The organism is Roseicyclus sp. (assembly GCF_018402035.1).
Taxonomy (GTDB): domain Bacteria; phylum Pseudomonadota; class Alphaproteobacteria; order Rhodobacterales; family Rhodobacteraceae; genus Roseicyclus.
On the sequence record NZ_JAGYJN010000005.1, the window covers coordinates 1 to 113,580 of the forward strand.

Annotated in this window: 110 protein-coding genes, 2 tRNA genes, 1 pseudogene and 1 riboswitch (1 of these 114 only partly in view); of the genes and pseudogenes, 46 read left to right on the plus strand and 67 right to left on the minus strand. The window is 62.2% G+C overall.

Going from position 1 to position 113,580, the window contains the following annotated elements; genetic code table 11:
- Nucleotides 1-69: 69 nt before the first annotated feature.
- The 5 genes from KG698_RS09485 to KG698_RS09500 form a co-directional block, all read right to left on the minus strand.
- The gene (locus tag KG698_RS09485; RefSeq protein ID WP_213685341.1) at nt 70-1,116 is read right to left on the minus strand and encodes a molybdopterin-synthase adenylyltransferase MoeB; all 1,047 of its coding nucleotides are present in this window, start codon (nt 1,114-1,116) and stop codon (nt 70-72) included.
- Nucleotides 1,117-1,584, minus strand: a complete 468-nt coding sequence (gene dut / locus KG698_RS09490) for a dUTP diphosphatase (RefSeq protein ID WP_213685342.1) — start codon at nt 1,582-1,584, stop codon at nt 1,117-1,119.
- A 45-nt stretch (nt 1,585-1,629) separates the two neighbouring features.
- Nucleotides 1,630-2,826 carry a bifunctional phosphopantothenoylcysteine decarboxylase/phosphopantothenate--cysteine ligase CoaBC gene (gene coaBC / locus KG698_RS09495; protein WP_213685343.1) on the minus strand — a complete coding sequence of 399 codons (1,197 nt, stop codon included), beginning with the start codon at nt 2,824-2,826 and terminating at the stop codon, nt 1,630-1,632.
- Nucleotides 2,827-2,922: 96 nt separating this feature from the next.
- Entirely contained in the window at nt 2,923-3,054 is a 132-nt protein-coding gene (locus tag KG698_RS15580) for a hypothetical protein (RefSeq protein ID WP_300983459.1), read from the minus strand.
- Entirely contained in the window at nt 3,051-3,932 is an 882-nt protein-coding gene (locus KG698_RS09500) for an RNA polymerase factor sigma-32 (RefSeq protein ID WP_213685344.1), read from the minus strand. Before KG698_RS09500 ends, KG698_RS15580 begins: the two co-directional genes overlap by 4 nt.
- 176 nt (nt 3,933-4,108) lie before the next feature.
- On the opposite strand from KG698_RS09500, the gene KG698_RS09505 reads away from it, so the two are divergent.
- Both KG698_RS09505 and KG698_RS09510 read left to right on the plus strand, forming a co-directional pair.
- Nucleotides 4,109-4,801 (plus strand): glutathione S-transferase, encoded by a 693-nt coding sequence (locus KG698_RS09505; protein WP_213685345.1) that lies wholly within the window; start codon nt 4,109-4,111, stop codon nt 4,799-4,801.
- Between the two features lie 47 nt (nt 4,802-4,848).
- Nucleotides 4,849-6,387, plus strand: coding sequence for a YifB family Mg chelatase-like AAA ATPase (locus KG698_RS09510; RefSeq protein ID WP_213685346.1), 1,539 nt, complete (start codon nt 4,849-4,851; stop codon nt 6,385-6,387).
- A gap of 14 nt (nt 6,388-6,401) precedes the next feature.
- Here KG698_RS09510 and KG698_RS09515 read toward each other — a convergent pair.
- From KG698_RS09515 to rsmI, 4 genes and pseudogenes are all read right to left on the minus strand, one after another.
- A pseudogene (locus KG698_RS09515) lies at nt 6,402-7,195 on the minus strand (IS5 family transposase).
- 77 nt (nt 7,196-7,272) lie between these two features.
- The gene (gene gshB, locus KG698_RS09520; RefSeq protein ID WP_213685347.1) at nt 7,273-8,208 is read right to left on the minus strand and encodes a glutathione synthase; all 936 of its coding nucleotides are present in this window, start codon (nt 8,206-8,208) and stop codon (nt 7,273-7,275) included.
- Between the two features lie 83 nt (nt 8,209-8,291).
- Entirely contained in the window at nt 8,292-8,648 is a 357-nt protein-coding gene (locus KG698_RS09525; RefSeq protein ID WP_213685348.1) for a YraN family protein, read from the minus strand.
- On the minus strand, nt 8,645-9,541 hold the full coding sequence (gene rsmI, locus KG698_RS09530; RefSeq protein WP_213685534.1) for a 16S rRNA (cytidine(1402)-2'-O)-methyltransferase: 897 nt from the start codon (nt 9,539-9,541) through the stop codon (nt 8,645-8,647). The genes KG698_RS09525 and rsmI overlap by 4 nt, the downstream gene beginning before the upstream one ends.
- 114 nt (nt 9,542-9,655) lie before the next feature.
- Here rsmI and KG698_RS09535 point away from each other — a divergent pair, with 114 nt between their 5' ends.
- From KG698_RS09535 to murJ, 3 genes are read left to right on the plus strand one after another with little or no spacing between them, the layout of a single operon-like run.
- Complete coding sequence (locus tag KG698_RS09535) at nt 9,656-10,819, plus strand: penicillin-binding protein activator (RefSeq protein WP_213685349.1); 1,164 nt, start codon at nt 9,656-9,658, stop codon at nt 10,817-10,819.
- A 43-nt stretch (nt 10,820-10,862) separates the two neighbouring features.
- On the plus strand, nt 10,863-13,604 hold the full coding sequence (locus KG698_RS09540) for a [protein-PII] uridylyltransferase (RefSeq protein WP_213685535.1): 2,742 nt from the start codon (nt 10,863-10,865) through the stop codon (nt 13,602-13,604).
- A 1-nt stretch (nt 13,605) separates the two neighbouring features.
- Nucleotides 13,606-15,213, plus strand: coding sequence for a murein biosynthesis integral membrane protein MurJ (gene murJ, locus KG698_RS09545; protein ID WP_300983465.1), 1,608 nt, complete (start codon nt 13,606-13,608; stop codon nt 15,211-15,213).
- Here the strand turns inward: murJ and KG698_RS09550 are convergent.
- Entirely contained in the window at nt 15,210-15,893 is a 684-nt protein-coding gene (locus KG698_RS09550; protein WP_213685350.1) for a rhomboid family intramembrane serine protease, read from the minus strand. The genes murJ and KG698_RS09550 overlap by 4 nt on opposite strands.
- Nucleotides 15,894-15,993: 100 nt before the next feature.
- Here KG698_RS09550 and trpS point away from each other — a divergent pair, with 100 nt between their 5' ends.
- A complete protein-coding gene (gene trpS, locus KG698_RS09555; RefSeq protein ID WP_213685351.1) occupies nt 15,994-17,019 on the plus strand; it encodes a tryptophan--tRNA ligase in 1,026 nt (341 codons plus the stop codon).
- Between the two features lie 62 nt (nt 17,020-17,081).
- Here trpS and KG698_RS09560 read toward each other — a convergent pair whose 3' ends face one another.
- The 10 genes from KG698_RS09560 to KG698_RS09605 form a co-directional block, all read right to left on the minus strand.
- Nucleotides 17,082-17,861: a succinate dehydrogenase iron-sulfur subunit gene (locus KG698_RS09560; RefSeq protein ID WP_213685352.1), complete on the minus strand. Its 780-nt coding sequence runs from the start codon at nt 17,859-17,861 to the stop codon at nt 17,082-17,084.
- A gap of 29 nt (nt 17,862-17,890) precedes the next feature.
- Nucleotides 17,891-18,172: a hypothetical protein gene (locus KG698_RS09565; RefSeq protein WP_300983467.1), complete on the minus strand. Its 282-nt coding sequence runs from the start codon at nt 18,170-18,172 to the stop codon at nt 17,891-17,893.
- A complete protein-coding gene (sdhA, locus tag KG698_RS09570; protein WP_213685353.1) occupies nt 18,169-19,989 on the minus strand; it encodes a succinate dehydrogenase flavoprotein subunit in 1,821 nt (606 codons plus the stop codon). Before sdhA ends, KG698_RS09565 begins: the two co-directional genes overlap by 4 nt.
- Nucleotides 19,990-19,997: 8 nt before the next feature.
- Complete coding sequence (sdhD, locus tag KG698_RS09575; RefSeq protein WP_213685354.1) at nt 19,998-20,369, minus strand: succinate dehydrogenase, hydrophobic membrane anchor protein; 372 nt, start codon at nt 20,367-20,369, stop codon at nt 19,998-20,000.
- A gap of 11 nt (nt 20,370-20,380) precedes the next feature.
- A complete protein-coding gene (sdhC, locus tag KG698_RS09580; protein ID WP_213685355.1) occupies nt 20,381-20,764 on the minus strand; it encodes a succinate dehydrogenase, cytochrome b556 subunit in 384 nt (127 codons plus the stop codon).
- Between the two features lie 186 nt (nt 20,765-20,950).
- A complete protein-coding gene (locus tag KG698_RS09585) occupies nt 20,951-21,991 on the minus strand; it encodes a MaoC family dehydratase (RefSeq protein ID WP_213685356.1) in 1,041 nt (346 codons plus the stop codon).
- A gap of 1 nt (nt 21,992) precedes the next feature.
- On the minus strand, nt 21,993-22,196 hold the full coding sequence (locus tag KG698_RS09590) for a DUF1737 domain-containing protein (RefSeq protein WP_213685357.1): 204 nt from the start codon (nt 22,194-22,196) through the stop codon (nt 21,993-21,995).
- A 7-nt stretch (nt 22,197-22,203) separates the two neighbouring features.
- Nucleotides 22,204-22,758 carry an NnrU family protein gene (locus KG698_RS09595; RefSeq protein WP_213685358.1) on the minus strand — a complete coding sequence of 185 codons (555 nt, stop codon included), beginning with the start codon at nt 22,756-22,758 and terminating at the stop codon, nt 22,204-22,206.
- Nucleotides 22,758-23,624, minus strand: coding sequence for a CoA ester lyase (locus KG698_RS09600; RefSeq protein WP_213685359.1), 867 nt, complete (start codon nt 23,622-23,624; stop codon nt 22,758-22,760). Before KG698_RS09600 ends, KG698_RS09595 begins: the two co-directional genes overlap by 1 nt.
- Nucleotides 23,625-23,767: 143 nt before the next feature.
- On the minus strand, nt 23,768-24,520 hold the full coding sequence (locus KG698_RS09605; protein WP_367114067.1) for a sulfite exporter TauE/SafE family protein: 753 nt from the start codon (nt 24,518-24,520) through the stop codon (nt 23,768-23,770).
- A 157-nt stretch (nt 24,521-24,677) separates the two neighbouring features.
- Here KG698_RS09605 and mdh point away from each other — a divergent pair, with 157 nt between their 5' ends.
- The 11 genes from mdh to lpdA all read left to right on the plus strand — a co-directional run bounded on the left by mdh (nt 24,678) and on the right by lpdA (nt 37,219).
- On the plus strand, nt 24,678-25,640 hold the full coding sequence (gene mdh / locus KG698_RS09610; protein WP_213685360.1) for a malate dehydrogenase: 963 nt from the start codon (nt 24,678-24,680) through the stop codon (nt 25,638-25,640).
- A 43-nt stretch (nt 25,641-25,683) separates the two neighbouring features.
- Complete coding sequence (locus KG698_RS09615; protein ID WP_213685361.1) at nt 25,684-26,343, plus strand: class I SAM-dependent methyltransferase; 660 nt, start codon at nt 25,684-25,686, stop codon at nt 26,341-26,343.
- A 133-nt stretch (nt 26,344-26,476) separates the two neighbouring features.
- Nucleotides 26,477-27,709 (plus strand): peptidase T, encoded by a 1,233-nt coding sequence (gene pepT, locus KG698_RS09620; protein ID WP_213685362.1) that lies wholly within the window; start codon nt 26,477-26,479, stop codon nt 27,707-27,709.
- A gap of 182 nt (nt 27,710-27,891) precedes the next feature.
- Entirely contained in the window at nt 27,892-29,085 is a 1,194-nt protein-coding gene (gene sucC / locus KG698_RS09625; RefSeq protein ID WP_213685363.1) for an ADP-forming succinate--CoA ligase subunit beta, read from the plus strand.
- Nucleotides 29,086-29,102: 17 nt separating this feature from the next.
- Entirely contained in the window at nt 29,103-29,369 is a 267-nt protein-coding gene (locus KG698_RS09630; RefSeq protein WP_213685364.1) for a hypothetical protein, read from the plus strand.
- A gap of 11 nt (nt 29,370-29,380) precedes the next feature.
- On the plus strand, nt 29,381-30,262 hold the full coding sequence (sucD, locus tag KG698_RS09635) for a succinate--CoA ligase subunit alpha (protein WP_213685365.1): 882 nt from the start codon (nt 29,381-29,383) through the stop codon (nt 30,260-30,262).
- A 59-nt stretch (nt 30,263-30,321) separates the two neighbouring features.
- Nucleotides 30,322-33,282: a 2-oxoglutarate dehydrogenase E1 component gene (locus KG698_RS09640; protein WP_213685366.1), complete on the plus strand. Its 2,961-nt coding sequence runs from the start codon at nt 30,322-30,324 to the stop codon at nt 33,280-33,282.
- 5 nt (nt 33,283-33,287) lie between these two features.
- Nucleotides 33,288-34,754, plus strand: coding sequence for a 2-oxoglutarate dehydrogenase complex dihydrolipoyllysine-residue succinyltransferase (odhB, locus tag KG698_RS09645; RefSeq protein ID WP_213685367.1), 1,467 nt, complete (start codon nt 33,288-33,290; stop codon nt 34,752-34,754).
- Between the two features lie 148 nt (nt 34,755-34,902).
- Complete coding sequence (locus KG698_RS09650) at nt 34,903-35,217, plus strand: GIY-YIG nuclease family protein (RefSeq protein ID WP_213685368.1); 315 nt, start codon at nt 34,903-34,905, stop codon at nt 35,215-35,217.
- Between the two features lie 142 nt (nt 35,218-35,359).
- On the plus strand, nt 35,360-35,761 hold the full coding sequence (locus KG698_RS09655) for an MAPEG family protein (RefSeq protein ID WP_213685369.1): 402 nt from the start codon (nt 35,360-35,362) through the stop codon (nt 35,759-35,761).
- A gap of 69 nt (nt 35,762-35,830) precedes the next feature.
- Nucleotides 35,831-37,219, plus strand: a complete 1,389-nt coding sequence (gene lpdA, locus KG698_RS09660; protein WP_213685370.1) for a dihydrolipoyl dehydrogenase — start codon at nt 35,831-35,833, stop codon at nt 37,217-37,219.
- Nucleotides 37,220-37,306: 87 nt separating this feature from the next.
- Here lpdA and KG698_RS09665 read toward each other — a convergent pair whose 3' ends face one another.
- Nucleotides 37,307-37,960 (minus strand): GntR family transcriptional regulator, encoded by a 654-nt coding sequence (locus tag KG698_RS09665; RefSeq protein ID WP_213685539.1) that lies wholly within the window; start codon nt 37,958-37,960, stop codon nt 37,307-37,309.
- On the minus strand, nt 37,960-38,679 hold the full coding sequence (locus tag KG698_RS09670) for a M48 family metallopeptidase (protein WP_367114068.1): 720 nt from the start codon (nt 38,677-38,679) through the stop codon (nt 37,960-37,962). Before KG698_RS09670 ends, KG698_RS09665 begins: the two co-directional genes overlap by 1 nt.
- Before the next feature lie 119 nt (nt 38,680-38,798).
- Between KG698_RS09670 and KG698_RS09675 the strand changes: the two genes are divergently transcribed.
- From KG698_RS09675 to KG698_RS09685, 3 genes are all read left to right on the plus strand, one after another.
- The gene (locus tag KG698_RS09675) at nt 38,799-39,143 is read left to right on the plus strand and encodes a TIGR02300 family protein (RefSeq protein ID WP_213685372.1); all 345 of its coding nucleotides are present in this window, start codon (nt 38,799-38,801) and stop codon (nt 39,141-39,143) included.
- A gap of 141 nt (nt 39,144-39,284) precedes the next feature.
- Nucleotides 39,285-39,360: transfer RNA gene (locus KG698_RS09680), tRNA-Ala, on the plus strand.
- Nucleotides 39,361-39,457: 97 nt separating this feature from the next.
- Complete coding sequence (locus KG698_RS09685; protein WP_213685373.1) at nt 39,458-40,318, plus strand: MBL fold metallo-hydrolase; 861 nt, start codon at nt 39,458-39,460, stop codon at nt 40,316-40,318.
- A 65-nt stretch (nt 40,319-40,383) separates the two neighbouring features.
- Here KG698_RS09685 and KG698_RS09690 read toward each other — a convergent pair whose 3' ends face one another.
- Nucleotides 40,384-42,591 carry an NADP-dependent isocitrate dehydrogenase gene (locus tag KG698_RS09690; protein ID WP_213685374.1) on the minus strand — a complete coding sequence of 736 codons (2,208 nt, stop codon included), beginning with the start codon at nt 42,589-42,591 and terminating at the stop codon, nt 40,384-40,386.
- A 203-nt stretch (nt 42,592-42,794) separates the two neighbouring features.
- Here KG698_RS09690 and KG698_RS09695 point away from each other — a divergent pair, with 203 nt between their 5' ends.
- From KG698_RS09695 to urtE, 6 genes are all read left to right on the plus strand, one after another.
- Nucleotides 42,795-43,466, plus strand: coding sequence for a tyrosine-protein phosphatase (locus tag KG698_RS09695; RefSeq protein ID WP_213685375.1), 672 nt, complete (start codon nt 42,795-42,797; stop codon nt 43,464-43,466).
- Nucleotides 43,467-43,845: 379 nt separating this feature from the next.
- Nucleotides 43,846-45,123 carry an urea ABC transporter substrate-binding protein gene (gene urtA / locus KG698_RS09700; protein WP_213685376.1) on the plus strand — a complete coding sequence of 426 codons (1,278 nt, stop codon included), beginning with the start codon at nt 43,846-43,848 and terminating at the stop codon, nt 45,121-45,123.
- Between the two features lie 65 nt (nt 45,124-45,188).
- Nucleotides 45,189-47,141 carry an urea ABC transporter permease subunit UrtB gene (gene urtB, locus KG698_RS09705; RefSeq protein WP_213685377.1) on the plus strand — a complete coding sequence of 651 codons (1,953 nt, stop codon included), beginning with the start codon at nt 45,189-45,191 and terminating at the stop codon, nt 47,139-47,141.
- Nucleotides 47,142-47,145: 4 nt separating this feature from the next.
- Nucleotides 47,146-48,384: an urea ABC transporter permease subunit UrtC gene (gene urtC / locus KG698_RS09710; protein ID WP_213685378.1), complete on the plus strand. Its 1,239-nt coding sequence runs from the start codon at nt 47,146-47,148 to the stop codon at nt 48,382-48,384.
- The gene (urtD, locus tag KG698_RS09715) at nt 48,381-49,121 is read left to right on the plus strand and encodes an urea ABC transporter ATP-binding protein UrtD (RefSeq protein WP_213685379.1); all 741 of its coding nucleotides are present in this window, start codon (nt 48,381-48,383) and stop codon (nt 49,119-49,121) included. The genes urtC and urtD overlap by 4 nt, the downstream gene beginning before the upstream one ends.
- 3 nt (nt 49,122-49,124) lie before the next feature.
- Nucleotides 49,125-49,820, plus strand: coding sequence for an urea ABC transporter ATP-binding subunit UrtE (gene urtE / locus KG698_RS09720; RefSeq protein WP_213685380.1), 696 nt, complete (start codon nt 49,125-49,127; stop codon nt 49,818-49,820).
- A 141-nt stretch (nt 49,821-49,961) separates the two neighbouring features.
- Here urtE and KG698_RS09725 read toward each other — a convergent pair whose 3' ends face one another.
- A complete protein-coding gene (locus KG698_RS09725; RefSeq protein ID WP_213685381.1) occupies nt 49,962-50,708 on the minus strand; it encodes a Crp/Fnr family transcriptional regulator in 747 nt (248 codons plus the stop codon).
- 220 nt (nt 50,709-50,928) lie between these two features.
- Between KG698_RS09725 and KG698_RS09730 the strand changes: the two genes are divergently transcribed.
- Entirely contained in the window at nt 50,929-51,363 is a 435-nt protein-coding gene (locus KG698_RS09730; protein WP_213685382.1) for a hypothetical protein, read from the plus strand.
- A 177-nt stretch (nt 51,364-51,540) separates the two neighbouring features.
- Here KG698_RS09730 and KG698_RS09735 read toward each other — a convergent pair whose 3' ends face one another.
- The 9 genes from KG698_RS09735 to KG698_RS09775 form a co-directional block, all read right to left on the minus strand.
- The gene (locus KG698_RS09735; RefSeq protein ID WP_213685383.1) at nt 51,541-52,011 is read right to left on the minus strand and encodes a host attachment family protein; all 471 of its coding nucleotides are present in this window, start codon (nt 52,009-52,011) and stop codon (nt 51,541-51,543) included.
- A gap of 135 nt (nt 52,012-52,146) precedes the next feature.
- Nucleotides 52,147-52,223: transfer RNA gene (locus KG698_RS09740), tRNA-Pro, on the minus strand.
- A gap of 54 nt (nt 52,224-52,277) precedes the next feature.
- Nucleotides 52,278-53,255, minus strand: coding sequence for a DMT family transporter (locus tag KG698_RS09745; protein ID WP_213685384.1), 978 nt, complete (start codon nt 53,253-53,255; stop codon nt 52,278-52,280).
- A gap of 78 nt (nt 53,256-53,333) precedes the next feature.
- Entirely contained in the window at nt 53,334-54,077 is a 744-nt protein-coding gene (locus KG698_RS09750; protein ID WP_213685385.1) for an SDR family NAD(P)-dependent oxidoreductase, read from the minus strand.
- Nucleotides 54,078-54,080: 3 nt separating this feature from the next.
- Nucleotides 54,081-55,184 (minus strand): 3-isopropylmalate dehydrogenase, encoded by a 1,104-nt coding sequence (leuB, locus tag KG698_RS09755; protein ID WP_213685386.1) that lies wholly within the window; start codon nt 55,182-55,184, stop codon nt 54,081-54,083.
- 88 nt (nt 55,185-55,272) lie between these two features.
- The gene (locus tag KG698_RS09760; RefSeq protein WP_367114069.1) at nt 55,273-56,256 is read right to left on the minus strand and encodes an endonuclease/exonuclease/phosphatase family protein; all 984 of its coding nucleotides are present in this window, start codon (nt 56,254-56,256) and stop codon (nt 55,273-55,275) included.
- A gap of 50 nt (nt 56,257-56,306) precedes the next feature.
- The gene (locus KG698_RS09765) at nt 56,307-57,140 is read right to left on the minus strand and encodes a hypothetical protein (protein WP_213685387.1); all 834 of its coding nucleotides are present in this window, start codon (nt 57,138-57,140) and stop codon (nt 56,307-56,309) included.
- 206 nt (nt 57,141-57,346) lie between these two features.
- On the minus strand, nt 57,347-57,952 hold the full coding sequence (gene leuD / locus KG698_RS09770) for a 3-isopropylmalate dehydratase small subunit (RefSeq protein ID WP_213685388.1): 606 nt from the start codon (nt 57,950-57,952) through the stop codon (nt 57,347-57,349).
- Between the two features lie 66 nt (nt 57,953-58,018).
- A complete protein-coding gene (locus KG698_RS09775) occupies nt 58,019-58,828 on the minus strand; it encodes a DUF4198 domain-containing protein (RefSeq protein ID WP_213685389.1) in 810 nt (269 codons plus the stop codon).
- A 3-nt stretch (nt 58,829-58,831) separates the two neighbouring features.
- On the opposite strand from KG698_RS09775, the gene KG698_RS09780 reads away from it, so the two are divergent.
- Both KG698_RS09780 and KG698_RS09785 read left to right on the plus strand, forming a co-directional pair.
- Nucleotides 58,832-59,977, plus strand: a complete 1,146-nt coding sequence (locus KG698_RS09780; protein WP_367114070.1) for a HupE/UreJ family protein — start codon at nt 58,832-58,834, stop codon at nt 59,975-59,977.
- Between the two features lie 10 nt (nt 59,978-59,987).
- Nucleotides 59,988-61,199 carry an MFS transporter gene (locus KG698_RS09785; RefSeq protein WP_213685390.1) on the plus strand — a complete coding sequence of 404 codons (1,212 nt, stop codon included), beginning with the start codon at nt 59,988-59,990 and terminating at the stop codon, nt 61,197-61,199.
- A gap of 40 nt (nt 61,200-61,239) precedes the next feature.
- On the opposite strand, the gene leuC is transcribed toward KG698_RS09785, so the two are convergent.
- The 3 genes from leuC to KG698_RS09800 form a co-directional block, all read right to left on the minus strand.
- On the minus strand, nt 61,240-62,643 hold the full coding sequence (gene leuC / locus KG698_RS09790; RefSeq protein WP_213685391.1) for a 3-isopropylmalate dehydratase large subunit: 1,404 nt from the start codon (nt 62,641-62,643) through the stop codon (nt 61,240-61,242).
- Between the two features lie 398 nt (nt 62,644-63,041).
- A complete protein-coding gene (locus KG698_RS09795; RefSeq protein WP_213685392.1) occupies nt 63,042-64,664 on the minus strand; it encodes a thiamine pyrophosphate-binding protein in 1,623 nt (540 codons plus the stop codon).
- Nucleotides 64,665-64,802: 138 nt separating this feature from the next.
- On the minus strand, nt 64,803-65,507 hold the full coding sequence (locus KG698_RS09800) for a ribonuclease activity regulator RraA (protein WP_213685393.1): 705 nt from the start codon (nt 65,505-65,507) through the stop codon (nt 64,803-64,805).
- A gap of 197 nt (nt 65,508-65,704) precedes the next feature.
- On the opposite strand from KG698_RS09800, the gene KG698_RS09805 reads away from it, so the two are divergent.
- The gene (locus KG698_RS09805) at nt 65,705-66,256 is read left to right on the plus strand and encodes an NADPH-dependent FMN reductase (protein WP_213685394.1); all 552 of its coding nucleotides are present in this window, start codon (nt 65,705-65,707) and stop codon (nt 66,254-66,256) included.
- Here the strand turns inward: KG698_RS09805 and KG698_RS09810 are convergent.
- Nucleotides 66,253-67,290: an FAD-binding oxidoreductase gene (locus KG698_RS09810; protein WP_213685395.1), complete on the minus strand. Its 1,038-nt coding sequence runs from the start codon at nt 67,288-67,290 to the stop codon at nt 66,253-66,255. The two genes, KG698_RS09805 and KG698_RS09810, sit on opposite strands and share 4 nt — an antisense overlap.
- A gap of 93 nt (nt 67,291-67,383) precedes the next feature.
- Here KG698_RS09810 and mnmD point away from each other — a divergent pair, with 93 nt between their 5' ends.
- Nucleotides 67,384-68,052 carry a tRNA (5-methylaminomethyl-2-thiouridine)(34)-methyltransferase MnmD gene (gene mnmD / locus KG698_RS09815; protein WP_213685396.1) on the plus strand — a complete coding sequence of 223 codons (669 nt, stop codon included), beginning with the start codon at nt 67,384-67,386 and terminating at the stop codon, nt 68,050-68,052.
- Nucleotides 68,049-68,927: a DMT family transporter gene (locus KG698_RS09820; protein ID WP_213685397.1), complete on the plus strand. Its 879-nt coding sequence runs from the start codon at nt 68,049-68,051 to the stop codon at nt 68,925-68,927. Before mnmD ends, KG698_RS09820 begins: the two co-directional genes overlap by 4 nt.
- Here the strand turns inward: KG698_RS09820 and ccoS are convergent, their stop codons facing one another.
- From ccoS to ccoN, 8 genes are all read right to left on the minus strand, one after another.
- Nucleotides 68,928-69,086, minus strand: coding sequence for a cbb3-type cytochrome oxidase assembly protein CcoS (gene ccoS / locus KG698_RS09825; protein ID WP_213685398.1), 159 nt, complete (start codon nt 69,084-69,086; stop codon nt 68,928-68,930).
- Between the two features lie 7 nt (nt 69,087-69,093).
- Nucleotides 69,094-71,277 (minus strand): heavy metal translocating P-type ATPase, encoded by a 2,184-nt coding sequence (locus KG698_RS09830; RefSeq protein ID WP_300983489.1) that lies wholly within the window; start codon nt 71,275-71,277, stop codon nt 69,094-69,096.
- A 6-nt stretch (nt 71,278-71,283) separates the two neighbouring features.
- A complete protein-coding gene (locus KG698_RS09835) occupies nt 71,284-71,769 on the minus strand; it encodes a FixH family protein (protein ID WP_213685399.1) in 486 nt (161 codons plus the stop codon).
- Nucleotides 71,766-73,187 carry a cytochrome c oxidase accessory protein CcoG gene (gene ccoG / locus KG698_RS09840; protein WP_213685400.1) on the minus strand — a complete coding sequence of 474 codons (1,422 nt, stop codon included), beginning with the start codon at nt 73,185-73,187 and terminating at the stop codon, nt 71,766-71,768. Before ccoG ends, KG698_RS09835 begins: the two co-directional genes overlap by 4 nt.
- Nucleotides 73,188-73,462: 275 nt before the next feature.
- Entirely contained in the window at nt 73,463-74,377 is a 915-nt protein-coding gene (gene ccoP, locus KG698_RS09845) for a cytochrome-c oxidase, cbb3-type subunit III (RefSeq protein ID WP_213685401.1), read from the minus strand.
- Nucleotides 74,374-74,592 carry a cbb3-type cytochrome c oxidase subunit 3 gene (locus tag KG698_RS09850; protein ID WP_213685402.1) on the minus strand — a complete coding sequence of 73 codons (219 nt, stop codon included), beginning with the start codon at nt 74,590-74,592 and terminating at the stop codon, nt 74,374-74,376. The genes ccoP and KG698_RS09850 overlap by 4 nt, the downstream gene beginning before the upstream one ends.
- Before the next feature lie 12 nt (nt 74,593-74,604).
- Nucleotides 74,605-75,333, minus strand: a complete 729-nt coding sequence (gene ccoO, locus KG698_RS09855; protein ID WP_213685403.1) for a cytochrome-c oxidase, cbb3-type subunit II — start codon at nt 75,331-75,333, stop codon at nt 74,605-74,607.
- A gap of 14 nt (nt 75,334-75,347) precedes the next feature.
- Nucleotides 75,348-76,949, minus strand: a complete 1,602-nt coding sequence (ccoN, locus tag KG698_RS09860) for a cytochrome-c oxidase, cbb3-type subunit I (protein WP_213685404.1) — start codon at nt 76,947-76,949, stop codon at nt 75,348-75,350.
- 199 nt (nt 76,950-77,148) lie between these two features.
- On the opposite strand from ccoN, the gene KG698_RS09865 reads away from it, so the two are divergent.
- On the plus strand, nt 77,149-77,988 hold the full coding sequence (locus KG698_RS09865; RefSeq protein ID WP_213685405.1) for a universal stress protein: 840 nt from the start codon (nt 77,149-77,151) through the stop codon (nt 77,986-77,988).
- 115 nt (nt 77,989-78,103) lie between these two features.
- The gene (locus KG698_RS09870; protein WP_213685406.1) at nt 78,104-78,928 is read left to right on the plus strand and encodes a transglutaminase-like domain-containing protein; all 825 of its coding nucleotides are present in this window, start codon (nt 78,104-78,106) and stop codon (nt 78,926-78,928) included.
- A 42-nt stretch (nt 78,929-78,970) separates the two neighbouring features.
- Here KG698_RS09870 and fnrL read toward each other — a convergent pair whose 3' ends face one another.
- Nucleotides 78,971-79,714 carry a transcriptional regulator FnrL gene (gene fnrL, locus KG698_RS09875; RefSeq protein WP_213685407.1) on the minus strand — a complete coding sequence of 248 codons (744 nt, stop codon included), beginning with the start codon at nt 79,712-79,714 and terminating at the stop codon, nt 78,971-78,973.
- Nucleotides 79,715-79,816: 102 nt separating this feature from the next.
- On the opposite strand from fnrL, the gene hemN reads away from it, so the two are divergent.
- Nucleotides 79,817-81,172, plus strand: a complete 1,356-nt coding sequence (gene hemN, locus KG698_RS09880; RefSeq protein WP_213685408.1) for an oxygen-independent coproporphyrinogen III oxidase — start codon at nt 79,817-79,819, stop codon at nt 81,170-81,172.
- Between the two features lie 53 nt (nt 81,173-81,225).
- Here the strand turns inward: hemN and KG698_RS09885 are convergent, their stop codons facing one another.
- From KG698_RS09885 to KG698_RS09905, 5 genes are all read right to left on the minus strand, one after another.
- Complete coding sequence (locus tag KG698_RS09885) at nt 81,226-82,806, minus strand: ABC transporter ATP-binding protein (RefSeq protein WP_213685409.1); 1,581 nt, start codon at nt 82,804-82,806, stop codon at nt 81,226-81,228.
- Nucleotides 82,807-82,828: 22 nt separating this feature from the next.
- Nucleotides 82,829-83,995: an ABC transporter permease gene (locus KG698_RS09890; protein ID WP_213685543.1), complete on the minus strand. Its 1,167-nt coding sequence runs from the start codon at nt 83,993-83,995 to the stop codon at nt 82,829-82,831.
- A gap of 7 nt (nt 83,996-84,002) precedes the next feature.
- Complete coding sequence (locus KG698_RS09895; protein WP_213685410.1) at nt 84,003-85,157, minus strand: microcin C ABC transporter permease YejB; 1,155 nt, start codon at nt 85,155-85,157, stop codon at nt 84,003-84,005.
- A 6-nt stretch (nt 85,158-85,163) separates the two neighbouring features.
- Nucleotides 85,164-87,065 (minus strand): extracellular solute-binding protein, encoded by a 1,902-nt coding sequence (locus KG698_RS09900; RefSeq protein WP_300983497.1) that lies wholly within the window; start codon nt 87,063-87,065, stop codon nt 85,164-85,166.
- Between the two features lie 179 nt (nt 87,066-87,244).
- Complete coding sequence (locus KG698_RS09905; protein WP_213685411.1) at nt 87,245-87,763, minus strand: c-type cytochrome; 519 nt, start codon at nt 87,761-87,763, stop codon at nt 87,245-87,247.
- 104 nt (nt 87,764-87,867) lie between these two features.
- On the opposite strand from KG698_RS09905, the gene KG698_RS09910 reads away from it, so the two are divergent.
- Nucleotides 87,868-88,698, plus strand: coding sequence for a prephenate dehydratase (locus KG698_RS09910; RefSeq protein WP_213685412.1), 831 nt, complete (start codon nt 87,868-87,870; stop codon nt 88,696-88,698).
- On the opposite strand, the gene KG698_RS09915 is transcribed toward KG698_RS09910, so the two are convergent.
- The 4 genes from KG698_RS09915 to KG698_RS09930 all read right to left on the minus strand — a co-directional run bounded on the left by KG698_RS09915 (nt 88,688) and on the right by KG698_RS09930 (nt 91,804).
- Entirely contained in the window at nt 88,688-89,572 is an 885-nt protein-coding gene (locus KG698_RS09915) for a LysR family transcriptional regulator (RefSeq protein ID WP_213685413.1), read from the minus strand. The two genes, KG698_RS09910 and KG698_RS09915, sit on opposite strands and share 11 nt — an antisense overlap.
- Nucleotides 89,573-89,619: 47 nt before the next feature.
- The gene (locus KG698_RS09920; RefSeq protein ID WP_213685414.1) at nt 89,620-90,666 is read right to left on the minus strand and encodes a sodium-dependent bicarbonate transport family permease; all 1,047 of its coding nucleotides are present in this window, start codon (nt 90,664-90,666) and stop codon (nt 89,620-89,622) included.
- Nucleotides 90,667-90,770: 104 nt separating this feature from the next.
- Entirely contained in the window at nt 90,771-91,100 is a 330-nt protein-coding gene (locus KG698_RS09925; protein WP_367114071.1) for an AzlD domain-containing protein, read from the minus strand.
- Nucleotides 91,097-91,804 (minus strand): AzlC family ABC transporter permease, encoded by a 708-nt coding sequence (locus KG698_RS09930; RefSeq protein ID WP_213685415.1) that lies wholly within the window; start codon nt 91,802-91,804, stop codon nt 91,097-91,099. Before KG698_RS09930 ends, KG698_RS09925 begins: the two co-directional genes overlap by 4 nt.
- A gap of 114 nt (nt 91,805-91,918) precedes the next feature.
- On the opposite strand from KG698_RS09930, the gene KG698_RS09935 reads away from it, so the two are divergent.
- Nucleotides 91,919-92,770 (plus strand): molybdopterin guanine dinucleotide synthesis, encoded by an 852-nt coding sequence (locus KG698_RS09935; RefSeq protein ID WP_213685416.1) that lies wholly within the window; start codon nt 91,919-91,921, stop codon nt 92,768-92,770.
- Nucleotides 92,771-92,822: 52 nt separating this feature from the next.
- Here the strand turns inward: KG698_RS09935 and KG698_RS09940 are convergent, their stop codons facing one another.
- From KG698_RS09940 to argH, 4 genes are all read right to left on the minus strand, one after another.
- The gene (locus tag KG698_RS09940) at nt 92,823-93,764 is read right to left on the minus strand and encodes a hypothetical protein (protein ID WP_213685417.1); all 942 of its coding nucleotides are present in this window, start codon (nt 93,762-93,764) and stop codon (nt 92,823-92,825) included.
- A gap of 108 nt (nt 93,765-93,872) precedes the next feature.
- On the minus strand, nt 93,873-94,340 hold the full coding sequence (gene greA, locus KG698_RS09945) for a transcription elongation factor GreA (RefSeq protein WP_213685418.1): 468 nt from the start codon (nt 94,338-94,340) through the stop codon (nt 93,873-93,875).
- Between the two features lie 91 nt (nt 94,341-94,431).
- Complete coding sequence (locus tag KG698_RS09950; protein WP_213685419.1) at nt 94,432-94,584, minus strand: argininosuccinate lyase; 153 nt, start codon at nt 94,582-94,584, stop codon at nt 94,432-94,434.
- Nucleotides 94,581-95,972, minus strand: coding sequence for an argininosuccinate lyase (gene argH, locus KG698_RS09955; RefSeq protein WP_213685420.1), 1,392 nt, complete (start codon nt 95,970-95,972; stop codon nt 94,581-94,583). The genes KG698_RS09950 and argH overlap by 4 nt, the downstream gene beginning before the upstream one ends.
- Nucleotides 95,973-95,999: 27 nt before the next feature.
- Between argH and KG698_RS09960 the strand changes: the two genes are divergently transcribed.
- Nucleotides 96,000-96,560, plus strand: coding sequence for a TlpA disulfide reductase family protein (locus tag KG698_RS09960; RefSeq protein ID WP_213685421.1), 561 nt, complete (start codon nt 96,000-96,002; stop codon nt 96,558-96,560).
- Nucleotides 96,561-96,568: 8 nt separating this feature from the next.
- Here the strand turns inward: KG698_RS09960 and gcvP are convergent, their stop codons facing one another.
- The 3 genes from gcvP to gcvT all read right to left on the minus strand — a co-directional run bounded on the left by gcvP (nt 96,569) and on the right by gcvT (nt 101,031).
- Nucleotides 96,569-99,406, minus strand: a complete 2,838-nt coding sequence (gene gcvP, locus KG698_RS09965) for an aminomethyl-transferring glycine dehydrogenase (protein WP_213685422.1) — start codon at nt 99,404-99,406, stop codon at nt 96,569-96,571.
- Between the two features lie 119 nt (nt 99,407-99,525).
- Nucleotides 99,526-99,888, minus strand: coding sequence for a glycine cleavage system protein GcvH (gene gcvH / locus KG698_RS09970; protein ID WP_213685423.1), 363 nt, complete (start codon nt 99,886-99,888; stop codon nt 99,526-99,528).
- Nucleotides 99,889-99,912: 24 nt separating this feature from the next.
- Nucleotides 99,913-101,031: a glycine cleavage system aminomethyltransferase GcvT gene (gene gcvT, locus KG698_RS09975; protein ID WP_213685424.1), complete on the minus strand. Its 1,119-nt coding sequence runs from the start codon at nt 101,029-101,031 to the stop codon at nt 99,913-99,915.
- 145 nt (nt 101,032-101,176) lie between these two features.
- Nucleotides 101,177-101,269: riboswitch (glycine riboswitch) on the minus strand.
- A 74-nt stretch (nt 101,270-101,343) separates the two neighbouring features.
- Between gcvT and KG698_RS09980 the strand changes: the two genes are divergently transcribed.
- Complete coding sequence (locus KG698_RS09980) at nt 101,344-101,904, plus strand: gamma-glutamylcyclotransferase family protein (protein WP_213685425.1); 561 nt, start codon at nt 101,344-101,346, stop codon at nt 101,902-101,904.
- Nucleotides 101,905-101,970: 66 nt separating this feature from the next.
- Here the strand turns inward: KG698_RS09980 and gltX are convergent, their stop codons facing one another.
- Nucleotides 101,971-103,296 carry a glutamate--tRNA ligase gene (gltX, locus tag KG698_RS09985; protein ID WP_213685426.1) on the minus strand — a complete coding sequence of 442 codons (1,326 nt, stop codon included), beginning with the start codon at nt 103,294-103,296 and terminating at the stop codon, nt 101,971-101,973.
- Between the two features lie 65 nt (nt 103,297-103,361).
- On the opposite strand from gltX, the gene KG698_RS09990 reads away from it, so the two are divergent.
- Nucleotides 103,362-103,778 carry a metallopeptidase family protein gene (locus KG698_RS09990; protein ID WP_213685427.1) on the plus strand — a complete coding sequence of 139 codons (417 nt, stop codon included), beginning with the start codon at nt 103,362-103,364 and terminating at the stop codon, nt 103,776-103,778.
- Nucleotides 103,779-103,840: 62 nt separating this feature from the next.
- Here KG698_RS09990 and wrbA read toward each other — a convergent pair whose 3' ends face one another.
- The 4 genes from wrbA to KG698_RS10010 form a co-directional block, all read right to left on the minus strand.
- Complete coding sequence (gene wrbA / locus KG698_RS09995; RefSeq protein WP_213685428.1) at nt 103,841-104,431, minus strand: NAD(P)H:quinone oxidoreductase; 591 nt, start codon at nt 104,429-104,431, stop codon at nt 103,841-103,843.
- A 122-nt stretch (nt 104,432-104,553) separates the two neighbouring features.
- Nucleotides 104,554-105,105 carry a 2OG-Fe(II) oxygenase gene (locus KG698_RS10000; protein WP_213685546.1) on the minus strand — a complete coding sequence of 184 codons (552 nt, stop codon included), beginning with the start codon at nt 105,103-105,105 and terminating at the stop codon, nt 104,554-104,556.
- 100 nt (nt 105,106-105,205) lie between these two features.
- The gene (locus KG698_RS10005) at nt 105,206-106,735 is read right to left on the minus strand and encodes a cryptochrome/photolyase family protein (protein WP_213685429.1); all 1,530 of its coding nucleotides are present in this window, start codon (nt 106,733-106,735) and stop codon (nt 105,206-105,208) included.
- The gene (locus KG698_RS10010) at nt 106,729-107,394 is read right to left on the minus strand and encodes an SDR family NAD(P)-dependent oxidoreductase (protein ID WP_213685430.1); all 666 of its coding nucleotides are present in this window, start codon (nt 107,392-107,394) and stop codon (nt 106,729-106,731) included. The genes KG698_RS10005 and KG698_RS10010 overlap by 7 nt, the downstream gene beginning before the upstream one ends.
- Before the next feature lie 34 nt (nt 107,395-107,428).
- On the opposite strand from KG698_RS10010, the gene KG698_RS10015 reads away from it, so the two are divergent.
- The 6 genes from KG698_RS10015 to mrdA all read left to right on the plus strand — a co-directional run.
- Nucleotides 107,429-107,572: a hypothetical protein gene (locus KG698_RS10015; protein WP_213685431.1), complete on the plus strand. Its 144-nt coding sequence runs from the start codon at nt 107,429-107,431 to the stop codon at nt 107,570-107,572.
- 88 nt (nt 107,573-107,660) lie between these two features.
- A complete protein-coding gene (locus KG698_RS10020; protein WP_213685432.1) occupies nt 107,661-109,226 on the plus strand; it encodes a 2-isopropylmalate synthase in 1,566 nt (521 codons plus the stop codon).
- Nucleotides 109,227-109,456: 230 nt separating this feature from the next.
- A complete protein-coding gene (locus tag KG698_RS10025) occupies nt 109,457-110,494 on the plus strand; it encodes a rod shape-determining protein (RefSeq protein ID WP_300983586.1) in 1,038 nt (345 codons plus the stop codon).
- A gap of 44 nt (nt 110,495-110,538) precedes the next feature.
- Entirely contained in the window at nt 110,539-111,504 is a 966-nt protein-coding gene (gene mreC, locus KG698_RS10030) for a rod shape-determining protein MreC (protein ID WP_213685433.1), read from the plus strand.
- 2 nt (nt 111,505-111,506) lie between these two features.
- Nucleotides 111,507-112,028 (plus strand): rod shape-determining protein MreD, encoded by a 522-nt coding sequence (locus tag KG698_RS10035; RefSeq protein ID WP_213685434.1) that lies wholly within the window; start codon nt 111,507-111,509, stop codon nt 112,026-112,028.
- A gap of 4 nt (nt 112,029-112,032) precedes the next feature.
- Nucleotides 112,033-113,580 carry the 5' portion of a penicillin-binding protein 2 gene (mrdA, locus tag KG698_RS10040; RefSeq protein ID WP_213685435.1) on the plus strand. The gene runs 405 nt beyond the window's last position, so 1,548 of the gene's 1,953 nt are visible here — the first part of the coding sequence; the start codon lies at nt 112,033-112,035; its stop codon lies beyond the right edge, outside the window.

Here is a 113,580-nt window from a genome sequence, read left to right on the forward strand (position 1 = left end):
ATCCCCTTCTTCGTTTCAAAAATATCCCGGGGGGAACACCCGGCACGGGTGTGGGGGGCAGCGCCCCCCCTAAGCCCCGCCGCAAACCGGGCAATCGCCCCGCCGCGTCAGCTTGATCTCGCGGCTTTCACCCATCAGCGCATCATGGATCAGCATCCGCCCCGCTAACGCTTGGCCCGCACCCGTGAGCCGCTTGACCGCCTCCATCGCCATCATCGCCCCGATCACACCGGGCAGCGCGCCCACCACGCCTGTCTCGGCACAGGTGGCCGATAGCCCCGGCGCAGGGGCTTTGGGAAAGATGCACGCCATGCAAGGCGCGCCGCCGGCGGGGTCATAGATCGTCACCTGCCCCTCCCATGCCGAGATGGCCCCCGCAACGACGGGCTTCCGCGCGGCCACGGCGGCACGGTTGATCATGGCACGGACAGCAAAGCTATCGGTGCCATCGATAATCAGATCATACTCGGCAAACAGCGCCTCGGCGATCTCTGCGGTCAGCATCCGGTGATAGGGGCGCACCTCGACATGCGGATTGATCGCCGCGATGGATTTCTGGGCCGAGAACACCTTGGGCATGCCTTGGCGCGCATCGGTATGGATCACTTGGCGCTGTAGGTTCGACAGGCTGACCACATCGGCATCGATCACCCCGATCCGCCCCACACCTGCAGCCGCCAGATACAACAGCACAGGCGCGCCCAAACCACCCGCGCCCACGACCAGAACACGTGCCTCTTTCAACGCCCGCTGACCCGCGCCCCCGATCTCGCGCAGCGTGATATGGCGGGCGTAGCGCTCCAACTCCTCATCCGAAAACGGCCCCTTGGGTGCTGCAACTGGCACGGCCTCAGCCTTGCGCCCCGCCCGCGCACGCAAAGCGCCAAGCCCGCCGCGATAGATCAGCACCAAACCCACCAGCAGACCCACAAACACCCACTCGCCCAGCGACCCGCCCGTCGCCTGCCGCAAGGGATGGGCCAAGGGCAGCACGATCTGCACCGCCACCACCGCCAGATAGAGCAGCCCAAGCATGACAAAGCGCGCCCGGTAAGGCGTCTTCAACAGATGCCCCAGTCCCCAAAGCATCCCGGCCAAGACAAGCACGAACACCATTCACGCCACCCCGGTCGAGCCGAAACCACCCGCGCCGCGCGCGGTCTGATCCAAGCTGTCCACAGCCGCAAAGCGCGCTTGGATCACCGGCGCGATCACCGCTTGCGCGATGCGCTCGCCATGACCCACCACGAAATCCGCTTGTCCAAAATTCACCAAGATCACCCCCAAAGGCCCGCGATAATCGCTGTCAATCGTGCCGGGACTATTGGGAAGGCCCACCCCATGCTTCAGCGCCAACCCCGAGCGTGGCCGGATCTGCATCTCATAGCCCTCGGGGATCGCCACGCGCAGCCCCGTTGGCACCAAGATCCGCGCGCCGGGGGCCAAGATCAGCCCCGCTGCGCGATCCTCGGGCAAGAGATTGGCGCGCAAATCGGCACCCGCCGCCCCTGCAGTCGCATAATCGGGCAGCGCCACAGCAAGATCGGCCCATGGCTCGCGCAAGACCTCGATCACCACGCCCATGCCACCCCCTTCATCTTTCCAAAAATACGCACCCGCCGTTGCCGTTCAGGCCAGCGCATCCGCGATCCGCAAGGCCAGCCGCCGGGCAACCTCGGCCTTGGGCAGGCGCGGCCAGCTTTCGGCCCCTTGGTCCGTGATCAACATCACCGCGTTCTCGGCCCCGCCCATGATCCCCGTCTCGGGCGAGACATCATTGGCCACGATCCAGTCACAGCCTTTGCGCGCGCGCTTGGCCGTCGCATGATCCACGACGGTCTCCGTCTCGGCGGCGAAACCCACCACAAGGCGCGGGCGGCCTTCGCCCATCTGCGCCACGCGGGCCAGAATGTCGGGGTTTTCCGCAAACTCCAACATCGGCGGCCTGCCCGTGCCATCCTTCTTCATCTTCTGGCCAGCGGCATTGGCCACCCGCCAATCAGCCACGGCTGCGGCGAAGACGGCCGCATCGGCCGGAAGAGCAGCCGCCACGGCATCGGCCATCTGTTGCGCCGTCTCGACCGCGATCACATCAACACCCATCGGCGCAGGCACGCTGGCCGGGCCTGTCACAAAGCTCACCCTTGCCCCCAGATCGCGCAGCGCGCCAGCCAGCGCCGCGCCTTGCGCACCAGATGAGCGGTTGGCGATGTAGCGCACAGGATCGATCGGCTCATGGGTAGGGCCCGATGTCACCAAAACATGCCGCCCCTTGAGTGGCCCATCACCCAGCGCCGCCCCAATCGCCGCCACGATCTCGGGCACCTCGGCCATGCGGCCCGGCCCAAACTCGCCGCAAGCCATCGGCCCCACGCCCGGTCCGACGACCATGACGCCATCGGCCTGCAATTGCGCTAAATTGCGCTGCGTCGCGGGGTGTTCCCACATCCGCACATTCATCGAGGGCGCGATCAGCACGCGCTTATCGGTCGCCAAAAGCAGCGTGGTGGCCAGATCGCCCGCCAGCCCAGAAGCCATCTTGCCCATCAGATCGGCGGTCGCGGGGGCCACCACCACCAGATCGGCGGCGCGGCTCAACTCGATATGGCCCATCTCGGCCTCATCGGTCAGATCGAAAAGATCGCGGTACACCTTTTGCGCCGCCAAGGCCGAGACCGACAGCGGCGTCACGAATTCCTCGCCCGCCCGCGTCAAAACCGGGGTCACGCGCGCGCCGTGCTCGCGCAGCCGCCGGATCAGGTCAAGCGCCTTATAGGCCGCGATCCCGCCGCCGATGATCAACAAAATTCGCTTATCCGCCAGCATCTCGGGTCGCCCTTTTGCACCACGCCAAAGGTTAGGGGCGCGCCCGGTCAAGGGCAATGCCAATCTCCCAAAGGCTGTGCGCGCAAACCGCTGGTGTCAGCGCAGAAAAGCGATGATTTGGGTGGGAACCAACGCCTCATCCTGCCCGATGCGCGCATCAGGTGCGGCGACAGAAAGCGACAGGACGAACAGCCCTGCCAAAAGCACCAAAGGCGCATGGAAGATCACGCGGCGAAGAATGACCGCACCTCTTTGGATTGTGCCTCAAGGGTTTTGCGCATCTTGGCAAATGCTGCCGCTTCAAGCTGGCGCACCCGCTCCTTGGATAGGCCAAGCTCATCGCCCAAGCTTTCCAAGGTGCGCGGCTCATCACGCAGCTTGCGCTCGCGCACGATGAAGCGTTCACGCTCGTTGAGCGCCTGCATCGCCATGATCAACCAATCGCGCAGCTGCGCAGTGTCATGGTTGGCCTCAACGATCTCGGAGGCTTGCGCGCTGTCATCTTCCAGCGCGTCGATCCATTCGCGCCCATCCTCATCGACCGATTGGGTCGCATTCAGCGAGTAATCAGACCCCGCCAAACGCCCTTCCATCATCTCGACGTCATGCAGCGGCACGCCCACTTCGGTGGCGATCATCTGGCGCAGCTGATGCTTATCAAGGCTTTGGCCAGCCGCCTGCGCCTCGCGCTCGAGCCTTGCTTGCACACGGCGCATGTTGAAAAACAGCGATTTCTGCGACGAGGTCGAGCCGGTGCGCACCATTGACCAGTTGCGCATCACGTAATCTTGGATCGACGCTTTGATCCACCACACCGCATATGTCGAAAAACGCACACCACGGTCGGGGTCGAATTTATCAGCAGCCTTCATCAGGCCAAGACCCGCCTCTTGGATCAGGTCATTCATCGGCGCGCCATAGCGTTTAAACTTGGCCGCCATCGAGATCGCAAGCCGCATATAGGCTGTGACCAGACGGTGCAGCGCCTCTTCATCGCGCTGGTCGCGCCACGCATAGGCAAGGCGCAATTCCGTTTCAGCATCCAAAAGCTCGGCCCGCATCGCGCGGCGGCTGAGGTTCTGATCGCTACCCATGTCTAGTGCCATCTTGGACCCCCCGGTTCCTCTTGATCACGCATCGGCAAGTCACGTTCTGTTAGTATTTACGCAGCGGGTCGCGTTCCGGTTCACTTTTGGGATGGAAAAAAATCTGACTTCGGTGAAATCGTGCCGAAACGGCAAAGCGCATTCTGGCTTTGGCCCAAGCACACAGGGATTTTGCGATGGAATACACGCTTTTGATCGGGGATCGTTCTTACTCAAGCTGGTCCTTGCGCGGCTGGCTGCCCTTTGCGGCCTTCGACATCCCGGTCAAGGTGCAATCGAATATCCTTTACCGCGCGGCATTCGCCGATGATCTGGCGGCCTTTGCCCCCGGTCTGCGCAGCGTGCCAGCCCTCAAAACACCGCAAGGTGGGCTTTTGACCGATTCCATCGCCATCGCGTGGCATCTGGCCGAGGCTTTTCCCGAGCGCGGGCTTTTGCCCTCAGACCCTGCCCAGCGCGCGATGGCACAAAGCCTGATCGCCGAGATGCATTCAGGCTTTGGCGCGCTGCGCAGTGCTTGCCCGATGAACCTGCGCAATGCATGGGCGGGCTTTACCCCGTCCGCGGCGGTTTTGGCCGATCTTGCCCGGATCGAGGCGATTTGGAGTGCCGCCCGCGACCGTGCCGATGGTCCGTTCCTCTTTGGCACCTATACGCTGGCCGATGTGTTCTATGCCCCCGTCGCCATGCGCATCGCGGGCTATGGCCTGCCTGTGTCGGACCGCGCGCAAGACTATGTCGCGGCGCATCTGAACCATCCGCCGCTGCGCCAATGGCGCGCCTTGGGGCTGACGGATGGGCCGGAGCAGGCGACCTATGAGATGGGTCTGCCGCGCCTGCCCTTTCCGATCACGCCACCGGAAATCTAACCCGTGGCATTTACCCTTGGTTAACGCTTGGCCGCTAAGTGTTAACCATGTTCGACACAGCCCGCGCCGAAAGCCTCGCCCGTATCAATACCGTCGCTTTCGAGGGGCTCGAGGCGCGCAGGGTCGAGGTGCAATGCGCCATCACCCCAGGTATTCCCGCTTTCGCCGTCGTGGGCCTGCCTGACAAGGCGGTGTCCGAGGCGCGCGAGCGGGTGCGCACCGCGCTCTCGGCGATGGCGATCGCGCTGCCCTCCAAGCGCATCACCGTGAACCTCTCGCCCGCCGACCTGCCCAAGGAAGGGTCGCATTTCGACCTGCCCATCGCGCTGGCGCTTTTGGCAGCGCTCGACATCATCCCGCGTGAAAAGGTCGAAGAGGCGATGGCGCTGGGGGAACTGTCGCTCGATGGCAGCTTGGTTGCGGTCATCGGCGCGCTGCCCACGGCCCTTGCAGCAGGCGAGGATGGGCGCGTGCTTTACTGCCCCCAAGGCTGCGGGGCCGAGGCCGCTTGGGTCGGGGCCACGACCGTTTACGCCGCCCCCGATCTGGCGCGGCTCATCGCCCATCTGACCGAACGCGCCCCGATGGAGCCTGCCCGCCCCGGCGAGGTTGTCGCGACCGCCCATCTCAAATGCCTCTCTGAGGTGCGCGGCCAAGAACGCGCCAAGCGCGCGCTTGAGATTGCCGCCGCAGGTCGCCATCATTTGCTGATGGTCGGCGCGCCGGGGTCGGGAAAATCCATGCTCGCTGCGCGCCTGCCCGGTATCTTGCCCGCGCTTTCCGCACCCGAGGCGCTGGAAACCTCGATGATCCATTCGCTGGCAGGGCTTTTGGATGATGGCGGTATCTCACGCACGCGCCCCTTTCGCGCGCCGCATCATACGGCCTCCATGGCCGCGATCGTCGGCGGTGGGCGGGGTGCCAAGCCGGGTGAGATCAGCTTGGCCCATAATGGCGTGCTTTTTTTGGATGAATTCCCCGAGTATCCGCGCGCGGTGCTCGAAACCCTGCGCCAGCCGATCGAGACGGGCGATGTGGTGGTGGCGCGCGCCAATGCGCATGTCACCTATCCTTGCCGCTTTCTGTTGATCGCGGCCGCCAACCCCTGCCGCTGCGGCCAGCTTTACGATGCGGCGCAGGCCTGCGGGCGCGCGCCCTTGTGCGGGGCGGATTATATGGGCCGAATTTCCGGCCCCTTGATGGACCGCTTCGATCTGCGCCTCGAGGTGCCGCCTGTGGCATATGCCGATCTCGACCTGCCCGCGACGGGCGAGCGGAGCGCGGTTGTCGCCAAGCGCATCGCTGCCGCGCGCGCCGTGCAGGCGGCCCGCTTTTCAGCGCTCGGCGCGTCAGCGCGGGTGAACGCCGATGCCGAAGGCACGCTTTTGGACCAGATCGCCACCCCCGATACGGCGGGCAAGGCCATGTTGCTACAGGCGGCCGAGCGCTTCAAACTGACCGCGCGCGGCTATCACCGGATCTTGCGGCTCGCGCGCACCATCGCCGATCTGGAGGGCGATGAAACCATCGGCCAACCCCATATCGCCGAGGCTGTGGGCTATCGGCTGATGGGCGGGGCAGGCTAAGGCGGCGTCTGCATTTAACTGATCCAAGCCATTGCGCGGACGAGATTTACGAAGGCGGCAAATGAGCTGACTGCCTTTTCACAACGCAAGGCGATGCGGCGGAAGCGTTTGATCCGATTAAAGAAACGCTCGAAAAGGTTGCGTTCTTGTAGAGAGCCCAGTCGATGGGATGGCGGATTGCGCGGCTCAGGTTCTGCTTGATCTGCGCCTCCGCTCCAAGACCGTCGGCAATGAAGCTACGCAGGTGGTCCGCGTCCTAGGCCGCGTCGGCGATCACATGGCTGACGCCCCTGAGATCTTCGATCAGACCCCGCGCCTGAGGGCAATCACCCCATTGGCCCGGCGTGATCGTGAACCGGATCAGTAGGCCGAGCGCATCGACCGCGGCATGGATCTTGGTCGTCAGCCCCCCCTAAAGCGGCCAAAACCGGCAGCTTCAAGCCCCCCCTTTTGAGAGGTTGCGTCCGCATGTGTCTTGCAGCTGTTCGGCGTGGCGCTCGAACCGGTGGCGCGCTCACGCCTCACCATCGAAAATGACGTATTCGAAGTCCGGGTCAGTGCTTAACGCTTTGAAAAGGCTTTCCCAAACGCCAGCAATCGTCCAGCGCCGGAAACGAGAATGCACCGTGCGCCAATTGCCGAGTTCAGGGGGAAGATCGCGCCACGGTGAAGCACCCCGCGCCAGCCATAGGATCGCGTCGAGAAACAGCCGATTGTCAGCCCCGGTGCGCCCACGATCACCCTCCTTGCCCGGAACCAAGGGCGCGATGATCGCCCACTGCCTGTCTGTCAAAGTCCGTCTGCTCACAACCGCCTCCCGTTTTTGATCTTGAATCAAACGCGAAACGTTTAGGGAATCCCCTAAATGCAGACGCCGCCTAGCGCCTAGCCAAGCCGCGCCTCGATCGCTTCCCAAATGCGGGCGGCGACATTGACCCCATCGAAGCGTTCCAATTCCTGAATGCCGGTGGGTGAGGTCACGTTGATCTCGGTCAGGTAGCCACCGATCACATCGATGCCGACAAACACCTGCCCCATCTCTTTCAAACGTGGCCCGATAACGGCACAAATCTCATGCTCGCGCGCGGTCAAACCGATCTTCTCGGCGCGGCCGCCAACATGCAGGTTCGAGCGCGTCTCACCCGCCGCAGGCACACGGTTGATCGCGCCCACGGGCTGCCCATCGACCAAGATAACGCGCTTATCGCCCTTGGCCACATCGGGCAGATATTTCTGCGCGATGAGCGGCTCGCGGTTCATGCCGGTGAACAGCTCATGCAGCGAATTGAGGTTGCGGTCGCTTTCGGGCAAGCGGAACACACCCGCGCCCCCATTGCCGTAAAGCGGCTTAAGGATGATATCGCCATGGCGGTCCTTGAAATCGCGCAAGACCGCCAGATCGCGCGCGATGGTGGTGGGCGGCGTCAGATCGGGAAAGTCGAGCACCAAGAGCTTTTCGGGATTGTTGCGCACCCAAAACGGATCATTGACCACCAAGGTCTGGCCCTTGAGCCGGTCAAGCAAATGGGTGGTCGTGATATAGCCCATGTCGAAGGGCGGATCTTGGCGCAGCCATACGACATCGACATCGGCCAGATCCAGATCGATCATCGGCCCCAAATGCGCATGATCGCCCTTCACACGCTGTACGCGCAGCGCATGCGCACGCGCCATGATGCGCCCCTCGCGGTAGCTCAGGTGATCGGGGGTATAGAAAAACAATTCATGCCCGCGCGCCTGCGCCTCTTCGGCGAGGCGAAAGCTGCTATCGGCATCGATATTGACCGACCCGATCGGGTCCATCTGAAAGGCGACTTGCATGCTCTAGCTCCCGGGCTTTGCGCGATGGCCTTGTTTGGCCCGTCACGCGCCAAGGCGCAAGACCGGGTCGCGCAACCGATCCCTCAACTTGCCTGAAGCGCGTTGGGGATCACCTCGATCCGCCCGATCTGATCAACCAAGGCCACATCAAAGCGCATCGGTGTCAGCGAGCCCTTGCCGAAAAAGCCAAGTGCAACCTCGGCACTGGTCAAAAGCCGCGCAATCTGGCGGCGCGACAGATGCGCCACGGCCTGCGCAAAACTGCGCGAGGATTTCACCTCGACAAAGATGATCTCACCGGCCTTTTCCAACACAAGATCAATCTCGCCCGCCGCGCCGCGCCACCGGCGGCACAACAGGCGATGGCCCCTTGCAGTATAAGCCGCCAAAACCGCATCTTCGGCCGCCTTGCCCGCAAGATAGGACTTCAATCCGCTCATGTCGCATCCTCATCCTTGAGCGCCAAGGCGCGCTGATACACATCCCGCTTGGGCAAGCCCAAGGCATTGGCCACTTCTTCGGCCGCGTCTTTCACCCGCAAGCGGCCAAGCGCATCACGCAAGGCCGTATCGATATCGGCGGCATCGACCACCACCGCCAAGGGCCGCCCCACGACCAAGGCAATCTCCCCTTTCACAGCGCCATCTGCCAAGCTGTCACGCAAGCTTCCCAGCGTGCCGCGCCGCACCTCTTCGAATCGTTTGGTCAGTTCCCGGCACAGGGCCGCCTCACGCATTTCGCCCCATGCCTCGCATAACTCACCTAACAATCGGTAAATGCGTTTTGGGCTTTCATAGATCACCAAGCTTGCCGGAACCGTGCCGATCTCGTCCAGCCAGCGCGCGCGGGCACCGGCCTGTGCCGGGGGAAAGCCCGCAAACATGAACCGATCTGATGGCAAGCCCGAGATGCTCAATGCCATGATCGCGGCCGATGGTCCGGGTGCGGCTGTCACCGGCAGGCCAGCGTCGATCACCGCGCGCGCCAACTGGTAGCCGGGATCAGCGACAACCGGCGTACCCGCCTCCGAGGCATAGGCGACGCTTTTGCCTTCGGCGAGCGCGCGCAAGATGCGCGGGCGCACTTCCGCCCCGTTATGGTCGTGATAGGCCAAAAGCGGCCGACCGGCCAGTTTGACGCCGTGGATCTCCATCAGATGGCGCAGCGTGCGGGTATCCTCGGCGGCCAAAACATCGGCGCTGGCCAAAATATCAAGCGCGCGCAGCGTGATGTCGCGCGCCGCCCCAATTGGGGTTGCCACCAGATAAAGCCCTGCCGCTAAAGGTTTTTGGCGCGCGATCCCCGCATCTGCAGCCTCGAATTCATCGTGCATCGGTGATGTCTCGCCCGTCGCGCCGTGCATCATGCCGGCATCGTTTACTTGTCACCGCGAACGCCTTAGCCTAGGTCCATGGCAATGGCCGCGTCCACCGGAGGTGCGTGTACGATGATTTCCGCTTTGCGTCTTTTCCGCAAGCCCTTGCGGCTCATGGGGCTTTTCGTGGCAACAGCAGCCCTTGCCGCCTGCCAAGGCACGGGAACCGCGACCGGCCCGACCATGGGCGGCCAGACCGTGCAAGTCGCCATGCTTTTGCCGATGAGTTCGCAGCAAGGTGGCGACGCGGTCATCGCGCGCAATCTTGAGAATGCAGCGCGCATGGCGGTGGCCGATCTGTCGGGCATGTCGATCGAGATCACCGTCTATGACACAGCAGGCGATGCCGCGCGCGCCGCCAATGTCGCGCGCGAGGCGGTGGCCGCCGGTGCCGATGTCATCTTGGGCCCCTTGCGCTCTGATGCGGCTGCGGCTGTCGGGGTTGCTGTCGCCGGGTCCAACATCGCGGTCTTGAGCTTTTCCAACAACACCGAGATCGCGGGCGGCAATGTCTTTGTTTTGGGCCATACCTTCGCAAATACCGCCGCGCGGGTCGTCAGCTACGCCGCAGCGCAGGGGCGCAATCGCATCGTCGTGGCCCATGGCCAGAACCTCGCAGGCGATGTGGCACGCGACGCGGTCTTGCGCGCAGCACAGGCGGCCAGTGCGGATATCGTGTCCGTCGTGCCTTATGAATTCTCGCAAACCGGCGTGATCGACGCTGTTCCGCGCATCGTGACCGCGGTCAATGAGACGGGCGCAAACGCGCTGATGATGACCGCCGATAGCGCGGGCGCGCTGCCCTTCTTGGCGCAGCTTTTGCCGGAGAACGGCCTTGATATCGCGGCTGTGAAAATGATGGGGCTGACGCGTTGGGATACGCCACCACAAACGCTCGAGCTTTCGGGGCTGCAAGGTGGCTGGTTCGCCGTGCCTGATCCGCAAGCCACGGCCGATTTCAACGCGCGCTACACTGCGGCCTATAGCGGCCCGCCGCATATCCTTGGCGCCTTGGGCTACGACGCGATACGCGCCGTGGGCGAGACCGCCGCCGCCACCGGGCGTTTGGGCACAGCGGATCTTACGGCAAGCACTGGTTTTCAGGGTGCGAACGGGGTATTCCGCCTGCTAAGCGATGGCACGAACGAACGCGCCATGGCGATTGCACAAGTGACCCAAAATCAGGTGGCCATGATTGACCCCGCCCCAAGACGCCTTGGCGGTCTCGGTTTCTGACCGAAACCCGACCCTTCCCCCGACCCCATCCGAACCGGGCGAGCTGATCGCACCGGCCAGTGATATCTTGGACGAAGCCGCACTGTGCGCCGCCCTCGATGCCGCGACGGCCGGGCTGTCAGATGGTGCTGCGCTGCGCGCGGCGGCCACACACTGCCTACAGGCGGCGCAAGACAAGGGCCGCGCCGTCATCGCCGCAGGGATCACCGCCCAGCCGATGACCGCGCGGCGCATCACGCGCGCCTATGCCCATCTCACCGATGGCCTTGTGCGCGCGGTGCTGCATGTCGCCCATGCCCATATCGCGCCGGGCGGCGCGCCGATGACCCAACAGATGGCGGTGATGGCCGTGGGCGGCTATGGGCGCGGCGAAATGGCCCCCCATTCTGATGTCGATCTGCTGTTCGTGACCACCCGCGAGATCACGCCGCAGATGGAAAAGCTGATCGAGTTCGCGCTCTACATCCTGTGGGATCTGCATCTCAAGGTCGGCCATGCCAGCCGCACGCTCAAGGAATGTCTCAAGCTCGGCAAGCAAGATGTCACCATCCGCACCAGCCTGTTGGAAATGCGCCAGATCAGCGGCGATGCTGCCATCGCGCAAGAGCTCCAAAAAACCCTGCGCGAGAAATTGTTCCGCGGCACGGTCGGTGAGTTCATCGAGGCCAAGCTCGAAGAGCGCGCGACCCGTCACCGCAAGCAAGGCGGCCAGCGCTACGTGGTCGAGCCGAATGTCAAAGAGGGCAAGGGCGGCCTGCGCGATCTGCAGACGCTTTATTGGATCGCGAAATACGAACATGGCGTGGCAAATGCGGGCGATCTGGTCGCGCTTGGCGTCTTCTTGCCCGAGGAATTCGCCGCCTTCGACGCGGCCGAACGCTTCTTATGGGCGGTGCGCTGCCATTTGCACCTGATCGCGGGCCGCGCCCAAGATCAGCTGACCTTTGACAATCAGGTCGCCGTGGCCGAGCGGCTTGGCTACCGCGACCATTCCGGCCGCCGCGCGGTCGAGCACTTCATGCAAGACTACTTCCGCCACGCCACCCGCGTGGGCGAGTTGACGCGCATCTTCCTGACCGAGCTTGAAGCCCGCCATGTCAAACAGGAACCGGGGCTTTTCGGGTTTTTCCGTGGCCGCCCGCAACGCAAGAAACTCAAGCCCGGCTATGTGGTGAAACAAAACCGCATCAGCGTCGCCAATGAGGCGGCCTTTTTCGCCGATAAGCTCAACATGCTGCGCCTGTTCCAAGAGGCGCTGCGCACCGGCTATTTGCTCCATCCCGATGTGATGCGCGCAGTCTCGGCCAATCTCAAACTGATCGACGAAGAGATGCGCCGCGACCCCGAGGCGGTGGGTATCTTCCTCGATCTGCTTTTGAAACATGGCAACCCTGAACGCGCGCTGCGCCGGATGAACGAATTGGGCCTGCTCGCGGCATTCTTGCCCGAATTTGCGCCCATCGTCGCGATGATGCAGTTCAACATGTATCACAGCTACACGGTCGATGAGCACACGATCCAAGTCATTTCGACCTTGGCCCAGATCGAGCGCGGCGAGTTGAAAGAGGAATTGCCCGTCGCCTCGGGCATTTTGAAAAGCACCATCAACCGCAAGGTGCTGTATCTGGCCTGCCTCCTGCACGACATTGGCAAGGGCCGGAAAGAGGATCATTCGATCCTTGGCGCGCGCATTGCACGCAATGTCGGCCCGCGTCTTGGGCTAAAGCAAGCCGAGACCGAGACCGTGGAATGGCTGGTACGCTATCACCTGCTGATGTCGGACATGGCGCAAAAGCGCGATATCGCCGACCCGCGCACGGTGCGCGATTTCGCCAAGGCGGTCAAAACCCGCGAGCGGCTTGACCTGCTGACCGTGCTGACGGTGTGCGACATTCGCGGCGTCGGCCCGCATACATGGAACAACTGGAAAGCGACGCTATTGCGCGGGCTGCACCGCGCCACCGCCATGGCGCTTGATACCGGGCTGGAAGATCTCAACCGCGACAAGCTGGAAGGCGAAGCAAAGCGTAGCTTGCGCGACGCCTTGGCAGGCTGGCCCAAGCCCGATCTCAAGGCCGAGATGGATCGCCATTATGGCCCCTATTGGCAGGGGCTTGATCTGGCCACGCAAGTGACATTCGCCGAAATGCTGCGCGATCTGGGCGATGACGAAATCCGCATCGATACCCGCGAAGACCTCGACCGCGATGCCACGCGCGTCTGTTTCGCGCTCAATGACCACCCCGGTATCTTCAGCCGCTTGGCGGGTGCCTTGTCGCTTGTGGGTGCCAATGTGGTGGACGCGCGGACCTATACCTCCAAGGATGGCTACGCCACGGCCGTGTTCTGGGTGCAAGACGCCGAAGCCAACCCCTACGAGGCGCGCCGCCTGCCGCGCCTGCGCGACATGATCGACAAAACCCTCAAGGGCGAGGTTGTGGCCTCGCGCGCCTTGGAAGGCCGCGAAAAGATCAAGAAACGCGAACGCCCCTTTGCGGTCGCGACCAATATCACCTTCGATAATGACGGCTCGGAAATCTACACCATCATCGAGGTTGATACCCGCGACCGCCCCGGCCTGCTTTATGATCTGACCAAGACCTTGGCCGCCTCCAATATCTATATCTCATCGGCCGTGATCGCGACCTATGGCGCGCAGGTGGTCGATACCTTCTACGTCAAGGATATGTTCGGTCTGAAACTGCACGCCAAATCCCGCCAAGAGGCGCTTGAGCGCAAGCTGCGCGACGCGATTGCGCGCGTGGCCGAACGGGCGGGCGCCTGATATGGCCACGGCCCTGCGCCCCATCCGCCTGATCGCGGGCTTTATCACCGTGGGCTTTTGGACACTGGCCAGCCGCATCTTGGGCTTTGCACGCGACATCATGATCGCGGCCTATATGGGCACGGGGCCCGTGGCCGAGGCGTTTTTCATCGCCTTTTCCCTGCCCAATATGTTCCGCCGCTTTTTCGCCGAAGGCGCCTTTAACACCGCCTTCGTGCCGATGTTCTCGAAAAAGCTGGAGGCAGGCGAGAACCCGCTGGGCTTTGCGCGCGATGCGTTTTCCGGGCTTGCGACGGTCTTGATCGTGCTGACGCTGGCCGCCCAGCTTGCCATGCCATGGTTCGTTCTGGCGATGGCGGGCGGTTTTGCGGGCGATGTCCGGCTGGAGTTGGCCGTTGATATGGGGCGCGTGGCCTTTGGTTATATCTTGTTCATCTCGCTCGCGGCCCTGCTCTCGGGGTTGTTGAACGCGACAGGGCGCTTTGCCGCCGCCGCCGCTGCACCGATCTTGCTCAACCTGATCTTGATCGCCGCGCTGATCTTGGCCGAAAGCGGCGCGGTCGCGGGTGCCACCTTTGACGTCGCCACACCCACCACCGCATCGCTGACGGGGCTGCATCACGGCACGCTGCTGGTTTGGGGAACGGTGCTGGCAGGCATCGCACAGCTTGCCCTTGTCTGGGTCGTGGCCGCGCGCCTTGGCTTTCGGCTGGTGCCACACTGGCCGCGCCTGACCCCCGATATGCGCAAGCTTGCCATGATCATGCTGCCCGCGATGCTGGCCGCAGGCGTTGTGCAGGTGAACCTTCTCGTGGGCCGCCAAGTCGGCAGCTTCTTTGACGGTGCCATTGCATGGATGTCGCTCGCCGACAGGCTTTACCAACTGCCGCTTGGCGTGGTGGCCATCGCCATCGGCGTGGTGCTGTTGCCCGACCTCTCGCGGCGCTTGCAGGCGGGCGATACCATCGGCGGGCGTGACGCGCTCAGCCGCGCAGGCGAGATTAGCCTTGCGCTGACCGTGCCCGCCGCCGTGGCACTTTGCGTCATCCCCACGCCGCTGGTCTCGGTCCTGTTCGAACGCGGGGCTTTCACGGCTGATGACACCGCGCAAACCGCGCTGGCACTCGCGGCCTACGGTTTGGGCCTTCCGGCCTTTGTGCTGCAAAAGGTGCTGCAACCGCTCTATTTCGCGCGCGAAGATACGCGCAGCCCCTTTCGCTTCGCGCTGGTGGCGATGGTGGTCAATGCGGTGGTGGCCATCGGGCTGGCCATGACCATCGGCTTTGTCGGTGCCGCGATTGCCACCAGCGTTGCGGGCTGGACGATGGTATGGCTGCTTCTCCGCGGCAAGCGCGACATGGGCGAGGTGGCGCGCTTTGACGACCGCTATCGCCAACGGCTTGGGCGGATCGTGCTGGCCGCCTTCATCATGGGGCTTGGCCTTGTGATGGGTGCAACCGCGCTCTCGCCGCTTTTGGGCACGGCTGGCTGGCGCTATCTCGCGCTGTTGATCTTGGTGCTCTGGGGGCTCGTGCTTTACGGCATTGCGGGCCAGCTTTTGGGCGCTTTCCGCCTGTCAGAGTTTGGCCGCGCCCTCAGGCGGCGCTAACGCTGGCGCAGCTTGTCCAAGAGCCGCGCCCATCCGCCGGGCCGCAGCAGAAACGACAGCGCAAACCCCGCGACAAAACCCGACAGATCGGCCACCACATTGGCAAACTGCCCCTCGAGCAACCCAAAAAAGATCTGGATCGCCAATAGCATGCCGATCAGCCCAAAGGCGCGGTAACGATTGCCGCCGCGCAGCCGTGCCTCGGTCCACATGATATAGGTAAACGCCCCGATCAGCCCGTAAACACCGGGATAGCCCCCGATCAACGAATAAGGGCTGTCGATCAGCACCACAAACCCCAAGCCCCCCACAATCGCCGAGGCCCAAAACAGCACGACAAAGGCAAGTGGCGAAAACACCTCCGCCACCATCTTGCCGATGGCAAGGATGAACACCACAACAAAGGCGGCATGCACAAAGCCGCTATGGATCAGCGGATAACTCAACAGCCGCACCAATTCCCCCGGCAAAATCTCGCCGCGCGCTTGCATATACGCCAAGATTTCGTCGAAGACGCCATAGTCGCGGATCGCATCGAGCCGCCAACCGACACCGGCCGCACCCCCCAAGAACCCCATGCTCGCCGCTTGGAACATCACCTCCAACCCCGCGATCACGACCGACAGCGCCACCACCACGGGCGGCAATGCGTTGAACGGCGATGCGTTATGGTCTTGCATGGCTGGCCTGCCTTTGGTTGACGCGCTCTGCCCCCGTGGGTAAGCGATGGCGCGGCGCTTGGCCAGTGGGGCGGCGTCATCGACCAGCCAAGGAATGATCATGGCACAGACCGCTTTCACCCCGCGCGTGTTCTCGGGCATCCAGCCGTCCGGCGGGCTGACGCTGGGCAATTACCTCGGCGCGATGAAACGTTTCGTCGAGATGCAGGATGCCGGCACCCATGAGACGATCTTTTGCATGGTCGATCTGCATGCGATCACGGCCACCCTGCCCCCGCCCGACCAACTGCGCCACAACACGCGCGAGCTATGCGCGGGATTTCTCGCCATCGGAATCGACCCGGAAAAATCGATCCTCTTCAACCAATCCCAAGTGCCCGAGCACGCGCAAATGGCGTGGATCTTCAACTGCATCGCGCGCATGGGTTGGATGGGCCGCATGACCCAGTGGAAGGACAAGGCAGGCAAAAACGCCGAAGCGGCCTCCCTTGGCCTATTTGCCTATCCTACCCTGATGGCCGCCGATATCTTGGTCTATCATGCCACCCATGTGCCGGTGGGCGAGGATCAGAAACAGCATATTGAGCTGACCCGCGACATTGCGGCCAAGTTCAACCATGATTACGGCGTCGATTTCTTCCCCATCGCGGAACCCGTGATCGAAGGGGCCGCCACGCGGGTGATGAACCTGCAAGACGGGACCAAGAAAATGTCGAAATCCGACCCCTCGGACAAGACGCGGATCAACCTGACCGACAGCGCCGATGAGATCGCGAAAAAGATCCGCAAGGCCAAGACCGACCCCGACCCGCTGCCCGAAACGCTCGATGGCCTTGATGGCCGCCCCGAGGCGCGCAATCTGGTCAATATCTACGCAGCCTTGGCCGATATCGCGCCGCAAGCGGTGCTCGATCAACATGCCGGCGCACTCTTTGGGCATTTCAAGATGGCGTTGGCTGATCTGGCCGTGGCGAAAATGGCCCCCATCTCGACCGAGATGACACGGCTGATGGCCGACCCGGCCGAGATTGACCGCATCTTGGGCCGTGGGGCCGCGCGCGCGCGCGCGATCACCGCACCTATCCTTGCGCGTACCTATGACATTGTGGGCATGCTGCGCAGTTAAAGCAAAACCCCGCCCTTTTGGGGCGGGGTGTTTCGATTATTCGTACGAAAATTCGGTTCACATCACAGCTGACGCTCAACCATCATCTTCTTGATCGAGGCAATCGCCTTGGCCGGGTTCAACCCCTTGGGGCAGGTCTTGGCGCAATTCATGATGGTATGGCAGCGATACAGCTTGAAGGGATCTTCCAGATCGTCCAAGCGCTCGCCTGTCGCCTCGTCGCGGCTATCGATGATCCAGCGATAGGCATGCAATAGCGCCGCTGGTCCAAGATAGCGATCCCCGTTCCACCAATAGCTGGGGCAAGAGGTCGAACAGCAAGCGCACATCACGCATTCGTAAAGGCCATCAAGCTTGTCGCGATCCTCGATCGACTGGCGCCATTCTTTTTCGGGGCGCTGGGTCTTGGTCTCGAGCCACGGCATGATCGAGGCATGCTGCGCATAGAAATGCGTCAGATCCGGGATCAGATCCTTGATCACCGGCATATGCGGCAAGGGGTAGATTTTCACATCGCCCTTGATCTCGTCCATGCCATAGATACAGGCCAGCGTGTTGATCCCGTCGATATTCATCGCGCAAGATCCGCAAATCCCCTCGCGGCAGGACCGGCGGAAGGTCAGCGTGGGGTCGATCTCGTTCTTGATCTTGATCAGCGCGTCCAAAACCATCGGCCCGCAGCTATCCATATCGACCCAATAGGTATCGACGCGCGGGTTTTCCCCATCGTCAGGGTTCCAACGATAGATCTGGAATTTGCGCAGATTATTTGCCCCTGCGGGCTTGGGCCAAGTCTTGCCCGTGCGCATACGGGAATTCTTGGGAAGGGCCAGTTCAACCATGGATCATATCCTCCGGGTCCGGTCGGCGGTCACAAGATCAAGGGCCGCGTTGGCCCCGCACCTGTGAGTTGTCGAAAACAATTGTCATAGACAAGCTGCGGGTCGCGCCCTGCGATGAAATCGCTGGTGATCGTCACACTGCCCCGCGCGGCGGCACCGCCTGTGCCATAGCCAACCCCGATCTCACCACGGGGTTGAACGGCCAGACGCGCGCGCTCTGTGCATTGCGCAAAGGCGTTTTCTTCGCTCACCTGCCCACAGGCCGCAAGCAAAGGCAGCGCCAGCGCCACAAGGGGCAGTGCGCGGATCAATAGACCCGCGCCTTGGGCTTGATCTTCTCCAGATCGATACCGCCCTCGTTATGGCCCATCAGCGGGTTCAGGTGCACAGGGCGATAATCCAGATCGACCTTTTCGCCATCGACCACGGCCAGCGAATGCTTGCGCCATGTGCTGTCGTCGCGATCAGGATAATCCTCATGCGCATGCGCGCCGCGGCTTTCCTTGCGCGCCTCGGCCGACACGATGGTGGCCATCGCATTGGGCATCAGGTTCGTCAGCTCAAGCGTTTCCATCAGGTCCGAGTTCCAGATCATCGAGCGATCCGTGACCTTGATATCATCCATCTTGGAGGCGACGCCCTTCATCTTCGCCACACCCTCGGCCAGCGTCTTGTCGGTGCGGAACACCGCCGCATCGGCCTGCATCGTCTTTTGCATCTCAAGGCGCAATTCGGCGGTCGCGATATTGCCCGAGGCGTGGCGGATATCGTCAAAACGCGACAAGGCAAAATCGAGCGAGGCTTTCGGCACATCGGGCACCGCGCTGGCGCGGTCCACGACCTCGCCGGCCTTGATCGCGGCGGCCCGGCCAAAGACGACCAGATCGATCAAGCTGTTCGATCCCAGACGGTTCGCACCATGCACGGATGCACAACCCGCCTCGCCCACGGCCATCAGGCCGGGCACGATCGCATCGGGGTTTTTCGCCGTGGGGCGCAGCACTTCGCCCCAATAATTCGTGGGGATGCCGCCCATGTTGTAATGGACCGTCGGCAGAACCGGGATCGGCTCTTTGTTCACATCGACGCCTGCGAAAATGCGCGCCGATTCCGAGATACCGGGCAGCCGTAGCGCCAGCGTTTCAGGCGGCAAATGGTTCAGGTGCAGATGGATATGATCACCATCCTTGCCCACACCGCGCCCCTCGCGGATTTCCATGGTCATGCAGCGCGACACCACATCGCGCGACGCCAGATCCTTATAGGTCGGCGCATAACGCTCCATGAACCGCTCGCCTTCGGAGTTGGTCAGATACCCACCCTCGCCGCGCGCGCCCTCAGTAATCAGGCAACCCGCGCCATAGATGCCGGTGGGGTGGAACTGCACGAATTCCATATCCTGCAAAGGCAAGCCCTGACGCGCGACCATGCCACCGCCATCGCCGGTGCAAGTATGCGCCGAGGTGGCCGAGAAATAGGCCCGCCCATAGCCGCCCGTGGCCAAGACGACCATCTTGGCGCGGAACACATGCATGGTGCCATCGTCAAGCTTCCAAGCCACGACGCCCACGCATTTGCCCTCATCGTCCATCAACAGATCGGTGGCGAAATACTCGATGTAGAATTCGGCATTGTTCTTGAGCGATTGGCCGTAAAGCGTGTGCAAGATCGCGTGACCCGTCCGGTCTGCGGCGGCACAGGTGCGCTGCACTGGCGGGCCTTCGCCAAACTCGGTGGTGTGGCCGCCAAAGGGGCGCTGATAGATCTTGCCATCCTCGGTGCGCGAAAACGGCACACCGTAATGCTCAAGCTCATAGACCGCCTTGGGCGCTTCGCGGGCAAGGTATTCCATCGCATCCGTATCGCCCAGCCAGTCCGACCCTTTGACAGTGTCATACATGTGCCAATGCCAGTGATCCGGGCCCATATTGCTCAGGCTGGCGGCGATGCCACCTTGGGCTGCAACAGTGTGCGAGCGTGTCGGGAACACCTTGGTCACACAGGCGGTTTTCAACCCCTGTTCGGCCATGCCCAGCGTCGCACGCAGGCCTGCACCACCCGCGCCCACGACGACAACGTCATAGGTGTGGGTATTGAGTTCGTAAGCGGGAGAGAGCGTATCTTTCATCTGCGTCCTCACAGTGCAATCTGCGCCAATGCCACAAGCCCGCCTGCGGCAAGCCCGTAGCAAAGGATCGTCGTGACAATCAGGCCGATCTTGCGGCTCAACCCACGGAAATAATCTTCGATCAACACCTGCATGCCCAAACGCATGTGGTGCATCCCCACGACCAGATAGGCCGAAACCACCAGCGCGGGCATCGGCCGCGACAGGCTCGCCACCACATCGGCATGGGGCTGGCCCAAAAGGCCGCCAATGATCAAAAGAAAGAACGGCGTCAGTAGCAATAGCGCCACCGAAGTGACCGTCATCGTCCAGTGATGCGCGGTCCCCGACTTGGCGGAACCAAGACCCGTCACGCGCTTGCGGTCGGTTACATAGGCCATCTTGTCCCCCCTCAGATCGCGATCAAGGTCAGCGCGGTCAGCACGACCGAACCGATGATCATCGCCCAGCCAAGCTTATCGGACATCGCAACATCAAGCCCACGCCCGGTATCCCAGATCAGGTGCCGCACACCGCCCAGCGCATGATACCACAGCGCCAAAACCGACAGCCCCATCACGATATCGCCCAAGACCGAGGTGATCAGCCCGTCAATCACGCCAAAATAGGCACCACCGCTTGCGGCGGCCATCAACCACCAGACCACCGCGATCGCGCCAACCATCAACCCGTTACCGGTGATGCGCACGAAGATCGACGTGATCGAGTTCAACTGGGGGCGGTAAATCGTCAAATGAGGGGAAAGCGGTCTGTTTCCCCGGTTCACATCGGCCATAGCGTGGACCCTTCCGGCTATTCTAAGGTCTGGCGGTTGTCGGATAGTATCAATAGCGCCTTTTGCGTCACTGTCACCTGCAACGATCTTGCATTCTTGGGTGCGGCTTGGGGCGTAACGCCGCAGATGCAGGTTTTGTGATCACAGTTTTCAATCATGTGATCACAAAGCAGCACCAGCCGCCTATCACAATGGAATCAACACCCAATAATCCAGATCAAGCAAGATATGCGACAGGTATTTGCCCGCATCATCGCGCAGCGCCCCGGCTTTTCCGGCTTCATTCACCGCCACCAACCGCAGGCGCATGGCACCCACACCCGGCGCTGTGGTCGGTGCCATATCCAACACCTCTGACCACGCCCTAACCGTATCGCCTGCAAAACACGGGTTGGCATGGGCACCGCCATTGATCGCCACGATCATCTGCGCATTGGCCAACCCGTTGAAGCTCAGCGCGCGCGCCATCGAGATGACATGACCGCCATAGATCAACCGCCGCCCATCCTCGCGCAGCGTGCCGTCGTAATGGGTCTTGGCGGTGTTCTGCCAAAGCCGCGTGGCGAGCATATGCTCGGCATCCTCGATGGTCACGCCATCAACATGGTCGATCACCTCACCCACCGCATAATCGCCCATCCGGTGGGGCTCACCGGCCAGCGCGAAATCATAGTGGGTAAAATCCAACCCCGTCGGAATCACCAGCGCCGCCGGATCGACCACCGCCGCCAGATCGGGCACCACCGCATTGGGTGCGGGCGCGTCCAGATCGTTTTTGCGCACCATCACCCAGCGCACATAGTCCAGCACCAGATCACCGCGCTGATTATGGCCTTGGGTGCGGACATAAACGACCCCGGTCTTGCCGTTGGAATTCTCCTTCAGCCCGATCACCTCGGAGCGGGCGACCAGCGTATCGCCGGGCCAAACAGGCGTATGAAACCGCGCTTCCGCATAGCCAAGATTGGCCACGGCGTTGAGCGAGATATCAGGCACCGTTTTGCCAAAGACCGTGTGGAAGGCGATCAGATCATCCATCGGACTGGCCGCCAGCCCACAAGCGCGCGCAAACTCATCCGAGGAATGGATCGCACCGCGCGCAGGGTAAAGCGCATGATAAAGCGCGCGCTCCCCCCCCGACACCGTGCGCGGCACGGCATGGGCAATCACCTCGCCCAGCCGATAATCCTCGAAAAAGCGGCCCTTGTTGGTCTTGGCCCCCGCCATGCTACTGCGCCCCTAGCTTCATCTCGGGGCTATAGGGGGTGTCGATCTCCTTGGTCACGGCCTGACCACAGCGCATCACACCGCGCGCTGCATCAAACGACATCACCGGGTCGCCATGCAGCACCCAGCCCTTTGACAGCGCCTCCGACACCTTGTGGCAAAAGGCCGAGGTGTCATCTTCGGTCAGCAAACGATAGATTTTCATGCCAGCCTCACATCGGGAAAGGGTAATAGCCAAGCCATGTGTGCACATAGGCCACGACGCCATAAAGCACCGCACCCACGCCGAACGCGATCACATCTTTCAACAGGCTGGTATTGCTCGGCCGCTCCCAGTTGCGATTGGCGCGGTTGATCAAGATCACCGACACGACCGCCCAAGCCAGCATGCCACCGAACAAGATGATCGAAGCCAGATCGCCATTCACCAGCAAATGCGCAACCGCCCAAGCCTTGACGCCCGTCAACTGCTTATGACGCACCCGCGCGGCCATGGTGCCGTTGATATTGCTAAGCGCAAAGAACCAAAAGCCGATCAGGATCAACAGGTTGGCGATATGCGTCATAAAGGCCGGCGGCACCCAGACACTCACGAAACCCGCATTGCGGTAGCCCACCACCATCGCCACCAGACCGGCCAGCATCACCAGCGACAAGATGCCTTTGCCCGCATTGCCCCATGCCGCGCGCGCCTCGGGGGCAAGGCGCTTGACCCAATGCCCGCCTGCGAACAACGCGATCCCAAGGATCAGAAGAAAATAACCCATTACGCAGCATCCCCTTTTGCGATTGCTTCTGCTTTGGCCAATGTAGCACGCGCCGTCTCGACATGGAGATTTTCTACGATCTTGCCATCCACGACGGCGACGCCTTGGCCATTTGCCCGCGCCTCCTCATAGGCGGCGATCTGGCGCCGCGCGAGGGCGATCTCAGCCTCCGATGGGGCAAAGGCCGCATTGGCAATCGCCACCTGCGCAGGATGGATCAGCGTCTTGCCGTCAAAGCCGAAATCCCGCCCCTCGGCACATTCGGCGGCCAACCCTTCCTCGTCCTTAAAGGCGTTATAGACCCCATCGACACAGATGATGCCAGCCGCGCGTGCCGCCAATAGGCAATGCTGCAAGGCCATGACCATCGCACCGCGTGTGCGCGCGCCCAAATCCTTGGCCAGATCATTGGTCCCCATCACGAAGCCCGCCATGCGGGGCGCGCGCGCAATCTCGGCGGCGTTCAAGATGCCCTGCGGCGTCTCCATCATCGCCCAAATGCGCGTGTGCGCCGCCGCTGGGATCGCATCAAGCTTGGCCGCCACAGCCGCAACATCGGCCGCACTGCCCACTTTGGGCAGCAAGATCGCCTCAGGCCCAATAGCCGCCATCGCGGTCAGATCATCTGCGCCCCAAGGCGTGTCCATGCCGTTGATCCGCACGATCTGCGCCCGCGCGCCATAGCCGCCCTGCGCCAAGACCTGCGCCAAGAGTGCGCGCGCATTGGGCTTTTCCTCGGCGGTCACCGCATCCTCCAAATCGAAGATGATCGCATCGACGGCCAAATCGCGCGCCTTTTCCAACGCGCGGTCACGCGATCCGGGAATATAAAGCACAGAGCGGTAGGGGCGGGCGCGCAGGTCCATCAACCTTCTCCTTCAGTCAGGCAGGGGGCGGTTCTGAGCGCGGCACCGACCACAGCTTGGCCCCGAACGCAAGGGTGCGCATGCCGCAGCGCAGCAAAAATATTGCGCGTGGCGCATGCAAGACGCAAGAAAACACCCCGCCCTTACATCACCCCATCCCACAACAGCTTCATCCCCGTCAGCATCAACGCCGTATAGGCCACCATGAAAAACAACCGCTCGGGGATCAGCTTATGCGCCTTGACCCCGATCAGCGTGCCGATCATCGCGAAAGGGATCAGCGCGGCACTCCACCCCAAAAGCTGCCATGAAAACAGGCCCAGCATGGTGTAAAGCGCGGCCTTCATCGCGTTGACCACCCAAAACACGATCACCGATGTCGCGTGATAGCGCGTCTTGTCGATCCCGCCTTGACCCAGCATGAACACCGCAAAGGGCGGCCCGCCTGCATGGGCCACGAAACTTGTGAATCCCACGCCCATGCCCGCGATCCAGCCTTTGCGCCGATCAAACCCCGTGGGCCGTGGCGCGATCCACCCGCGCGCCAAAGCGATGCGAAACAGCGGAAACCCTACCGCCACCAAACCGATCAACACCCGGATACTGTCGGCCGAGATCACGCTGAACAACACCGCCCCCAGCACAAGCCCCGGCACCGCCCCGGTCAGGATCGCGCCCGCCGATGGCTTGTCCCAGCGGCCCCAATAGGCCCGCACAGCGGCCATATCGATGGCCATCAGCACGGGCAGCATCAAGGCCAGCGCAACCCCCGGTTCGACCACCACGGCCAGAATCGCCGAGCCCGCAAATCCCAGCGATCCGCCGAAACCGCCCTTTGATATGCCCGCCAGCATCGCGCCCAGCGCGGCAAGCCCGAACATCCACCCTTCCAGCACGGATCATCCTTTCCCAAGTTTCTCAGGGGCTTGCCCGAGTTTCGCGACCATTGATCCCGAACTGGGGCTTTCCGCCGCGCTGCAGCAGACTTGCGCAAGACACGGCACAGGGCTACGCCCAACGCCGATATCAACGAGGCACTTGGAGATCAATCTCATGGCCAGACCCAAGATCGCGCTGATCGGCGCCGGTCAGATCGGTGGCACACTCGCCCACCTCGTCGCGCTCAAGGAATTGGGGGATGTCGTTTTGTTCGACATCGCCGAGGGCACGCCGCAGGGCAAAGCACTCGACATCGCCGAAAGCGGCCCGTCCGAGCGCTTCGATGCCAAGCTGAAAGGCACCAATGACTACGCCGACATCGCAGGGGCCGATGTCTGCATCGTCACCGCCGGTGTGCCGCGCAAACCCGGCATGAGCCGCGATGACCTTTTGGGCATCAACCTCAAGGTCATGAAATCCGTGGGCGAAGGCATTGCCAAGCACGCCCCAAAGGCTTTCGTGATCTGCATCACCAACCCGCTTGATGCGATGGTCTGGGCTTTGCAGAAATTCTCGGGCCTGCCCCCCCACATGGTCTGCGGCATGGCGGGTGTTCTCGACTCTGCGCGCTTCCGCCACTTCTTGGCCGAAGAGTTCGAAGTGTCGATGAAGGATGTGACCGCCTTCGTTTTGGGCGGTCATGGCGACACCATGGTCCCTTCGGTGCGCTACTCCACCGTCGCGGGCATCCCGCTGCCCGATTTGATCGAGATGGGCTGGACCACGAAGGAAAAGATGGATGCCATCGTTCAGCGCACCCGTGATGGCGGCGCAGAAATCGTGGGCCTTCTGAAAACCGGCTCCGCCTTCTACGCGCCCGCAACCTCCGCCATCGAGATGGCCGAGGCCTTCCTCAAGGACCAAAAGCGCGTCCTGCCCTGCGCCGCCCATTGCGATGGTGAGTTCGGGCTGAAGAAAATGTATGTCGGCGTGCCCACCGTGATCGGCAAAGGCGGCATCGAACGTATCGTCGAGATCAAGCTGACCAAAGACGAACAAGCAATGTTCGACAATTCCGTCAGCGCGGTCAAAGGTCTGGTCGATGCCTGCAAGGCAATCGACGAAAGCCTCGCCTGATGATCTTCGCGGCGGCCCCCGATTTGCGGGGCCGCCGCATCCCATGACGCGGCCCCCATCCCCCTATCTTGTGCCCGGCTTCTACGACCGCGCGCTCAGCGATGGCCGCCACCGCGATATCGTGGGCGGACGCTGGGATGAAACGGGGCGGCTGCAAATGGCGCTACTCACCGCGCGCGGGCTGCAACCCCATCACCATCTTCTCGATATCGGTGCCGGATCGCTGCGCCTTGGCTGCAAGGCGGTGCCTTATCTTGACCCCGGCCATTATTGGGGCACCGATGCAAGCGGCGCCCTGATGCAGCGCGGCCGCGAAGTAGAATTGCCCGATCCCGAACGCCTGCCCGCCGATCATCTGGTGGAAGATGCCGATTTCGCCTTCCCAAACCTGCCCGCGCAGGTCGATTACCTGATCGCCTTTGGCGTCTTCACCCATCTGCCGCCCAGCCAGACCGCCACGGCGCTGGCCCGCATCGCGCAGCGCTGGCCCACACCATGCATCTTTCTTTTCACCGTCTTTCTGGCCCCCGAGGGGCAGGGGGACGAAAGCCTCCGCCAACCCGATGGTGTCGTCACCCATCCCGACCGCCCGCCCTATCACATGCGCGAGACCGCCCTTTTGGCGATGGCGCAGGACGCGGGGCTACGCCTCACCCGCCAGCCCGACCGCCTGCCGCGCGGCCAAGTGCTTTGGCAGGGGTAAGGGGCGCGTTTTCCTCAAGGAAAACGCACAGGAAATCTCGAGATTTCCCACGCGGAAAACTTGAGTTTTCCGCCCCCCGTTGACAAGCCGCCGCGCGCGCGTCCTCATCGCCCTGTCCGACAGGAGAAAGCCCATGCGCGATTTCGACCAAGAACTGGAACAGCGGCTTGTCCGCTACGCCGCCATCGACAGCCAATCCGACATGGACAGCCCCGCCCAACCCTCGACCGGCATCCAACACGCGATGCTCGACCTGATGGTGGCGGAACTCGCCGAGATCGGCGCGGCCGATGTGACCAAGACCCCCTATGGCACGGTTCTCGCCACCATCCCCGGCAACCGCCCCGGCCCCACCATCGGCTTTCTCGCCCATGTCGACACCGCGCCGCAGTTCAACGCCACGGGCGTCAAACCCCGCGTGATCTGCGGCTACAACGGTGGCGCGATCAGCTTTCCCGATGCCCCCGACCTTACGCTCAGCCCCGATGATTTCCCCTATCTCGCCACCAAGATCGGCGAGGATATCGTCACCGCATCGGGCACCACGCTTTTGGGTGCCGATGACAAGGCGGGCATTGCCATCATCATGACCGCCGCGCGCCATCTGCTTGCCAACCCCGACCTGCCGCGCCCCAATATCCGCATCGCCTTCACCCCGGATGAAGAGATCGGGCGCGGTGTCGATCCCAAGCTTCCCGCCGATCTTGGCGTCGATTTCGCCTATACCTTCGATGGCGGTGACGCAGGCGAGATTGTCTATGAGACCTTCTCCGCCGATTTCGCGACCGTCACTGTCACCGGCGTCTCGATCCACCCCGGTGAGGCGACGGGCAAGCTGGTCAACGCCATCCATCTGGCGTCGCGCATCGTGCAAACCCTGCCGCAAGCGACCATGACGCCCGAGACCACATCACTGCGCGAAGGGTTCATTCATACCGTCGATATGAAGGGCAGCGCCGATCAGATGGTCGTCCGTTTTATCTTGCGCGATTTCGAACGCGATGGGCTGGCCGCCAAGGGCGATCTGATGCGCCAAGTCTGTGCCGCCATCGCCGCCACCGAACCGCGCGCGCGGATCGATGTGCAGATCACACCCCAATACCGCAACATGCGCTACTGGCTCGAGAACGATATGACCCCCGTCGATCTGGCGCGCGAGGCGCTGCGCGACTTGGGCCAAACCCCGATCGAGGCGGTGATCCGTGGCGGCACCGATGGCTCGCGCCTGACCGAAATGGGTGTGCCTTGCCCCAATCTCTTCACCGGCATGCAGAATGTGCACGGCCCGCTCGAGTTCGTCTCGGTGCAGGATATGGCACTTGCGACCCGGCTCATGGTGCAGATCGCAGCCCGCGCCGTGGCGTGAGTCGGCATCGCATACCATTGCATACGATCAACATGGTTAACTTGTGATCACAGTTTTTCTGGCTGTGATCACAAATGTCGGTTTTTTCCCGAAATGACCGCGCTTGGACGAAAAATGCGTTTCATTGCGCCCCATGGTTGTGCTTATGCCCTGTCGAACACCACCAAACACGGGACAGTTTCATGAACATTCATGAATACCAGGCGAAAGCGCTCCTTCGGCAATATGGCGCACCGGTCAGCGATGGCCGCGTGGTTCTCAAGGCGGAAGATGCCAAAACCGCCGCAGGCGAGATGGACGGCCCTCTCTGGGTCGTCAAGGCACAGATCCATGCCGGCGGCCGTGGCAAAGGTCACTTCAAAGAAGCCGACGCCGGTGAAAAAGGCGGCGTGCGCCTTGCCAAATCCGTAGAAGAAGCCGCTGAAGAGACCAAGAAGATGCTGGGCCGCACGCTCGTGACCCACCAGACCGGCCCCGCAGGCAAGCAGGTCAACCGCGTCTATATCGAGGATGGCTCGGGCATCGCGCGCGAGTTGTACCTTGCGCTTCTCGTTGACCGCCAGACCAGCCGCATTTCCTTCGTCTGCTCGACCGAAGGCGGCATGGACATCGAAGAGGTCGCAGCCCACACACCTGAGAAAATCCTGTCCTTCTCGGTCGATCCCGCCACGGGCTACCAACCCTACCATGGCCGCCGCATCGCCTATTCCCTTGGCCTCGAGGGCAAGCAGGTCAAGGAATGCGTCAGCCTGATGGCCCTGCTTTACAAGGCCTTCGTCGAGCGTGACATGGAAATGCTCGAGATCAATCCGCTGATCGTCACCGATGAGGGCAGCCTCAAGGTGCTCGACGCCAAGCTCGGCTTTGACGGCAACGCCATGTATCGCCAGCCCGATATCCTCGCGCTGCGTGACGAGACCGAGGAAGACCCCAAGGAACTTCAGGCCTCGAAATACGACCTCAACTACATCGCGCTCGATGGTGAGATTGGTTGCATGGTCAACGGCGCGGGCCTTGCGATGGCCACGATGGACATCATCAAGCTTTACGGCTCGGAACCGGCCAACTTCCTCGATGTGGGCGGCTCGGCCACCCGCGAGAAAGTGACCGAAGCCTTCAAGATCATCACTTCCGACCCGAACGTCAAAGGCATCTTGGTCAATATCTTCGGCGGCATCATGCGCTGCGATATCATCGCCGAGGGCGTGGTGGCCGCCGTCAAGGAAGTGGGCCTTCAGGTGCCGCTGGTCGTCCGCCTCGAAGGCACGAATGTCGATAAAGGCAAAGAGATCATCAACACCTCTGGCCTGAACGTCATCGCTGCCGACAACCTGTCGGATGCGGCTGAAAAGATCGTGAAAGCGGTCAAGGGCTGAACAAAGGCACCACGCAGATGCGCATGATCCAGATCCATGCCGACACCCCACCGGGCGGCAAGGCGGCAACCCAGCACAAGCTGGCCCGCCTTTCCCATGGCATCGGAACGCGGCGCGCGATCTGGTCGGCGCTGCATCTGCTGGGTGCTGCAATTTTCGTTCTGGCGATGCTGACGCGGCTGACACAGGCCGACACCGCCATAGCCCTTGGCCAGACCGCCTTGGGCGCAACCACATTCCCGCATTTGGAGCGGCCATTGCCCTCCGACCCGCATATGAATTGAGGAGAAAGACGATGGCCGTACTCGTCAACGAACACACCTTGGTGATCTGCCAAGGCTTCACCGGCAGCCAAGGCACCTTCCATTCCGAACAGGCCATCGCCTATGGCACCAAGATGGTCGGCGGCGTGACCCCCGGCAAAGGTGGCACCACCCACCTGAACCTGCCCGTGTTCAACTCGGTCCACGAGGCCAAGCATGCCACGCAGGCCAATGCCACCGCGATCTACGTCCCCCCGCCCTTCGCGGCAGACTCGATCCTCGAGGCGATCGACGCCGAGATGGAGCTGATCGTCTGCATCACCGAAGGTATCCCGGTGCTCGACATGATGAAGGTCAAGCGCGCGTTGGAAGGGTCCAAATCCCGGCTGATCGGCCCGAACTGCCCCGGTGTGATGACACCTGACGCTTGCAAGATCGGCATCATGCCCGGCTCGATCTTCCGCCGTGGTTCGGTCGGTGTGGTCTCGCGCTCCGGCACGCTGACCTATGAAGCGGTCAAGCAGACCTCGGATGTGGGCCTTGGCCAATCCTCGGCCGTGGGCATCGGTGGCGACCCGATCAAAGGCACCGAACATATCGATGTGCTGGAAATGTTCCTCGCCGACCCCGAGACGCATTCGATCATCATGATCGGCGAAATCGGCGGCTCCGCCGAAGAAGAAGCCGCCCAGTTCCTCGCCGATGAGAAAAAGCGCGGCCGCTGGAAGCCCACCGCCGGTTTCATCGCGGGCCGCACCGCCCCTCCGGGCCGCCGCATGGGCCATGCCGGCGCCATCGTCGCGGGCGGCAAAGGTGACGCGGAAAGCAAGATCGAAGCGATGAAATCCGCAGGCATCATCGTGGCCGACAGCCCCGCGGGCCTCGGCGAAGCCGTGCTCAAGGCGATCGGCTAAAGACAACGCGCCGGGCGGGGCCAGACCCGCCCGGGGTTCAACCCAAGTCAGGTGCAGCCATGACCGACCAAAGCCCCAACGACCAGTTCCACGCCTCATCCTTCATGCAAGGGCATAACGCGGCGTATCTTGAACAGCTCTACGCGCAATACGCCCAAGATCCGGGCGCGGTTGACGAGGCATGGCGCGCCTTTTTCGCTTCGCTTGGCGACACTCCCGCCGATGCCAAGGCCGAGGCACAAGGCCCAAGCTGGGCGCGCCGCGACTGGCCGCCCACCCCCAATGATGATCTGACCGCCGCACTGACCGGCGAATGGCCGCAAGCCGCCGCCGAGATCAAAGGCGCGGGCGACAAGATCAAGGCCAAGGCACAGGAAAAAAGCGTCGAAGTGACCGACGCGCAGATCCAGCGCGCCGTTCTCGATAGTATCCGCGCGCTGATGATCATCCGCGCCTACCGCATCCGTGGCCATCTGGTCGCCGACCTCGACCCGCTGGGCATGCGCGAGACGACACCCCACCCCGAGCTTGATCCGAAATCCTACGGCTTCACCGATGCCGACATGGATCGCCCGATCTTTATCGACAATGTGCTTGGCCTACAGATGGCCTCGATGCGCCAGATCCTCGAGATCGTAAAGCGCACCTATTGCGGCACCTTCGCGCTGCAATACATGCATATTTCCGACCCCGAACAATCCGCATGGCTGAAAGAGCGGATCGAAGGTTACGGCAAGGAAATCGCCTTCACCCGCGAAGGGCGCAAGGCGATCCTCAACAAGCTGGTCGAGGCCGAAGGCTTCGAGAAATTCCTCCATGTCAAATACATGGGCACCAAGCGTTTCGGCCTAGATGGCGGCGAGGCGCTGATCCCCGCGATGGAACAGATCATCAAGCGCGGCGGCGCGCTTGGCCTCAAGGACATCGTCATCGGCATGCCGCACCGTGGCCGCCTGTCGGTTTTGGCCAATGTGATGGGCAAGCCCTACCGCGCGATCTTCAACGAATTCCAAGGCGGCAGCTTCAAGCCCGAAGATGTCGATGGCTCGGGCGATGTGAAATATCACCTCGGCGCGTCGTCAGACCGTGAATTCGACGGCAACACCGTGCACCTCAGCCTGACCGCCAACCCCAGCCACCTCGAGGCGGTGAACCCCGTCGTTCTGGGCAAGGTCCGCGCCAAGCAAGATCAGCTTCGCGACACCGAACGCCGCTCGGTCATGGCGATTTTGCTTCATGGCGACGCGGCCTTTGCGGGCCAAGGCATCGTGGCCGAGGGTTTCCAGCTTTCGGGCATCCGTGGCCACCGCACCGGCGGCACCATGCATATCGTGGTCAACAACCAGATCGGTTTCACCACCGCGCCGCATTTCAGCCGCTCCTCGCCCTATCCGACCGATATCGCCCTGATGGTCGAAGCGCCGATCTTCCACGTGAATGGCGACGACCCCGAGGCCGTGGTCCATGCCGCCCGCGTCGCGACCGAGTTCCGCCAGAAGTTCGGCAAAGACGTCGTGCTCGACATCTTCTGCTACCGCCGCTTTGGTCATAACGAAGGCGATGAGCCGATGTTCACCAACCCGGTGATGTATCAGCGCATCAAGACCCATAAAACCACGCTCCAGCTTTATACCGAGCGTCTGGTCAAGGACGGCCTGATCCCCGAAGGCGAGATCGAAGATGCCAAGGCCGCCTTTCAGGCCCGCCTGAACACCGAGTTCGAGGCCGGCAAAGACTACAAACCCAACAAGGCCGATTGGCTCGATGGGCGCTGGTCGCATATCAACCGCGAAGGGGCCGACTACCAGCGCGGCGAAACCGCGATCAAACCCGAAACGCTGGCCGATGTGGGCCGCGCGCTGAGCACCGCACCCGAAAGCGTGAGCCTGCACAAAACCGTCTCCCGCCTGCTGGAAGCCAAGCAAGAGATGCTGACCACGGGCACGGGCTTTGATTGGGCCACCGCCGAAGCGCTGGCCTTCGGCTCGCTTCTGACCGAGGGCTTCCCCGTCCGCCTTGCTGGCCAAGACAGCACGCGCGGCACCTTCTCCCAGCGCCACTCCGCCTTGATCGATCAAGCCAGCGAAGATCGCTACTACCCGCTCAACAACATCCGCGAGGGGCAAGCGAAGTTCGAGGTGATCGACAGCGCCCTGTCCGAATACGCGGTCTTGGGTTTCGAATATGGCTATAGCCTTGCCGAACCCAATGCGCTCACCATGTGGGAGGCGCAGTTTGGCGATTTCGCCAATGGCGCACAGATCATGTTCGACCAGTTCATCAGTTCCGGCGAACGCAAATGGCTGCGCATGTCGGGCCTCGTCATGCTGCTGCCGCATGGTTTCGAAGGCCAAGGCCCCGAGCATTCCTCGGCCCGGCTCGAACGCTTCTTGCAAATGTGCGCCGAGGATAACTGGATCGTCGCCAACTGCACCACGCCCGCCAACTACTTCCACATCCTGCGCCGCCAGATCCACCGCAGCTTCCGCAAGCCGCTTGTGCTGATGACGCCCAAATCGCTTTTGCGTCACAAGCTTGCGATTTCGGACGCGGCCGATTTCACCACCGGCTCCTCTTTCCACCGCGTGCTGTGGGATGACGCCGAAAAGGGCCATTCTGACACCGTGCTCGCCAAGGATAGCAAGATCCGCCGCGTCGTGATCTGCTCGGGCAAGGTCTATTACGATCTTCTCGAAGAACGCGATGCGCGCGGGCTGACGGATGTCTACCTGCTGCGTCTGGAACAGTTCTATCCCTTCCCCGCACATTCGCTGATGAAAGAGCTTGAGCGCTTCAAAGGCGCCGAGATCATCTGGTGCCAAGAAGAGCCCAAGAACCAAGGCGGCTGGTCCTTTGTCGAACCCAATATCGAATGGGTGCTGACCCGGATCGGCGCCAAGCACACCCGCCCGCGCTATGTGGGCCGCGCGGCCTCGGCCTCGCCCGCGACGGGCTTGGCCAGCCAGCATAAATCCCAACAGACCGCGCTCGTGAACGACGCGCTGACCATCGAAGGGTAATGACCATGACGATCGAAGTTCGCGTGCCCACCTTGGGCGAAAGCGTCACCGAAGCCACCGTGGCCACGTGGTTCAAAAAACCCGGCGAGGCCGTCGCGGTTGACGAAATGCTGTGCGAGTTGGAAACTGACAAGGTCACGGTCGAAGTGCCAAGCCCCGCCGCGGGCATCCTTGGCACCATCGTCGCGGCCGAGGGTGAAACCGTCGGCGTCAACGCGCTTTTGGCCACGCTCAGCGAAGGCGCAGCCGCAGCCCCCGCTGCTGCCGCCGCCAAACCCGCCACCAGCGCCGCCGTCGATGTCATGGTCCCCACGCTCGGCGAAAGCGTGACCGAGGCGACGGTTGCCACATGGTTCAAGAAAATCGGCGACACCGTGGCGCAAGATGAAATGCTCTGCGAGCTTGAAACCGACAAAGTCTCGGTCGAGGTGCCAAGCCCCGCTGCCGGTGTCTTGAGCGAAATCATCGCCGCCGAAGGCACAACCGTGCAAGCCAATGGCAAGCTCGCCGTAATCGGCGGCGCTGTCGCCGCTGTGGCCGCCGCACCCGCCCCTGCGCCCGCCGCGACCAGCGCGGGCAAAGATATCGCCCATGCCCCCTCGGCGCAAAAGATGATGGCCGAAAAAGGCATCGACGCCGCTCAGATCACAGGCACCGGCCGCGACGGTCGGATCATGAAGGAAGATGTGATGAAGGCCGCCTCTGCCCCGCAAGCCGCAGCACCCGCACCCATGGCCAGCGCCCCCCGCGCCCCCTCCCCGGCCGAGGATGCCGCGCGCGAAGAACGGGTGAAAATGACCCGCCTGCGCCAGACCATCGCGCGCCGCCTGAAAGATGCGCAAAACACGGCGGCAATGCTCACCACCTATAACGAGGTCGACATGACCGAGGTGATGGCCCTGCGCAACGCCTACAAGGATGACTTCGAGAAAAAGCACGGCGTGCGGCTTGGCTTCATGTCCTTCTTCACCAAGGCCTGCGTCCATGCGCTGCGCGAAGTGCCCGAGGTCAATGCCGAGATCGACGGCAATGATATCGTCTATAAGAACTTCGTGCATATGGGCGTGGCCGCCGGCACCCCCACCGGGCTTGTCGTGCCGGTGATCCGCGACGCCCACACCATGTCCTTTGCCGAGATCGAGAAAGCCATCGCTGAAAAGGGCCGCCGCGCGCGTGACGGCAAGCTCTCGATGGCCGAGATGCAGGGCGGCACCTTCACCATCTCCAACGGTGGCGTCTATGGCTCGCTCATGTCCTCGCCCATCCTGAACCCGCCGCAATCGGGCATCTTGGGCATGCACAAGATCCAAGACCGCCCCATGGCGATCAATGGCCAAGTGGTGATCCGCCCGATGATGTATCTCGCACTCAGCTATGACCACCGCATCGTGGACGGCAAAGGCGCCGTGACCTTCCTTGTGCGGGTGAAAGAAGCCCTCGAAGATCCGCGCCGCTTGCTGATGGATCTGTGATCTATTCCCGTCACCCTCGGGCTTGACCCGAGGGTCCCCAAGCCACCAACCACCGTCACCCTCGGGCTTGACCCGAGGGTCTCCAAGCCACCAACCACCGTCACCCTCGGGCTTGACCCGAGGGTCTCTAAGCCACAAGACTGATAGGATGTTCGTATACATGCTGACCAATAAACCAGATGGAACGCTTTATATCGGCGTTACCAACGATCTGGTCCGGCGCGTGTATGAGCACCGCACCCATGCGGTAAAGGGCTTCACGGATCGCTACAATCTCGAACGCCTCGTCTGGTTCGAACCGCACGCAGACCCCACGCAAGCCATCCGGCGCGAAAAGGCGCTGAAACGCTGGAACCGCGCTTGGAAAATCGCACTGATCACACAGACCAACCCGAGTTGGCGCGATCTGTGGGACGAGATCGTCGGGTCAAGCCCGACGATGACGGGAAAGCTGGCCCAATGATCGCTCCCCCTAAGACCGTCACCCCCGGGTTCGACCCGAGGGACTCCCTCCGCCACCACACCCCCGTCACCCTCGGGCACACCCCCACCGTCACCCTCGGGCTTGACCCGAGGGTCTCCCCCGCTCCTCACGGAAGCCGAACATGACCACCGAGCTTTACATCCTCGCCCTCGCGGCCCTCCTGCAATATGTCCAGATTGCCCTCTACTCCGTCGCCGGGAACGCACAGGCAGGGGCCAAGGCCGCCATGGGCCCGCGCGACCAAAAGATCGAGTTGACCGGCGTCGCCGGTCGCCTGCAACGCGCGATGAACAACCATTTCGAGGGGCTGATCCTGTTCGGCATCGCGGTCGTGGTCGTCACCCTCTCGGACCGCTCCAGCGCGCTGACGGAAGGTTGCGCCCATGCCTATCTGATCTCGCGCGTCCTGTTCATCCCGGCCTATGCCCAAGGGCTTGTGCCTTGGCGCAGCCTCATCTGGGCCGTGGGATTTCTCGCCACCCTCATCATGCTGCTTGCCGCGCTCTTTGGCGGGGCAGCGTAACCGCGATATGTACAGCCTGTGTACAGGGTGTGTACGCCCTGTGACGGCAGAACTCGACAGGAGGACACCATGTCCAGCTATGACGTCATCATCATCGGTTCCGGCCCCGGCGGCTATGTTTGCGCCATCCGCTGCGCGCAGCTTGGCCTGAAAACCGCCGTGGTCGAAGGGCGCGACACGCTCGGCGGCACCTGCCTCAATATCGGCTGCATCCCCTCCAAGGCGCTCTTGCATGCCTCCCACCAACTCCATGAAGCGGAACATAATTTTGCGAAAATGGGGCTGATCGGCAAAGCGCCCAGCGTCGATTGGAAACAGATGCTCGCCTACAAGGACGATGTCATCGGCCAGAACACAAAGGGCATCGAATTTCTGTTCAAAAAGAACAAGATCGACTGGCTCAAGGGCTGGGGTTCGATCCCCGAGGCAGGCAAAGTGCGCGTGGGCGACGCGACCCATGACGCGAAAAACATCATCATCGCAACGGGTTCCACCCCATCCGTGCTGCCCGGCATCACCATCGACGAAAAGATCGTGGTGACATCTGAGGGCGCGCTGTCACTGCCCAAGATCCCCAAGAAACTGGTCGTGATCGGCGCAGGTGTGATCGGCCTTGAGCTTGGCTCGGTCTATGCCCGCTTAGGGGTTGAGGTGCAGGTGATCGAGTATCTCGACCACATCACCCCCGGCATGGATGCTGAGGTCGCAAAGAACTTCCAACGAATCCTTTCCAAACAAGGCCTTGGCTTCACCCTCGGCGCTGCCGTTCAGTCGGTCGAGACAGCCAAAGGCAAAGCCACCGTCACCTACAAACTGCGCAAAGATGACAGCACCCACAGCATCGACGCCGATGTGGTTTTGGTGGCCACGGGCCGCAAACCTTACGTCGATGGCCTAGGCCTCGACGCTTTGGGCATCACCATGACCGAGCGCGGCCAAATCGCCACCGACGCCCATTATGCCACCAATATCAAGGGCATCTACGCCATCGGCGACGCCATCACCGGGCCGATGCTCGCCCATAAGGCCGAAGATGAAGGCATGGCCGTGGCCGAGGTGCTGGCGGGCCGTCATGGCCATATGAACTATGGCGTCATCCCCGGCGTGATCTACACCCACCCGGAAGTGTCCTCTGTCGGCGCAACCGAAGAAACCCTGAAAGCCGAGGGCCGCGCCTACAAGGTCGGCAAGTTCTCCTTCATGGGCAATGGCCGCGCCAAGGCCAATTTCGCTGGCGACGGTTTCGTCAAGATCCTCGCCGATCAGCAAACCGACCGCATCTTGGGCGCTCATATCATCGGCCCGATGGCGGGCGATTTGATCCACGAGATCTGCGTCGCGATGGAATTCGGCGCATCGGCCCAAGACCTCGCCATGACCTGCCATGCCCACCCCACCTACTCGGAGGCGGTGCGCGAGGCGGCACTCGCCTGCGGCGACGGCCCGATCCATTCCTGAACGGGGCTAACCCCCTTCTCTGTTTCAAAAATATCCTCCGGGGGTCCGGGGGTGGAAAACCCCCGGTAAGGCCCTTTGCAAAGGGCCTTACCCCGCCAAAAGCCGCAGTCCTTGCGTCACATCGGCCCGCACGGCCAGCCGCAACCCTGGCTCATCCCCCGCCTTCAGCGCGGCCACGATCAAGCGGTGATGCTGCGGCAATTCCGTCCGGTTCAAGCGCCCATAAAGCGCGCGCATGGTCGGGCCGAGTTGCAGCCACACGGTCTCGGTCAAGGCCAGCATCGCGGGCGCTTGCGCGCGCAAGTAAAGCGTGCGGTGAAACTCCAGATTGCGCCGGATATAGGCGACCGCATCGCGCCGCGCGATGGCCTGCCCGATGGTGGCGTTGATCGCCTCCATCCGCTCGATCAGCGCCGGATGCGCGCGGGGCAGCGCGCGGGTGGCCAGTTCCGGCTCCAACAGCGCGCGCAGTGCCGCCAACTCCTCGATCCGCTCATTGGACAGCTCCGGCGTCGAGACACGGCCGGAACTGGACAAGAACAGCGCCCCTTCGCTGACCAGCCGGCGCACCGCTTCGCGTGCAGGTGTCATTGAGACGCCGAATTCCGCCCCCAGACCGCGCAGCGTCATCGCTTGGCCCGGACCCACCTCGCCATGCATGATGCGCGAGCGCAGCGCGCGATAGACCCTGTCATGGGCCACCGCGGCGCCTGTCTCGGTCGGGCGCGGGTTCATCTGCATCATCGCTCCTCCTGCGCCGTGTCGAATCGCCACGCCAGCAATTCTGCCCCGTGGCGTTTGAGCCAAGCGCGATGGATCTCGTAATCGGGCCTGAGCCGCGCACAAACCCGCCAAAAGGCCGGGGAATGGTTCATCTCGGCCAGATGGGCCACCTCATGGGCGGCGACGTAATCCAGCACGGCGGGTGGTGCCATGATCAGTCGCCAAGAAAACATCAAATCCCCCTTGGACGAACAACTCCCCCAGCGGCTACGTGGGTCGCGCAGCGTGATGCGCTGGTGGCTGCGCCCCAAGGCAGCGGCATGGGTCTGTACGGCCTGTGTCAGCCGCTCACGCGCCAAGGCCGCCAAAAGCGCGCGGATACGCGGGCCCACGCGCGGGCTATCGGGCACTTCGATACGGCCATCGCGAAAACGTGTCGCGCGGGCGGGGGCGGCCACCACCTCGCGCGGTGTGCCGCAGATCGGCACCCAAGCCCCGATGGCCGCGCGCTGTGGCCGCGCCGCATTTTCCAGATGTCCGCGCAACCAGCCCTCCCGGTCGCGCAAAAAAGCCAAGGCTTCGCTCTCGGGCGCCCATACCGGCAAAGACAGGCTGACACGCCCATCGGCGCGCGAAACACGCAAGCTAAACCGCGTCGCGCGGGGCGAACGCTTGAGCGAAATCTCGACCGGCGGATCGCCGGGCAGAACATGGGTCGAGGGGCGTTTGTTCGTCACCGGATAGACAGTCCTGAGCAAGCGGCAGCAGCAGCCTAGCATACGGGGTTTACAGCATCACGCTACTATGGCAGAGGACCGCATCCAGCGATACCGAAGACTTCTTTGAAGGGGGTTTCATGCCCAAAGAGGAATGGGGCGTCAAACGCGTCTGTCCCACGACCGGCAAACGGTTCTACGACTTGAACCGCAAGCCAATCATCAGCCCCTACACCGGTGAGGTTGTCGATCTCGACGCCGCCAAGCCGGGCCGTGGCCTTGTCGCCAGCAAAGCCGACAAAAAGGTCGCGAAGGAGGTCGTCATCGAAGAGGATGATGATCTGGTTCTCGATGATGACATCGAACTTGATGATGATGCAGATGTCGAAATCGATGATGATGATGTGCTGGACGATGACGATGATGGCGATACGGTCGCACTTGACGACCTCGCCGATGTCGCCAGCCCCAGCGACGATGACTAACCACGCCGCACTTGGCGAGCGTGTCTGACAACCACCGAGGGCGGTGAATACTGCGGGGAAAAGCTTGATTTTTCCCTTGCACAGCTTACCGCCCTCGCTTACACCGCCGACCACTCGCAAGGGTGCGTATCCCTTGGAAATGGGGCCTTAGCTCAGCTGGGAGAGCGCTTGCATGGCATGCAAGAGGTCAGGGGTTCGATCCCCCTAGGCTCCACCAAATCCCCCAAAAGACCATCACCGGGATGATACCGACCAAGACGGGCTTGCCCTGTTTGGCGGCACATGCTGCATGTTGACAAAACATGGAGGGACGCATGGAACCCGACCGATTGATCTTGCTTGGTACCAAGGGTGGCCCTGCGGTGCGCCCCGGCGGGCCGATGCCGACGGCAAGCCTGTTGTGGCTGGATGGTCAGCCGATCATCGTGGATTGCGGCCTTGGGGTGACGCGTTCTGCAGTCAACGCGGGTCTTGATCTACGGGAGTTGTCGCTGATCTTCATTACCCATCTACATTCCGATCATGTGCTTGAACTGGGCGGGCTGGTGCACACGGCTTGGACCACCGGGCTGAAAGAGCGTCTGCGCATCTACGGCCCGGCAGGCACGCGCGCGCTTTGGGATGGGTTCTTGGCCTCCTTGGCTTTCGACTGCGATATCCGCGTGCGAGACGAGGGGCGGATACCTCTGTCCAACTTGGTCGAGGTCATCGAGTACGGACCGGGCCTTGTTCTCGATATGGGCGGAATATGCGTCAACGCGTTGCGCGTCGAACACCCACCCGTGACCGATTGTTTCGCATTGCGATTCGACGCGGCCGCATCCGTCGTGTTCTCCGCCGATACGCGATTCTTTCCGCCCTTGGCCGATTTCGCCCAAGGTGCCGATGTGCTGGTCCATGAAGCGCTTTTGCCCGCCGGTGTCGATGCGCTGGTCGCACGCAGCAATGGGGGCGAAAAGCTCCGCCAGCATATCAACGCCAGCCACTCCACCGCCGCCGAGGCAGGCTTGATCGCGCACAAGGCGCGTGTTGGGCGTTTGGTGCTGCATCACTTGGTTCCGGCGGATGATCCGGCTTTTGGCCCTGCGGATTGGACGGAAGCGGTGCGCGAAACTTGGCAAGGCGCGTTGGATATTGGCCATGACGGGATGATGATCCCCCTGCGGCAGCGATAATTCCCGGCAAATGAAAAAGCCCCAGCAACCTGCCGGGGCTTTCGTCGTTTCAGCCAATGCGCAGCTTAGCCAATGATGGCGTTCATCGTCGCCGAGGGGCGCATGATCGCCGCCGTCTTGGCCGGGTCATTGTGATAGTAGCCACCCGTATCCACCGCTTGGCCGCGGGCTGCGTGAAGTTCGGCCAAGATCGCGGCTTCCTTCTCGGCCAAGGCTTTCGCGATGGGTGCGAAATGCGCGGCCAATTCGGCATCGTCGCTTTGGGCGGCCATCGCCTCGGCCCAGTAGCGGGCAAACCAGTAATGGCTGTCGCGATTATCAGGCTCACCTGCCTTACGGCCCGGCGAGCGGTCGTGATCCAGCACGCCTTGGGTTGCGGCATCGATGGCATTGCCCAGCACGCGGGCCTTTTCGTTACCCTTCGTATCGGCCAAGAACTTGAAGCTTTCGCCCAGCGCGCAGAATTCGCCCAAGCTGTCCCAGCGCAGGTGGTTTTCGGCCTGAAGCTGCTGCACATGCTTAGGGGCCGAGCCGCCAGCGCCCGTCTCGAACAGGCCGCCGCCCTGCATCAGCTTGACGATGGACAGCATCTTGGCCGAGGTCGCCAACTCAAGGATCGGGAACAAATCGGTCAGGTAATCGCGCAGCACGTTGCCGGTGATGGCGATGCAGGTCTTGCCCTCGGTGATCGTCTCGAAACTGGCGCGGGTGGCCTCGCGCGGGGCCATGATCTCGAACAGATGCGCCACACCTTTGGCCGCAAGGATCGGCTTCACATAGGCGATCAATTCGGCGTCATGGGCGCGTGTTTCATCGAGCCAGAAAATCGCCCGGCAGCCCTCACTGCGTTGACGGTCGATGGCGAGATTCACCCAATCCTCGATCGGGGCCTTGCGGGTCGAGGCCGAGCGCCAGATATCGCCGGCCTTGACCGCATGCTCGTGCAACACCGTACCGTCATCGAGGATCATCTGCACCACACCCGCCTGTGCGATCTCGAAGGTGGTGGGGTGGCTGCCGTATTCCTCGGCCTTTTGCGCCATCAGGCCGATGTTCTGCACTGTGCCTGCGGTGGCGGGGTTCAGCTTTCCGTTCTCTTTGAAGAACTTGATCGTCTCGTCATAGACGGGCGCGTAGGAATCATCAGGGATGACGCAGACCGCGTCGTGTTCCTTACCATCCGGCCCCCAGCCCTTGCCGCCTGCGCGGATGAGCGCGGGCAACGAGGCGTCGATGATCACGTCGGACGGCACATGCAGGTTGGTGATGCCCCGGTCGCTGTCGACCATGTAAAGCGGCGGGCGCGCGGCCATGCAGGCATCAATAGCCGCCATGATCTGCGCGTCGCTCTTGACCCGCTCCAGCAAATCGCCAAGGCCCGAGTTCGGGTTTACGCCCATGGTGGCCATCTTGTCGCCGAACGCGGCAAAGACGGGGGCAAGGTAAGCACGCACGCCATGGCCGAAAATGATCGGGTCCGAGACCTTCATCATCGTGGCCTTGAGATGCAACGAGAACAAGACGCCCTCGGCCTTGGTGCGGTCAATCTCGGCGGTGAGGAAGTCCTGCAATGCAGCGACATCCATATAGGTCGCATCGACGACCGTTCCGGCCGGGTAGCTCACGCTGTCTTTTAGCACATGCTCGCTGCCATCGGCGGCCTTGAGCACGATCTTGGCAACCGCCGCCTTGGCAAGCGTGACCGATGCCTCGTTCGTGCGGAAATCCCCGCCAGACATGGAGGCGACACGGGTCTTACTGTCAGCCGACCAATCGCCCATGCGATGCGGGTTGGCTTGCGCATAGGCTTTGACGGCCTTAGCCGCGCGGCGGTCTGAATTGCCTTCGCGCAAGACCGGGTTCACTGCCGAACCCTTGATCGCGTCGTATTTGGCGCGGGCGGCTTTTTCCGCATCGCTCACGGGCGCCTCGGGGAAATCAGGCACAGCGTAGCCTTGGCTTTGCAACTCTTGGATCGCTGCCACAAGCTGGGGCACCGAGGCCGAGATATTGGGAAGCTTGACGACATTTGCCTCGGGCGTTTTGACCAGATCGCCAAGGATCGCCAGATCATCCGAGATACGCTGCGCTTCGCTCAGATACTCGGGGAAAGCCGCCAAAATGCGACCGGCCAGCGAAATGTCGCGTGTGCTGATGCTGACGCCAGCGGCGGCAGCAAAGCTGCTGACAATCGGCAAAAGCGAGGCCGAGGCAAGCTCGGGCGCTTCGTCGACCTTGGTGATGATGATATCGGCATTCGACTGATCGGTCATGGTAATCCCCAGGGGCTCAGAGTTTGGTATGCAATAGTACACAAACGACGAAAGGTCCACAGCCACGACACGCAATCAAGCGAGGCAGGTTGCCGCGCACCCGCCCACCCATAACATCGCAAGGCTGGCCAATACATCCACAACCGCGTAAGCCAAACAAGGGGGCCGCATGTATTGCGGAATGAGGGCGCGACACGGTTCAGATGGTACAACACAGCACGCTGCGACAGTTTTGGCGCCGGTATCTGCGCCCAACGCGCCCCGAGGATATCTCGACCCCTGAGGGACGGAAAAACGCGTTACATTTCATGCGTTGGCACGATCACGGCATTTTGCGTGGCATCTGGCACAACCAACACCAAATCACGCCCGGCGTGTGGCGCTCTAACTACCCCGATGATGCGCGGATCGCAAAGCTGGCCCAGATGGGCATTGCCAATATCATCACGCTGCGCGGCACGACGACGACACCTTGGCTGCTGCTCGAGACTGAGGCCTGCACACGACACGGCATCGCGCTGCATGCCATCCCGATGCGCTCGGCGGCCGCACCACGGCGTGAAACGCTGCAAGAGTTGATCGCGCTTTTCCGCAAACTCGACCGCCCTTTGCTGATGCATTGCAAATCCGGCGCTGACCGCACTGGGCTTGCCAGTGCGATCTACCTGATGGTGATCGAGGGCCAACCCTTGCCGGTGGCACGGCGCATGCTGTCGCTACGCTATCTGCATGCGCATTTCCTCAAGGCGGGGGTTTTGGACATGCTGCTTGATGATTTCGCGCGCGCGGGCCATGCCGATTTCGAAAGCTGGCTGGCCAATGATTACGATGCCGCCGATCTACAGGCGCGTTTTGATGGGCAAAACACGCCCTGATCTGTGGCGCGTGGCACAACGCGTGATTCCGCCATGACCCGGACAAGCGACCCCAAAGCCGGTGCGCCACATTAGCTGACGCCAGATTTTTGACCAACAGCGCCCAACCTGCCCAATAAAGATGCAGCAAGATCAATGGTCCGCCGTCATGGCGCGTTTCCAAAGGTCTGGGGCTTGCTGATCGCCCGCAGAGGTCAACAGCTTGGCCTCGCCGGGACATGCCCGGCGCGAACACCGCCCGGCTGCGCCAATCGTGCAAGAAAGAAACAGCCGGGCAGTCACAACATGAACTGCTGCCCGATCCAGATGGCGCGAAACACTTGCAAATGCAAGGCTTCGCACCCGTGACGCGCAGCGCGATCCAAGGAAACTGCGTATCATGGCATTCAAACCTCTCCTCGCATCGGCAACTGCGCTCACGTTGCTCTCGACCCCTGCCTTGGCTGATTGCCCCATCAAAGTGGGTGTTTTGCATTCGCTTTCGGGCAGCATGGCAATCTCGGAAACCACGCTGCGCGACGTCATGCTGATGCTCATCGAACAGCAAAATGCCGCCGGCGGGCTTTTGGGCTGTCAGATCGAGCCGATTGTCGTCGATCCGGCCTCGGACTGGCCGCTGTTCGCCGAGCGCGCGCGTGAATTGCTCACCGTAAGCGAGGTCGATGTGATCTTCGGGGCATGGACATCGGTCAGCCGCAAATCGGTTCTGCCAGTGCTCGAAGAGCTCAACGGGCTGATGTTCTACCCGGTCCAGTACGAGGGGCAAGAAAGCTCGCGCAATGTGTTCTACACAGGCGCCGCCCCCAACCAACAAGCGATCCCGGCGGTTGATTACTACCTTGAAGAACTGGGCGTGACGAGCTTTGCGCTTCTCGGCACCGATTACGTCTATCCCCGCACGACCAACGCAATCCTCGAGGCTTATTTGCTAAGCAAAGGCATCGCGCCCGAGAACATCTTCGTCAATTATACCCCCTTCGGGCATAGCGACTGGTCGACCATCGTGTCAGATGTGGTGGCACTGGGTGCCGGCGGCGAGCAGGTCGGCGTGATCTCGACCATCAATGGCGATGCCAATATCGGTTTCTACACCGAACTTGCCGCCCAAGGCGTGAGCGCCGATGACATCCCCGTGGTCGCCTTCTCAGTCGGTGAGGAAGAGCTTTCGGGCCTCGATACCTCGCGGCTTGTGGGGCATTTGGCGGCGTGGAACTACTTCATGTCGGCCGACACCCCCGAGAACGAAGCCTTCATCGCGGCATGGCACGCCTTCATCGGTGACACAGCACGGCCCACCAACGACCCGATGGAGGCGCACTATATCGGCTTCAATATGTGGGTAAATGCCATGACCGAAGCAGGCACCACCGATGTGGATGCCGTGCGCGCGGCGATGTGGGGCCAAGAGTTCCCGAACCTGACCGGCGGCACCTCGGTCATGTTGCCGAACCATCACCTCGCCAAGCCCGTGTTGATCGGCGAAATCCGCGCCGATGGTCAGTTCGACATCATCAGCCAGACAACCGAAGTGCCGGGTGAGGCATGGACGCCCTTCCTGACCGAAAGCGCGACGCTGACCTCGGATTGGGAAACGCTGGGCTGCGGCATGTATGACACCGCGACATCAACCTGTGTTCAGCTGACTTCGAACTACTGAGCTGATCAGGGGATGCGCGGGCTTTGGTGCGCGCATCCCCCCGACCCCTCGCAAGGCTTTCTTCCATGTCGATTTTCGCGCGCCTCTTGCCCCTGTGTCTGGCCTTTGCGCTAGCTGCACCGCTGGCGGCACAAACCCCGCTGCAAGATGTGCTACAGGCAAACCGGGCCGATATCGCCAACCCGTCGCGCGGGACGGTCGGCCAAGTCATCGCCGCACTCATGGCCGCAGATGCGCCGGGCACCGATGAATTCCTGCGCCAATGGCAAGATCGCACCGTGATCGAAGAGCCGCAGACCGGTCTTTTCTACTACGCAACCGAGGTGGAGGGGCGCCAACTGGCCCTGATCGATGTGGACAGCGGGTTTGAGGCCGCCCGCGTCGGCAGCCGCGATGTGACCGCGATCCGCCCTAACGCCGGTGTGCGCCGCGAGATCGGGGCCGCACTGGTCCGCTTCGAGCTTTCGGCCCCCGACCCCGCCCGCCGCTTGGCCGCACTCGAGGCGATTGGGCGCAGCCCGGATGCCGAACAGATCGCGCTTCTCGCAGCATCGATCCCCGATGAACCCGATACCGATATCCGCATCCGCAAGGAACGCTTGCTTGATCTGCTCAATGCGCGTTTCGCAACCGAGACCGCAACGCGGATCGCGGCGATCGCGGGCCTTTCCGGCGATGTCTCGACCGAGGCACGGCGCGCGCTGAACCAGATCCTTGCCACCGAGCCGGGCATTGCCCCCAGCCTGCCGCAAGATCGCAATATTGCGCGCGTCTTGATCCCCGGCCAAGACCTCAGCCGCGAGGACGCCTATGACCGTCTGGTCGCAGCAAGCCTTGCGCCCGCGCGCGCTGACCGTAACAGCATCCGCGACGGGCTCTTGGCCCATGTGGCCGATGGGATGGTGGGCGGGCTTCCGACACATCGCATGTCCGACCCATCAGCCCGGCTTGCGGCCTATGATGCGCTTGTGGCCCAAGGTCTGGTGCCGCCACTGGTGAGCGAGGCCGATATTGACCAAAGCCTTGCCGGATACGCTTTCTTCGATGCCTATCTTGAACCCGACGCGACATTGACCGACGCTGCGCGTGCCGCGATTGAGCAAACCGACACGCGGCTGCGGCTTTTTCAATGGCTTGCCATCTCGCTTGATGCGCTCTCCTTGGCCTCGATCTTTTTCCTCGCGGCCATTGGGCTTGCGATCACCTTTGGCGTCATGCGTGTGATCAACATGGCGCATGGCGAGTTCATCATGATGGGCGCCTATACGGGCTATGTCGTCCAGACCATGATCCCCGACTATACCGTCAGCCTGATCATCGCTTTGCCGCTTGCCTTTGCCGTGGCCTTTGCCGCCGGTGTGGCGATGGAGCGGCTGGTGATCCGCCACCTTTACACGCGCCCTTTGGAAACGCTGCTTGCGACCTTTGGCATTTCCATCGCGCTGCAGCAAATGGCCAAGAACATCTTCGGCACACAGGCCCGGCCGCTGACCGCCCCCGATTGGCTGGCGGGTGCCATCAGCCTGAATGATGTGGTCTCGATTAGCACGATCCGGGTGGCGATCTTTGTACTGGCGCTGATCTTTCTGGTGGCGCTTTTGGTGATGCTGAAACGCACAAGGCTGGGGCTGGAGGTGCGGGCAGTGACACAAAACCCCGGCATGGCGGCAAGCATGGGCATCAACCCCGACCGCATCAACATGCTGACCTTCGGCCTTGGCTCGGGGATTGCGGGGGTCGCGGGTGTGGCCATCGGGCTTTACGCGCAGGTCACATCGGAAATGGGGGCCAATTACATCGTGCAAAGCTTCATGACCGTGGTCGTGGGCGGTGTCGGCAATGTCTGGGGCACGCTGGCCGGCGCGGGGCTGATCGGCTTCCTGCAGAAGGGGATCGAATGGTTCAACCCGTCCAATACGCTGGCGGCCCAAACCTATATGGTGCTGTTCATCATCCTGTTCATCCAGTTCCGGCCAAGGGGCATCATCGCCCTCAAGGGCCGCGCGGCGGGGGAATGATGCCATGACGCTGATCAACCGCCCCCCCGTTGCCGCCACAGCCCCGATCTTGGCCCAAGGGACGCAAACACCGCCCCCCCGGCGCGGATTCCTGCGCGAGAACCCATCCATCCCGTGGTTTCTGGGGCTTTTGACGATCTTTACCCTGATCGTCAGCGTGCTGTCCGAAGGGCTGGGGATCGGCGCGCTTTCGACCTCCATGGTCAAGATCCTTGGGATGACGCTGTGCCTGTGCCTGATCGCCATCGCGATGGATGTGGTCTGGGGCTATTGCGGTATCCTGAGCCTTGGGCATTTCGCGTTTTTCGGGCTGGGCGGTTACGCCATCGGCATGTGGCTGATGTATGCGCGCACCGAGATCGTCATCCGCGAGAGCCTGACGGGTGCCGTGCTGCCACCTACCGAAGCGGAATTGTCCGAAGCGGTCGCGGCCCAGATCTTCGGTGTCGTGGGCAGTTCGGAATTGCCCCTGATCTGGAGCTTTGCCCATTCGCTGCCCGCGCAATTGGCGCTGGTCGTATTGGTGCCGGGGCTACTTGCGCTGGTCTTTGGCTGGCTCGCGTTCCGCAGCCGGGTAACAGGCGTTTACCTGTCGATCCTGACGCAAGCTATGACGCTCGCCTTGGCGCTGTACCTTTTCCAGAACGACACGGGGCTGCGCGGCAACAACGGGCTGTCAGGGCTTCAGAACATCCCCGGTCTGTTTGATATACCGCAAGCGGTGTTGGCGGTGTGGTTCCTCTGGGCCTCGGCCTTGGCGCTCGGCTTGGGGTATCTGCTCTTTGCTTGGATCGTGTCGGGCAAGTTCGGCTCGGTCATCCGCGCCATTCGCGACAACGAGGCGCGGGTGCGCTTTCTTGGCTACAATGTCGAGGGCTACAAGCTGTTCGTCTTTACGCTTACGGCCATCATCTCAGCCATCGCGGGCGCGCTTTATTACCCGCAAGCGGGCATCATCAACCCCGCCGAGCTTGCCCCCATCGCCTCGATCTACCTTGCCGTCTGGGTGGCCATCGGCGGGCGCGGGCGGCTTTACGGTGCGGTGATTGGGGCTGCCACCGTCTCGCTCTTGTCAAGCTGGCTGACGGGCGGCGGCGCGCCCAATATCGAGATCGGGGCGTTCCGCCTGATGTGGGCCGATTGGTGGCTGGTGTTTCTGGGCCTTGGCTTTGTGGCGGTCACGCTGTTCTTTCCCAAGGGCATCGGCGGGCTATTCGACAAGATCGTGAGGAAAGCGCCATGATGACCCTGCTCGAAGTGCGCGATGTCTCGGTCAGTTTCGATGGGTTTCGCGCGATCAACAATCTGTCGCTCTCGATCGGTGAGCCGGAATTGCGCGCGGTGATCGGCCCCAATGGTGCGGGCAAGACCACCTTCATGGATATCGTCACCGGCAAGACCCGGCCCGATAGCGGACAGGTCTTGTGGGGCGAGCGGCAGATCGACCTTTTGCGCCTGTCCGAAAGCCAGATCGCGCGCGCAGGCATCGGGCGCAAGTTCCAAAAACCCACCGTGTTCGAAGATCAAAGCGTGCGCGCCAACCTGTCGATGGCCGTGCGCAACAAGCGCGGCCCCTTCGCGGTGCTGATCTGGCGGGCAACCGCGCAGGATCACCAGCGCATCACTGAACTGGCCCATGAGATCGGCCTGACCGAGCGCCTTGACGACCGGGCGGGAGACCTGAGCCATGGGCAAAAGCAATGGCTGGAAATCGGGATGCTTCTTGCACAAGATCCGCGGCTATTGCTCGTCGATGAACCCGCCGCCGGCATGACGCCATCAGAGCGGGAACACACCACCGACTTGCTCAAGCGCGCGGCGCAGACGCGGGCGGTGATGGTGATCGAACATGATATGGAATTCATCCGCCGCCTCGATTGCCGGGTGACCGTGCTGCATGAGGGGTCGGTTCTGGCCGAAGGCTCGCTTGATCATGTCACCAAGAACCAACAGGTGATCGATGTTTATCTGGGGCGTTAAAACATGCTCGATGTGACGGACCTTTCGCTGCATTACAGCGGCTCGCAAATCCTGCATGGCGTGTCGGTCACGGCCAGCCCCGGATCGGTGACGGCGGTGATGGGCACCAATGGCGTGGGCAAGACCAGCCTTTTGCGCGCCATCGCTGGCCGCCACCCCCATTCAGGCGGCAGTATCGCGCTTGACGGCAAGCCCTTGGGTCAGGCCACGGCGGTGCAGGCCGCGCGCGCGGGTATCGCCTATGTCCCGCAAGGGCGCGAGATCTTTCCGCTGTTGACCGTGACCGAGAATTTGCAGACGGGTTTTGCCTGTCGACCCACGAGCGACCGCCGCATCCCCGACCGCATCTATGATCTTTTCCCCGTCCTCAAACAGATGGAGAACCGGCGCGGCGGCGATCTGTCAGGTGGCCAGCAACAACAGCTTGCCATCGCGCGTGCGCTGATCGCACGGCCCCGCGTCTTGCTGCTTGATGAGCCGACGGAAGGCATCCAGCCCAACATCATCAAGCAGATCGGCAAGGTCATCGCCTTGCTGCGTGACGAGGGCGAGATCGCCATCGTGCTGGTCGAGCAGTATTTCGACTTTGCCTATGGGCTGGCTGACCGGTTTTGCGTGCTGAACCGGGGGCGCGTGGTGCTGTCTGCGCGCGCGGCTGATGTGACACGGCAAGATATCTTTGCCCAAGTCGCGATTTGAACGGGCCGCATGCATGCGGACATGCAAACGCAGAACGGGTTTTGGTGATCGGCATGGGTGCGATTGCTGAGGGTCGCATCGAATCGCAGTATCGCGCGATTGCACCCGCACAGGACAGCGCCATTTTCCAGCACTCGCGCCTTACCCCGGCGATGGGATGATCGCGGCGCGCAACTCCGCCGGATCGATCTGCGCCATTGCGGCAAGTGCTGCCAGATCATGGATGATGACCTCAAGCTGGCCGTGATAATCCAATACACCCGCCCGTGCCATCGCGCGGATGGTGCGGTTGACATGGACCGAGGACAGCCCGACGTATTCGCCCAAGACCTGTTGGGTCAGCGGCAGGTGAAAGGCGCGATCTGCAACCAGACCGAAGGGGTCGGCGCGCAAGCACAGCTCGCAAATCGCATAGGCAATACGGGTCTCGGCGCTGCTTTTGCCCAAGCGCAGCATGCGCTCGGCCATGCGCCCATATCCAGCCGCAGTTTGGCGGACAGACAACGCCCATGCCGCGTGATGCGTCTCCAGATAGCCATGCCACGCTTTGCGCGGGATCATTGCAAGCTGCACATTGTCCACTGCCGCCACATCAACGGCGGCGATTGCTGTACTTGCCGTCGCCGGATCGAAAACATCGCCGGGCAGCACGAAATCGACGATCTGGCGCGCGCCATCTGGATCGACTTTGGCCGCCACTAACCACCCCGCGAAAGGCAAGAACACATGGCGCGCCCTTTCGCTGGCAAGCTGCATCACGCAACGCGCGCGCATATCGCGGCGCGAGACACGGATTAACTCTGCAAAGGCGGCATTGGCATTCGGGCAGCCCATGTTCCAATAGGCCGCAACCGGATGGCCGTTTTTGGACCATGGCGCATGTTCCATCGCGTAATCACCCCATCAGGTCGCCGCTGACATCTCTCGTCCGACCAAATGCCAGCACGCCTTGCCTTGCATTGACGACACGCAAACGCGCGATGCCGCTCGTACCGCCAAAGAGGGGCTGATTTACGCGCATGATCGCCCGCCGATAACCTGGGTTAACGCGCGTCCGTTAAAGCCAGGCCAGAAAGACAGAACGCATTTCGAAAAGGGAGAAAGCGCCGTGCCCAAGAAAGACCTCACACCACGCGTCACCGATATGATGAAGCAGATGCAGGGGATGATGGCGCTCAACCCTTCATGGGCGCCGCAACTCGAGAAGTTCTGGCGCGCGCAAGATGGCGTCCTCGACGAGGCGGAGGCCTATAGCAACGCATGGTACGCGCGCCGCCGCGCAGCCGTGCGCTCGGCCTTGGATATCTTGGGCGAGATGAACGGGAAAACACCAGAACCCGCCGCAGCCATGCAAGCGATCTCAGAATGGCAGCGCCATTCTTTTGAACGCATGACCGAAGATATGCAGCATTGGATGAGCCTTTGCGCCCATTGCACCGGGCGGATCGTGACCGCCGAAAGCGAAGCCGCCGAAGAGATTCTGCAAGAGACCGAGAAACGCACCAAGGCCATCACCCAGACACGGCACGCAACACCGGTCTAGATGCATCCGATGCTCTGACCGCAAATAGATGGCATTCCCGCCCATGCGATGTCGCCCGATGCCGTGGCGATAGCGCTTGATACGAGCTTGGGCTTGCGGCGGTGGCAGGCCTTGTGGCGCTGGGATTGAGACAAATCTGGATCGGCTGGACAAAGCGGCGCGCGCTGCGCGACAGGCTTACGCCTCGATCCCCGTGATGACGGTTTCGATCCGCGGCACGGGAAGGCCCGTCAGATCCTTGTCGATCTCGGCGATGATCAACGCGGCAACGCTTTGGTCCCACGCAGCGCGCAAATGCCCAAGCGTTTGCGGTGCGGCGATCACGACCAGCTTATCAAACCGATTGGCCGCGGCCCATTCGCCCAGTTGTTTCGCTAGCCCTGTCGCAAAATCCATCTCGGCGCGCGCGTGCCAATCGGTTTGCTCCATCGCGCTTTTGCCCCAAGACGCGACCCCGCCCGGCGTGGCGCGGCTTGCATCATTGCGTCGCCCCGGACGGTCCGAGGCAAGATCACGCGCTGCCGGTTGATCGCTTGTCTCTTGCGCCACGACCTCAAGCTGCAAAGAAACCGCATCCCCGATATTGCGCATGGCGAGATACTTCGCCCCATCCGCGACAATCACCCAAGTGCCATGTTCAATCTTCATCTTACCCGCGCCCCACGCCAGATAGTGGCACAAGGCCAAGGCCCGCGCCCATTCCCACACAAGCTAACGTGGCAAAGGCCGGGCGCATTGATACCCGTCAAGCGCGAGGCGTCCGTGAAGCATGATTGGAAAATTTGGTCGGAGTGAGAGGATTCGAACCTCCGACCCCTGCCTCCCGAAGACAGTGCTCTACCAGGCTGAGCTACACTCCGACCGTGGGCGCGGCTTACCCAAGGGGCGTGGGCTTTGCAAGGGGTCCAATACGGCTAGCGGGGGGTGTTGTCGGGCGATGGGGTGTCTTGCGCCCCAAGCGATGCAGGCGGCATCGCCGAGGGGACGACGCGCCCCCGGCTACGCAAGACGGGCGTTGTGGCCGAGACACCGCCGCGATCCTCGCGGAAGACGATGTAGATCCCCGAGGCGATAATCACGGCTGTGCCAAATGCGGTGCTCCATTCCAGCGCCTCGTTGAAAAACAGCGCGCCAAAGATCGTGGCCCAGATGATCTGGGAATATTGCATCGGGGCGACCTTGGCCGCCGGTGCCATCCGATAGGCCAAGATCAAAAGCCATGTGGCGATCAAGGCAAAGGCCGCGATGATCGCAGCCGCGAGAAGATCAAGACCCGGCATGGGGCGATAGACAAAGGGCAGCGCCGCCCCCATCACCACGACATTGGCAATCATCGGGTAAAGCAACAGCACCACCGCCCGCTCGGCCCCGCCGATCTTGCGCATGATCACGGCGTTCATCGCGCTGCACACCGCAGCGACAAGCGCCGCAAGATGCCCAAGGTTGAAGTCCGTCACACCCGGCTGCAACACGATAATCACACCGCACAGGCCGATACCCACCGCCGCCCCGCGCCGAAGCCCCACCCTTTCACCCAACATGGGGATGGCCAAAAGCGTGATCAGCAAGGGGGCGGCAAACAAGATCGCATAGGTTTGCGCCAAAGGCAGGACGGCAAAGGCGTAAAAGGCCGTCGCTGCGTTCACCACGATGATCGCGGTGCGCAGCGTCATCCAGAAGGGATGCACCGGCCTGAGCGATGAACCCTGCGCATCGCGTATCAAGAACAGCGCCATCATCGGAAACCCGAAAAGGACGCTGAAAAACACGATCTGAAAGGGGGAATAGATCCCGCCCAGATATTTGATCAACACATCATGGGTGGCGTAGATCGCAAAGGATGCAAGGGCGAGGGCAACACCGCGCAATTGGGTCGCTTTATCGACGGCCATGGCCCATTCCCGATGTCTGTTTCAACTCTAGCGATACCAGCCCCATCGCGTCGCGCAAGGGGGATGGATCGCGCAACCCTATGGCTGGCGCAGCGCCGGAAGGCCTACGCCGGTGGCCTCGAACCCGCCATCGACGGCCAGCGTTTGGCCCGTGATGTAGCTGGCCCTGTCTGAACAAAGAAAGGTGATCGCCTCGGCAATCTCGCGCTCTGATCCGTAGCGGTTGAGCGGGATGGCGTCATGATAGGCGTCGATGATCTCTTGGCTATGCACCGCCATGGCAAGCTTGGTCCGCACGGGGCCGGGGCAGACGCAATTGGCGCGGATACCATGCTCGCCCATCTCAACCGCCTGCTGCTTGGTCAACTGGATCACCGCCGCCTTTGAGGTGCCATAGGCCACCCGCAGCGTCGAGGCGCGCAAGCCCGAGATGGAGGCGATATTGACGATGGCCCCCCGCCCTGCGCGCAGCGCTGGAGTCAGGGCTTGGGTCATCAGGAACACACCATCAAGGTTCGTTTCCATCACCCGCCGCCACCGCTCAAAGCCCGTCTCTTCGATCGGACCGAAATCAGCCACACCCGCATTGTTGACCAGCGCGTGTAATCCGCCGTCCAACCCCGCCTCGGTCACGATGCGGGCCACATCCTCGGGGATCGAGACATCGGCGCAGATCGCTTGCGCCTGTGCTTGGCCCGCGGCCTCGGCCAAGGCGTCGGCGTCGCGGTCAACCATGACCACGCGCCAGCCTTGCTCGAGGAAAAGACGCGTGGTCGCAAGGCCGATGCCCCGCGCCGCCCCTGTGACCAGCGCCGTCTTCATGGCTTAGATGCTGGCCGCCAGCTTGGCGACGATGGCATCGCCCATCTGTGCCGTCGAAACAGGCGATCCGCCCTCCGGCCCCATCAGATCGGCGGTGCGCAGACCATCGGCCAGCACGGCGTTGACGGCCGTCTCCAGCCGCTCGGCCTCGGCCCCAAGATCAAAGGAATAGCGCAGCGCCATCGCGAAACTCAGGATACAGGCAATCGGGTTTGCCTTGCCCTGACCCGCGATATCGGGGGCCGAGCCATGGACCGGCTCATAAAGCGCCTTGGGCCGGCCATTTTCCATCGGTGCGCCAAGGCTGGCCGAGGGCAACATGCCAAGCGAGCCGGTCAGCATCGCGGCCAGATCGGACAACAGATCGCCGAACAGATTGTCGGTCACGATGACGTCAAACTGCTTGGGCCAGCGGGTCAGCTGCATCGCGCCTGCATCGGCATACATATGCGACAGTTCCACGTCCGCGTATTCGGCGTCGTGGATTTCTTGAACCACATCGCGCCACAGCACGCCCGATTCCATCACATTGGCCTTTTCCATCGAGCAGACCTTGTTGCCGCGCTTGCGCGCCAGCTCAAAGGCCGAGCGCGCGACACGGGCAATCTCGGATTCGGTGTAGCGCTGGGTATTGATGCCCACGCGCTCATTGCCTTCTTTGAAGATGCCGCGCGGCTCGCCGAAATAGACGCCCGAGGTCAACTCGCGGATGATCATGATATCAAGACCCGCGACCACATCCTTTTTCAAGGACGAGAAATCGGCCAGCGCGTCAAAGCACTGCGCCGGGCGCAGGTTGGCGTAAAGGTCCATCTCTTTGCGCAGGCGCAACAGCCCACGCTCTGGCTTTACGCTGAAATCGAGCACATCGTATTTCGGCCCACCGACAGCACCCAGCAAAACGGCGTCAACCTCTTGCGCGCGGGCCATGGTGGCGTCGGTCAAGGGCGTGCCATGTGCGTCATAGGCGCAGCCGCCCACCAGATCCTCGGAGACATCAAAGGTGATGCCACGGGTGCCAAACCAATCAATGACCTTGCGCACCTCGGCCATGACTTCGGGGCCGATCCCGTCGCCGGGAAGGATGAGGAGTGAACGATTGGTCATGGGCGCTGTCCCTTGGTTGAATGCGTCGCTACGGCCTAGCGTTGCGGCAGTGGGGCGTCAAGGAAGGGCAATGCGCAGGCGCGGCAGATCACCGTGGTAAGTTGGCGATATCGACCCAAACCAACCGATGATCCGAGGCCAGCGCCGCGATCTGGGGCGACAGCGGGCCGGTGTCGTCCAAAGGCCAAAGCACCCCTGCATCCCGCACGACAAGGTGCGCGGCGGGCAAGATGTAATCCACACGCAAATCGCCCGGTACAGGCTCGGGCCAATCGGCGGTTTCAGAACCACCGCCGGGGCGCAGTGGCACCGGGTCTTGCAGCATCGGATGATCCAGCAGCGCGCGCAGTGCATCGCGCCGCCCCTCACCCTTGTCCGGGTCAAGGTTGAGGGTGCCGATCACGGCAAAGCGTGTCGCGGCAAACGCCGCGCCATCGGGGGACCAACCATCGAGATAAAGCTGCCAAAAGCGCAGCTCATCAGCGTTGCGATGGCCATTGCGATCCTCTGGCCCGTCGAAAACAGGTGGTCCTGCGTGCAGGGCCAGGATGTGAAACGGACCACCGGGCAGATCGATGGCGACATCCCAAGCCGCGACCGTGGCCAAGCGCAACACGGCCAAAGCCTCGGGGCTGAGCACCAAGGGCGCGCGGCTCTCGGGCAGATCGGCCCAAAGAAAGGCGCTGAAATCGCGGACCGCGCCAATCGGATAGCGCGACAACAGCGCCATCCCACCTTGGCCGTTGAAGCGCCCATAGCCATGCGCATCGCGCGCACGGTGCGCGCGCCCATCGCCGTCGATATCGACACCCGTTGGCCAGCCGGTATTGGGCCTGAGGCTTAACCGATAGGGATAGGGCGCACCGTTTGCCGCCAAGGCATCGGCCAAGGCATCAAGCGCGGCGGCTTCGGCATCGAAATCGATATCTTGCAACAAGACGATATCGGCACCTGCGGCCACGATGACCGCGATGGTGGCGGCAATCTGCGCATCATCGCCACGCCGCAGATCCCGCAGCAAAAGCCCCGGTCCAGCCCGGCTAAGCTGGGTGTGAAAGGTGGCAAACCGCACGACATCTGCCCGGGAAGCGGGGGCGGAAATGAGCAGAATGAGGCTGACAATCAGGCCAGTTGCGCGCCATCCGCCGCGACACGCGTGACCAATCTGGCGCGTTGGTCGCGGATCATGGCCGCGATCCGGGCCATTGCCAGCGCGCGCATGAACATGCTGAGCGGAAGAAACATCCAAAGCACGATCCCCCAGACCAAGCCATGCAACGACGTCAGGATACGAATATCGACATGGTCAAAAACCATGAGCCCAGCACTTGGAAGAATAAATGCGATGATAAACCCTAAGATTGCGTTAACGCGCGCGTCACGCATCAAGCGATTGATCACATCTCCGCCCGCTGTCGGGTCAAAGGTCGGCAGATTGATCCATACATTGAACGCACGCGCCGGATCAGGCCATTTTTGCAAGCGTAACATGACGGCAAAGATGCTCAGCGCCGCAAGCGCGATGAACAGGGCAAGCCCGGCCATCGCCTTGAATTGCGTCGCAGGCATGACCGCCCCATCCGCAGGCAAGTACCCGATGATTGCTGTCATCGGGCTGCCCAAGGTGTCGAGCATTTGACCAAACACCGCACCCAGCGCGTTGAGCACGATCACAAGTGGCGCGTCATTTTCACCGCTGGCCACAAGGCTGAGCGCCAGCAGCATGAACGCCAGCGAGAAAAGGCGCAGCCGGTTAAAGGGCGGCGCATCGCGAAACTCGATCATTGCCGGATAGAGAGCGGAATATTCAATCGCGGTGAAGATGGCCAGCACAAGGGCCAACAAGATCACAAGCTCGGCCCCCTCCGGGGTGGTTCCCGGAAGCACCAAGGATGGCATCGCCACCACCAAAAAAACAATGGCCGCACGCAAAACAGCGCCCAGAAAATTGGACAACACGCACTCTACCTCAAAAAGGCGAGATTGGACCCGCCATTATTGCTCTCACATGCTTAAGATCACGCATTGAAAGCATTCTTTTGACGGCAAAGTGCCCAAAGCTGGACCGGCTGACAAGAATCGTGGTGCCAATTTGCCATAATTCCGCCCCATTCGCGGGGCGGGTGTCGCTTGTTTGCATCACACAGCGCGGATGGCGCCGATCAGACCCAAGGGCGATCTTGTGCCGCCTTGGTCTCGAAGCTTTCGATTGCGGCGGATTTTTCCATCGTCAGGCCGATATCGTCGAGACCGTTCAGCAAGCAATGCTTGCGGAAAGCATCGACCTCAAAGGCGACGGTCTGGCCATCGGGGCGTGTGATGGTCTGGTTCTCAAGATCGACCGTCAGCGTCGCATTCGCGCCGTTTTGCGCATCTTCCATCAATTGATCGACGATCTCTTGCGGCAAGACGATCGGCAAGATGCCGTTCTTGAAGCAGTTATTGTAGAAAATGTCGGCAAATGCTGGTGCGATCACGCAGCGGATGCCGAAATCCAACAAGGCCCAAGGCGCGTGTTCGCGCGATGAGCCACAGCCGAAGTTATCGCCGCCCACAAGGATCTGGGCATTGCGATAGGCGGGCTTGTTGAGCACGAAATCCGCGATCTCGGCCCCATCGGTTGTATAGCGCATTTCGTCGAACAGGTTCTTACCAAGCCCGGAACGTTGGATCGTCTTGAGAAACTGCTTGGGGATGATCATGTCGGTGTCGACATTGATCAGGGGCAGCGGTGCGGCGATGCCGGTCAGGGTGGTGAACTTGTCCATCGGTCGTCTCCTCGCAGGGTCGGGGATGCTTTAGCCGCTCACCCCGGCGACAGCAAGACGCGCGGCTTAGTCTGGCACACCAAAGGTCATGTTTGCCCATAGCGTGCGCCATTCGGGATCGCCCGGTTGCATGGGCGCGACCGCTTCGAGGACCACGGCGTCGATCATATAGCGCATGCCCGCCGCAACCGGCAGGCGCACGATCCCCTCCGCATCCGTGCGATAAAGGCTGACCGTCACCACCCCATCGGGGTCTTTGGCGAAAACCTCGACCTGCACATCGGCGCGCGGTGCGTCATCAAGCCAAAGCTGCGCGGCAAAGCCCGTGGTCAGATCATCGCGGTAAGGGTTTGTCAGCGCCACGAATTCAGTGCGCAGGCCCATCCGCGCATCCGCACCTGCACCATCACCCATTGCGACCAGCGATTTGGCGTAGCGGATATAAACCTCTGTCACATCTATTTGGTCGAGGGCGCGCGCAGCCTGCATCGCGGTGACATCGCCCAGATCCTTGTGGTCGGCAAAGGCCAAGAACCGATCCCAGCCCGTCCAAGTCAGCATTTGGCCCGTGGTTTCATGCACGATCACCGCAAGACCCTCGGACAGATCGCCCATTTGAAGTGCCGGAATATTGCCAAGCCGCCCCGTGACCGGGCGCGTATTGCCATTCTGGACAATCTCGAAACGCGTGAAGCTTTGCGTCAAATAGGGTTGTGGCCCACCGCGATAGGCCTCACCCACCCGCAAATCAGCGGCGAGCATCGCATCTGGCGCCACGACAAAGGCCGTGGGATCGATCCAAAACTCATGGGCGAACACACCCTTGCCAGCAAGCGCCAAGAGGGCGATTGTGCCAATGATTTTGAGCGTTTTCATAAGGTGGCACCTTTTCCCATGTCGATCATGAACCTGCTGCGCGCCTGCGCGATGTCAATAGCCATGGCGATGACCCTCGCGTCAGCGACGCAAGCCCATGAGATACGCCCCACCATTGCCGATATCGAAATCGGCGCAGAAGACGTCACCATAACGCTGCGCATCACGCTTGAGACCTTGCTGGCGGGCATCGATCTGGCCAGCGTGCAAGATACCAATGACGCACCCGAGGCCGCGATCTACGACAGTCTACGTGCCATGTCGGCAGACCAGCTCGAGGCGATGCTGCGCGCCGAATGGCCGCGCATCGCCCAAGGTTTCTTGATCGATGTCGAAGGCGCGGCGCTCACACCCGAGATCGCCGCCGTGATGATCCCTGCCCCCGGCGATCTGGAACTGCCGCGCGACAGCACATTGACCATCACCGCCGCCCTGCCGCCGGGTGACGCGGGCGTCAGCCTTGGGCTTGCGCCGGGTTACGGCAGCTTTGTGCCGCGCCAGATGGGCGGCGGCGACGATGCTTATGAGGGGTTTCTCAACGGTGGTGAGATGACACCCCCCCTGCCGCGCATGGGTATTTTGACCGAAAGCGCGGGCGCAGTGTTCTTGCGATACATCGTCGTGGGGTTCGAGCATATCTTGCCCTTGGGGCTTGATCACATCTTGTTCGTGCTGGGCCTTTATTTCTTTGCCACGCGGATGGGCCCGCTTTTGTGGCAGGTCTCGGCCTTCACGCTGGCCCATACCATCACGCTGGCCCTCGCCGCGACCGGGGTGGTCAAGATACCCGCCAGTATCGTCGAGCCCTTGATCGCGGCCTCGATCGTCTATGTGGGTGTCGAGAACATCATCGGGCGGCGCAACATTAAGGGGCGCGCGGCGTTTGTCTTTGGCTTGGGGCTTTTGCATGGCTTGGGCTTTGCCAGCGTGTTGGGCGATTACGGCATCGCCTCGGGCCGCTTCGTGCAAGCGCTGATCGGTTTCAATATCGGGGTCGAGTTCGGGCAACTGACCGTGATCGCCATGGCATTTGCCGCCACGGGCTGGGCAATCTCGCGTAGCTGGTACAGGCAGGTCATCGCAATCCCCGCCTCGCTGCTGATCGCCGCCATCGGCGCCTATTGGGTGGTGGAGCGAACGCTATTGTGAGCCACCCAAAATGCTGAGCTTTCTGGCCGAGAACAGGCGTTGGCTTGGCACAGGCCTATTGCTCGCCTTCGGGGCCTGCCTTGGCCATACATGGTTCATCGCACTTTTTGCCGGTGAAATCCGGGCAGAATTCGGGTTGAGCGACGGGCAATGGGGGTTGATCTATACCGCCGCGACGCTGAGTTCGGCGGCATTGCTTTTCGGGCGGGGCGGATGGGCCGACACCGTGGCATTGTCGCGGCTGGCACCGATGGTGGCCATCGCCTTTGCCGGGGCGGCGGTGCTGATGGCGCTGGGGCAGACGATCTGGACCCTTGGCATCGCTGTGTTTTTGTTGCGCTTTTGCGGCCAAGGCATGTTCAGCCATATCCAGCAAACAGCCATGGCGCGCTGGTTCGTCACCACGCGCGGCCGCGCGATGGCCATCGCCAATCTGGGCTACACCACCGGCCAAATCCTTTTGCCGCTTCCGGCGGTTTTGTTGATGGGCTGGATCGGCTGGCGCATGAGTTGGCTAGTGGTCGCCGCGATCTTGTTGCTGTTCATTCTGCCGCTGCTGGTCTTTTTGCTGAGACAAGACCGCGCCCCGCAAGGCGGCCTTGGCGGCATGATCGGCGCGCCCGGCCTTGGGGGGCGGCACTGGCACAGGCGCGAGGCGCTGCGCCACTGGCTCTTTTGGGGGTTGGTGCCGCTCATGCTGACGCCGGGCTATGTCGGCACGGTCGTCTTCTTTCACCAAGTTCATGTGGCCGAGATCAAGGGCTGGACGCTGGTCGCCATGGCACCCGCCTATCCGGCATGGGCGCTGTCCGAGGTGGCGGCGGCCTTTGTGGCGGGCTGGGTCGCGGACCGTTTCGGCCCGGCCCGGCTTTTGCCGCTTGCGCTGCTGCCCATGGGGGTGGGGATCGCCCTGATCGGGATGAGCGCGACACCGGCGGGCTGGATCCTTGGCGTCGGCCTGATCGGTGTGACCCAAGGCATGACCAACACCGTCTGGGGTACGCTTTTGCCCGCGACCTATGGCACGAACCACATCGGATCGGTGCGCGCGGTGGCAAGTGCCGTGCTTGTCGTCTCGACCGCACTTGGGCCGGGCATGGGCGGTGTCATCATCGACGCCGGCATAAGCGTGCCACAGCAAGCGGGCGCAATGGCGCTGTGGTGTTTTGGGCTATCGCTGGCGATGCTGCCCGTCATGCGCAGGATCGTGCGGGCATCCTAAGGGAAGGCGGGCACCCCTAAGGGCACCCGCCTCAAATCCATCACATCAATTCGCGCACATCGGTCAGACGGCCGGTGACTGCGGCGGCTGCGGCCATCGCGGGGCTCATCAGATGGGTGCGGCCACCGCGACCCTGACGGCCTTCGAAATTGCGGTTGGAGGTCGCAGCACAGCGCTCACCCGGCTGCAATTGGTCGGGGTTCATGGCCAAGCACATGGAGCAACCCGCAAGCCGCCACTCAAAGCCCGCCGCCTTGAAGATATCGGCCAGACCCTCTTCCTCCGCCTGCAAGCGCACAAGGCCGGAACCCGGCACGACCATCGCCCGCTTCACGGCGATCTTGCGACCCTTCAGGATCTCGGCCGCAGCCCGCAGATCCTCGATCCGACCGTTGGTGCAAGAGCCGATGAAGACCGTGTCGATCTCCACATCTTGCAGGCGCGTGCCGGGCTGAAGCCCCATGTAATCAAGCGAGCGCTTGGCGGCATCAACCTTGCCGCCCTTGAAATCCTCGGGCGCGGGCACGCTGGCCGTGATCGGCAGCACATCCTCGGGCGAGGTGCCCCAAGTGACCACAGGCGCGATATCTTCGCCGCGAATGGTCACGACCTTGTCCCAATGCGCGTCATCGTCGGAATAAAGCGTCTTCCACCACGCAAGTGCCGCTTCCCACTGGGCCGCTTTCGGCGCATGGGGGCGGCCCTTGACGTATTCATAGGTCTTGTCATCCGGCGCGATGAGGCCAGCACGCGCGCCGCCCTCGATTGCCATGTTGCACACGGTCATGCGCCCCTCCATCGAGAGGTCGCGGATCGCCTGACCGCAATATTCGATCACATATCCCGTGCCGCCCGCTGTGCCGGTCAGACCGATCACCGAAAGCGTGATGTCCTTGGCCGTCACACCGGGCGCAAGTTTGCCCGTGATCTCGACCTTCATGTTCTTCGATTTCTTTTGGATCAGCGTTTGCGTGGCCAAGACATGCTCGACCTCCGACGTGCCAATCCCATGGGCCAGCGCGCCAAAGGCACCATGCGTCGCGGTATGGCTGTCGCCACAGACCACCGTCATGCCCGGCAGCGTCCAGCCCTGTTCGGGGCCAACGATATGCACGATGCCCTGACGGATGTCGCTGACCGGATAGTAGTGAATGCCGAAATCGCGCGCGTTCTTATCGAGCGCTGCGACTTGGATGCGGCTTTCCTCGGGCATCTGGTCGGGGTTTTCGCGGCCCGGCGTCGTGGGCACGTTATGATCGGGCACAGCGATGGTTTTGTCGGGTGCGCGGACCTTGCGGCCGGTCATGCGCAGCCCCTCAAAGGCCTGCGGGCTTGTGACCTCATGCACGAGGTGGCGGTCGATATAAAGCAGGCAGGTACCATCCTCAGCCTCATGGGCGAGATGGGCATCCCAGATCTTGTCGTAGAGTGTCTTGCCGGTCATCGTGTCAGCATCCTTGGTAGCGGGAAATATCGGAGGTCAGCGCAAGCTATGGCCGTCAAAGCCCGCCCAACCGCGACCGGCGCGCACCGTGAAAGCGCCAAGGCAGGCGCGCCCGATCCGATATGTTGAAAAACCCTGTCATCGCATCTTGATCTACTGGGCCGCCCGCCCGCTTGCAAGGGCGTGATCCAATGGGGCGCCTCTGGCGCATTCCTTTTGGCCCCGCCGCCAAAGGCGGCGATCTTTAAGTGAGGGGGCGCTGCCCCCGCCGCCAAAGGCGGCGATCTTTAAGGAAGGGGGCGCTGCCCCCGCCGCCAGAGGCGGCGATCTTTAGGTGAGGGGGCGCTGCCCCCGTCGCCTTTGGCGACTCCCCCGGAGTATTTGGAAAGCAAAGATGATCACAGTGATCTGGTGGTCGAGAGCATCATTGGGTCAAGGCGCAGCTCGATCAGGTGCAGACCGCCCCGGTCGGCGGCGTCAAGCGCCGGGCCGAGGTGATCCATCGCGGTAACCAAATGCCCGGTGCCACCATAGGCGGCGGCCAATTGCACATAGTCAGGGTTGAACAGCTCTGTCCCCGAGACGCGGCCGGGATAGTGATTTTCTTGATGCATCCGGATCGTGCCGTAGCGGCCGTTATTGGCGATGATCACGGTGATATCGACGCCGAATTGCCGCGCAGTCGACAGCTCTTGCAGGGTCATTTGCAAGCAGCCATCGCCCGCGTAGCAAATCACCGGCCGGTCTGGATGGGCCAGTTTTGCCGCGATGGCAGCAGGTAGCCCATAGCCCATCGACCCCGAAGTCGGTGCGACCTGGGTACGGTAGCCATGATAGCGCGTGTAGCGATGCACGAAGGCGGCGTAGTTACCCGCGCCATTGGTGAAAAGCGCGCGCCCGGCATACCGGTCGGAAATCTGGCGCACGACCTGTTCCATCTTGACCGCGCCGGGTGTGTCTTGGGGCACCTGCCATGCCGTGTAATCGGCGCGCGCCGCATGCATCCAATCGGGATTTGTGAATTGCCCGTTTGCGCCTCGCAGGGCGGCAAGAAAAGCGGGGGCCGATGCCACGAGGCTGTCGCTTGGTTGATAGACGCTGCCGATCTCATCGGGGTCGGGATGGATATGCAAGATCGTCTTGCCCGGTGCGGAAGGGTCGAGCAGCGTGTAGCCATTGGTCGCTGTCTCGCCCATGCGCGCGCCCAAGACCAACAGCGCATCGGCATCGCGCAGGCGTTGGGCAAGCTTGGGGTTCATGCCCACGCCCAGATCACCGATGAAATTGGGATGCGCATTGTCGATATAATCCTGACGCCGGAAGGTCACGGCAACAGGCAGGCCGGTGGCCGTCGCCAGCGCTTCGAGATCGGCCTGCGCCTGCGCGCTCCAGCCGGGGCCGCCGACCACGATCATCGGACGCGCATGGGTCAAGAGCCGGGACAAAAGCGCCTTTGCGCACACGGGGTCAACCGTGGCCATCGCGGGTTGGGCGGGGGCGAGATCTGGCACATCGGCCATGGCCGACAAGATATCTTCGGGCAAGGCCAGCACCACCGGGCCGGGACGGCCCGCTTGCGCGATCTGAAAGGCGCGGCTGATATATTCCGGCAGTCGCGCGGTCGTCTCGACCTCGGCCACCCATTTCACCAAGGGGCTGAAAAAGCGGCGATAATCCAACTCTTGAAAGGCACCGCGATCTCGGTCGGCAAGGGCGACTTGGCCCACGAAAACCACCATGGGCGTGCTGTCTTGCATCGCGACATGCAGGCCCGAGGCAGCATTGGTGGCCCCCGGTCCACGGGTCACGAAGAGTACACCCGGCTGGCCGGTCAGCTTGCCATGCGCCTCGGCCATCATGGCGGCCCCACCCTCTTGGCGGCAGACGATGTTCTGGATCGCGTGATCATAAAGCCCATCAAGCGCTGCCAGAAAGCTTTCGCCCGGCACCGAGAAAACGCGCGTCACACCGTTGATCGCCAATTGATCAGCGAGGATCTTGCCACCGTGGCGCTTGGACATGTGCCTCTCCCGATATGGATGCTTGCGGCGGGATTTGACCGATGGGCGGGTGGAATGTCCAGCTTGGGACATGGGCGGGTAGCAAAGCAAAGGTTGCGACCCCGCGCCGAGAAATGGGCGCGGGGTGATTTTCTGCGTTTACTGCGCGTCTTTCCACGCTTGATAGCGGGCCTTGGTCTCTTCGTTCATCGGGTAGAGACCGGGCAGGGGCACACCGCGATCAACCTCGGTCATGATCCAGCCTTCCATGCGCTCTTGCTCGGGGGATTCGGCCACCACCTCGGCAAGCAGGGCTTGCGGGATCAGCACCGCGCCATCATCGTCGACGACGATTACATCATCGGGAAACACCGCGACACCGCCGCATCCGATGGGCTCTTGCCAGCCGACAAATGTCAGCCCCGCGACCGAGGGCGGTGCCGCCACGCCACGGCACCAGACGGGCAGGCCCGTGGACAGCACACCCGCCGCATCGCGCACGACACCATCGGTGATCAGACCAGCCACACCGCGCTGCACCATGCGGTTGCACAAGATATCACCGAAAATTCCCGCATCAGTGACGCCCATCGCATCGGCCACGGCGATGCAGCCCTCGGGCATCGCCTCGATCGCGGCGCGGGTCGAAATGGGCGAGGCCCAGCTTGCCGGTGTCGCCAAATCTTCGCGTGCAGGCACAAAGCGCAGGGTAAAGGCACGCCCGACCAAGCGCGGTTGCCCTGTCCGGATTGGCACCGACCCGCGCAGCCAAACATTGCGCAGACCCTTTTTCAAAAGGATGGTGGTCAGGGTCGCGGTCGAAACACCCTTGAGCGTTGCGATGATGGTGGGGTCGAGTGACATGTTGCCTCCTGAGCAGTGAATAGGTTGCATCTTACGGAAGGTCTTGGGCGCCCGAAAGCACCATCCGCAATCCCGGTAATGGGGCCGTTGTTGTGGGTCCGGTTTGTGCGACTTCGCGCAGGGGCTTTCGCGATTGGACATCGCCATGGAGCGGGTTAGATGACCGTGCAAGCAAGGCGGAGAACACGGGGTAGGGCATGTCGGAATTGACGCTTTTGGGCATATGCGGTTCGCTGCGGGCGGCGTCGTGGAACCGCAAGCTAATGCATGAGGCCGCGCGGCTTTTCGATCCGGCTGTTTTCATCCATGCCAATCTGCGCCTGCCGCTTTACGACGGCGATCTTGAGGAATTGGGCATTCCGACCGAGGTGGAGCTTTTGGCGCAGCAAATCCGCGATGCCGATGCGGTGGTGATCGTGGGGCCGGAATATAACAAGGCGCTTTCGGGGGTGTTGAAAAACGCGCTTGATTGGGTGAGCCGCGCCAAGGGCGGGCCATGGCGCGATAAGCCGGTAGCGATCATGTCGGCGGCAGCAGGGCGCGCAGGCGGCGAGCGCAGCCAGATGACCATGCGCCACGCGATGAGCCCGTTCAGGGCACATGTGCTTCCCGGCCCCGAGGTACTGATTGCAACCCCTGAGCGCGAATTCGATGCGAACGGGCGGCTGACCAACGACCGGGCGCAGGCGCTTTTGGCCGAGTTGATGGGTGATCTGCGGGCCGCGGCCGTCCGGCGGGCGGCAGGCTAAAGATTTGCTGCGACGCGAAAACTGTCAGGGATCGCATCGCGCCCTTCCAGCACAAGATCGGCCATCAGCCGCGCCACCATCGGTGCCATGCCAAAGCCGATCTTAAAGCCACCATTGGCGATGAAAGCCCCCGGCGCAAGCGGATGGATGCCCAGCATCGGGGCGCGCGACCGGGCGCGCGGGCGCAGACCCGCCCAGCGCGCAATCACAGGCGCATCGCAGAGCGCGGGGCAGAGCAGGCGCGCACGCGCGATCAGCGCGTCAAGCTGCTCATCCGTGCCGGTCGCATCGTCGAAGTCATTCTCCGAGGTGGACCCGATCGCGAGCGTGCCATCGGCATGGGGCACGATGTGCAGCGTATCGACGAATAGCTGCGGTGCCGCGCGCCCCAGATCATGCGCAAGCAAGGCTGCCTGTCCCTTGACCCCTTGGCCCATGTTGCGGCCCATCGCCTGCGACAGCGCGGCAAGACCTGCCGCGCCTGTCGCCCAAAGCGTGATGGCGGGGGTGGGGCTTGCATCGGTCACGATACAGCCGCCGCGCGCGGTGATCGCATCGGCCAAGGCGATGCAGGCGCGGCGCGGATGAATGCGGGCCGATAGGCTATCATGGATCAGCCAGCCCGTCGGACTTGAAATCGGGGCGGCGATCTCGGTCTGCGCCACCACGCGCCAATGATAGCGGCCTTGCCACAAGGTTTGGGCCGTGACCGCGCGCGCCTGCGCCAAATCAAGGCCCGCGTCATCGAGAATGGGTTGCACCCGGCCCGATCTTGCATAGCCCGGATCGCTGCCACCTGCCGCCGCGACCTCGGCCCAGAAACCTTCGGCCATCTCAAGGCTTTCGAACTGAATCTGCTTTTTGGGGTTCCAGTTTTCCGGCACATGCGGGGCAAGCGCCCCCACGATCCCGCCTGAAGCACCGGCAGCAACGCCGAACGGATCGACCACCTCGACACGCGCGCCGCGCCGGGCCGCCTCCCACGCGATGGAGAGGCCGAAAACACCGGCCCCAAAGACCCTTAGCTCGACCATTGCCAATCCTTTATCCTTGCCGCAGTGTCGGCCCGCGCGGGCGCGCCACATCTTGTGCGCCGCTTATCCGCAGGATTAGACGAGCCGTAGGGCATGGACCAGCCAAGACATCAGATCGACTGGCGCAACGGCAATGTGCCGGTGTCGCGCCAATTCGATGACCCGTTCTTTTCGCTCGAGAACGGGTTGGAGGAAACACGCCATGTGTTTTTGACCGGCAACGCCCTGCCCGCGCGGTTCAAGCCCGGCTTTCATATCGCCGAGCTTGGCTTTGGCACCGGCCTGAACCTGATCGCCGCAGCCCTTGCATGGGAAGGATCAGGCCAGCAAGGCAGGCTGCATTTCACCAGTTTCGAGGCCTTTCCACTGGCAGGTGAAGATCTGCGCCTAGCGCTTGCGCAGTTTGCGGGGGCCGTGCCTTACATTGACCTGATCGCCACAGCCCTTGCGGGGGATGGCAAGATCACCACCGCGCAGCTATCGGCCCAGATTATCTTTGGCGATGCGCGTGCCACGCTGCCTGCATGGGATGGGCGCGCGGATGCGTGGTTTCTTGATGGGTTCGCGCCAGCACGGAACCCCGAATTATGGGAACCTGCCCTTTTGGCCCAAGTGGCGCACCACACCGCGCCGGGCGGCACATGTGCAACCTATTCGGCGGCGGGCGCGGTGCGTGCGGCGCTGGCTGAGGCGGGCTTTACCGTCACCCGCATCCCCGGATATGGGCGCAAGCGGCATATGACCCAAGGGGTGCTTTCATGACGGCGCAAAACACCAAGCTCGGCATTTGGCTGATGGTGGCGACGACCTTTGTTTTTGCCATGCAAGACGGGATCAGCCGGCATCTTGCGGGCGAATACAACGTGCTGATGGTGGTGATGATCCGCTATTGGTTCTTTGCCGCCTTCGTCATGGCCGTGGCCGCGCGCAAGGCCGGTGGCCTGAAGGCTGCGGCGGCGACGAGCCAACCGGGTGTGCAGATCTTTCGCGGTGTGCTTTTGGCGACCGAGATCTGCGTGATGGTCTTGGCCTTTGTCATGCTGGGGTTGGTCGAAAGCCATGCAATCTTTACCAGCTACCCGCTGTTGATCGCGGCCCTTTCGGGGCCGATCCTTGGCGAGAAAGTCGGCTGGCGGCGTTGGACGGCGATTGGTGTGGGCTTTGTCGGCGTCTTGATCATTTTGCAACCGGGGTTCCGGGTCTTCCAGATCGAGGCGCTTGTGCCGCTGGCCTCGGCCTTCATGTTCGCGCTTTACGGGTTGATGACGCGCTATGCCGCCCGCAAGGATTCGGCGGCGACCAGCTTCTTTTACACTGGCACCGTTGGGGCCGTGGTCATGACCGCCATCGGCATCTGGTTCTGGGAACCGATGCAAGGGAGCGATTGGGCATGGATGGCGGTTCTCTGCGTCACCGGCGCGCTGGGTCATTGGTTGTTGATCAAGACCTATGATGTGGCCGAGGCAAGTGCCGTGCAGCCCTTCGCCTATCTGCAACTGGTCTTTGCCGCGACGCTGGGCATCACGGTCTTTGGCGAAAGCTTGGAGTGGAATGTCGCCTTGGGCGCGGTGCTGGTGGTGAGCGCGGGTATCTTCACGCTGATGCGGACAAGGGCCAAGGAAAAGACGGGCCGCTGACTAGAGCTTGGGATGGTCGTCGTAATCATCGCGCAAGATGCGATGGGCATCGCCATCGGGATCGTCGAACTGCCCCCGGCGGAGCATCCACCAAAAGGCCACCAAGCCCACAGCGCCCAGAAACAGGCTGACGGGGATCAAAAGACCAAGCACATCCATCGCGGTCTCACCTCAGCCTAAGGGCGTTCAACCCCACCGTAATCGAGGATGACGACATCGCCAATGCCGCGATCAGCGGTGAGCATAGCCCTGCCACCGCCAAGGGCACGGCCAACACGTTATAGACCGTGGCGATGGTGAAATTCTCGCGGATACGCGCGCGCGCCGAGGTGGCGGTGCGCATCGCATCGGCAATCGGCGCAAGGCTTTTGCCCATCAACACCATGTCAGAGGCACTGCGCGCCGCATCAAGCGCCGAGGCAGGCGAGATCGAGACATGAGCGCCTGCCAAGGCTGCGGTATCGTTCAGCCCGTCACCCACCATCAAGACCTTGGCCCCTTGGGCCGCCAGATCGGCCACCAGCGCGGCCTTGTCTTGCGGCAGCGCCTCGGCGGTTACTTCGGTGATGCCGATGGTTTGGGCAAAGCGTGTCACGGCGGCCTCTGTGTCGCCCGAGACCAAGATCACGCGCTTGCCTTGGGCCTGCAGCGCGGCGACCAGATCGGCCGCCCCTTCGCGCAGGCTGTCGGCGAAGGGAATGGCCATGGGCGCGCCATCGCCCAGCGACAGGAAACTTGCCGTATCGCCCGTGGCCTCGGCCCCCACCCATGCCGCGCGGCCAAGGCGCACAAGCTGACCTTGCCATATCCCTTGCACGCCAAAGCCCGGCACTTCGGCCAGGTCGGTGACATGGGCGGGCCGGGTGCCGCGCGCCGATAGCGCCCGCGCAAGGCTTTGCGACAGCGGATGGGCCGAAGCTTGCGCGAGGGCCAAGGCCACGCGCGCGCCATCCCCCGTCAGATCCGCCAACGTCAGCGGTGTTGGCGCGCCAGTGGTCAGCGTGCCGGTTTTGTCAAAGACGACCGTGTCGACCTCGGCCAGACGTTCCAGCGCCGTGCCGTTCTTGATCAACAGCCCTTTGCGAAACAGCCGCCCCGAGGCGGCGGTGGTCACGGCAGGCACGGCAAGGCCCAGCGCGCAGGGGCAGGTGATGATCAGCACGGCTGCCGCGATATTCAGCGCGATGCGCAAATCCTGCGTGTAAAGCCACCAGCCCACCGCCGCCAGAACCGACAAGATATGCACCCCCGGTGCGTAAAGCTTGGCCGCTTGATCGGCGAGCGAGGTGTAATTGCCGCGCCCCGCCTCGGCCACGGCGACCAGATCGGCGATGCGGTGCAGCGCGGTATCTTGGCCTGCTGCCGTGACGGTGATGCTGAGCGGCCCGGTCAAATTCACCTCGCCCGCGCTGACCAATGTCCCCTCACCGGCAAAGGCGGGTAGGCTTTCGCCGGTCATCAAGCTGCGGTCAATCTCGGATTGGCCGCTGAGAACGCGGCCATCGACGGGGATGCGCCCACCGGGTTTTACACGCACCACATCGCCCACGCGTAGATCGGCGACGGCGACGGTTTCCTCGGCCCCATCCGTGATGCGCAAAGCGCGCGGCACCTCTAGCGCGGCCAATTCCTGTGCCGCCGAGCGGGCCGAGGCGCGGGTGCGGTGATCAAGGTAGCGCCCCGCCAAAAGAAAGGTGCAAAGCGCGATAGCCGCATCGAAATAGGCGTGATGGCCCGAATGCATCGTCTCGTAAAGCGAGGTGCCGACCGCCAGCACGATGGCCAGCGTGATCGGCACATCCATGTTCAGCCGCCATGCCCTGAGCGCACCCCAAGCAGAGGCATAGAATGGGCGGCCCGAAAAAATCACGGCGGGAATGGCGATGGCCGCGCTGATCCAATGCATCATATCGCGCGTTACGCCATCGGCCCCCGACCAGACAGCGACTGACAAGAGCATGACATTCATCATCGCGAAAAAGGCGACGGCCAGCCGCATCAGCAAATCGCGGCCCTGACGGTCGGCGGTCGTGGTGGCCAGCACGCCCGGATCAAGCTCATGCGCCTCGTAGCCCGCGCGCGCCAAGGCGGTGCAAAGCATCTCGGCGCTGACCGCTTGCCCGGCCTGCACCGCGGCGCGGCGCAGCGTCAAGTTCACCCGCGCCTCTGTCACGCCCGGCACGGCCAAAAGCGCGCGCTCCACCCCCGAGATGCAGCCCGCGCAATGGATGCCGGGCAGCGACAGCATCAGCGCCGCCTCTTTGGGCAGCTCCGCCAAATGCTCTGCCGCAGGGGCGACATTGCAGGCCGGACAGGCCGAGGGGCGGATATGCTCAAAGGTGGCGGTCAAGATCGGTCACTCGGCATAGCGAAAGGTGATGTTGTGGCGGTATTCGGTCCCGTCGCGCGCCACGCCGGTCAGGCGCAGCCGCCATTGCCCATCCGACAAGGCGACCGGCGCGACGAAAGCGCCGTTTTCCCGCCGCAGCACCAAGGTTTGATCGTCAAGCTGGTTGGTGGGCCGGGTCAAAAGCGCGGTCAATTCGGCAGGGGCCACCAGCGCGCCGTCGCGGTCCAAAAGATGCAAGACCAGCGTTCCATCGCCCGGCACGGTGACGCTTGCCTGCCAGCCCAGCGCCTCTTGCGCATCGCGGCGCAGATCGAAGCTTTGGCTATCGGCATAGCTGGACGAGACCTCCATGCCGGGAAAGGTCGACACAGCGCTATAGGCCATGAAGAAATTCACCCCGAAGATCAGGCCAAAGCCCATGACGAAGATCGCCAGCACATGGCGGCCCGTCAGCTTGCGGCCGGTGTCGGTTGTGGGTGTAACGTCGCTCATTGGGTTGCCCTCCCGAAAAAGGTGGTGTCGCGAAACGCGCGATGGGTGGTGGCCTCGTCCTCGACCCACAGGCGGAAATCGGTGCGCTCGGCCAGTGCGGGGGCGCTGCCTGCGGGGGCGGTGACATAGACGCGCTGCAAATGGGTGGAGTTCAGGGCCACATTGACGCTTTGGCCCGGCTGCCCCTCAAGCGTCACCTCGAGCGGGGCGTCCGAGACCAACGAAATCGCGAAGTCGCTGTCATCATGCGACATGTTGCGGATACGCACATCATAGGTGTTGCGGATCGAGCCATCCGACAGCGTCACGAATTGCGGATTGCGCACGGGTGCGACCGTCATGTCGATATCGGCGCGCACGAACAACAAAAAGACCAGCCCGATCCCGATACCCGACCACAAAGCTGTGTAGATGATCGTGCGCAGCCGGAAGATATGCTTCCAGACCGAAACCTTGGGCTTGCCCGCGCGCTCGTTCGCCTCGTCTGTCAGGGCCATGTAGTCGATCAGCCCGCGCGGTTTACCCACCTTGGCCATGATGTCGTCGCAAGCATCGATGCACAGCGCGCAGGTGATGCATTCAAGCTGTTGGCCATCGCGAATGTCGATGCCCGTGGGGCAGACATTGACGCAGGCGTTGCAATCGATGCAATCGCCCGCACCATCGCGCTCTTTGCCCTTTGCGCGCGGCTCTCCCCGCCAATCGCGATAGGCGACCGTGATGGAATGTTCATCCATCATCGCGGCCTGAATACGCGGCCAAGGGCACATGTAGATGCAGACCTGTTCGCGCATGAAGCCGCCAAAGACAAAGGTCGTCGCGGTCAGGAGCGCGACAGTCGCATAGGCGACAAAGGCCGCCTGCCCAGTGAAAAGATCAACCAACAGCGTCGGCGCATCGGCGAAATAGAAAACCCAAGCCCCGCCCGTCGCCACGGAAATCACGAGCCAAACGGTCCACTTACTCAGCCTGAGCCGCCATTTGCGGAAATCCCATTTGCCGTTCCACAGCCGCAGCCGCGCGTTGCGGTCCCCCTCGATCCAGCGTTCGACGGTAAAGAACAGATCGGTCCAGACAGTCTGCGGGCAGGAATAGCCGCACCAGACGCGGCCAAGCGCCGAGGTGAACAAAAACAGCCCCAGCCCCGCCATGATCAACAGACCCGCGACAAAGTAAAACTCATGCGGCCAAATCTCGATCCAGAAGAAAAAGAAGCGCCGGTTGGCCAGATCGAGCAGCACCGCCTGATCAGGCAGCGCCGGGCCACGGTCCCACCTGATCCACGGGGTGATGTAATAAATGCCCAGCGTGATGATCAGCACCGCCCATTTCAGATTGCGGAAATAGCCGTAAACCCGCTTGGGAAAGACGGGTTCACGCGCGGCATAGAGCTTTTGCGGCTCTTCGGTGGTGCTCATTGACGGATGTCTCCCGGATAGATCGTAGTCCTGCGCCATTGCTTTCTAGGGCCTGCGGGATGCGGTCACTTTGACTTGGATCAAACCCGGCGTGGATGGCGGAAATTGATCATGTCAATCATCCAGCCCGAAAAGGCACCGCCCCGCGCATCCCAAGCGGATGGCAGGGCGGGCGATGGTTTGGCACCGGTCCCGCAGGAAACGCGCGAACAGGACCGGGACCGGTGCCTTTCCGCCAACCGGGAGAGGTCGGCGGAAGCTTGGCCTTGGGCGGCTTACTCGCCGCCACCCAAAGCGTGGACATAGACCGCAAGCGCGCGGATCTGATCTTCGGACAAGCGCCCTGCACTCGACGCTTCGGCAGACCATGGCGGCATGATGCCAAAGCGGGAATAGCGCACGGTATGCTCGATCGCTTCGGGCGTGCCGCCATAAAGCCAGATCGCATCGGTCAGGTTCGGCGCACCCAGAAACCGGTCGCCCGTGCCGTCATCAAGATGGCAAGCCGCGCAATTGTCGAGATAGACCCCCTCGCCCGCAGCAGCCAAAACCGCGTCGGCTGACTGCCCCGAGATATTGCGCACATATTGCACCACGGCGGCGATCTCGTCATCCGACAACAGCCCCTCAAAGGCGGTCATCTCGGAATAGCGGGCAGCCAGATCATCCTCGTTTCGGATGCCGTGGCTGATCGTATAGTGAATCTCATCAATCGAACCGCCCCAAAGCCAGTCATCATCCAGCAGGTTGGGATAGCCTGACGCCTGAACCCCTGCCGCACCCGAGCCGTGGCATTGCGAACACCATGTGGCGTAAAGTGCGGCCCCGCCTTGGATGGCGTAGTTATAGAGATCGGGATTGGCATCGGGGGTGATGGACGCCAATTCTACCTCTGTGATGCGGGTGCGGATATCGGCGTTCATCGCGTCGAAGCGCGCGATATCCTCGGCCACATTGGCGCGGGTGGAAAAGCCCAACAGACCGGGCGTGGCCCCGTTGACCAAGGGCCAAGCCGGGTAAAGCACAGTATAGATCACCGCCCAGACGATGGTTGCGTAAAACGTCCAAAGCCACCAGCGCGGCAGCGGGTTGTTGAATTCCTTGATCCCGTCCCAGCTATGGCCGGTCGTATCGGGATCACCCGGCAAAAGCTTTTGCTCTTCGGGATGGGGCGTGTGGTGGTCGCTCATTGCCGCGCCTCCTTGAACTGACGGGTCTTGGCCTGCGCCGCATCTTCGGGCGCGGGGCGGTCATCATGGCGAAACGGGATATTCGCGATATCGCTGTGCAACCGGCGACTACCGGGGCGCAGCGTGAAAACGATCACGCCCAGAAAGACCACAAGCATGAACAGCGCGCCCCAGCTGCGGGCGATGATCTGAAGGATCGTATAGGTATCTTCCATCGATCTGCCCCCTTACCGGCTTGCAACAGCTTGCTCAGGCGAAAAGGTCGAGAAATCGACCAGCGTGCCGAGCATCTGCATATAGGCGATCAGCGCATCCATCTCGGTCACTTCGGGCTGCCCGTCGAAATCGCGTTGCTGCGCGCCGGGGTAGCGCGCGACCACGCCGGGATCACCGAAATCGGTGGCTTGCTGGATGAAATCCGCCCGCGCGTTTTCCAGCATCTCGTCGGTATAAGGCACACCGACCAAGCGGTGGGTTCGCATCAGATCGACGATATAGCTGGGTTGCAACACGGTATCGGAAAGATAGGCATAAGAGGGCATGACCGATTCCGGCACGACCGATTGCGGGTCGGTGAAATGGTCCACATGCCAGCCATCGGAATAGCGCCCGCCCACCCGCGCCAGATCAGGCCCGGTGCGTTTCGAGCCCCATTGGAACGGGTGGTCATACTGGCTTTCAGCCGCAAGGCTGTAGTGGCCATAACGCTCCACCTCGTCCCGCATCGGGCGGATCATCTGGCTATGACAGACATAACAGCCCTCGCGGATGTAGATTTCGCGCCCCGCCAGTTCCAGCGGCGCATAGGGGCGCATGCCGTCGACATCTTCGATGGTGTTCTCGAGATAAAAGAGCGGCGCGATCTCGACGATGCCCCCTACGGTGACGACCAGAAAGCTGAGCGTCAAAAGGAGGGTGGCGTTGGTTTCAATCTTCTTGTGACCTTCAAGTGCCATCTTGTGGTCCCTCCTTATTCGGCAGGCGTCGCAAAGGCTGCGTCACGGCGGACGGCGGCCTTGCGGACGGTCATGTAAAGGTTCCAAGCCATGATCAGCGCACCGGCAAGGTAGAGAACCCCACCCAAGCCGCGCACCACATACATCGGGAACTTGGCGGCGACGGTGTCGGCGAAGGAGTTCACGAGGAACCCTTGGGCATCCACTTCACGCCACATCAGCCCTTCCATGATGCCAGTCACCCACATGGATGCCGCGTAAAGAACGATCCCGATGGTGGCGAGCCAGTAGTGCCAGCTGACGGCGCGCAAGGAATAGAGCCGCTCTTTGTTCCAAAGCTTGGGGAACAGGTAGTAAAGCATCCCGAAAGTGATCATCCCGTTCCAGCCCAGCGCGCCGGAATGGACATGGCCGATGGTCCAGTCGGTGTAATGCGACAGCGAATTCACCGCGCGGATCGACATCATCGGCCCCTCAAAGGTCGACATGCCGTAGAAGGCGACCGAGGTGACCATCATGCGCAGAACCGGATCGGTGCGCAGCTTGTCCCATGCACCCGACAGCGTCATCAAGCCGTTGATCATGCCGCCCCATGAGGGCATCCACAAAACGATCGAGAACACCATCCCAAGGGTCGAGGCCCAATCAGGCAGTGCCGTGTAGTGCAGGTGATGAGGACCGGCCCAGATATAAAGAAAGATCAGTGCCCAGAAGTGGATGATCGACAGCTTGTAGCTGTAAACCGGGCGCTCGGCCTGTTTGGGGATGAAGTAATACATCATGCCCAAGAAGCCGGCGGTCAGGAAGAAACCCACCGCGTTATGGCCATACCACCATTGCGTCATGGCGCTTTGTACACCGGCCATCACCGGCACCGAGCGCGAGCCAAAGAGCGACACCGGCACCTGCAGGTTGTTGACCACATGCAGCATCGCCACCGTGACGATGAAGGACAACAAGAACCAGTTGGCGACGTAGATGTGCGGTTCTTTGCGATTCAGCAGCGTACCCATAAAAACCGCAAGGAACGCGACCCAAACAATGGTCAGCCACAGATCGGTCAACCATTCAGGTTCGGCATATTCTAACCCTTGGGTCGATCCCAAAAGATAGCCGGTCGCGGCCATGACGATGAACAGCTGATAGCCCCAGAACACGAACCATGCGGTGTTGCCCCCCCAAAGCCGCACGGCGCTGGTGCGCTGCACGATGTAGAAACTCGCCGCGATCAGTGCATTGCCACCAAAGGCGAAAATCACCGCCGAGGTGTGCAAGGGCCGCAGCCGCCCGAAATTCAGATACCCCTGCGCCCAGTCGAAATTGAGCACCGGATAGGCCAGCTGAAAGGCGATAAAGGTGCCAGCCAAAAAGCCAACAACACCCCAAAAGGCGGTGGCAATCGCGGCGGCCTTGACCGGACCATCCATATATTCATTGGCCGAGACGGGTTTGCGCCTCTCGTCCGTTTGGCGCAGCACGACCACGAATGTAATCGCGGCCGCACCCATGATCAAAAGCGCATGAACCAGATAGGCCGCATCGCGCGCGTAATTGGCCGCGATGGCGGCACCAACCGCCACAAGGCCCAAGATCAGCAGCTTTACATAATCAAGCATTGATCGTCCCTTCGTGCTGCACCGTATCCGCCCAGTTGCAAGGCGTCCGGTGCTGTTCCATCTGCACACCACATCCCCCAAGGGGCGGCGGCTGGCCTTGATCCATGTCAAATCCGCCCAGCGAATTGCTTGATGCAGGTCAAGGTGCGGCGCGCGGTCTCGGTCTAGACGGGTGACCAAGCCGACCAAGGAGGGAACCGTGGCCTATAAATCGATCCTGACCATCCTGACCGAACCCAACGAGAACGCCGCCGTGCTGAACGCAGCAGTGGCCTTTGCCGAGGGCAGCGGCGCGCATCTAGAGGTGCTGTGCCTTGGCATCGACCGCACCCAGACCGGCTATTACTTTGCCGGCGCGACCGCCTTGATGCATGAAGAGACGATCATTCATGCGCAATCCGAGGCCCAGACCATCGAGGCCGAGGCGCGCCAGATCCTCGCGCGCAGCGCGATCTCTTGGGGGGTTGAAGGCATGGTGGCGCAATCGGCCTCGATCTCGGGGTTGGTGGCGCGCCGTGCGCGCTTTGCCGATTTGGTGATCTTGCCCAAACCTTACGGCAAAGACCAATATGCCGATGCACCCGTGATCGCGGAATCGGCGATGTTTCACGGCAATGTGCCGGTCCTTATTCTGGCCGATCAAACAGCACTGACAGCGACACCCGAACGGGTCGTGATCGCATGGAACGAATCGCCCGAGGCCATGACCGCTGTGCGCCATGCCTTGCCCTTGCTCAAAGCCGCGACTGCGGTCGATATCTGCATCATCGCGCCCGAACGCCACAGCCCCGATGTCGCCGATCCCGGCGCAGAGCTGTCGCGCATGCTTGCGCGTCATGGTGTGAAGGTTTCGGTCTCGATCATCGCGCAGACCTTGCCGCGCGTCTCAGAGATGATCGCGCGCCACATCGCCGATACCGACGCCGATCTGTTGGTGATGGGCGCTTATGGCCATTCGCGCTTTCGCGAGGCGATCTTGGGTGGTGCCACGCGCAACATGCTGGAACACGCCGAGGTGCCGGTCTTCATGGCGCATTAAGCGCAAGCGATGCTGGCTCGTCGTCATCGAACCGTCACCTGCTCGGGTTATCGCGACATAACCGGAAATACAGTTGTGATGGACACCGATGCAGCTTGCCCATGTCACCGTCGAGATGACGGACACTGCCCGCGACCATGACGCGGTGGCGCTGATCGTTCCCTTAGGGATCGACACCGAGTTCCAGCGCCTCGAACGGGTCGACTTGCCGGAGGGATGGGGGACACACATCTTGGGCGAGGCACGCAGCGGGCAGCTTGCCGCACTGCTCACCCCGCCTCATCCTGACGCGACCGCACGGCTGCGCCATGTTTTCACTGACCGGCCGGGAACCATTGCCGATGCGGCCTGGCACCCGGAACCCACCGCCCACCGCCGCGCGGCAGAGGATCTCACGCAGGACGCGCGGCGCATCGCGCAGAACGCCGGGGGCGGGCGGCGCGGGTTGGAGGCGATCATCCTCGATACGGCCGCGCGCTTCACCTATGGCACAATCGACGGGCCAGACCGTTGGTATACGGGGCACGACGCTATCCCGGCTGTGGCCTGCGCGGTTGGCAATTGCATCGACATCAACACCTATCTGGTCGCAGCGCTGCGCACGGCGGGATACGACACAGCCTATCTCACCTGCTATTTCTTTGACGACGATCCCAACGGCATCGCGGCGGGCATGCACTGCTGGGTGCGCACGCGGCACGAGGGCCTGATCGAGGATTGGGATATCGCCCATTTCAAAAAGGCGGGGCGCGCGGATGTGCATGCAGCGCTGAACCCCGTTCCGGGCCTGCGGGTCACACTCGCGCATGGCCGGGATCATATCTACCGCTGGAATGGTCTGGATATCCACCTCCCGATCCCGTCGCGCCCGAACTGGGTGTTGGCGGATGGCAGCACGATCTGGGGTGCGCCGCCCATCGTCACGCTGTCCCGCGACTGAGCGAGGACCATCCGGCGACACGGGTGCGCGCGGTCCGGCAGGTTAGTAGACGCCGCCATCGGCATCATCGCCTGTCTCGTCCATCAAGGCGGCGAAGTCTGGCACGATGATGTGGCGCTTGCCGTCAAGCTTGATGACGCCGTCATTCTTGAGGGCCGACATCTGGCGGCTGACGGTCTCGAGCGTCAGGCCAAGGTAGTCGGCCATCGCCTCGCGCGTGAGCGGCAGATCAAAGGCTACCGCGCCACCGGGGCGGGGTGTGTGCTGTGCTGCATCGCGGCGGGCGATGATCGACAGAAAGCTTGCGATCTTTTCGCGCGCGGTCTTGCGGCCCAACAGCAACATCCATTCGCGCGCTGCATCAAGTTCGTCGAGCGTCATCTCAAGCAAACGTTGGCTGACATGGGGGGTGGAGCTGAGCATCTGTTGAAAGGGCAAGCGCCGGAAACAGCATAGTTGCAGATCGGTTGTGGCGGTGACGTCATAAGCGGCGCGGTCGCGATTGGGACGACCGAGGAAATCGGAAGGCAGCAAAAGCCCCACCATTTGGCGGCGGCCATCCTCCATCGTCTGGGTAAGGGCGGCCACCCCATGCACGACCGAGGCCACGAAATCCATCTTGTCACCGGCCCAGATGATGGTCTGGCCGGCCTCGTAATTGCGATAATATTTGATCGCCTCGAGCTGTTCGAGCTCATCGGTCTCACAGCGCGCGCACACCGCCCTGTGGCGGATCGGGCAATCCGCGCATTCGCGTTGCGGGAATGTAATGTGCCTTTGGCTCATATCCTTACCCTCCAAGCCGCTGGCAAAAAACTGTCACCCGGCCAGTGCATGCTTGATCCAGATCAAGGTCAAACGGCGCGCCATTGCCTTAGTCCTACTGCAATGGAGCATGTCAATCAACTTCGCCAACTGGGCTTGTTCGACGCGAAAGTCCCGCGTTATACGAGTTATCCACCGGCCACCAAATTCTCCGACGATGTTACGGGGCCTGTATTTCTTGACTGGTTGGGCGATATCGCGCCGGGCGCGCAGATCTCGCTTTACCTTCATGTGCCTTTCTGCCGCAGGTTGTGTTGGTTCTGCGCATGCCGCACCCAAGGTGTGCGCTCGGATGCGCCCATCGCGGCCTATCTGGCCACGTTGAAGCAAGAGATCGCGCTTGTAAGCCGCGCGCTGCCAAGGGGTGTCACGGTCGCACGACTGCATTGGGGGGGTGGCACGCCCACGCTTTTGTCAGCGGCGTCGATGCATGATCTGGCCCGAACACTGCGCAGGGCTTTCAGCTTTGCGCCGAATGCCGAGTTCTCGGTCGAGATTGACCCAAATGAGATCGATGCGCCCCGTATCGACGCCTTGGCCAGGGCCGGGATGAACCGCGCCTCCATCGGGGTGCAAGATTTCGATCCCGATATCCAACAGATCATCGGGCGTGTGCAATCCTACGAGGTCACGCGCGCCGCCATCGAAGGGTTGCGCGCGGCGGGGATTGCGTCGCTCAACGCCGATATCTTGTTCGGCTTACCCGAACAGTCACAGGCGCGGCTCTCGGATTCGGTGCAGATGCTCTTGTCGCTCAGCCCCGACCGGGTGGCGCTTTACGGCTATGCCCATGTGCCTTGGATGGCCAAGCGCCAAGCCTTGATCCCGACCGAGGCGCTCCCCTCGCCCGAGGCGCGCTTGGCGCTCTTCGAGACCGCGCGCAAGCTGTTCATCTGGGATGGCTATGCCGAGATCGGGATCGACCATTTCGCCAAGCCCGGTGACAGCATGGCCCGCGCGGCCAAAACCGGGCATTTGCGACGCAATTTCCAAGGCTATACCGACGATACCTGCGATGTGCTGATCGGGCTTGGTGCTTCGGCCATTTCGCGGCTGCCGCAAGGTTTCGCGCAAAACGCCAGCTCGACCGCTGCTTATCAAAGGGCGGTGCGCATGGGCGAGATGGCGACCGCACGCGGCCATATTTTCAAAGGCGAGGATCGGCTTCGGGCGCGGATGATCGAAATGCTGATGTGCGATTTTCGCATTGATGGCGCGGCGATCTTGCGTGATTTCGACATCACCCCCGACAGGCTTGGCGCGATGTTCAGCGCGGCCGCGCAGCAATTCCCCGGCATGCTGCGCCTTGCGGGGCATGGGCTGAAAATCCATCCCGAAGGGCGCGCACTGACACGGATGATTGCACGCGCCTTTGACGCCTACGAGATGCGGGCGGACGGGCATTCCTCGGCGATCTAGAGCGTGTCGCGTTTGATCAGCCCGCTGTATTCACCGCAACAGGCTCTAAGCGCTCAGGCCGCGCCGCTCTCGCCAAAGGCCGCGCGCATCAATTCGCGGGTGTAATCGGTTTGGGGTTGCGCAAAGAGGGCGGCGGTTTCACCCGCCTCGACCATATCGCCATTGCGCATCACGATCACCTTATGGCTGAGCGCGCGCACCACCTTTAGGTCGTGACTGATAAAGAGATAGGCAATGCCGTAGCGCTGTTGCAAACGGCGCAACAAATCGACGATCTGCACCTGCACCGTCATATCAAGCGCGCTTGTCGGTTCATCCAGCACCACCAGCTTGGGATGCAAGATCATGGCGCGCGCAATCGCGATGCGCTGGCGCTGGCCGCCCGAAAACTCATGCGGATAGCGGTCCATCATCGCGGGGTCTAGCCCCACCTCGGCGAGTATCGCGGCCACTTGCGCGCGCCGGTCATCGCGCGCCACCCCATGCACGGCCAACCCTTCCGAGACGATCTGTTCCACGGTCATGCGGGGGCTGAGGCTTCCGTAAGGGTCTTGGAACACGATCTGCATATCGCGCCTGAGCGGTCGCAACTCGCGCGAATGAAGCCCCTGCACATCGCGGCCCATGAAGATGATCGGCCCTTGCGATCCAATCAGCCGCATGATGGCCAAGGCCAGCGTCGTCTTGCCCGATCCGCTTTCGCCCACGATGCCCAAGGTCTCGCCTGCGCGCACGCTGATCGTTGCGGCATTGACCGCCTTGATGTGGCCGACCGTCCGCCGCATCAGCCCGCGCGTGATCGGGAACCAAACGCGCAGATCGGTGGTGGTCACGATCTCGGGCGCGTTTTCCGCGACAGGCTCAGGGGTGCCCTTGGCCTCGGCCGCGAGGAGTTTTCTTGTATAAGGATGCTTGGGGTCAGCAAAGATCGCGGCGGTCGGCCCCTGTTCGACGATTTCGCCGTTTTGCATCACGCAAACCCGATCGGCGATGCGCCGCACGATGGTCAGGTCATGGGTGATGAACAAAAGGCTCATCCCCATGTCGCGCTTGAGATCGGCCAAAAGATCAAGGATCTGCGCCTGTATGGTCACATCAAGCGCGGTGGTCGGTTCATCCGCGATCAGGAGTTTCGGCCCGTTGGCCAGCGCCATGGCGATCATAACGCGCTGGCGCTGCCCGCCCGATAGCTGATGCGGATAGGCCGAAAGCCGGGTTTCGGGGTCGCGGATACCGACTTGGTGCAACAATTCGATCACGCGGTCGCGCGCCGCCGCACCATGCAGCCCTTGGTGCAGGCTCAAGCTTTCGGTGATCTGCTTTTCCAGCGTGTGAAGCGGATTGAGCGATGTCATCGGCTCTTGGAAGATAAAGCTGATGTCATTGCCCCTAATCCGGCGAAGGGTCGTGTCGTCCGCGCCAACCATCTCTTGCCCGTCATAGGTGACAGACCCGGTGATGGCCGTGGCGCCGGGCACCAGCGCCACGGTCGACAAGGCCGTGACCGATTTGCCCGATCCGCTTTCACCGACCAACGCGACCGTCTCACCCGGCCCCACAGCGAAGCTGACGCCGCGCACGGCTTGCGTCGCGCCAAAGCTGACGGACAGGTTTTCGACCTTGAGAACGCTCATCGTGTCAAACCACAGGTTTGCGTCATCTAAACGTCTTTCTGGGATCAAAGGCGTCGCGCACCCCTTCGAAGATGAAGACCAAAAGCGAAAGCATGATCGCAAAGGCGAAAAACGCGGTGAAGGCCAGCCACGTGGCCTGCAAATTGTTCTTGGCCTGCAGCGTCATCTCGCCAAGGCTAGGCGCCGACGACGGCAGCCCGAAGCCCAAGAAATCAAGGCTGGCCAGACCACCGATGGTGCCCGTGACGATAAAGGGCAAAAAGGTCAGCGTGGCCACCATCGCATTGGGTAGCACATGGCGGAACATGATCGTGCCGTTCGACACCCCCAGCGCGCGGGCGGCGCGGACATATTCGAAATTGCGCGCGCGTAGGAATTCGGCACGCACAACGCCCACAAGCCCTGTCCAGCCAAAGAGCACCATCAAAAACACCAACAGCCAGAAATCCATCACGAAAATCGCAGAGATGATGATGATGATGTATAGGCTGGGGGTCGAGTTCCAGATCTCGATCACCCGCTGAAAGATCAGATCAAGCCAGCCGCCATAAAACCCCTGTGCCGCACCTGCCGCGATCCCGATGACCGAGGTGAGGAATGTCACCACAAGCGCAAAGCTGACCGACAGCCGGAACCCATAGATCACCCGCGCCAGCACATCGCGCGCGGTGTCATCGGTGCCAAGCCAGTGGTTGGCATCCGGCGGCGATGGCGCGGCGCGGCCGATATCGTTGACCGTGTTGTAGCTATAGGGAATGAGCGGCCAAAGCAGCCAGCCTTGCGCGACGGTCTCGCCGTTGAAACTGCCCGTCGCCTGCACAATCTCGATCACATCTGCGGGATCGTCCCAGCAATCCTCCAGCCCGCCCGAAATGATCAGGCATTGCACCTCGACATCGCGGTAAACGGCCTCGGTCCGGAAATCGCCGCCGAATTCGGTCTCGGGGTAGAAGTTGAAGATCGGCGTGTAATAGCTGCCTTGATACCGCACCAAGATGGGGCGGTCATTGGCGATGAATTCCGCAAACAGGCTGAGCCCGTAAAGCACCGCAAAGATCATCAAAGACCAAAAGGCACGGCGGTTGGCCTTGAAATTCTGCCACCGGCGGCGGTTGAGCGGCGACAGCCAGCCACGCCGGGGCGGCGGCAACTCTGCCGCTGTGATTTGTGCCGGGCTGGGAACAGGCATCACCATCTTATGTCTCGCGCGTGTCGAAATCGATGCGCGGATCGATCCAGACATACATCAGGTCGGACAAGATATTCACGAAGAGCCCGATCAGCCCAAAGACAAAGAGCGTGCCGAAAATCACCGGGTAATCGCGGCTAACCGCCGCCTCAAAGGCCAGCCTGCCCAAACCATCAAGGCTAAAGATCGTCTCGATAATCAGCGAACCACCGAAAAACACGCCCACGAACACCGCGGGAAAGCCCGCGATTACGATCAGCATCGCGTTGCGGAAGACATGGCCGTAAAGCACGCGGGATTCTTTCAGCCCCTTGGCGCGCGCGGTCATGACGTATTGCTTGCGGATTTCATCGAGAAAGCTGTTCTTGGTCAACAACGTCAGCGTCGCAAAGGCCGAGATGGTCGAGGCCAAGACCGGCAAGGTAATGTGCCAGAAATAATCCCCGATCTGCTGGATCAGGCTCATTTCCGCCCACCCGTCCGAGGTCAGGCCGCGCAGCGGGAAGATCTGGAAATACCGCCCCCCTGCGAACAACACCAAAAGCATGATCGCGAAAAGAAAGCCGGGGATCGCATAGGCGACGATGATCACACCGCTTGTCCATGTGTCGAATTTGGTGCCATCGCGCGTTGCCTTGGCAATGCCCAAGGGGATCGAGATCAGATAGGCGATCAGCGTCGACCAAAGGCCAAGCGTGATCGAGACGGGCAATTTCTCGATCACCAGATCAATGACCGAGATCGAGCGGAAATAGCTTTCGCCGAAATCGAAGCGGACGTAATCCCATATCATCAGGCCGAAACGTTCCAAACCGGGGATTTCTTCGGCAGCACATTGGTCATTACGCAGATTGGGTGTGCCGGTGAACCCCTCGGCACAGACGATGCGGGCAAAGTTGAACTGCACGCGTAATTCATCAAGGAACTGCGGCGGAAGGCCACGCGCGCCTTCATAACCCACACTCTCGATCTCGTTTGCGCCCATCGTCTCGGACCCGCCGCCCGAGATGCCTGCAAAGACATCACCATCGCCCTCAAGCTGGGCGATAACCTGTTCGATGGGTCCGCCCGGCACGAATTGCGTCAGCGCGAAATTGATCACCATGATCCCCAACAATGTGGGGATCATGAGCAATACGCGTCTGAGGATATAAGCGCCCATATGCTGTTACAGCACACCTTGATCGCGCAGCGCCTGTTCGGCTGCGGGGTCGACCCACCAGAAATCAAGGAAGCCGATGCCATAGGGCGGCAATTCCTCGGGGTAGCGGTAGTGATTGTAATAGGCGGCCCAGACGTTCTGGTTGAACCATTGCGGCACGCGGATACGGTACGCGCGCAACACCCGGTCAAGCGCGCGGGTCGCTGTTTCCATCTCTTCGCGGGTTTCGGCGCGGATCACGCTTTCCAGCAATTCATCAATCACCGGATCGGCAAGTCCCGCGACGTTGAACAACGATTCGTCGGCACCAAGTGAGCCGAAATATTGGCGCAAGCCGCTTCCCGGTTCATAGCCCATCGGGAAATTGCCGGTCAGCATGTCAAAATCGGCGTCGCGCTGGCGTTGGTTCATCTGCGCCCCATCCACCCGCGTCAGCCGCGCATCGATGCCGATGGCGCGCAAATTCTCGACATAGGGGTTGATGATGCGGTCAAACAGCGGTGAGGCATTGAGAAATTCAACCGCGAGCGTTTGGCCAGCCGCATTGCGCAAAAGCCCGTCTGCGCCGGGTGTCCAACCTGCGGCCTCCAACAATGCGGCGGCGCGGCGGGCCTGCGCGCGGTCAAAGGTCCGCGCGACATCCGATGGTGGGGTCGCAAAAGGCGCATCGGTAAAGACCTCATCGGGCAAACGTCCGCGAAACGGCTCGAGCACGGCAAGCTCTGCGCCCGACAAGATGCCCGTCGCCTCAAGATGGGTGTTTTCCCAAAAACTGTCGATTGGCGCGTAAAGCCCGTAGAACAGCGTTTGGTTTGTCCATTCAAAGTTGAACATCAGCGCGATGGCCTCGCGCACGCGGGGATCTTGGAACTTTTCGCGCCGCAGGTTGAAGATAAAGCTTTGGCCGCTTGCGATCACCCCTTGGGGTATTTCTTCGCGAATGACGATGCCGTCGGTCAGACGCGGGAAATTGTAGCTATTGGCCCAGTTTTGCGAACTGTTTTCCTGACGGAACAGGTAGTTTCCGGCGGTGAACCCCTCGAAGGCGGCGATGGCGTCGGCGTAGTATTCCACGCGAATACGGTCGAAATTATGCCGCCCCTGATTGATCGGCAGATCGCGCCCCCAGTAGTCGGGATTGCGCACAAAGACGGTCGAGCGGCCCGGATCGACCTCGCCCACCACATAGGGGCCGGAACCCGTCAGCGGTGTCAGTCGGCTATCCGAAAAGGGCAGGCCGCTGGCCTCATGGCTGGCGCGGCTGAACACCGGCAAACCGCCCGCCGCCTCGATCCGGCCGCGGAGCTGGCTGTCGGGGTTGAAATCGAAACGGATGCGCCGGTCGTCCAGAACTTCGGCACTCGCAAGGGTCAGGGGGATGCTGGCCCGAAAACTCGGCAGCCCCTCGTCGCGCAAAATCTCGTAGGAGAACAGCACATCATCGGCGGTGACGGGGCTGCCATCGGAAAACTGCGCCCCCGCGCGCAGGGTAAAGATCACATAGCTGCGATCCTCGGGATAGGCGATTGTCTCGCACAAGAGGCAATAGCTTTCACCGATGGTGTCCGATGTCCCCTCCAGCATCGATTCAAAAAAGATCGAGGCCAGAACTGCCGGATTGCCCTGATTGGTGTAGGGATGCAGCGAATCAAAGCTGCCACCGCCGCTTGACCAGCTCATCGACATTTCACCACCCTTTGGCGCGTCAGGGTTCACATAAGCCAGATGCGCGAAGTCAGCCGGATAGGTCAGATCGGCGATGCCAAAGGTTGCCACCGCATGGGTCGTGATCAAACCATCTTGCTGCGCATCGGCGCGCGGGCTGCCCAGCGTCAAGGCCAAGGCGGCAATCAAGGGAACCGACATGGCGCGGCAAATCGAAAAAGCGGCTGCATGGTGTTCGGTCATCTGGATCTCCGGACAAAATCGCATGGTTGTGCTTGTGGTATATTTGGGTCGGATCACGTTAGTGACCAGTGCCATCTCGGTTCAAGTTGAGATTGCGTGATCGCGCGCCCCAGCCGCAGGCGCAAAACGAAAAAGGCCGCCCAGATCGGCGGCCCCTTCCCTGATCCGATGATGCGACCTTACTGGAAGGTCGCAAGATAGGCGATCAGGTTTGCACGATCTTCAACTTCGCGCATGCCGTTGTAGGACATGGAGGTGCCGGGCGCGTAGCCACGGGGGTTTTCCAAGAAGCCGGACAGGTTTTCCGGTGTCCAATCACCACCGAGCCCCGCAAGCGTGGCGGAATAGTTGAACCCTGCGGCCGCACCCTTTGCCCGGCCTACGACACCATGCAGATAGGGGCCAACGCCATTGGCACCGGGGTTCAGCTGGTGGCAAGCACCGCATTGACGCCAAAGACGCTCACCCGCTGACGCATCGGCGACGGCATAGACATCGGCAAAGGCGACCTCGATCACCTCTTCGACGACCTCTTCTTCGCCGCCATCGTCGACGAGGATGGCATAGCCCGCGACGTGATCGTCACCGTGCTTTTCGATATTGTACAGGCTCTCAGCGGCCCAGCCGCCCAACAAAAGCACCAGCAATGCGCCGCATACAGAGGCGAAAGCCTTGGTGATGGTCATGGTGTCGAACATGGTTTTCCCATCCGTCTCGCAATTTCCCGCGTATCTATGGGGTTTCACCAACACATGGCAAGGTGTAGGGAGCGCGACGAAACGCCCCCATCGAAAGGTTTGTCATGAGCGAGCGCATCGCATTTCAAGGAGAGCCCGGCGCCTATTCGCATCAGGCCATTCATGATGCACGCCCCGGCATGGAGGCGCTGCCTTGCGCCACTTTCGAAGATGCCATCGCCGCCGTGCAATCGGGGCAAGCCGTGCAAGCCATGTTGCCCGTGGAAAACACCACCTATGGCCGCGTGGCCGATATTCACCGACTGCTGCCCTCCTCGGGGTTGCATATCGTGGACGAGGCTTTCGTGCGGGTTCACATCAACCTGCTTGGGGTAAAGGGCGCAAAACTGGGCGATGTGACCGATGCTTGGTCGCATCTTGTGCTTTTGCCCCAATGCGCGGGCTTTTTGCGCAAACATGGGATCAAGGGACAGGTCAGCCCCGATAATGCCCGCGCCGCGCGCGATGTGGCGGCATGGGGTGAGCCAAGCAAGGCCGCGCTTGCCTCGGAATTGGCGGGCGAGATTTATGGTCTGGATGTGCTGGCCCGACATATCGAAGACAGCGACACCAACACGACGCGGTTCTTGATCATGGCGCGCGAACCCGATCTGGCGCGGCGCTCCGATCACATGATGACCACTTTCGTCTTCCGCGTCCGCAATATTCCGGCCGCTCTTTACAAGGCGATGGGTGGGTTTGCGACCAATGGCGTGAACATGACCAAGCTGGAAAGCTATATGGTCGATGGCTCGTTCACCGCGACGCAATTCTATGCCGATATCGAGGGCCACCCCGAGGATGACAACGTCAAGCTGGCGCTTGAGGAACTGGCCTATTTCACCAGCTTCCTGAAGATCCTCGGCACCTACCCCGCCGCATCGGTCAGGGATTGACCGCGCCCGCCGCGAACAGGCGTGCCATGGCGGGATGGGGGAAATCGCGCGCGGCGGTGATGGCGTAAAACCGCTCGACGATGCCAAGATCGCCCGGTGCTTGCATGATCATGCCAGCGGCGATCTCGTCCTCCAGCACCACGCGGGGGGCGAGGGCCACGCCCACATCCTGACGCGCCAACAGGCGCACCATCGCCATGTCGTCAACCTCGGCCACGATGGTGGGGGTGATCCCAGTGCGCGCGCAGTAAGCATCAAACCCCGTCCGGATCGAGCTTTCGGTGGGCAAGATCACCGGTTGATTGGCCAAAAGCCAATCGGCGCTGCGCCCCGCAATCCGGCTTGCACGACCCACCAAAGCCACGGGCTGGGCGGCAATATGGCGGGCATGCAAACCCGGATAGGCCATGGCGTCATGCGGTTCGGTCGACAAGACCACATCAAGTGCCAAACCCGCCAAACGCGGCAGCAACACAGCCGCCGAGCCCGAGACCAGCGCCAATGGCACAGCATCGGGATCAGCCGCCAGAACAGGCCGCAGAAACTGAAGCTGAAAATTGCGCGACAACGTGGATAGCGCGCCGATGCGCAAAGGGCGCGCCCGCCCCGCGCCATCGCCCAGAACGCTCAGTAATTCTTCGCCTGCGCCAAAGATCCGCTCGGCGTGATCCAGCGCGATGCGCCCAGCCTCGGTCAAGATCAACTGCCGCCCGCGCCGCGCAAAAAGCGCATGCCCAAGCCGTTCCTCAAGCTGCCGGATCTGCGCCGACAGCGCCGATTGCGACAGGTTCAGCCGTTCGGCCGCGCGGGTCAGATGCCCCTCGCGCGCGACCTCGCGGAAATAGCGCAGATGGTGGTAATTCAGCCGATCCATGATGCTGTAAAATAGAACGATCCACGCTGATTGAAAGATAAATCAGATCAAATTCCGATCACCCAATCCGCCAGCGCGATCCATAGCGGGATGGACAAGATCGCCACCGGCGTGCCGATCCCGGTCGATGTGCCGACATAAGCGCTTGGGTTCGCCTCGGGCAGGGCCGCGCGCAAGGTGGGCGGGCCAGAGATGTCGGAACTTGACGCCGCCATCACCGCCAAAAGCACCACGCCGCCCGCCGAAAACCCGGTCAGGTGATGGGCGACAAGCCCCGCACCAAAACCCAGCAAGCCATGCGCAAGCGGCCCCGCGATCCCGTAAAAGACATAGGCATGCGCGACTTTGCGCATCTCACCCAGACGCGCCCAAGCCTCCATCCCCATGATCAGCATCAGGATCGACAAAAGTCCCCGGAAAAGCGGTTCGTAAAAGCTGGCGTAGACCTGTTCCGGCCTGCCCAACAGGCCGATGGCCAAGCCCAAAAGTAGGGCCGAGATGGCCGGGCTTTTGAGCGTGTCGGTCAAGATCTCGCGCACGATCCCGTCGCCATGCGCACCGCCCATCGTGACTGTGGCCGCCCCCCCGCCAACCGGCATGGCGACAGCGGCGCGCGCCGCACTCATCCGCGCCAGCAAGATCGCCGTGACCAGCGCCGCGATATCCATGAAGGGGTAAAGCGCGCCGATAAACCCCTCGTAAGCAATGCCTTCGGCGTCCAGCATGACCATCCCCGCCGCAAGCGTCGAGGCCGAGACAGCACCGAAAAGCCCCGCGGTCGCCATCCCATCCATTCGGGAAACACCGCGCGTCCGCGCCAATGTGCGCGACCCAAGCAGCACGATGGCCACGCCCACCAATGCAGCCGCAATCGCGGGCACGGCCAGCGCGATCAGATCAGCCTCGCGCACCGAAATGCCAGCGCCAAGCCCCACCTTCAGCAGCAAGACCAACACGATGAATTGATAGACCGGCGCGGGCACCGAGAGCTTGCTGCCCATCGCTGCCAGCATCATGCCGCCGATCAGAAAAGCCAGCGTCGGCTTTTGCAGCTGCGCGACCAGCGTCGCGGTGATGTCAAACAGCATGTCCATGGCCCAATCCCCAACAAGCACCCAAACTTGTCGGGGGATATGCCGTGTGAAAGCCTGAAATAAAAATACAGCTTATGCGCTTTTCGTTCTGAATTATCGAACGATCAGCCCATCAACCAGCCGATCCCCCAAAGGGTGGCCATGCCCACGACAATCGCCCAGATCGCGTTCTTGGTCCAAAGCCCGACGGCAAGCGCCAAGCTGGCGGCTGCGATGCGACTTGGGTCCATCTGACCGCCCGTTGCCTCGGGCCAAAGCACCAAGGGCGTGACCATCGCGGGCAAGATACCCACCGCCGTATAGCGCAGGTGCCTGAGCAGCCAAAGGGGCAAGGCCCGGTTGCCCAAGATGCCCAGAAACGAAAAACGGATCACAAAGGTGCCCGCACCCAGCGCCAGAATGATGATCCAGATCTCGGTCATCGTATAGTTCACGGCCGCGTCCCCATCCGGCGCTCGACCTCGGCCCCGACCATCATCGCGATCAGACCAGCAAGAAGCAGCCAGAGATTCCACGGCAAAAAGCTGAGTAAGATCGCCATCACGATGGATGTCACCGCCGCCGCGACATGGGCCAATGTGCGCAAGGCAGGCGTAATCAGCGCGATAAAGGTGATCGGCACCGCGAAATCGAGCGCAAGCGCAGGCGGGATCGCCTCGCCCACCACGATGCCCAGCGCCGATGCGCCGATCCAGACCGGAATGATGGGGGTGGACGCGCCAAAGAAATACGCGGCTTTGGCCGCCGTGCTTTGGCTTGGGGCCGCCTCGTAATCGGCATGGGACAGGGCATAGGTCTGATCGACATTCATATAAGCGATCAGCGCCCGCTGCCACAGCGGCGCGCGCCCCAGATGCGGCGCGAAAGAGGCCGAATACATCGCCATGCGCAGGTTGATCGCCAAGGCCGAGGCGATAACGATCAGCGTTGGCGCATTGTCTTGCATCAGTTGCAGCGCCGTGAATTGCGACGCACCCGCAATGACCAGTACGGTAAAGCCCATGACTTGGGCCACATCAAGCCCCGCCTCGGTGCCGACAACGCCGAACAACAGCCCAAAGGGACCGACCACGATGGTGAACGGCAGCGCCGCGCGAAAGCCGCGCCAATAAGCGGTTCTGGGGGTGGATGCAGTCATGGGATGGGTTAGGTTCCGGTCTCTCTGGCGATAGCCATAGGCGAGGTGCCGGGGGGATGCAATTCAGCGCTGCGCGATGCAAAAGTCACCCGTCAGATCGGAAAGGGAGCGGCGATGCGCATTGATACCGTGATCATGGTCGATTGGTCGGCCCGCTCTGCCCCTTCGCCTGCGCGCCCGACCAAGGACGCAATCTTCGTGGCCGAGCATACGGGGCGCGAGGGACATGTCACCTATTGCCGGACCCGCGACGCGGCGACAGAGCATCTGACAGCGCGGTTTCAGGCCGCACTTGCCGAAGGGCGGCGGGTGCTCGCGGGTTTCGATTTTCCTTTCGCCTATCCGGCGGGTTTTGCCACGGCGCTGACCGGGCAGGACGACCCCTTTGCGGTTTGGGAATGGTTGGCCGCAGCGGTCACGGATGACGCGCGCAATGCCAATAACCGCCTCGATGTCGCGGATCAGATCAACGCCCGCTTTGACGCGCCGGGGCCGTTCTGGTCGCACCCCACGGGCAAGACCCCCACCCATGTACCCTTTCGCAAACCGCCCCATCTGGGCTTTCCCTTCGCCGAGCGGCGGCAGGTCGAGATGGTGGCGAAAGGGGCGAGCACCTGTTTTCAGCTTTTCGGCAATGGCGCTGTCGCAAGCCAGACGCTTGTGGGCCTGCCACGGCTGCACGCGCTCAAGCAACATTTCGGCGCGGCGCTGGCGGTGCGTCCGTTTGAGGATCGCCCGGCCCCGATCCTTTTGGCGGAGGTTTACCCTTCGATCCTGTCAGCCGAGATCAAGCGCCGCCAACGCCCCGGCGAAATCCCCGACGCCGCACAGGTGCGCGTCTTGGCCCAAGCCTTTGCCGCGCTACCGCCCGACAGGCTGGATGCCATGCTGCGCGAAGGTGATCGCATCGAGGGCTGGATTGCCGGGCTAGGTCACGCCGATGAGATGATCGCTGCCTTGGGCTAGGGGCGGAAAACCCGGGTTTTCCCGCCAGAAAAACACGTGTTTTTCTGCCCCCTCAGTCAAAGGTACCGGCCGCGCGGCCCAAAAGCATGAAGGCGCGCGCGGTGCGGGTATTGGCCAAAGCCACGATATCGGCATCCGTGGCGTTACGCTCAAAGGCCATGAAGGTGCGGTCGAAATGGCGCAAAAAGTGATGCACCGCATCCCGAAAAACAGGGTCTGTCTTGATCCGCCCCGCCGCCAGCGCAAGCGATGAGCGGTCATGCACGCCACCCAGAGCTGCCACCGCGCGCCCCCGTTCGCCTTGTGCGAAACGGCGCCAAACCTCAGGGCGGGCATGGTCGGGTGCAAGATCGTCCATGTAGATGCCATCTTGGCTGAGAAGCGTCAGCACATCTTGGCTGGCGCGCACCAACCGCTCGCTTGCGCGATCCTCCAAGGCGCGGCGCAGGGTGCGAAACCCCTCTTTGTCATGCTCATCTTGCGGGAAGTTCAGCGCTTGGATGAAATCGGCCATCGAAATCGGCGGCCGTTCAACCGGCGCGACAAAGGCAAGGCCGGGTTGCGGTGCTTCGCTCACAGCTGTCGCAATAGGGGCGCGCGCTGCGATCGGCGGGTGCGCGCGCTGCGAGGCGAAAACGGCCTGCTCGCCTTGTGCGGCAACGATCCGGCTTTGGACCAAAGCATCCAGCTTTGCCACCATGGCGGGTTTGATCTCGATGCTGTCTTGCGGCGCTTGCGCAAGCTGCTTGGCGCGCATCGCGTCGATCTCTGATTGCAGGCGCGCAGCCTCAAGGCGCAGGGCGTGCATCGCCCGTGCCGTGCGCGCCGCAACCGAGATCAAGGCCACAGGCATGGCAAGAAACACGACATCGACCAGCCATTGCGCGATGCCGCCCTCTTCTGCCGCATCGCCACGCCCATAGACCAAGGCCAAGACCAGCCAAGCAAGGGTCAAAATACCCGCGATAATCTCGATCGAGGTGATCCGCGGCATTGGCTCTTCCCGGGCGCTGAGGCCCGCATCCAAAAGGACAGTTTTATCGTCGTCACGCATCCGGCCAAACACAATCCACACAAAGGGCCGGCCACAAAAGGGCCAAGCTTAAAGATAGGTGACCGAAACGATCTCGTAATCCTTGTCGCCACCCGGCGTCTTGACCTCGACGCTATCGCCCTCGTCCTTGCCGATCAAGGCACGCGCCAAGGGCGAGTTGATGTTCAGAAGGCCCTTTTCGATATTCGCCTCGAATTCGCCAACGATCTGAAAGGTCTTTTCGGCATCGTCCTCGTCGACAAGCACGACGGTCGCGCCGAATTTGATCGGACCAGACAGCGTCTTGGGATCGATCACATTGGCCCGGCCAATCAACCCTTCAAGCTCCTTGATCCGGCCCTCGATGAATGACTGTTTTTCCTTGGCGGAATGATACTCGGCATTCTCGGACAGATCGCCATGCGCGCGCGCCTCGGCGATGGCCTGAATGATGGCCGGACGCTCGACGCTTTTGAGGTGCTTCAGCTCCTCATTGACGGTCTTGTAACCGCCGGGGGTCATTGGGATCTTATCCATGAAAACGCCTTGATGTCTGGAGGCAACGCAACTTTTGAAGGCCGAGGTTAGGGCCGATTGCAATGCGGTTCAACGGGGAAGGTGGCGATGCTCAATTTCCGCTGGAAATCCCCGCGCTTGCATCGACCGCGATGGTGATGCCGGTGGTGCCACGGGGTTCGGGGCGCTCGGGGATGCCATCGGCCCCACAAGCGGCCAGCATCGCCAAAAGCGCAGCAGATAGGCAAATCCGGGCATGGCTCATGTCAGCATCTCCTTCCAGCGGGCGATCTGGGCGCGCACCTGTGCGGGTGCCGTCCCGCCATAAGAGATGCGCGAGGCAACCGAATTATGAACGCCCAGAACGGCAAAGACGTCATCTGTGATGCCTGCGTGCACGCTTTGCATCTGCGCAAGCGTCAGATCGGGCAGATCGACACCCGCGCCTTCGGCCATCGCGACAAGGCTGCCGGTGACATGATGCGCCTCGCGGAAAGGAAGGCCCAAGATCCGCACCAGCCAATCGGCCAGATCGGTGGCGGTGGAAAAGCCCGAACCTGCGGCACGTTCCAGCGCCTCGCGGTTGGCGGTCATGTCGCGCACCATGCCATCCATCGCGGCCAAGGCCAGCATCAGGTTGTCGGCGGCATCAAAGACCTGTTCCTTGTCTTCTTGCATATCCTTGGAATAGGCCAGCGGCAGACCCTTCATCACCATCATCAGCGCGACATTGGCCCCGAAAATCCGCCCGATCTTGGCGCGGATCAACTCGGCCGCGTCGGGGTTTTTCTTCTGCGGCATGATGGAAGAGCCGGTGGTGAAACGATCCGACAGCCGCACGAAACGGAACTGGGCCGAGGACCAAATCACCAATTCCTCGGCAAAGCGCGACAGATGCATCGCACAGATTGATGCGGCCGCCAGAAACTCCAGCGCGAAATCGCGGTCCGATACCGCGTCAAGCGAATTGGCCATGGGCCGGTCGAACCCCAAGGCGCTAGCAGTCATGTGCCGGTCGATGGGAAAGGATGTGCCCGCCAAGGCCGCCGCCCCAAGCGGCGATTCGTTCATCCGCGCGCGCGCATCGATGAACCGCCCCCGGTCGCGCGCCAGCATCTCGACATAAGCCATCATGTGATGGCCCCATGTCACGGGCTGGGCGGTTTGTAGGTGGGTAAAGCCGGGCATGACCCAATCGGCGCCCGCCTCGGCCTGTGCGAGAAGCGCGCGCATCAATGCCTCAATCCCCGCGATGGCCGCATCGCATTGATCGCGCACCCAAAGGCGGAAGTCGGTCGCCACCTGATCATTGCGCGAGCGCGCGGTGTGTAGCCGACCGGCCGGTTCACCGATGATCTCTTTCAGCCGCGCCTCGACATTCATGTGAATGTCTTCAAGCGCGGTCGAGAATTGGAACGCGCCCCCCTCGATCTCTGACAAGACCGTGAGCAGCCCTTTCCGGATCGCCTCCACATCGCTATCACTCACGATACCCGTGGCCGCCAACATCGCCGCGTGGGCGCGGGAGCCGTCGATATCCTGCTTGGCCAGTCGTTGATCGAAGCCGATCGAGGCGTTGATCGCCTCCATGATCGCGTCTGGGCCAGCGGCAAAGCGGCCGCCCCACATGGCGTTGGTCTTGGTGTCGGTCATGGGTGTCGGCCCTTGGAGGAATGCGTGATGAACCGTCTAATGCGATCTGTCTTGCTCTACCTTGCCACGGGCTTGGGTGCAAATGCTGCGGCGGCGCAAGACCTGTCCGCCTATCTGACCGGCGAGATGCGCGGCCTTGTGATCCATGAGGCACCGGTCGCGGCCTCCAGCTTGCCGTTCTTGCGCGTTGATGACAGCGAGGGGTCGCTGGCCGATTACGCGGGCCAGATCGTGGTGCTGAATTTCTGGGCCACATGGTGCGCCCCCTGCCGCGAGGAAATGCCCTCGCTGCAAAACCTACAAACGGCTTTGGGCGGTGAGGATTTCACTGTCGTCACGCTGGCCACCGGGCGCAACCCGCCGCAAGCCATCCGCCGCTTCTTTGAAGAAATCGGGGTGAGCGACCTGCAGCAATATCGCGACATCAACCAGCAGATCGCGCGCGAGATGGGAGTGTTTGGCCTGCCCATCACGGTGATCTTAAACCGTGACGGGCAAGAGATTGCCCGGCTGCGCGGCGATGCCCATTGGGACAGCCCCGAGGCGCTGGCCCTTGTGCGCGCGGTGATCGACCAGCCCAAGGGCTAGATCGCCCCCTATTCCGCCGCGTCCAGATAGGTCTCCAACGGCGGGCAGGTGCAGATCAGATGCCTGTCGCCATGCACGTTGTCGACCCGGTTGACGGGCGGCCAATACTTGTCGACACGGAACGCACCGGGCGGGAAACAGCCCTGTTCGCGGCTATAGGCGCGGTCCCAGTCGCGGATCAGATCCTCCATCGTGTGCGGCGCATGGCGCAGCGGGCTGGCCTCGATTGCCATGCGGCCTGCCTCGACCTCGGCGATTTCGGCGCGGATGGCCAGCATCGCGTCGCAAAAACGGTCGATCTCGGCTTGGGTTTCCGACTCGGTCGGCTCCACCATCAAGGTGCCCGCGACGGGCCAGCTCATCGTTGGCGCGTGAAAGCCGCAATCCATCAAGCGTTTGGCGATGTCATCCACGGTGACACCCGCCTCGGCAAAGGGGCGCGTATCAAGGATACATTCATGCGCCACCCGACCGCGCGCGCCCTTGAACAGCACCGGAAACGCCCCCTCCAGCCGCTTGGCGATGTAGTTGGCGTTCAAGATCGCCACCTTGGTCGCCCGCGTGATCCCCTCACCGCCCATCAGCCGCACATAGGCATAGGAAATCGGCAAGATCGAGGCCGAACCATAGGGCGCGCCCGACACTGGCCCCATCGCGCCCCCGGTTTCGGGATGGCCCGGCAAATAGGGGGCCAGATGCGCCTTGACCCCGATGGGCCCCATGCCGGGGCCACCACCGCCATGCGGGATGCAAAAGGTCTTGTGCAGGTTCAAATGGCTGACATCCGCGCCCACATCGCCGGGCCGCGACAGCCCCACCATCGCGTTCAAATTCGCACCATCGAGATAAACCTGCCCACCAAACCTGTGGGTGATCGCGCAAACCTCGCGCACCGTTTCCTCGAACACGCCATGGGTCGAGGGGTAGGTGATCATGCAGGCGGCCAGATTGTCGCCCGCCGCCTCCGCCTTGGCGCGGAAATCCTCAAGATCCACATCGCCGTTCTCGGCCACCTTCACCACGACGACCTCCATCCCGCACATCTGGGCAGAGGCGGGATTGGTGCCATGCGCCGACACCGGGATCAGGCAGATCCGACGATGCCCTGCCCCGCGTGCCGCATGATAGGCCGCGATGGTCAAAAGCCCCGCATATTCGCCCTGCGCGCCGGAATTGGGTTGCATCGACATGGCGTCATAGCCGGTGATCTCGCACAATTTCGCCGACAGATCGGCCAGCATCTCGGCATAGCCCTGCGCCTGATCGGCGGGGGCAAAGGGGTGCAGGCTGTTGAATTCGGGCCATGTGACCGGCATCATCTCAACCGCCGCGTTAAGCTTCATGGTGCACGAGCCTAGCGGGATCATCGCCCGATCCAGCGCCAGATCGCGGTCCGACAGGCGGCGCATATAGCGCATCATCTCCGACTCGGCCCGGTTCATGTGAAAGATCGGATGGGTCAGGTAAGGCGTCGTGCGCAGCATCGCCTCGGGGATGGCTGGTGCCGTGACAGGTGCCACCAGCGCCACATCAAAAGCCGCGCAAACGGCGGCAAGATGCGCCTCGGTCGTGGTTTCATCGACGGAGATTCCGATCCGGTCACGCCCCACATCGCGCAGGTTGACCCCCCGCGCCACGGCGGCGGCCATGATCCGGCTTTGCCGATCACCCACGGACAGCGTCAGCGTGTCGAAAAACGCCGCCGCCTCGGGCATATATCCGCCCGCGCGCAGGCTTGCGGCCAGCCGCGCCGCCTTCAAATGCACGGCTTGCGCAATCGCGTTCAGCCCCTCCGGCCCGTGAAACACGGCATAGAAACTCGCCATCACCGCCAAAAGCGCCTGCGCCGTGCAAACGTTCGAGGTGGCTTTCTCGCGCCGGATATGCTGCTCGCGCGTTTGCAATGACAGCCGGTAAGCCTTGTGACCATGGCTGTCGATCGAAACACCCACGATCCGCCCCGGCATGGCGCGCTTATGCGCATCGCGGCACGCCATAAAGGCCGCGTGCGGCCCGCCATAGCCCAAAGGCACGCCAAAACGCTGCGCGCTGCCCACGGCGATATCGGCCCCCATGCTGCCCGGATCGCGGATCAGCGTCAGCGCCAAAAGATCGCTGGCGACAATGGCGATGGCCTTATGCGCATGCAGCGCCGCGATCTGCGCGCTGGGATCGGACAGGCCACCGAATGTGCCCGGCACCTGAAAGATCGCGCCAAAAACCGCACCCGGTTCAAGCGTGACGGGATCGCCCACGATCACCTCGATGCCCAAGGGCTCGGCCCGTGTGCGCATCACCGCGATATTCTGCGGATGACAGTTCTCATCGATGAAGAACGCCCGCGCCTTGGTTTTCGCCACGCGCTCGGCCATCACCATCGCCTCGGCGCAGGCCGTCGCTTCATCCAAAAGCGAGGCATTGGCCACCTCCAGCCCGGTCAGATCGGCCACCATCGTCTGGAAGTTCAACAAGGCCTCTAGCCGGCCTTGCGCGATCTCGGGCTGATAGGGGGTATAGGCCGTGTACCAGGCCGGGTTTTCCAGCACATTGCGCTGGATCGCAGGTGGCGTATGGGTGCCATAATAGCCCTGCCCGATCATCTGAACCATCGGCTTGTTGCGGCCTGCGATGGCGCGCATATGCGCAAGCAACTCCGCCTCCGACATCGGTGCCCAATCAAGTGCGCGTGCCTGCCTGATCGCGGCGGGCACGGTCTCATCGATCAACGCATCAAGGCTCTCGGCCCCCACCACCGCCAGCATCGCGGCCATCTCGGCGGGCGATGGGCCGATATGGCGGCGGTTGGCGAAATCGGTCGGATCATAGGCGGTCGGCGTCCAAGGCATGTTGATGGTCCTATCAGGGCGCGCAGGGGCCGGGGCTCCCCTGCTTCTCTGTTTCAAAAATATCCCGGGGGAGGCGCGGCCCAAAGGCCGCGACGGGGGCAGAGCCCCCCAGATCGGCGTCACTCGCCGATATGCTCCTTGTATTCATCCTCATCCATGAACTCATCGAGTGCTGCGTCATCCTCGATCTTGATCTTGAAAAACCACGCCGCCCCAGTGGGGTCGTCGTTGACGAGGGCTGGGTTTTCGACCAAGGCCGCGTTGATCTCGACGATCTCGCCATCGAGCGGTGCCACGATGTCCGAGGCCGCCTTGACGCTCTCGATCACCACGATCTCATCACCGCGCGCGACCTGCGTTTCCAGTTCGGGCAGTTCGACAAATACCACATCGCCCAGTTGCGTGGCGGCGTATTCGGTAATGCCCACGGTGACGATATCGCCATCGAGGCTCAGCCATTCATGATCTTCTGTGTACTTCATGTGATCCTCATCTGGAGGGGTTGATCAGCGTTTGTAGCCAGTGGAAACAAAAGGCAGCGGCACTTGCTGCAAGGCAAGCCGTTTGCCGCGCAGCTCGCCATAAAGCGTTGCATCAGTGGGCGTATTGGCTGCGATCAGGCCAAGGGCGATAGGGCCACCCAGCGAGGGACCAAAACCACCCGATGTGATCGTGCCAATCGCATCGCCCCCGACAGCCTCGGCAAAAAGCGCCACGGCTGCGCGCATCGGCGCGCGCCCGTCAGGGCGCAGGCCCACACGGCGGCGCGGTGCGCCATGGGCCAATTGTTCAAGAATGATGGCCGCCCCCGGAAAACCGCCCGCGCGCAGGCCACCCGCGCGCCGCGCGCGCCCGATGGACCAAGCTTGGCCCGCCTCAACAGGCGTGATCGCCGCGTCCATCTCTTGGCCGTAAAGCGGCAATCCCGCCTCCAGTCGCAAGCTATCGCGTGCGCCAAGCCCGATGGGCGCGACGCGCGCATCGGCGAGAAGCGCGCGGGCAAACACCTCGGCTTGGGCCAGGGGGACCGAGATCTCGAACCCATCCTCGCCCGTATAGCCAGACCGCGAGATCCATAAATCCGCGCCCTGCCAGCGCATCACCGCCACATCCATGAACCGCATCGCGGCCACGCCCGGCACAAGGGCTGACAACGCCGCCGCCGCCTCTGGGCCTTGCAGGGCCAAAAGCGCGCGGTCGCTCACCGCTTCGACGCCTGCGATATGGGCACGCAGATGCGCCAGATCATGCGCATGGCGCGCGGCATTGACGACCAAGACCACATCGCCCGCCCGATGGGCGACCATCAGATCATCCAGCACACCGCCCTGGTCATTGGTGAAAACGCCATAGCGCTGCCGCCCCTCGGGCAGGTCCAAAAGATCGGCGGGGATCAGCGCCTCAAGCCCTTCCAAGGCGCTTTTGGGCAGGCGCAGTTGGCCCATATGGCTGACATCGAAAAGCCCGGCATGGGCGCGTGTCCAAAGATGCTCGGCCATCACACCTTTCGGGTATTGCACAGGCATGGACCAGCCCGCGAAGGGCACGCATTTGGCCCCCAATTCGGCATGAAGCCCTGCCAGCGGTAACGCGGTCAGCAGTGGCGCTGTTGCATCTTCGGCCATAAATCCCCAGCCCGTTCATGGGCGCATGCGCCCGGCATCGTTGATCACGGCCCAAGGCCGCAGTTGCGACGCCCCCTCTGTCCTTTCGCCTGAGATCGTTATCCCTTCGGCGGATGCAGTTTGCGCATCACTCTCCAGAGTTTTGGTGCCGGCACAGGTCCTTTTGCCTGAGAGTTTACCGGGGCGGTTGCTCCTTCGGCCCTGACCCTTGCGGATCAGCGTCTCCCTGTATCGACGTGGCCAAAATATCAGGCTTGCGAAAGCCCGCAAGGGGCCTTGTGCATCTGCGGCACTTTCGTCATCAAAACCGACATGACCACAGGCAGTGATCCTTATTTCTTCGGCTATGGCAGCTTGGTGAACCGGGCCACGCACGCTTATCGCGATGCGGCACCCGCCCGCGTCACCGGCTGGGCGCGGATCTGGCAGGCGACATCGATCCGTCAAATCGCCTATCTCTCGGTGATCGCCGCGCCGGGGGTCATGATCGATGGCTTGATCGCCGCTGTGCCGGGGGGCGATTGGGCAGCGCTGGATCAGCGCGAACATGCCTATGACCGCCATGATCTGCGCAATGTCGCCCATGACCACCCGACAGCAGGCCGGATCATGATCTATCAGGTCGCGCCGTGCCATATCGCGCCCGAGGGCAGCCATCCGATCCTGCTCAGTTACCTCGACACAGTCGTACAGGGTTTCTTGCGCGAATTCGGCGAAGCGGGTGCTGCGCGGTTTTTCGAGACGACGCGCGGATGGGCGGCGGGCATCCAAGATGATCGGGACGCGCCGCTTTACCCGCGCGCGCAACCAACGACCCTTCGCGAACGGGCCATCGTCGACGCGGCCCTGCGCGATCTGGGCATCGATGCGTAGGGTGCGCCTACGGGCGCACCATTGACGGGCAGAGGTGCGCCGAGGGGCGCACCCTACCCAAACAGATCAAAGCGTCGGTTTTTTCTGCAACAGCCGCATCACATCGGCCATTTCCGGGCCTTTGTCTTGGCCCGTCACAGCCTTGCGCAGCGGCATGAACAAGGTCTTGCCCTTGCGGCCCGTGGCCTCTTTCACCGCGTTGGTCCAATTGGCCCAAGTCTCGCCGTCATAGGGCGGGTCGGGCAGCATGCCAAAGGCCTGCATGATGAAATCGCGGTCTTCGGCCGCGACCACGGGTGCTGCCCCGTCGCGGAAAAGCGCCCACCAAGGGGCAAGATCGGCCTTGGTGGTGATATTGGCGCGCGCCACCTCCCAGAAATCGGCGGCAAGCGCCTCGGGCACGCCAAGCGCCGCGATCTCGCCCGCGACATCCGCAAGGGGCGTCTCTTGCAAGATGCGCGCGGTCAGCGGGTAAAGATCGTTCTCATCGAACTTGGTGGGCGCCGCGCCGAATTGCGACAGATCGAAACCATCGGCCAATTCGTCAATCGCGCCCGCCAAAACCACCGGCTGCGACGAGCCAAGCCGCGCCATCAAGCTCAACAGCGCCATAGGCGCAATGCCCGCCGCGCGCAGATCGCGCAAGGATAGTGTGCCAAGACGCTTGGACAGCGCCTCGCCCTGAGGGCCGGTCAAGAGCGAATGATGCGCGAAACTTGGGTGGCCCGCGCCAAGGGCGGCCATGATCTGGATCTGCGTCGCGGTATTTGTCACATGGTCCGAGCCGCGCACCACATGGGTCACGCCCATGTCGATGTCATCAACCACCGAGGCCAGCGTGTAAAGCACCTGACCATCGGCGCGGATCAAGACCGGGTCCGAGACCGAGCCCGCATCGATAGACAGCGGGCCAAGGATGCCATCCTCCCATTCGATCCGTTCTTGATCGAGTTTGAAGCGCCACACACCCGCGCCGCGCTCCGTGCGCATGCGCGCCTGCTCATCGGCCGAAAGGTTCAAGGCCGCGCGGTCATAGACCGGCGGAAGACCCATGTTCAGCTGCTTCTTGCGCTTAAGATCAAGCTCGGTTGGCGTTTCCCACGCCTCGTAGAAACGGCCAGCCGCGCGCAGTTGATCGGCGGCTTCACTGTAGCGGTCCAGCCGATCGGACTGCCGCTCGATCCGGTCCCAGGTCAGGCCCAGCCATTCCAGATCTTCTTGGATTGCGTCCGCATATTCCTGTTTCGACCGCTCGGGGTCGGTATCGTCGAGGCGCAAGATGAACTGCCCGCCCGCCTTTTTCGCGATCAGGTGATTAAACAGCGCCGTGCGTAGGTTGCCGACATGGAGAAAGCCGGTGGGCGAAGGCGCGAAACGGGTCGTGACGGTCATGATGTGGCCTTTTTCAACACGCGGTCGGTCTTTCAGATCGGGGCGGAATTGTCCATATCGGGGGCATGACCGCAAACACGCCACATCACGATCTGATCGCCCCCGGCCTTGATGTCTTTGAAGCGCTGGCCGATGCCGCGTTGGCGGGGTTGCCCGCGCCCTATGGTGCGGCGGCGCGCCAGATCGCGCTCAGGATCGTGGACTTTGCCCCTGATGACATCCTTGACGGGATGGAGATTGCCGATCCTTTCGAGCTGACCGGGCTTTACGAAGGTATCCCGCTGACCGAGAAATCGGTGATGGACCAGCCGATGGGGCCGGATGTGATCTGGCTGTTTCGTCGCCCGATCCTTGATGAATGGGCGGATCGCGGCAATGTCAGCTTGGGCGCGTTGGTGGCCCATGTGCTGATCCATGAGTTGGCGCATCATTTCGGTTGGTCGGATGATGATATTGCGCGCATCGATCCCTGGTGGGAATGACCGCAAACAAAAAGGCCGCGCAGGATGCACCCGCGCGGCCCTCATGGTGCAATCAAGCAAGATCAGGCAAGCTTGGCGGCCATTTCGACAAGGCGCTTGGCCTGATGGGCAATCGCGGCCTCGGCTTCGGGTGTGATTTTGCCTGCAACAGCGACCGTGCCGTAAGGGTTGCCGCCCGCGGCAAAGATCGACGGGTCGGTATAGCCCGGCGTCACGATGACCGCACCCCAATGCATGAATGTGGTGTAAAGACCGATCAAGGTCGTCTCCATCCCGCCATGCAGGTTCTGCGCCGAGGTCATGGCGCTGACCGCTTTGTTGGCCAATGCGCCCGAGAACCACTGACCACCAAGGCTGTCGATGAAAGCGCGCAGCTGGCTTGCCACCGTGCCAAAGCGGGTCGGGGCAGAGAAGAGATAGGCATTGGCCCATTCCATATCGGCGGGGCTCGCCACGGGAATATCGGCGGATTTATCGGCCTGTGCCTTCCACGCATCTTGAGAGGCCACAACCTCGGCGGGGGCGGTTTCGGCCACGCGCAGCACGCGCACCTCGGCGCCGGCGGCGCGGGCGGCTTCGGCGGCAATCTCTGCCATGCGGTGATTGGTGCCGTAGGTCGAGTAATAGACGATGGCGAGTTTGACGTTAGACATGAGAAAAGCTCCGTGAACGCGGGTGACTTGATGATATCCACATGCGCGCAGCCGCGCCTTTGCACAATTCCACGCCAATGCAATCCATCGGTGCATCGGCGCACAGCGAGAGGGCTTGTCTTTCACCGAAACGGCGCGCCGTGGCACCAGACGGTCAGCGAATGGCGTTCGCCCACTGTCACCGGCGTGACGCGGTGCAGCACGAAAGCGGGAAAAAGCGTCGCCACACCGCGTGCGCGGTCGGCGCTGATGATCCCCGCTCCGGGCATCACCTCGAGATCGCCGCCGCGATAGGCATCGGGTTCGGACAGCTGCACCACGATGGTCAGCTTGCGCCGTTCGGCCAAGCGCCCCTCACCCACATCCGAATGCCAGCCGAAATGCCCCTCGCGCTCGGCCCCGTAACGGGCCACCTGCGCGCTTTCGGCAAAATCGGTGATATCGAAATCGAAGACATCGCGATTGGCCACGCGCACGATCTCGATGATGCGGTCCATGACCCAAGATGTCCCCTCGACATCATCGAGCCAGACCAGATCGGCGCGGCGCAGGTTATGATCGCGGGCTTGGCGCACAAGGCCCGCATCACGGCTGGGGGTGGTGGCGATGGTATCGAGAAGGCGTGCGCAATCGGCACCGGAAAAGGCGTCGCTCACGGACTGAACGGCGATCATATCTGTCACTCCAGAAAACAGCACGCGCGCCCCGCAGATCAATGTCGGTCGCCATGCCAGATGCGCAGATGGGCCGCTTTACGGCTTGCGTCAAGCCAAGCTAGACGCGGTCTCCGCGTTCAAGACGGGCCAAGAACGCATCGGCGCTATCCAATGTCGCTTGCCGCTTGTCATCGGACATCTTCATCCATGTGCGATACATCTGCGCCATCCGGGGGTTGCGGCCAAAGCGGTCGCGGTGACGATGCAGGAACGCCCAATAAAGATAGTTGAAAGGACAGGCTTTCTCGCCCGTTTTCTCCCCGATCTCATAGGCGCAGTGCTTGCAGTGATCCGACATCTTGTTGATGTAATTGCCGCCCGAGACATAGGGCTTGGACCCCACGATGCCGCCATCGGCGAATTGGCTCATCCCGATGACATTGGGGGCCTCGACCCATTCATAGGCATCGGCATAGACGGCCAGATACCATTCATGGACCTGATAGGGGTCAATCCCTGCGAGAAGGGCGAAATTGCCCGTCACCATCAGGCGTTGGATATGGTGGGCATAGGCCTCATCCCGCGTTTGTTCGATGGCGCGCGACATGCAGCGCATGCTTGTCTCGCCCGACCAGTAAAAGCCGGGCAAGGCGCGGTCATGGCCGAGTGTGTTCATGCGGGTGTAGCCGGGGCCTTGGCGGAAATAGATGCCGCGCATGAATTCGCGCCAGCCGATGATCTGGCGGATGAACCCCTCGACGGCGTTCAGCGGCGCCTGATTGGCCCTGTGGGCCGCTTCTGCGGCCTCACAGACCTCGCGCCAACCCAAAAGGCCCGCGTTAAGATACATCGAGATGACGGAATGATAGAGGAAGCGATTTCCATCCAGCATCGCATCCTGAAAATCGCCAAAGCGCGGTAGGGCATGGGCAATGAAATGATCGAGTGCCTTGCGCGCACCCGCCCGGTCGGTGGCAAACCAGAAGGGGGCAAGCGTGCCGAAGTTTTCGGCAAATCGGTCAGCCACCAGCGCCAGAACCTCTTCGGTCACGGCGTCGGGCTCAAACCGCAGCGGGCCGTCAAAGCCGATCTCGCCCGGCGCGGGTTTGCGGTTGTCATGGTCATAGTTCCATTTGCCGCCCGCAGGCTGATCGCCCTCCATCAAAAGGCCCGTCTTGCGGCGCATCTCGCGGTAGAACCATTCCATGCGGAGTTCTTTGCGCCCCTCGGCCCATTGGTCGAATTCGGCATGGGAACAGAGGAACCTGTCATCGGGAAACTGGTGGACCGGGATAGGGCACTCTTCCAGTGCGGCGATCAGGCGGAATTCGCCGGGTTCGGTGGCCAGAACCTCTGTCGCGCCGGTCTCCGAGGCGCGGCGGATCAATTCGCCGGGGATAGTGTGGGTATTCTCCGGATCATCAAGCCGCGTGTAGGCCACGCGCCACCCCTGCCCCTCCAGCCGGATGGCGAATTTGCGCATCGCGGCGAAAAGAAAAGCGATCTTCTTGGGGTGATGGGGGACATAGGACGCCTCGCCCATCACCTCGGCCATGACGATGATGTCGCGCGCCGGATCGCCCTCGCGCAGGGCGGACAGATCGTCGGAAAGCTGATCGCCCAAGATCAGGATCAGGCGGGCTACCATGGCAATTCCTGCCCGGCGTAATCGTAAAACCCGCCCGTTTGCGCAGGCGTCAGCCCCGCCATCACATCGCACAGCGCGCGCGCAGCCTCGGCCGGGGGCATCTTGCCATGGTTTGGGTCATAGCCTTGGGTAAAGGGCGTGGCCACCGTGCCGGGATGAAGGGCCGCAATCACCGCCTCGCGGTGGGTGCGCCCAATCTCGATGGCGGCACCATGCACAATCTGGTTCAGCGCCGCCTTGGACGCGCGATAGGAATACCAGCCGCCCAAGCGGTTGTCACCGATGGAGCCCACCTTGGCCGTCAGAACACCCGTGACCGAGCGCCCCTTGCGCGGCAAAAGGCGCGGCAGATGGGTGAGGATTTGCGCGACACCGATGGTGTTGACGGCAAAGACCTGCGCCATGGCCACCGGGTCGATCTGGGCCAGTTGCTTTTCGGGCGCGCCACCCTGCGGCGCAAGGATGCCCACGGCGACAAAAACCGCATCAAACGGCCCTGCAAGCGCGCCCATCACGCGCGCCACGCTGGCCGGATCGGTTACATCCAAGCCATCGGCGGCCCGCGAAAGCCCCGTCACCACGGCGCCCCGCGCCTGCCATTCCTCGGCCACCGCGCGGCCAATGCCGCCAGAGGCCCCGATCACCAATGCTTGTTCCATGGAGGTGCAGCTATGGCGCGGGCGGGATCGGTCAATGGCACTGACCCGAAAGGGGGTTTTCAAAGCCGCAAGGATCGGTATTTTCACCCCCATGATCACGCAAGCCCATATCACGACCCTTGCCGCGCCCGCCGCGCAGTTGTCGCCCCTTGGCCTGCTGCTTCTTAGCCGCCTCTGAGCGTGCCATTCGGCGCGACCGCTCAGAGGAGGGACAGCGCCGAAACCCCCAAAACAGGCAAATGCCCCAAGGCTAAGGATCACATGTTATGACCACCGACAAAAACCGCGTCTTGATTTTCGACACCACGCTGCGCGATGGCGAACAATCGCCCGGCGCCACGATGAGCCATGATGAAAAGCTGGAGATTGCCAGCCTTTTGGACGAGATGGGCGTCGATATCATCGAAGCGGGCTTTCCCATCGCCTCGGAAGGCGATTTTGCCGCTGTCTCCGAAATCGCCAAGCAGACGCGCAATGCCACGATCTGCGGTTTGGCGCGCGCGAGCTTCAAGGATATCGACCGCTGCTGGGAGGCAGTGCGCCACGCCAAATCCCCGCGCATCCATACCTTTATCGGCACCTCGCCCATGCACCGGGCCATTCCCAACCTGACGATGGATCAGATGGCCGAGCGCATCCACGACACCGTCAGCCATGCGCGCAACCTGTGCGACAATATCCAATGGTCGCCGATGGATGCGACGCGGACCGAGTGGGATTACTTGGCCCGCGTGGTCGAGATCGCGATCAAGGCGGGTGCCAGCACGATCAACATCCCCGACACGGTGGGCTATACTGCGCCGGTGGAAAGCGCCGATCTGATCCGCCGCCTGATCGCCGAGGTGCCGGGGGCCGAGGATGTGATCTTCGCCACCCATTGCCATAACGATCTAGGCATGGCGACCGCCAATGCGCTGGCCGCTGTCGCCGGTGGCGCGCGCCAGATCGAATGCACGATCAATGGCTTGGGCGAGCGCGCGGGCAACACCGCGCTGGAAGAGGTGGTGATGGCGCTGAAAGTGCGCCATGACATCATGCCTTATACGACGGGTATCGACACGACCAAGATCATGCATATCTCGCGCCGGGTCAGCACAGTGTCGGGTTTCGCGGTGCAGCCCAACAAGGCCATCGTCGGCAAGAACGCCTTTGCGCATGAATCGGGCATCCATCAAGACGGGATGCTGAAATCAGCCGATACCTTTGAGATCATGCGCCCAGAGGATGTGGGCCTGTCGGGCACCTCGCTGCCCTTGGGCAAGCATTCGGGCCGCGCGGCGCTGCGTGCCAAGCTCAAGGAGTTGGGGTTCGACATGATCGACAACCAACTCAACGATCTGTTCGTGCGCTTCAAGGCGCTGGCCGACCGCAAGAAAGAGGTGTTCGACGACGATCTGATCGCGCTTGTGACCGATGCGGCGGCGGCAGGCACCAAGGATCATCTGGAGTTGAAATTCCTGCGCGTGATCTGCGGCACCGAAGCACCGCAATCGGCCGACATCACCTTGCGGGTGGGCGAGAAAGACGCCCAAGCCACCGCGCAAGGCGATGGGCCGGTTGATGCGGCCTTTAACGCGGTTAAGGCGCTTTATCCCAACGAGGCGGTATTGCAGCTTTACCAAGTGAACGCGGTCACCGAAGGGATGGATGCGCAAGCCACCGTCACCGTCCGCGTCGAAGAAGGTGGGCGCATCGCCACGGGTCAAGCCGCCGATACCGATACCATCGTGGCCAGCGTCAAGGCCTATGTGAATGCGCTGAACCGGTTGATCGTGCGGCGCGAAAAGCTGGGCTCGGACCGCAAGGAAGTGTCCTACAAAGACGCGGGCTAAGGGAGGCGGGCGAAAAACTGCAGTTTTTCGCATGGAAAACTGGGGTTTTCCGACCCGGAAATCTCGAGATTTCCGGCCCCCCGCCCGGCGGAAAGGCGCTTGTCCCTTTTGGATCGAGGCCTTTACGCGGCTTGCTGCCAAGGCCTATATAGAAACCTCAGGGGCATGGCCGAGTCTCTTCGCGGGACGCGGGCTGTGCCCTTTTGAAATCGCGCAAAGGGCATGTGCAAATGGCGATGTGGGGCAATCTGTTTTCGTCGGATATGGCGATCGACCTCGGCACGGCCAATACGCTGGTCTATGTCAAAGGCCGTGGCATTATTCTGAACGAACCGTCGGTCGTAGCCTATCAAGTCAAGGACGGGGTGAAAAAGGCGCTGGCCTTTGGCGAGGATGCCAAGCTGATGCTGGGCCGCACGCCGGGTTCGATCCAAGCAATCCGTCCCATGCGCGACGGCGTCATCGCCGATTTCGATGTGGCCGAAGAGATGATCAAGCACTTCATCCGCAAGGTTCACAAGCGCACCACATTTACCAAGCCCAAAATCATCGTCTGCGTGCCGCATGGCGCGACGCCGGTAGAAAAACGCGCGATCCGGCAATCGGTGCTGGGTGCGGGCGCGCGCAAGGCGGGGCTGATCGCCGAACCTATCGCGGCGGCAATTGGTGCGGGCATGCCGATCACTGATCCCACCGGCTCCATGGTCGTCGATATCGGGGGCGGCACGACCGAGGTGGCGGTGCTGTCCTTGGCCGATATCGTTTATGCGCGCTCGGTGCGGGTGGGTGGCGACCGGATGGACGAGGCGATCATCAGCTATCTGCGGCGCAACCAGAACCTTCTGATCGGTGAAGCAACCGCCGAGCGGATCAAGACATCCATCGGCACGGCGCGCATGCCCGATGATGGGCGCGGTGCCTCGATGCGCATCCGTGGGCGCGATCTGCTCAATGGTGTGCCGAAGGAAATCGAGATCAGCCAAGCCCAAGTGGCCGAGGCGCTGGCCGAACCCGTGCAACAGATCGTCGAGGCGGTGATGGGCGCGCTTGAGGCGACCCCGCCCGATCTTGCCGCCGATATCGTTGATCGTGGCGTGATGCTGACGGGGGGTGGCGCACTTTTGGGCGATCTCGACATCGCGCTGCGCGAACAGACGGGTTTGGCCATCTCGGTCGCGGATGAGTGCCTGAACTGCGTCGCCGTCGGCACGGGCAAGGCGTTGGAGTATGAAAAACTCCTCCGTCATGCGATAGATTACGACAGTTAAGCCCCGCTGACGCCGCCTGAAGCGCGCCACACCAAAGGAGCGAGATGGCACGCGAGCCCCATGATCAGGCCTATGCCCGCCCCGTCCGGCGTTTGCTTGTGACGGTGCTGATCCTTGTGCTGATCGCCTTGGTGCTCGTCTGGCGCATCGACAACCCCCGCATCGAACGTATGCGTGCGGCAATCATCGACCGCGTCGTGCCAAATATGGAATGGGCCATGGCGCCTGTGACGGGTTTGGCGCGCATGGCGGATGGGTTCCAAAGCTATGCCCGGCTTTACGAGCAAAACGAGGAATTGCGCCGCGAATTGCAGCAAATGCGTTCGTGGCGCGAGGCGGCGCTGCAACTGGAACAAGAAAACGCCCGCCTGCTCGATCTTAACCGCGTGCGGCTTGATCCGGAACTGACCTTTGTCACAGGGATCGTGATGGCCGATGCCGGTAGCCCGTTTCGCCGTTCCGTGTTGATCAATGTCGGTGCGCGCGATGGTATCCTCGATGGGTGGGCGACGATGGACGGTCTGGGCGTTGTCGGACGCATCTCGGGCGTGGGTGAGCGTACAAGCCGGGTGTTGCTGTTGACCGATACCAACAGCCGCATTCCCGTGACAATCCAGCCATCCGGGCAGCAAGCGCTGTTGATGGGCGATAACTCAGCCGCCCCGATGCTTGATTTCATCGAAGCCCCCGAAGATATCGCTGCCGGTGACCGGATCATCACCTCGGGCGATGACGGGATCTTTCCACCCGGTTTGCTGGTCGGACAGGTTGTCGAAACCAATGACCGCCTGCTGCGGGCGCGGCTGGCCGCCGATGTGGCGCGGCTGCGGTTCTTGCGCGTCATGCGCAGCCATCCCGGCACAAGCTTGGCCGACCCCGGCGCGCTGATCGGCCCGCCTTGGCCCCCGCCCGAGGGATTTGTGCTGCCGCCGGGCGCAGCGCCGGCGCTTCGCCCCGGCCCGCGCCCCGATGCGCCGCTTGGGCTATCGCGCGAAGGCACGTTGGAGTGAGCATGTCCAACACCACCCAACATATCTGGAGCTATCGGGCGCTGTTTTTAGCGCTTTGTGCAAGCGTCATCTGTATCAAGATGATGCCATTGTCGCTTGATCACAGCGGCGTGCCCGGCCCCGATCTGCTTTTGGCGCTGACGCTGGCGTGGCTGTTGCGCCAACCTGCGGTGGTGCCTTTGGGGGCAATTGTCTTGGTGTTCTTGCTTGCCGATGTCTTGTTCCAGCGACCGCCGGGCCTGTGGACGCTTTTGGTCATCATCACATCCGAAGCGCTTCGCCGGCGACGGCTGACGATGACCGAGTTTCCCTTTTTGCTGGAATGGTCGGCCTTTAGCGGCGCGGTCTTTGTGATGATCTTGGCAGAGCGGGTGCTTTTGTGGGTGTTGTTCGTCGATCCCCCACCCTTGGGGCTGTCGCTGGCTCACGCCATTGTCACCGCAGCGATCTATCCGCTGGTCGTCGGCATCTCGAAATTCCTGTTCGGTCTGCGTAAGATCGGCCCAGCCGAGGTCGAGGCATAATCAGATGAAGCGCACCGTCAAAGACACCGAGGACAGCACCCGCCAGATCGGGCGGCGCAGCCTGTTTGTGGGCGGCTTGTTCTTAACCATGGGTGCGGTGCTGACCGCGCGCATGCGGTATCTTCAGGTCGAGCGCGCCGATGATTTCCGCCTGTTGGCCGAAGAAAACCGGATCAATATCCGCCTTTTGCCACCCGCGCGCGGCCTGATCTTTGATCGCGGTGGCGTGCTTTTGGCGGCGAATGAGCAAAATTACCGCGTCACCTTGGTGCGCGAGGATGCAGGCGATATCGACGCCGTCTTGGCCGAGCTTGGCCGGATCGTGACCCTCGACATGGTCGCACTAGAGCGCGCGCGCGCCGAGATTGACCGCCGCCCGCCCTTCGTGCCCGTCACCATTGCCGACCGGCTGAGTTGGGCCGAGATTAGCGCCATCGCCGTCAACGCCCCCGCCCTGCCCGGCATCACACCCGAGGTGGGGCTATCGCGCATCTATCCCATGGGGGCCGATCTGGCCCATGTGGTGGGCTATGTCGGCCCGGTGTCGGATTACTACCTTGAACAAACCGGCGATACCGACCCGGTCTTGCAAATCCCCGATTTTCAGGTGGGCCGCTATAATGTCGAGGCCCGGATGGAGCGCGTGTTGCGCGGCCGTGCCGGCACCAAGCAGGTCGAGGTGAATGCCGGTGGGCGTGTGATGCGCGAATTGGATCGCGACCCGCCCAATTCCGGCGGCGATCTGCAACTCACCATTGATGCCGGGCTGCAAAATTATGTCGAGGCGCGCCTGTCGGGCGAAAGTGCGGGCGCGGTCGTGATGGATTGCGAAAGCGGCGAAATCCTTGCGCTGGGATCGACCCCGACCTTTGACCCCAACCTGTTTGTGCGCGGCATTTCGACCGCCGCTTGGAATGGGCTGAACAATGACCGCTACCGCCCCTTGGCCAACAAGGCGACACAGGGGCTTTATCCGCCCGGCTCGACCTACAAGATGATCGTGGCGCTGGCTGCGCTTGAAGCTGGCGTGATCACGCCTGACGAAACGGTGTTTTGCCCCGGCCATCTGGATGTGGGCGACCGCCGCTTTCATTGCTGGAGCCGTGGTGGCCATGGCCGGGTCAATCTGGTCGAAAGCATCAGCCAAAGCTGCGATGTCTATTTTTACGAGTTAGCCCAGCGCGTCGGTATCGAGGCAATGTCAGCCATGGCCAAGCGCTTGGGCTGTGGGGTGCGCCATAATCTGCCCTTGTCCGGCATCGCCGAGGGGCTGGCACCCACGATGCAATGGAAGGCGCAGCAACGCGGGGCTGCATGGGTGGTCGGCGACTCGCTCAATGCCTCTATCGGGCAGGGCTTCGTGCTGTCCTCGCCCCTGCATCTGGCGGTCATGACCGCGCGCTTGGCCACAGGGCGCGATATCGTGCCGACGCTCATCCGCTCGATCGACGGGATCAATCAATTGCCCGGTCCCGCAGCAGATCTGGGCATCAACGCGGGCCATCTGCAATTGGTCCAGCGCGGCATGTGGCAGGTCAATAACGACAGGCGC

Coding starts and splice junctions, on each gene's coding strand:
- KG698_RS09485 (WP_213685341.1), bottom strand. CDS start 1,116: ATGGTGTTCGTGCTTGTCTTGGCCGGGATGCTTTGGGGACTGGGGCAT.
- dut (WP_213685342.1), bottom strand. CDS start 1,584: ATGGGCGTGGTGATCGAGGTCTTGCGCGAGCCATGGGCCGATCTTGCT.
- coaBC (WP_213685343.1), bottom strand. CDS start 2,826: ATGCTGGCGGATAAGCGAATTTTGTTGATCATCGGCGGCGGGATCGCG.
- KG698_RS09500 (WP_213685344.1), bottom strand. CDS start 3,932: ATGGCACTAGACATGGGTAGCGATCAGAACCTCAGCCGCCGCGCGATG.
- KG698_RS09505 (WP_213685345.1), top strand. CDS start 4,109: ATGGAATACACGCTTTTGATCGGGGATCGTTCTTACTCAAGCTGGTCC.
- KG698_RS09510 (WP_213685346.1), top strand. CDS start 4,849: ATGTTCGACACAGCCCGCGCCGAAAGCCTCGCCCGTATCAATACCGTC.
- gshB (WP_213685347.1), bottom strand. CDS start 8,208: ATGCAAGTCGCCTTTCAGATGGACCCGATCGGGTCGGTCAATATCGAT.
- KG698_RS09525 (WP_213685348.1), bottom strand. CDS start 8,648: ATGAGCGGATTGAAGTCCTATCTTGCGGGCAAGGCGGCCGAAGATGCG.
- rsmI (WP_213685534.1), bottom strand. CDS start 9,541: ATGCACGATGAATTCGAGGCTGCAGATGCGGGGATCGCGCGCCAAAAA.
- KG698_RS09535 (WP_213685349.1), top strand. CDS start 9,656: ATGATTTCCGCTTTGCGTCTTTTCCGCAAGCCCTTGCGGCTCATGGGG.
- murJ (WP_300983465.1), top strand. CDS start 13,606: ATGGCCACGGCCCTGCGCCCCATCCGCCTGATCGCGGGCTTTATCACC.
- KG698_RS09550 (WP_213685350.1), bottom strand. CDS start 15,893: ATGCAAGACCATAACGCATCGCCGTTCAACGCATTGCCGCCCGTGGTG.
- trpS (WP_213685351.1), top strand. CDS start 15,994: ATGGCACAGACCGCTTTCACCCCGCGCGTGTTCTCGGGCATCCAGCCG.
- KG698_RS09560 (WP_213685352.1), bottom strand. CDS start 17,861: ATGGTTGAACTGGCCCTTCCCAAGAATTCCCGTATGCGCACGGGCAAG.
- sdhA (WP_213685353.1), bottom strand. CDS start 19,989: ATGAAAGATACGCTCTCTCCCGCTTACGAACTCAATACCCACACCTAT.
- sdhD (WP_213685354.1), bottom strand. CDS start 20,369: ATGGCCTATGTAACCGACCGCAAGCGCGTGACGGGTCTTGGTTCCGCC.
- sdhC (WP_213685355.1), bottom strand. CDS start 20,764: ATGGCCGATGTGAACCGGGGAAACAGACCGCTTTCCCCTCATTTGACG.
- KG698_RS09585 (WP_213685356.1), bottom strand. CDS start 21,991: ATGGCGGGGGCCAAGACCAACAAGGGCCGCTTTTTCGAGGATTATCGG.
- KG698_RS09590 (WP_213685357.1), bottom strand. CDS start 22,196: ATGAAAATCTATCGTTTGCTGACCGAAGATGACACCTCGGCCTTTTGC.
- KG698_RS09595 (WP_213685358.1), bottom strand. CDS start 22,758: ATGGGTTATTTTCTTCTGATCCTTGGGATCGCGTTGTTCGCAGGCGGG.
- KG698_RS09600 (WP_213685359.1), bottom strand. CDS start 23,624: ATGGACCTGCGCGCCCGCCCCTACCGCTCTGTGCTTTATATTCCCGGA.
- mdh (WP_213685360.1), top strand. CDS start 24,678: ATGGCCAGACCCAAGATCGCGCTGATCGGCGCCGGTCAGATCGGTGGC.
- KG698_RS09615 (WP_213685361.1), top strand. CDS start 25,684: ATGACGCGGCCCCCATCCCCCTATCTTGTGCCCGGCTTCTACGACCGC.
- pepT (WP_213685362.1), top strand. CDS start 26,477: ATGCGCGATTTCGACCAAGAACTGGAACAGCGGCTTGTCCGCTACGCC.
- sucC (WP_213685363.1), top strand. CDS start 27,892: ATGAACATTCATGAATACCAGGCGAAAGCGCTCCTTCGGCAATATGGC.
- KG698_RS09630 (WP_213685364.1), top strand. CDS start 29,103: ATGCGCATGATCCAGATCCATGCCGACACCCCACCGGGCGGCAAGGCG.
- sucD (WP_213685365.1), top strand. CDS start 29,381: ATGGCCGTACTCGTCAACGAACACACCTTGGTGATCTGCCAAGGCTTC.
- KG698_RS09640 (WP_213685366.1), top strand. CDS start 30,322: ATGACCGACCAAAGCCCCAACGACCAGTTCCACGCCTCATCCTTCATG.
- odhB (WP_213685367.1), top strand. CDS start 33,288: ATGACGATCGAAGTTCGCGTGCCCACCTTGGGCGAAAGCGTCACCGAA.
- KG698_RS09650 (WP_213685368.1), top strand. CDS start 34,903: ATGTTCGTATACATGCTGACCAATAAACCAGATGGAACGCTTTATATC.
- KG698_RS09655 (WP_213685369.1), top strand. CDS start 35,360: ATGACCACCGAGCTTTACATCCTCGCCCTCGCGGCCCTCCTGCAATAT.
- lpdA (WP_213685370.1), top strand. CDS start 35,831: ATGTCCAGCTATGACGTCATCATCATCGGTTCCGGCCCCGGCGGCTAT.
- KG698_RS09665 (WP_213685539.1), bottom strand. CDS start 37,960: ATGCAGATGAACCCGCGCCCGACCGAGACAGGCGCCGCGGTGGCCCAT.
- KG698_RS09675 (WP_213685372.1), top strand. CDS start 38,799: ATGCCCAAAGAGGAATGGGGCGTCAAACGCGTCTGTCCCACGACCGGC.
- KG698_RS09685 (WP_213685373.1), top strand. CDS start 39,458: ATGGAACCCGACCGATTGATCTTGCTTGGTACCAAGGGTGGCCCTGCG.
- KG698_RS09690 (WP_213685374.1), bottom strand. CDS start 42,591: ATGACCGATCAGTCGAATGCCGATATCATCATCACCAAGGTCGACGAA.
- KG698_RS09695 (WP_213685375.1), top strand. CDS start 42,795: ATGGTACAACACAGCACGCTGCGACAGTTTTGGCGCCGGTATCTGCGC.
- urtA (WP_213685376.1), top strand. CDS start 43,846: ATGGCATTCAAACCTCTCCTCGCATCGGCAACTGCGCTCACGTTGCTC.
- urtB (WP_213685377.1), top strand. CDS start 45,189: ATGTCGATTTTCGCGCGCCTCTTGCCCCTGTGTCTGGCCTTTGCGCTA.
- urtC (WP_213685378.1), top strand. CDS start 47,146: ATGACGCTGATCAACCGCCCCCCCGTTGCCGCCACAGCCCCGATCTTG.
- urtD (WP_213685379.1), top strand. CDS start 48,381: ATGATGACCCTGCTCGAAGTGCGCGATGTCTCGGTCAGTTTCGATGGG.
- urtE (WP_213685380.1), top strand. CDS start 49,125: ATGCTCGATGTGACGGACCTTTCGCTGCATTACAGCGGCTCGCAAATC.
- KG698_RS09725 (WP_213685381.1), bottom strand. CDS start 50,708: ATGGAACATGCGCCATGGTCCAAAAACGGCCATCCGGTTGCGGCCTAT.
- KG698_RS09735 (WP_213685383.1), bottom strand. CDS start 52,011: ATGAAGATTGAACATGGCACTTGGGTGATTGTCGCGGATGGGGCGAAG.
- KG698_RS09745 (WP_213685384.1), bottom strand. CDS start 53,255: ATGGCCGTCGATAAAGCGACCCAATTGCGCGGTGTTGCCCTCGCCCTT.
- KG698_RS09750 (WP_213685385.1), bottom strand. CDS start 54,077: ATGAAGACGGCGCTGGTCACAGGGGCGGCGCGGGGCATCGGCCTTGCG.
- leuB (WP_213685386.1), bottom strand. CDS start 55,184: ATGACCAATCGTTCACTCCTCATCCTTCCCGGCGACGGGATCGGCCCC.
- leuD (WP_213685388.1), bottom strand. CDS start 57,952: ATGGACAAGTTCACCACCCTGACCGGCATCGCCGCACCGCTGCCCCTG.
- KG698_RS09775 (WP_213685389.1), bottom strand. CDS start 58,828: ATGAAAACGCTCAAAATCATTGGCACAATCGCCCTCTTGGCGCTTGCT.
- KG698_RS09785 (WP_213685390.1), top strand. CDS start 59,988: ATGCTGAGCTTTCTGGCCGAGAACAGGCGTTGGCTTGGCACAGGCCTA.
- leuC (WP_213685391.1), bottom strand. CDS start 62,643: ATGACCGGCAAGACACTCTACGACAAGATCTGGGATGCCCATCTCGCC.
- KG698_RS09795 (WP_213685392.1), bottom strand. CDS start 64,664: ATGTCCAAGCGCCACGGTGGCAAGATCCTCGCTGATCAATTGGCGATC.
- KG698_RS09800 (WP_213685393.1), bottom strand. CDS start 65,507: ATGTCACTCGACCCCACCATCATCGCAACGCTCAAGGGTGTTTCGACC.
- KG698_RS09805 (WP_213685394.1), top strand. CDS start 65,705: ATGTCGGAATTGACGCTTTTGGGCATATGCGGTTCGCTGCGGGCGGCG.
- KG698_RS09810 (WP_213685395.1), bottom strand. CDS start 67,290: ATGGTCGAGCTAAGGGTCTTTGGGGCCGGTGTTTTCGGCCTCTCCATC.
- mnmD (WP_213685396.1), top strand. CDS start 67,384: ATGGACCAGCCAAGACATCAGATCGACTGGCGCAACGGCAATGTGCCG.
- KG698_RS09820 (WP_213685397.1), top strand. CDS start 68,049: ATGACGGCGCAAAACACCAAGCTCGGCATTTGGCTGATGGTGGCGACG.
- ccoS (WP_213685398.1), bottom strand. CDS start 69,086: ATGGATGTGCTTGGTCTTTTGATCCCCGTCAGCCTGTTTCTGGGCGCT.
- KG698_RS09835 (WP_213685399.1), bottom strand. CDS start 71,769: ATGAGCGACGTTACACCCACAACCGACACCGGCCGCAAGCTGACGGGC.
- ccoG (WP_213685400.1), bottom strand. CDS start 73,187: ATGAGCACCACCGAAGAGCCGCAAAAGCTCTATGCCGCGCGTGAACCC.
- ccoP (WP_213685401.1), bottom strand. CDS start 74,377: ATGAGCGACCACCACACGCCCCATCCCGAAGAGCAAAAGCTTTTGCCG.
- KG698_RS09850 (WP_213685402.1), bottom strand. CDS start 74,592: ATGGAAGATACCTATACGATCCTTCAGATCATCGCCCGCAGCTGGGGC.
- ccoO (WP_213685403.1), bottom strand. CDS start 75,333: ATGGCACTTGAAGGTCACAAGAAGATTGAAACCAACGCCACCCTCCTT.
- ccoN (WP_213685404.1), bottom strand. CDS start 76,949: ATGCTTGATTATGTAAAGCTGCTGATCTTGGGCCTTGTGGCGGTTGGT.
- KG698_RS09870 (WP_213685406.1), top strand. CDS start 78,104: ATGACGGACACTGCCCGCGACCATGACGCGGTGGCGCTGATCGTTCCC.
- fnrL (WP_213685407.1), bottom strand. CDS start 79,714: ATGAGCCAAAGGCACATTACATTCCCGCAACGCGAATGCGCGGATTGC.
- hemN (WP_213685408.1), top strand. CDS start 79,817: ATGGAGCATGTCAATCAACTTCGCCAACTGGGCTTGTTCGACGCGAAA.
- KG698_RS09885 (WP_213685409.1), bottom strand. CDS start 82,806: ATGAGCGTTCTCAAGGTCGAAAACCTGTCCGTCAGCTTTGGCGCGACG.
- KG698_RS09890 (WP_213685543.1), bottom strand. CDS start 83,995: ATGCCTGTTCCCAGCCCGGCACAAATCACAGCGGCAGAGTTGCCGCCG.
- KG698_RS09895 (WP_213685410.1), bottom strand. CDS start 85,157: ATGGGCGCTTATATCCTCAGACGCGTATTGCTCATGATCCCCACATTG.
- KG698_RS09900 (WP_300983497.1), bottom strand. CDS start 87,065: ATGACCGAACACCATGCAGCCGCTTTTTCGATTTGCCGCGCCATGTCG.
- KG698_RS09905 (WP_213685411.1), bottom strand. CDS start 87,763: ATGTTCGACACCATGACCATCACCAAGGCTTTCGCCTCTGTATGCGGC.
- KG698_RS09910 (WP_213685412.1), top strand. CDS start 87,868: ATGAGCGAGCGCATCGCATTTCAAGGAGAGCCCGGCGCCTATTCGCAT.
- KG698_RS09915 (WP_213685413.1), bottom strand. CDS start 89,572: ATGGATCGGCTGAATTACCACCATCTGCGCTATTTCCGCGAGGTCGCG.
- KG698_RS09920 (WP_213685414.1), bottom strand. CDS start 90,666: ATGGACATGCTGTTTGACATCACCGCGACGCTGGTCGCGCAGCTGCAA.
- KG698_RS09930 (WP_213685415.1), bottom strand. CDS start 91,804: ATGACTGCATCCACCCCCAGAACCGCTTATTGGCGCGGCTTTCGCGCG.
- KG698_RS09935 (WP_213685416.1), top strand. CDS start 91,919: ATGCGCATTGATACCGTGATCATGGTCGATTGGTCGGCCCGCTCTGCC.
- KG698_RS09940 (WP_213685417.1), bottom strand. CDS start 93,764: ATGCCGCGGATCACCTCGATCGAGATTATCGCGGGTATTTTGACCCTT.
- greA (WP_213685418.1), bottom strand. CDS start 94,340: ATGGATAAGATCCCAATGACCCCCGGCGGTTACAAGACCGTCAATGAG.
- KG698_RS09950 (WP_213685419.1), bottom strand. CDS start 94,584: ATGAGCCATGCCCGGATTTGCCTATCTGCTGCGCTTTTGGCGATGCTG.
- argH (WP_213685420.1), bottom strand. CDS start 95,972: ATGACCGACACCAAGACCAACGCCATGTGGGGCGGCCGCTTTGCCGCT.
- KG698_RS09960 (WP_213685421.1), top strand. CDS start 96,000: ATGAACCGTCTAATGCGATCTGTCTTGCTCTACCTTGCCACGGGCTTG.
- gcvP (WP_213685422.1), bottom strand. CDS start 99,406: ATGCCTTGGACGCCGACCGCCTATGATCCGACCGATTTCGCCAACCGC.
- gcvH (WP_213685423.1), bottom strand. CDS start 99,888: ATGAAGTACACAGAAGATCATGAATGGCTGAGCCTCGATGGCGATATC.
- gcvT (WP_213685424.1), bottom strand. CDS start 101,031: ATGGCCGAAGATGCAACAGCGCCACTGCTGACCGCGTTACCGCTGGCA.
- KG698_RS09980 (WP_213685425.1), top strand. CDS start 101,344: ATGACCACAGGCAGTGATCCTTATTTCTTCGGCTATGGCAGCTTGGTG.
- gltX (WP_213685426.1), bottom strand. CDS start 103,296: ATGACCGTCACGACCCGTTTCGCGCCTTCGCCCACCGGCTTTCTCCAT.
- KG698_RS09990 (WP_213685427.1), top strand. CDS start 103,362: ATGACCGCAAACACGCCACATCACGATCTGATCGCCCCCGGCCTTGAT.
- wrbA (WP_213685428.1), bottom strand. CDS start 104,431: ATGTCTAACGTCAAACTCGCCATCGTCTATTACTCGACCTACGGCACC.
- KG698_RS10000 (WP_213685546.1), bottom strand. CDS start 105,105: ATGATCGCCGTTCAGTCCGTGAGCGACGCCTTTTCCGGTGCCGATTGC.
- KG698_RS10005 (WP_213685429.1), bottom strand. CDS start 106,735: ATGGTAGCCCGCCTGATCCTGATCTTGGGCGATCAGCTTTCCGACGAT.
- KG698_RS10010 (WP_213685430.1), bottom strand. CDS start 107,394: ATGGAACAAGCATTGGTGATCGGGGCCTCTGGCGGCATTGGCCGCGCG.
- KG698_RS10015 (WP_213685431.1), top strand. CDS start 107,429: ATGGCACTGACCCGAAAGGGGGTTTTCAAAGCCGCAAGGATCGGTATT.
- KG698_RS10020 (WP_213685432.1), top strand. CDS start 107,661: ATGACCACCGACAAAAACCGCGTCTTGATTTTCGACACCACGCTGCGC.
- KG698_RS10025 (WP_300983586.1), top strand. CDS start 109,457: ATGGCGATGTGGGGCAATCTGTTTTCGTCGGATATGGCGATCGACCTC.
- mreC (WP_213685433.1), top strand. CDS start 110,539: ATGGCACGCGAGCCCCATGATCAGGCCTATGCCCGCCCCGTCCGGCGT.
- KG698_RS10035 (WP_213685434.1), top strand. CDS start 111,507: ATGTCCAACACCACCCAACATATCTGGAGCTATCGGGCGCTGTTTTTA.